This is a genomic window from Vibrio sp. 661 (assembly GCF_033339315.1).
Lineage (GTDB): Bacteria > Pseudomonadota > Gammaproteobacteria > Enterobacterales > Vibrionaceae > Vibrio > Vibrio alginolyticus.
Genome location: NZ_JAWOUJ010000002.1, coordinates 171,825 through 287,167, shown reverse-complemented (window position 1 = coordinate 287,167; position 115,343 = coordinate 171,825). Strand labels below are relative to the sequence as shown.

At 44.8% G+C, this 115,343-nt stretch carries 103 protein-coding genes, 3 pseudogenes and 1 riboswitch (2 of these 107 cut by a window edge); of the genes and pseudogenes, 59 read left to right on the top strand and 47 right to left on the bottom strand.

The genetic code is table 11. From position 1 onward, the window contains the following. The 4 genes from R7P69_RS05585 to R7P69_RS05570 all read left to right on the top strand — a co-directional run. On the top strand, positions 1-586 hold the 3' portion of the coding sequence (locus R7P69_RS05585) for a Gfo/Idh/MocA family protein (protein WP_017819856.1). It extends 347 nt beyond the left edge of the window; the window shows 586 of its 933 coding nt (coding positions 348-933); its start codon lies off the left edge, out of view; its stop codon occupies positions 584-586. A gap of 218 nt (positions 587-804) precedes the next feature. Next, a complete protein-coding gene (locus R7P69_RS05580) occupies positions 805-1,236 on the top strand; it encodes a YccF domain-containing protein (protein ID WP_005373685.1) in 432 nt (143 codons plus the stop codon). A gap of 691 nt (positions 1,237-1,927) precedes the next feature. Beyond that, entirely contained in the window at positions 1,928-2,266 is a 339-nt protein-coding gene (locus R7P69_RS05575; protein ID WP_054577746.1) for a hypothetical protein, read from the top strand. 253 nt (positions 2,267-2,519) lie between these two features. After that, complete coding sequence (locus R7P69_RS05570; protein ID WP_025767954.1) at positions 2,520-3,368, top strand: patatin family protein; 849 nt, start codon at positions 2,520-2,522, stop codon at positions 3,366-3,368. Between the two features lie 142 nt (positions 3,369-3,510). On the opposite strand, the gene R7P69_RS05565 is transcribed toward R7P69_RS05570, so the two are convergent. Continuing rightward, positions 3,511-4,359, bottom strand: coding sequence for a pirin family protein (locus tag R7P69_RS05565; protein ID WP_054574573.1), 849 nt, complete (start codon positions 4,357-4,359; stop codon positions 3,511-3,513). 401 nt (positions 4,360-4,760) lie between these two features. Here R7P69_RS05565 and R7P69_RS05560 point away from each other — a divergent pair, with 401 nt between their 5' ends. The 5 genes from R7P69_RS05560 (at position 4,761) to R7P69_RS05540 (ending at position 7,653) form a co-directional block, all read left to right on the top strand. Next, positions 4,761-4,970, top strand: coding sequence for a cold-shock protein (locus R7P69_RS05560; protein ID WP_005373691.1), 210 nt, complete (start codon positions 4,761-4,763; stop codon positions 4,968-4,970). A 240-nt stretch (positions 4,971-5,210) separates the two neighbouring features. Next, positions 5,211-5,420, top strand: coding sequence for a hypothetical protein (locus R7P69_RS05555; protein WP_005373692.1), 210 nt, complete (start codon positions 5,211-5,213; stop codon positions 5,418-5,420). Positions 5,421-5,470: 50 nt separating this feature from the next. Further along, entirely contained in the window at positions 5,471-5,611 is a 141-nt protein-coding gene (locus R7P69_RS05550; RefSeq protein ID WP_017633782.1) for a PA3496 family putative envelope integrity protein, read from the top strand. A 237-nt stretch (positions 5,612-5,848) separates the two neighbouring features. Further along, positions 5,849-5,948: riboswitch (purine riboswitch) on the top strand. 89 nt (positions 5,949-6,037) lie between these two features. Further along, positions 6,038-7,054 carry an adenosine deaminase gene (locus R7P69_RS05545; protein ID WP_005373696.1) on the top strand — a complete coding sequence of 339 codons (1,017 nt, stop codon included), beginning with the start codon at positions 6,038-6,040 and terminating at the stop codon, positions 7,052-7,054. Between the two features lie 125 nt (positions 7,055-7,179). Then, positions 7,180-7,653, top strand: coding sequence for a peroxiredoxin (locus R7P69_RS05540; RefSeq protein ID WP_005373699.1), 474 nt, complete (start codon positions 7,180-7,182; stop codon positions 7,651-7,653). Between the two features lie 50 nt (positions 7,654-7,703). On the opposite strand, the gene R7P69_RS05535 is transcribed toward R7P69_RS05540, so the two are convergent. The 3 genes from R7P69_RS05535 to yghU form a co-directional block, all read right to left on the bottom strand. After that, positions 7,704-8,111: an SPOR domain-containing protein gene (locus R7P69_RS05535; RefSeq protein ID WP_005373701.1), complete on the bottom strand. Its 408-nt coding sequence runs from the start codon at positions 8,109-8,111 to the stop codon at positions 7,704-7,706. Positions 8,112-8,323: 212 nt separating this feature from the next. Further along, positions 8,324-9,493 (bottom strand): D-alanyl-D-alanine carboxypeptidase family protein, encoded by a 1,170-nt coding sequence (locus tag R7P69_RS05530; protein WP_017819852.1) that lies wholly within the window; start codon positions 9,491-9,493, stop codon positions 8,324-8,326. Between the two features lie 1,183 nt (positions 9,494-10,676). Next, on the bottom strand, positions 10,677-11,534 hold the full coding sequence (yghU, locus tag R7P69_RS05525; protein ID WP_005373705.1) for a glutathione-dependent disulfide-bond oxidoreductase: 858 nt from the start codon (positions 11,532-11,534) through the stop codon (positions 10,677-10,679). Positions 11,535-11,787: 253 nt separating this feature from the next. Between yghU and R7P69_RS05520 the strand changes: the two are divergent. Next, positions 11,788-11,907 (top strand): annotated as a pseudogene (locus R7P69_RS05520) (dihydrofolate reductase); the annotation flags it as partial. 64 nt (positions 11,908-11,971) lie between these two features. Here the strand turns inward: R7P69_RS05520 and R7P69_RS05515 are convergent. The 3 genes from R7P69_RS05515 to R7P69_RS05505 all read right to left on the bottom strand — a co-directional run bounded on the left by R7P69_RS05515 (position 11,972) and on the right by R7P69_RS05505 (position 15,986). Continuing rightward, positions 11,972-13,426, bottom strand: a complete 1,455-nt coding sequence (locus R7P69_RS05515) for a sucrose-6-phosphate hydrolase (RefSeq protein ID WP_042523221.1) — start codon at positions 13,424-13,426, stop codon at positions 11,972-11,974. Positions 13,427-13,457: 31 nt separating this feature from the next. After that, positions 13,458-14,381, bottom strand: a complete 924-nt coding sequence (locus R7P69_RS05510) for an aminoimidazole riboside kinase (protein WP_053349293.1) — start codon at positions 14,379-14,381, stop codon at positions 13,458-13,460. 165 nt (positions 14,382-14,546) lie between these two features. After that, a complete protein-coding gene (locus R7P69_RS05505; RefSeq protein ID WP_054574572.1) occupies positions 14,547-15,986 on the bottom strand; it encodes a sucrose-specific PTS transporter subunit IIBC in 1,440 nt (479 codons plus the stop codon). Between the two features lie 235 nt (positions 15,987-16,221). On the opposite strand from R7P69_RS05505, the gene R7P69_RS05500 reads away from it, so the two are divergent. Then, on the top strand, positions 16,222-17,208 hold the full coding sequence (locus R7P69_RS05500) for a LacI family DNA-binding transcriptional regulator (RefSeq protein ID WP_054574571.1): 987 nt from the start codon (positions 16,222-16,224) through the stop codon (positions 17,206-17,208). 63 nt (positions 17,209-17,271) lie between these two features. Here R7P69_RS05500 and R7P69_RS05495 read toward each other — a convergent pair whose 3' ends face one another. The 5 genes and pseudogenes from R7P69_RS05495 to R7P69_RS05475 form a co-directional block, all read right to left on the bottom strand. Continuing rightward, on the bottom strand, positions 17,272-18,645 hold the full coding sequence (locus R7P69_RS05495) for a carbohydrate porin (protein WP_054574597.1): 1,374 nt from the start codon (positions 18,643-18,645) through the stop codon (positions 17,272-17,274). Positions 18,646-19,393: 748 nt separating this feature from the next. Then, the gene (locus R7P69_RS05490; RefSeq protein ID WP_238952749.1) at positions 19,394-20,272 is read right to left on the bottom strand and encodes an alpha/beta hydrolase; all 879 of its coding nucleotides are present in this window, start codon (positions 20,270-20,272) and stop codon (positions 19,394-19,396) included. A gap of 32 nt (positions 20,273-20,304) precedes the next feature. Continuing rightward, positions 20,305-22,248 (bottom strand): TonB-dependent receptor domain-containing protein, encoded by a 1,944-nt coding sequence (locus tag R7P69_RS05485; RefSeq protein ID WP_054574569.1) that lies wholly within the window; start codon positions 22,246-22,248, stop codon positions 20,305-20,307. 151 nt (positions 22,249-22,399) lie between these two features. Then, positions 22,400-23,353, bottom strand: a complete 954-nt coding sequence (locus tag R7P69_RS05480) for a LysR family transcriptional regulator (RefSeq protein WP_017819843.1) — start codon at positions 23,351-23,353, stop codon at positions 22,400-22,402. A 196-nt stretch (positions 23,354-23,549) separates the two neighbouring features. After that, positions 23,550-23,873, bottom strand: a pseudogene (locus tag R7P69_RS05475) (IS1-like element transposase); the annotation flags it as partial. Between the two features lie 394 nt (positions 23,874-24,267). Here R7P69_RS05475 and R7P69_RS05470 point away from each other — a divergent pair. Then, positions 24,268-25,872 (top strand): S8 family peptidase, encoded by a 1,605-nt coding sequence (locus tag R7P69_RS05470; protein ID WP_238952750.1) that lies wholly within the window; start codon positions 24,268-24,270, stop codon positions 25,870-25,872. 260 nt (positions 25,873-26,132) lie between these two features. Here R7P69_RS05470 and fabG read toward each other — a convergent pair whose 3' ends face one another. The 4 genes from fabG to R7P69_RS05450 form a co-directional block, all read right to left on the bottom strand. Beyond that, a complete protein-coding gene (gene fabG / locus R7P69_RS05465; RefSeq protein ID WP_017633598.1) occupies positions 26,133-26,852 on the bottom strand; it encodes a 3-oxoacyl-ACP reductase FabG in 720 nt (239 codons plus the stop codon). Positions 26,853-27,151: 299 nt separating this feature from the next. After that, entirely contained in the window at positions 27,152-27,946 is a 795-nt protein-coding gene (locus tag R7P69_RS05460; RefSeq protein ID WP_238952751.1) for a metal ABC transporter permease, read from the bottom strand. Between the two features lie 3 nt (positions 27,947-27,949). Continuing rightward, positions 27,950-28,876 carry a metal ABC transporter solute-binding protein, Zn/Mn family gene (locus R7P69_RS05455; RefSeq protein ID WP_238952752.1) on the bottom strand — a complete coding sequence of 309 codons (927 nt, stop codon included), beginning with the start codon at positions 28,874-28,876 and terminating at the stop codon, positions 27,950-27,952. After that, entirely contained in the window at positions 28,866-30,008 is a 1,143-nt protein-coding gene (locus tag R7P69_RS05450; protein ID WP_137282792.1) for a hypothetical protein, read from the bottom strand. The genes R7P69_RS05455 and R7P69_RS05450 overlap by 11 nt, the downstream gene beginning before the upstream one ends. Before the next feature lie 208 nt (positions 30,009-30,216). On the opposite strand from R7P69_RS05450, the gene R7P69_RS05445 reads away from it, so the two are divergent. Next, complete coding sequence (locus R7P69_RS05445; protein WP_054574565.1) at positions 30,217-30,888, top strand: cupin domain-containing protein; 672 nt, start codon at positions 30,217-30,219, stop codon at positions 30,886-30,888. A gap of 73 nt (positions 30,889-30,961) precedes the next feature. Here R7P69_RS05445 and R7P69_RS05440 read toward each other — a convergent pair whose 3' ends face one another. Continuing rightward, complete coding sequence (locus R7P69_RS05440) at positions 30,962-31,201, bottom strand: YdcH family protein (protein WP_053304577.1); 240 nt, start codon at positions 31,199-31,201, stop codon at positions 30,962-30,964. A 228-nt stretch (positions 31,202-31,429) separates the two neighbouring features. On the opposite strand from R7P69_RS05440, the gene R7P69_RS05435 reads away from it, so the two are divergent. Then, positions 31,430-32,233: an SDR family NAD(P)-dependent oxidoreductase gene (locus R7P69_RS05435; protein ID WP_238952753.1), complete on the top strand. Its 804-nt coding sequence runs from the start codon at positions 31,430-31,432 to the stop codon at positions 32,231-32,233. Between the two features lie 77 nt (positions 32,234-32,310). Here the strand turns inward: R7P69_RS05435 and R7P69_RS05430 are convergent, their stop codons facing one another. Both R7P69_RS05430 and R7P69_RS05425 read right to left on the bottom strand, forming a co-directional pair. Further along, the gene (locus R7P69_RS05430) at positions 32,311-33,213 is read right to left on the bottom strand and encodes a LysR family transcriptional regulator (RefSeq protein ID WP_086047522.1); all 903 of its coding nucleotides are present in this window, start codon (positions 33,211-33,213) and stop codon (positions 32,311-32,313) included. Positions 33,214-33,293: 80 nt separating this feature from the next. Continuing rightward, positions 33,294-34,163: an AraC family transcriptional regulator gene (locus R7P69_RS05425; protein WP_005387011.1), complete on the bottom strand. Its 870-nt coding sequence runs from the start codon at positions 34,161-34,163 to the stop codon at positions 33,294-33,296. Between the two features lie 125 nt (positions 34,164-34,288). On the opposite strand from R7P69_RS05425, the gene R7P69_RS05420 reads away from it, so the two are divergent. Both R7P69_RS05420 and R7P69_RS05415 read left to right on the top strand, forming a co-directional pair. Continuing rightward, entirely contained in the window at positions 34,289-35,437 is a 1,149-nt protein-coding gene (locus R7P69_RS05420) for a PLP-dependent aminotransferase family protein (protein WP_017819834.1), read from the top strand. Between the two features lie 411 nt (positions 35,438-35,848). Next, entirely contained in the window at positions 35,849-36,877 is a 1,029-nt protein-coding gene (locus R7P69_RS05415) for a hypothetical protein (protein WP_186585477.1), read from the top strand. Positions 36,878-36,956: 79 nt separating this feature from the next. Here the strand turns inward: R7P69_RS05415 and R7P69_RS05410 are convergent, their stop codons facing one another. Next, positions 36,957-37,283 carry a DUF4156 domain-containing protein gene (locus tag R7P69_RS05410; RefSeq protein WP_017633591.1) on the bottom strand — a complete coding sequence of 109 codons (327 nt, stop codon included), beginning with the start codon at positions 37,281-37,283 and terminating at the stop codon, positions 36,957-36,959. Between the two features lie 224 nt (positions 37,284-37,507). On the opposite strand from R7P69_RS05410, the gene R7P69_RS05405 reads away from it, so the two are divergent. After that, entirely contained in the window at positions 37,508-38,218 is a 711-nt protein-coding gene (locus R7P69_RS05405) for a biotin/lipoate A/B protein ligase family protein (protein WP_005373753.1), read from the top strand. 59 nt (positions 38,219-38,277) lie between these two features. On the opposite strand, the pseudogene R7P69_RS25370 reads toward R7P69_RS05405, so the two are convergent. Then, a pseudogene (locus R7P69_RS25370) lies at positions 38,278-38,355 on the bottom strand (VOC family protein); the annotation flags it as partial. A gap of 148 nt (positions 38,356-38,503) precedes the next feature. On the opposite strand from R7P69_RS25370, the gene R7P69_RS05400 reads away from it, so the two are divergent. Next, the gene (locus R7P69_RS05400) at positions 38,504-40,072 is read left to right on the top strand and encodes a DEAD/DEAH box helicase (RefSeq protein WP_062854891.1); all 1,569 of its coding nucleotides are present in this window, start codon (positions 38,504-38,506) and stop codon (positions 40,070-40,072) included. 106 nt (positions 40,073-40,178) lie between these two features. On the opposite strand, the gene R7P69_RS05395 is transcribed toward R7P69_RS05400, so the two are convergent. Beyond that, on the bottom strand, positions 40,179-43,058 hold the full coding sequence (locus R7P69_RS05395; RefSeq protein WP_238952754.1) for an amylo-alpha-1,6-glucosidase: 2,880 nt from the start codon (positions 43,056-43,058) through the stop codon (positions 40,179-40,181). 220 nt (positions 43,059-43,278) lie between these two features. Between R7P69_RS05395 and R7P69_RS05390 the strand changes: the two genes are divergently transcribed. Then, entirely contained in the window at positions 43,279-44,190 is a 912-nt protein-coding gene (locus R7P69_RS05390) for a LysR family transcriptional regulator (RefSeq protein WP_238952755.1), read from the top strand. On the opposite strand, the gene R7P69_RS05385 is transcribed toward R7P69_RS05390, so the two are convergent. Continuing rightward, positions 44,143-45,078: a LysR family transcriptional regulator gene (locus tag R7P69_RS05385; RefSeq protein ID WP_140309257.1), complete on the bottom strand. Its 936-nt coding sequence runs from the start codon at positions 45,076-45,078 to the stop codon at positions 44,143-44,145. The genes R7P69_RS05390 and R7P69_RS05385 overlap by 48 nt on opposite strands. Before the next feature lie 198 nt (positions 45,079-45,276). Here R7P69_RS05385 and grxB point away from each other — a divergent pair, with 198 nt between their 5' ends. Together grxB and R7P69_RS05375 are read left to right on the top strand one after the other, a co-directional pair. Next, positions 45,277-45,906 (top strand): glutaredoxin 2, encoded by a 630-nt coding sequence (gene grxB, locus R7P69_RS05380; protein ID WP_158155774.1) that lies wholly within the window; start codon positions 45,277-45,279, stop codon positions 45,904-45,906. A gap of 10 nt (positions 45,907-45,916) precedes the next feature. Continuing rightward, the gene (locus R7P69_RS05375) at positions 45,917-47,041 is read left to right on the top strand and encodes an alkene reductase (RefSeq protein ID WP_158155772.1); all 1,125 of its coding nucleotides are present in this window, start codon (positions 45,917-45,919) and stop codon (positions 47,039-47,041) included. Positions 47,042-47,123: 82 nt separating this feature from the next. Here the strand turns inward: R7P69_RS05375 and R7P69_RS05370 are convergent, their stop codons facing one another. The 3 genes from R7P69_RS05370 to R7P69_RS05360 are packed head-to-tail and all read right to left on the bottom strand — an operon-like array spanning position 47,124 to position 49,501. After that, complete coding sequence (locus R7P69_RS05370) at positions 47,124-48,182, bottom strand: zinc-binding dehydrogenase (RefSeq protein WP_053304587.1); 1,059 nt, start codon at positions 48,180-48,182, stop codon at positions 47,124-47,126. Positions 48,183-48,186: 4 nt separating this feature from the next. Next, complete coding sequence (locus R7P69_RS05365) at positions 48,187-48,699, bottom strand: 2,4'-dihydroxyacetophenone dioxygenase family protein (RefSeq protein ID WP_053304588.1); 513 nt, start codon at positions 48,697-48,699, stop codon at positions 48,187-48,189. 40 nt (positions 48,700-48,739) lie between these two features. Further along, positions 48,740-49,501, bottom strand: coding sequence for an SDR family NAD(P)-dependent oxidoreductase (locus R7P69_RS05360; protein ID WP_104980454.1), 762 nt, complete (start codon positions 49,499-49,501; stop codon positions 48,740-48,742). A 131-nt stretch (positions 49,502-49,632) separates the two neighbouring features. Between R7P69_RS05360 and R7P69_RS05355 the strand changes: the two genes are divergently transcribed. Then, positions 49,633-50,655: a helix-turn-helix domain-containing protein gene (locus R7P69_RS05355; protein ID WP_318121452.1), complete on the top strand. Its 1,023-nt coding sequence runs from the start codon at positions 49,633-49,635 to the stop codon at positions 50,653-50,655. A 20-nt stretch (positions 50,656-50,675) separates the two neighbouring features. Here the strand turns inward: R7P69_RS05355 and R7P69_RS05350 are convergent, their stop codons facing one another. Continuing rightward, positions 50,676-52,109: a PLP-dependent aminotransferase family protein gene (locus tag R7P69_RS05350; protein WP_238952756.1), complete on the bottom strand. Its 1,434-nt coding sequence runs from the start codon at positions 52,107-52,109 to the stop codon at positions 50,676-50,678. A gap of 264 nt (positions 52,110-52,373) precedes the next feature. Here R7P69_RS05350 and doeA point away from each other — a divergent pair, with 264 nt between their 5' ends. The 6 genes from doeA (at position 52,374) to R7P69_RS05320 (ending at position 59,042) form a co-directional block, all read left to right on the top strand. Further along, positions 52,374-53,561 (top strand): ectoine hydrolase DoeA, encoded by a 1,188-nt coding sequence (gene doeA / locus R7P69_RS05345; RefSeq protein WP_005373780.1) that lies wholly within the window; start codon positions 52,374-52,376, stop codon positions 53,559-53,561. Positions 53,562-53,615: 54 nt separating this feature from the next. After that, positions 53,616-54,623, top strand: a complete 1,008-nt coding sequence (gene doeB, locus R7P69_RS05340; RefSeq protein ID WP_005373782.1) for a N(2)-acetyl-L-2,4-diaminobutanoate deacetylase DoeB — start codon at positions 53,616-53,618, stop codon at positions 54,621-54,623. A 124-nt stretch (positions 54,624-54,747) separates the two neighbouring features. Beyond that, positions 54,748-55,227 (top strand): Lrp/AsnC family transcriptional regulator, encoded by a 480-nt coding sequence (locus R7P69_RS05335; protein ID WP_053349313.1) that lies wholly within the window; start codon positions 54,748-54,750, stop codon positions 55,225-55,227. 155 nt (positions 55,228-55,382) lie between these two features. Continuing rightward, a complete protein-coding gene (locus R7P69_RS05330) occupies positions 55,383-56,903 on the top strand; it encodes an NAD-dependent succinate-semialdehyde dehydrogenase (protein ID WP_318121448.1) in 1,521 nt (506 codons plus the stop codon). Positions 56,904-56,944: 41 nt separating this feature from the next. Continuing rightward, the gene (locus R7P69_RS05325) at positions 56,945-58,348 is read left to right on the top strand and encodes an aspartate aminotransferase family protein (protein ID WP_053304591.1); all 1,404 of its coding nucleotides are present in this window, start codon (positions 56,945-56,947) and stop codon (positions 58,346-58,348) included. A 172-nt stretch (positions 58,349-58,520) separates the two neighbouring features. Next, the gene (locus R7P69_RS05320) at positions 58,521-59,042 is read left to right on the top strand and encodes a DUF2058 domain-containing protein (RefSeq protein WP_033906326.1); all 522 of its coding nucleotides are present in this window, start codon (positions 58,521-58,523) and stop codon (positions 59,040-59,042) included. A 92-nt stretch (positions 59,043-59,134) separates the two neighbouring features. Here the strand turns inward: R7P69_RS05320 and R7P69_RS05315 are convergent, their stop codons facing one another. The 3 genes from R7P69_RS05315 to R7P69_RS05305 form a co-directional block, all read right to left on the bottom strand. Beyond that, positions 59,135-59,749: a LysE family translocator gene (locus tag R7P69_RS05315; protein ID WP_017633575.1), complete on the bottom strand. Its 615-nt coding sequence runs from the start codon at positions 59,747-59,749 to the stop codon at positions 59,135-59,137. Positions 59,750-59,826: 77 nt separating this feature from the next. Then, complete coding sequence (locus R7P69_RS05310; RefSeq protein WP_238952758.1) at positions 59,827-60,219, bottom strand: ribosome recycling factor family protein; 393 nt, start codon at positions 60,217-60,219, stop codon at positions 59,827-59,829. Positions 60,220-60,238: 19 nt separating this feature from the next. Then, positions 60,239-61,108, bottom strand: a complete 870-nt coding sequence (locus tag R7P69_RS05305) for a LysR family transcriptional regulator (RefSeq protein ID WP_053304592.1) — start codon at positions 61,106-61,108, stop codon at positions 60,239-60,241. Between the two features lie 105 nt (positions 61,109-61,213). Between R7P69_RS05305 and R7P69_RS05300 the strand changes: the two genes are divergently transcribed. Both R7P69_RS05300 and ansB read left to right on the top strand, forming a co-directional pair. Further along, positions 61,214-62,470, top strand: coding sequence for an adenylosuccinate synthase (locus R7P69_RS05300; RefSeq protein WP_054574549.1), 1,257 nt, complete (start codon positions 61,214-61,216; stop codon positions 62,468-62,470). A 370-nt stretch (positions 62,471-62,840) separates the two neighbouring features. After that, positions 62,841-63,905 (top strand): L-asparaginase 2, encoded by a 1,065-nt coding sequence (gene ansB, locus R7P69_RS05295; RefSeq protein ID WP_318121444.1) that lies wholly within the window; start codon positions 62,841-62,843, stop codon positions 63,903-63,905. 76 nt (positions 63,906-63,981) lie between these two features. On the opposite strand, the gene R7P69_RS05290 is transcribed toward ansB, so the two are convergent. Continuing rightward, complete coding sequence (locus tag R7P69_RS05290; protein WP_005373820.1) at positions 63,982-64,818, bottom strand: pyruvate, water dikinase regulatory protein; 837 nt, start codon at positions 64,816-64,818, stop codon at positions 63,982-63,984. Positions 64,819-65,069: 251 nt separating this feature from the next. Here R7P69_RS05290 and ppsA point away from each other — a divergent pair, with 251 nt between their 5' ends. The 4 genes from ppsA to tyrS all read left to right on the top strand — a co-directional run bounded on the left by ppsA (position 65,070) and on the right by tyrS (position 70,734). Next, entirely contained in the window at positions 65,070-67,442 is a 2,373-nt protein-coding gene (gene ppsA, locus R7P69_RS05285) for a phosphoenolpyruvate synthase (RefSeq protein WP_170890207.1), read from the top strand. A 170-nt stretch (positions 67,443-67,612) separates the two neighbouring features. Further along, on the top strand, positions 67,613-68,392 hold the full coding sequence (locus tag R7P69_RS05280) for a hypothetical protein (RefSeq protein WP_005373824.1): 780 nt from the start codon (positions 67,613-67,615) through the stop codon (positions 68,390-68,392). Between the two features lie 193 nt (positions 68,393-68,585). After that, complete coding sequence (locus R7P69_RS05275) at positions 68,586-69,392, top strand: response regulator transcription factor (RefSeq protein WP_021707696.1); 807 nt, start codon at positions 68,586-68,588, stop codon at positions 69,390-69,392. Between the two features lie 82 nt (positions 69,393-69,474). After that, a complete protein-coding gene (gene tyrS, locus R7P69_RS05270) occupies positions 69,475-70,734 on the top strand; it encodes a tyrosine--tRNA ligase (RefSeq protein ID WP_053304596.1) in 1,260 nt (419 codons plus the stop codon). Positions 70,735-70,840: 106 nt separating this feature from the next. On the opposite strand, the gene R7P69_RS05265 is transcribed toward tyrS, so the two are convergent. Together R7P69_RS05265 and R7P69_RS05260 are read right to left on the bottom strand one after the other, a co-directional pair. Further along, positions 70,841-71,875, bottom strand: a complete 1,035-nt coding sequence (locus R7P69_RS05265) for an ABC transporter substrate-binding protein (RefSeq protein ID WP_138940053.1) — start codon at positions 71,873-71,875, stop codon at positions 70,841-70,843. Positions 71,876-72,012: 137 nt separating this feature from the next. Continuing rightward, positions 72,013-72,372 (bottom strand): DUF6559 family protein, encoded by a 360-nt coding sequence (locus tag R7P69_RS05260; protein ID WP_053307189.1) that lies wholly within the window; start codon positions 72,370-72,372, stop codon positions 72,013-72,015. A 167-nt stretch (positions 72,373-72,539) separates the two neighbouring features. Here R7P69_RS05260 and R7P69_RS05255 point away from each other — a divergent pair, with 167 nt between their 5' ends. Then, entirely contained in the window at positions 72,540-72,794 is a 255-nt protein-coding gene (locus tag R7P69_RS05255; protein ID WP_005387084.1) for a hypothetical protein, read from the top strand. Positions 72,795-72,895: 101 nt separating this feature from the next. Here the strand turns inward: R7P69_RS05255 and R7P69_RS05250 are convergent, their stop codons facing one another. Then, positions 72,896-75,304, bottom strand: a complete 2,409-nt coding sequence (locus R7P69_RS05250) for a beta-mannosidase (protein ID WP_238952759.1) — start codon at positions 75,302-75,304, stop codon at positions 72,896-72,898. A gap of 303 nt (positions 75,305-75,607) precedes the next feature. Between R7P69_RS05250 and R7P69_RS05245 the strand changes: the two genes are divergently transcribed. Then, complete coding sequence (locus R7P69_RS05245; protein WP_005373846.1) at positions 75,608-77,194, top strand: BCCT family transporter; 1,587 nt, start codon at positions 75,608-75,610, stop codon at positions 77,192-77,194. Positions 77,195-77,256: 62 nt separating this feature from the next. Here the strand turns inward: R7P69_RS05245 and R7P69_RS05240 are convergent, their stop codons facing one another. After that, on the bottom strand, positions 77,257-77,985 hold the full coding sequence (locus R7P69_RS05240) for a UTRA domain-containing protein (protein ID WP_005387087.1): 729 nt from the start codon (positions 77,983-77,985) through the stop codon (positions 77,257-77,259). 210 nt (positions 77,986-78,195) lie between these two features. Between R7P69_RS05240 and R7P69_RS05235 the strand changes: the two genes are divergently transcribed. The 9 genes from R7P69_RS05235 to R7P69_RS05195 all read left to right on the top strand — a co-directional run bounded on the left by R7P69_RS05235 (position 78,196) and on the right by R7P69_RS05195 (position 88,718). Beyond that, positions 78,196-79,263 carry an ABC transporter substrate-binding protein gene (locus R7P69_RS05235; RefSeq protein ID WP_206953393.1) on the top strand — a complete coding sequence of 356 codons (1,068 nt, stop codon included), beginning with the start codon at positions 78,196-78,198 and terminating at the stop codon, positions 79,261-79,263. 12 nt (positions 79,264-79,275) lie between these two features. Beyond that, the gene (locus tag R7P69_RS05230; RefSeq protein WP_238952760.1) at positions 79,276-80,100 is read left to right on the top strand and encodes an alkaline phosphatase family protein; all 825 of its coding nucleotides are present in this window, start codon (positions 79,276-79,278) and stop codon (positions 80,098-80,100) included. Then, entirely contained in the window at positions 80,097-80,987 is an 891-nt protein-coding gene (locus R7P69_RS05225) for an ABC transporter permease (protein ID WP_047102769.1), read from the top strand. Before R7P69_RS05230 ends, R7P69_RS05225 begins: the two co-directional genes overlap by 4 nt. Positions 80,988-80,989: 2 nt before the next feature. Beyond that, positions 80,990-81,778, top strand: coding sequence for an ABC transporter permease (locus tag R7P69_RS05220; protein ID WP_017633567.1), 789 nt, complete (start codon positions 80,990-80,992; stop codon positions 81,776-81,778). After that, on the top strand, positions 81,775-82,794 hold the full coding sequence (locus R7P69_RS05215; RefSeq protein ID WP_005373862.1) for an ABC transporter ATP-binding protein: 1,020 nt from the start codon (positions 81,775-81,777) through the stop codon (positions 82,792-82,794). Before R7P69_RS05220 ends, R7P69_RS05215 begins: the two co-directional genes overlap by 4 nt. 2 nt (positions 82,795-82,796) lie before the next feature. Next, entirely contained in the window at positions 82,797-83,456 is a 660-nt protein-coding gene (locus R7P69_RS05210; RefSeq protein WP_017633566.1) for an HAD family hydrolase, read from the top strand. 192 nt (positions 83,457-83,648) lie between these two features. After that, positions 83,649-84,305, top strand: a complete 657-nt coding sequence (locus R7P69_RS05205; protein ID WP_021707693.1) for a TetR/AcrR family transcriptional regulator — start codon at positions 83,649-83,651, stop codon at positions 84,303-84,305. After that, positions 84,292-85,620: an efflux RND transporter periplasmic adaptor subunit gene (locus R7P69_RS05200; RefSeq protein ID WP_238952761.1), complete on the top strand. Its 1,329-nt coding sequence runs from the start codon at positions 84,292-84,294 to the stop codon at positions 85,618-85,620. Before R7P69_RS05205 ends, R7P69_RS05200 begins: the two co-directional genes overlap by 14 nt. After that, on the top strand, positions 85,617-88,718 hold the full coding sequence (locus R7P69_RS05195) for an efflux RND transporter permease subunit (protein ID WP_149192153.1): 3,102 nt from the start codon (positions 85,617-85,619) through the stop codon (positions 88,716-88,718). Before R7P69_RS05200 ends, R7P69_RS05195 begins: the two co-directional genes overlap by 4 nt. Positions 88,719-89,200: 482 nt before the next feature. Here R7P69_RS05195 and R7P69_RS05190 read toward each other — a convergent pair whose 3' ends face one another. The 5 genes from R7P69_RS05190 to R7P69_RS05170 form a co-directional block, all read right to left on the bottom strand. Continuing rightward, positions 89,201-90,064 carry a hypothetical protein gene (locus tag R7P69_RS05190; protein ID WP_042523285.1) on the bottom strand — a complete coding sequence of 288 codons (864 nt, stop codon included), beginning with the start codon at positions 90,062-90,064 and terminating at the stop codon, positions 89,201-89,203. Positions 90,065-90,233: 169 nt separating this feature from the next. Beyond that, entirely contained in the window at positions 90,234-91,082 is an 849-nt protein-coding gene (locus R7P69_RS05185) for a DNAase (protein WP_169628775.1), read from the bottom strand. Positions 91,083-91,477: 395 nt separating this feature from the next. Beyond that, positions 91,478-91,744, bottom strand: a complete 267-nt coding sequence (locus R7P69_RS05180; RefSeq protein ID WP_005373876.1) for a hypothetical protein — start codon at positions 91,742-91,744, stop codon at positions 91,478-91,480. A gap of 324 nt (positions 91,745-92,068) precedes the next feature. Beyond that, complete coding sequence (locus R7P69_RS05175; RefSeq protein ID WP_238952762.1) at positions 92,069-95,227, bottom strand: efflux RND transporter permease subunit; 3,159 nt, start codon at positions 95,225-95,227, stop codon at positions 92,069-92,071. Positions 95,228-95,240: 13 nt separating this feature from the next. Further along, on the bottom strand, positions 95,241-96,398 hold the full coding sequence (locus R7P69_RS05170; protein WP_176311433.1) for an efflux RND transporter periplasmic adaptor subunit: 1,158 nt from the start codon (positions 96,396-96,398) through the stop codon (positions 95,241-95,243). 518 nt (positions 96,399-96,916) lie between these two features. Between R7P69_RS05170 and R7P69_RS05165 the strand changes: the two genes are divergently transcribed. Then, the gene (locus R7P69_RS05165) at positions 96,917-98,434 is read left to right on the top strand and encodes a phospholipase D family protein (protein ID WP_238952763.1); all 1,518 of its coding nucleotides are present in this window, start codon (positions 96,917-96,919) and stop codon (positions 98,432-98,434) included. Positions 98,435-98,524: 90 nt separating this feature from the next. After that, complete coding sequence (locus R7P69_RS05160; protein ID WP_238952764.1) at positions 98,525-99,112, top strand: class I SAM-dependent methyltransferase; 588 nt, start codon at positions 98,525-98,527, stop codon at positions 99,110-99,112. A 54-nt stretch (positions 99,113-99,166) separates the two neighbouring features. Here the strand turns inward: R7P69_RS05160 and R7P69_RS05155 are convergent, their stop codons facing one another. Further along, positions 99,167-99,637, bottom strand: coding sequence for an ASCH domain-containing protein (locus R7P69_RS05155; RefSeq protein ID WP_005373887.1), 471 nt, complete (start codon positions 99,635-99,637; stop codon positions 99,167-99,169). 200 nt (positions 99,638-99,837) lie between these two features. On the opposite strand from R7P69_RS05155, the gene R7P69_RS05150 reads away from it, so the two are divergent. Continuing rightward, positions 99,838-100,683 (top strand): tetratricopeptide repeat protein, encoded by an 846-nt coding sequence (locus R7P69_RS05150; RefSeq protein ID WP_005373890.1) that lies wholly within the window; start codon positions 99,838-99,840, stop codon positions 100,681-100,683. 13 nt (positions 100,684-100,696) lie between these two features. Continuing rightward, the gene (locus R7P69_RS05145; protein ID WP_005373896.1) at positions 100,697-101,092 is read left to right on the top strand and encodes a DUF2391 family protein; all 396 of its coding nucleotides are present in this window, start codon (positions 100,697-100,699) and stop codon (positions 101,090-101,092) included. 9 nt (positions 101,093-101,101) lie between these two features. On the opposite strand, the gene soxR is transcribed toward R7P69_RS05145, so the two are convergent. Further along, positions 101,102-101,536, bottom strand: a complete 435-nt coding sequence (gene soxR, locus R7P69_RS05140) for a redox-sensitive transcriptional activator SoxR (protein WP_005373898.1) — start codon at positions 101,534-101,536, stop codon at positions 101,102-101,104. Between the two features lie 201 nt (positions 101,537-101,737). Between soxR and R7P69_RS05135 the strand changes: the two genes are divergently transcribed. The 5 genes from R7P69_RS05135 (at position 101,738) to fusA (ending at position 108,465) form a co-directional block, all read left to right on the top strand. Beyond that, positions 101,738-102,946: an MFS transporter gene (locus R7P69_RS05135; RefSeq protein WP_054574533.1), complete on the top strand. Its 1,209-nt coding sequence runs from the start codon at positions 101,738-101,740 to the stop codon at positions 102,944-102,946. Positions 102,947-103,116: 170 nt separating this feature from the next. Continuing rightward, positions 103,117-103,998: a LysR family transcriptional regulator gene (locus R7P69_RS05130; protein ID WP_005387199.1), complete on the top strand. Its 882-nt coding sequence runs from the start codon at positions 103,117-103,119 to the stop codon at positions 103,996-103,998. Positions 103,999-104,099: 101 nt separating this feature from the next. Next, the gene (gene dgcN / locus R7P69_RS05125; protein ID WP_213966693.1) at positions 104,100-105,104 is read left to right on the top strand and encodes an N-acetyltransferase DgcN; all 1,005 of its coding nucleotides are present in this window, start codon (positions 104,100-104,102) and stop codon (positions 105,102-105,104) included. A 50-nt stretch (positions 105,105-105,154) separates the two neighbouring features. After that, the gene (gene dgcA / locus R7P69_RS05120) at positions 105,155-106,147 is read left to right on the top strand and encodes an N-acetyl-D-Glu racemase DgcA (protein WP_064376185.1); all 993 of its coding nucleotides are present in this window, start codon (positions 105,155-105,157) and stop codon (positions 106,145-106,147) included. 293 nt (positions 106,148-106,440) lie between these two features. Next, a complete protein-coding gene (gene fusA / locus R7P69_RS05115; RefSeq protein ID WP_238952765.1) occupies positions 106,441-108,465 on the top strand; it encodes an elongation factor G in 2,025 nt (674 codons plus the stop codon). Between the two features lie 75 nt (positions 108,466-108,540). Here the strand turns inward: fusA and R7P69_RS05110 are convergent, their stop codons facing one another. After that, positions 108,541-108,735, bottom strand: coding sequence for a hypothetical protein (locus R7P69_RS05110; protein ID WP_005373920.1), 195 nt, complete (start codon positions 108,733-108,735; stop codon positions 108,541-108,543). Positions 108,736-108,922: 187 nt separating this feature from the next. On the opposite strand from R7P69_RS05110, the gene R7P69_RS05105 reads away from it, so the two are divergent. Continuing rightward, positions 108,923-109,735, top strand: coding sequence for an aminoglycoside phosphotransferase family protein (locus R7P69_RS05105; protein ID WP_238952766.1), 813 nt, complete (start codon positions 108,923-108,925; stop codon positions 109,733-109,735). On the opposite strand, the gene nqrM is transcribed toward R7P69_RS05105, so the two are convergent. From nqrM to R7P69_RS05090, 3 genes are read right to left on the bottom strand one after another with little or no spacing between them, the layout of a single operon-like run. Then, on the bottom strand, positions 109,713-109,922 hold the full coding sequence (gene nqrM / locus R7P69_RS05100; RefSeq protein ID WP_017635136.1) for a (Na+)-NQR maturation NqrM: 210 nt from the start codon (positions 109,920-109,922) through the stop codon (positions 109,713-109,715). The two genes, R7P69_RS05105 and nqrM, sit on opposite strands and share 23 nt — an antisense overlap. A gap of 1 nt (position 109,923) precedes the next feature. Then, positions 109,924-110,409 (bottom strand): NifB/NifX family molybdenum-iron cluster-binding protein, encoded by a 486-nt coding sequence (locus R7P69_RS05095; protein WP_238952767.1) that lies wholly within the window; start codon positions 110,407-110,409, stop codon positions 109,924-109,926. After that, positions 110,406-110,696: a DUF134 domain-containing protein gene (locus R7P69_RS05090; protein WP_005373924.1), complete on the bottom strand. Its 291-nt coding sequence runs from the start codon at positions 110,694-110,696 to the stop codon at positions 110,406-110,408. Before R7P69_RS05090 ends, R7P69_RS05095 begins: the two co-directional genes overlap by 4 nt. Positions 110,697-111,196: 500 nt before the next feature. On the opposite strand from R7P69_RS05090, the gene R7P69_RS05085 reads away from it, so the two are divergent. The 4 genes from R7P69_RS05085 (at position 111,197) to ompV (ending at position 115,117) form a co-directional block, all read left to right on the top strand. Further along, positions 111,197-112,096 carry an ABC transporter permease gene (locus tag R7P69_RS05085; RefSeq protein ID WP_064354518.1) on the top strand — a complete coding sequence of 300 codons (900 nt, stop codon included), beginning with the start codon at positions 111,197-111,199 and terminating at the stop codon, positions 112,094-112,096. Next, a complete protein-coding gene (locus R7P69_RS05080; protein ID WP_238952768.1) occupies positions 112,089-113,318 on the top strand; it encodes a glycine betaine/L-proline ABC transporter ATP-binding protein in 1,230 nt (409 codons plus the stop codon). The genes R7P69_RS05085 and R7P69_RS05080 overlap by 8 nt, the downstream gene beginning before the upstream one ends. Positions 113,319-113,579: 261 nt before the next feature. Further along, positions 113,580-114,113: a copper resistance protein NlpE gene (locus R7P69_RS05075; protein WP_005373930.1), complete on the top strand. Its 534-nt coding sequence runs from the start codon at positions 113,580-113,582 to the stop codon at positions 114,111-114,113. Positions 114,114-114,340: 227 nt separating this feature from the next. Further along, positions 114,341-115,117, top strand: coding sequence for an outer membrane protein OmpV (ompV, locus tag R7P69_RS05070; RefSeq protein ID WP_017635134.1), 777 nt, complete (start codon positions 114,341-114,343; stop codon positions 115,115-115,117). A gap of 75 nt (positions 115,118-115,192) precedes the next feature. Here ompV and R7P69_RS05065 read toward each other — a convergent pair whose 3' ends face one another. Further along, on the bottom strand, positions 115,193-115,343 hold the 3' end of the coding sequence (locus tag R7P69_RS05065; RefSeq protein ID WP_238952769.1) for an ABC transporter substrate-binding protein. It continues 1,517 nt past the right edge of the window; only the last 151 of its 1,668 coding nucleotides appear in the window; its start codon lies beyond the right edge, outside the window; the stop codon is at positions 115,193-115,195.

The following is a 115,343-nucleotide window of genomic DNA, read 5'->3' as shown; positions in this document are numbered from 1 at the left end:
TGTGGGCTTTAACCGTCGTCACATTCCACTTTACAACCAACATATGCCACAAGTGCAGCAAGGCAACATATCTGACTTAAAGTCGCTACGCTGGGAAAAGAACCGTCACCAACTACCGGGGGATGTTCGTACCTTTATATTTGATGATTTTATTCACCCATTAGACAGCGTTAACGTCACAGCCAAAGCCGATCTAAAAGATGCTTATGTAACTCATCAACTTGAAGGTGGTCAGTTGGCGCGTTTAGATATTCAGTGGCAACATGGAAATACTTTGCTCCACGCCTCGATGAATCGCCACTTCGGTATCACTACAGAGCGCGTTCAAGCTTGTTATGCAAACAAGGCAGTTGAGTTCGACTCCTTCGTTGAAGGCAAACTATGGCAAGCTAACCAAGAGCAAAAAATCAATTTGAAAGACTGGACGCCAATGCTGACGAGTAAAGGTTTCCATTCGATGTTGCTCGATTGGTTTGGCGTCGTTGAGTCTGGAAATATTGCTGATGAAGTAGTAACACGCAACATTGCCAGCCATCGATTGGCAGAGCAAATTTGTCAATATCTCGAGAAAGTTGTCTCTAGATAATGCGATTCTTGGCTATATGCTTGATTGAGTATTACGCTCTATACTAAAAAGACTTGCATTAAGGAAGGCATTCATTCTCTGTTAAGACTACGGCGATTATTCTATCAATCAGGTGAATGAGGGCACAAAAGCACACATTGACAAAACAGACGGTTTAGATTTGTTTTACGGTGCTCTCAGGTATCTGAATCATCACATTCAAGAATAAAGGAAATAGAATGAGAACACTTGGTAACATCATTTGGTTTGTATTTGGTGGCGTATTTATGGGGTTGCTATGGTGGTTTTTTGGTATTTTGGCCTTTATTAGCATCATCGGAATACCTTGGGGGCGTGCGTGTATCGTTATGGGTAATTTTTCCTTTTTCCCATTCGGTAAAGAGGCCATCTCACGCGATGAATTGACCAATGAAATGGACATTGGCACGAGTCCGCTCGGCGTTATTGGTAACGTCCTTTGGTTTGTATTTGCAGGCCTTTGGTTAGCTATCGGTCACGTACTTTCTGCCGCAGCATGCTTTGTCACCATAATCGGCATTCCGTTTGCGCTCCAACACCTCAAGCTAGCGGTTATTTCACTCGCACCAATTGGTAAAACGGTTGTATCGTCAGAAGAGGCTGCAATGGCTCGATACAACATCAATCGTTAGCAAAAAGCTAATGCGCTTTCTATCCTCTGGGCAGTCATGCTCAGAGGGTAACGCCCGTCAAAAGTAAGCCTATAATCGCTATCGCATATTCAATAATGGCTGATTGTATATTCATACCGTCACCTTTACGTTGAAGTTTATCCTAGCTCAGCACTGCTTTACTTTTATAATTAATCAATACACCCAAGTGAGTTCAAGATGCTAGACTCATAGCGTCGTCACTGATTCAAACTCCAAGAACGACGTAACGAAAAAGCGAGCTATCCTATGCTCGAAATATGGGTTCTTTCCCCCTCGAAGTAGAGTTCAACAACAAAAAAGACGAACTATAAGCATAGCCAAAATTAATGCTTTTCGACCTAAAATATCTCACATCAATCAAAGAAAGCTTCTAAGATTTTCTCTTTTTGAGTAAATATAGACAGTTACAGTAGCGAAATTCTTCTCGGTAAAACTCCCCACTCAATCTCATGATCAGTTTTTTTAAAAAACAACAAAAATTCGTTGTTATCTAGAGTAATTATTTTATTTGTCGCAGAGCAATTCCATCAATATCATTTGCGACATCGGAGTGCTAGAGCATTGAACTTTTTAGCATTTATCACAGGTATAGAACGTAAAAAACCTTTTATTACTTATTTTTCTTTTTACATATGTTCTAACTCAACGTCTATTCAGACAGGAATATACCGTGGATAAATATCAAGCAGCTTATGCTAAGCGTCTAGAGAAACTAAATGGGGATCCATCTCCTAAAACGATAGCCCGCCTTTCGGCTTGGGATGCGTTTTTTAACAAGGAGTACGAGCTCCAAGACTTGGAATACCGACTATCGGACGCAGCGCACCAGCACTATGAACAGTCGCATGCGAAGAGCGATATTAGCTTCAAAGAATTCAAACGAGCGTTTTATAATGAATCCATCAAAATTTACAATTTAACGGATGGCGCTTCTATCCAGAAAGTATTCACCCCATTACTTTTGCTTACAACGCTCTGGATAGTGTTTGTATGCCTATTTAACAAGTGATCATCAAACTATTCCAACAACGATCAGTATGGGACTACAGGTATGGCTCTATGTAAGGGGGCTAGTCGGCTCTCCTTCACTAAATTAGCGACTCAATTACCCGCAATTCCATAGGCTAAAAGTGACAAGGGCATCCATCGATGCCCTTTTTATTCAAAGGAACGCAACCTAGACCTTTGGCCCACTTGGGTATAAAACCATTATGCGTTAAGCTGCACGCTATTATCCGATTGATAAAGAGTGGAGCGAAGTGATGGAAAAAGTAGGCTCTCGAGCATTGATTGTCGAAGGTGGAGCCATGCGAGGCGTATTTTCATGCGGCATACTCGATCATTTTCTTGCTAGCGAGTTCTCTCCATTTGATAGCTTTTGGGGAGTGTCTGCGGGTGCTAGCAACTTGGCTGCCTACTTAGCTAAAATGCCCGGACGTAACTTAAAAATCTACCTCGATTACAGCTTAAGAAAAGAATTTATCTCTCCATCTCAACTTCTACGTGGTGGTGATATGATGAACTTAGACTGGATGTGGAATGTCACCCTCGAAGAACTTGGCATCGATAAATCTGCGCTCAAAGCTGATTCACGACCTTTCTTTTTAGGCGTGACGCGTCAAGACAATGGGCAAGCGGAGTACCACCTTCCTGATATCGACGACTTGGCAGAAACAATGAAAGCCAGCAGCGCACTGCCTGTACTTTACCGAAATGGCGTATCACTGAACGGAATTCAATACGTTGATGGTGGCGTCTCAGACGCACTTCCTGTTGCAGAAGCAATAAAGCGAGGAGCCAAAAAGATTATGGTTTTACGCAGTCAGCCCGCAAGCTATCAAAAGCCAAGAGGAAAATTCAGCGCCCTAACTAGGAGGATGTTGAAAGAAACGCCCGGATTAATTGAACCTATGTTGACACGTGAAGTTCGCTACAATCAGACCTTAGCGCTGATCAACAACCCACCACCTGGTATCGAAATCATTCAAGTGTGTCCTCCTGAAACATTCAAGTTGAAACGGCTGAGTCGATCGCCAGCACCACTGCGTCATGCTTATGAGTTAGGAATTGAAGCAGGAAAGGAAGCCATCATACGATGGAGTCAGAAGTAGAAAAAAGCCACGTGGATTAAACGTGGCTAACGCAAATTCGATGGCAGTGGATTATCGTATTTGCTTCTGGTCGAGCCCAATATTCAGGCTCAAAACTGTTTTAATTTGCTCGCTAACTGAAAAAGCGAGTAGGCAGTCCAAACTAGTAAGTTTCAAACAACCCAGAGTTGTAATCTTGGATGGCTTGTTCTATCTCTTCCATGCTATTCATGACAAAAGGGCCATAATGCACCACGGGTTCATTAATTGGCTCACCAATAAAGATCAGTGCACCACTCTCTTTTTCGGCCTGCAATTCAACCCATTCACCTTTCGAGAAAATGGCCATTTCGCCTTGATTGATCTCACGACCTTTTAATTGAATACGACCTTTATAGACATAGAGCATCATGTTGTTGTCTTGATCCGTGTTCAAATTCAAAGCTTGCCCCCCCATCGCTCTCCAATCGGCTACCGTGGCAGCAACACCTGTCTCTGTTAGCGGCCCCTGAATTCGTTCGTTGTTTATAGTCATATGACCCGCAATCAAACGTACAACCCCCGTATTCGGAGTATCAAACTCAGTGATCGTTTCAGGTTGAAAGTCATGATATTGAGCTGGCTGCATCTTATTTTTCGCAGGCTGGTTAATCCAAATTTGGAAACCATGCAATTCGCCTTCCTTCATAATAGGCATTTCGCTATGGATGACGCCTCTTCCTGCCGCCATCCACTGTGCACCACCGGAACGAAGCTCACCAACATTATCCATATGATCACGATGCTGGAAATGACCTTTCAACATATAAGTAAGCGTCTCAATACCTCGGTGCGGATGCGGAGGGAAACCGCCGATATAGTCAGCGCGGTCTTCTGATTTGAGTTCATCCATCATCAAAAATGGAGAAAAACTAGCATGATTGAAACCCGCTACTCGGCGAATTTTCACTCCATCACCATCAGCAGTAGGTTGCGCAGGAATAAGCTGACGAATTTCTCTGAATGTACTCATACTAGTTCTCCTAGTTTATCTTTGTGACCGCTTGCAAATCGCATGTTTAATCTATGGCTATCTATAAGGTTCTATTTTAGGTTGATGAGCTAAAATTATGAGCCATACTATTCGTTCTACTTATTCAACTTTTTCGAACAATACAATTTATCGAGTTAATAATGAGCACATTTAATTTATCTAAAATAAATGTAGCTATTTTCTAAACAAGGTGTATAGTGTGCCTTGGCTCTTAGAAGAGAGCTGTTAATGCAACATTTAGTTTAAGTTTCCTCTCAGTAAAATCTTGAATCCCCAATTCAGACACCTGCGTACAACTTCCTCTTGATTGAACATTCAATAGCTTAGAAAAGATCCACAAAACAAATCATAATTTTAATGTTTAATTCAAAGGTATTTTTATGTCTAAAGTAACTGGTTCAGTAAAATGGTTTAACGAAACTAAAGGCTTCGGTTTTCTATCTCAAGACAACGGCGGCCAAGATGTATTCGTACACTTTAACGCTATCGTTTCTGACGGTTTCAAAACACTGACTGAAGGTCAGAAAGTAAGCTTCAATGTAGAGCAAGGTAAAAAAGGTCCTCAAGCGACTGAAGTAACTCCTCTATAAGACTGCTTTTCTTGGTGTAGCATGCCCATGCTGCACCAAACCTCTCTCCTTCAAAAATATTCTTTCATCAATCACTCAGCCTAATTTTAGGCATTGCTTTGTGCTATCTAAAATAAACTGAATAGTACTGCTTAATTTATTATTTATAGGAAAAATCATGTCCTCAAAAAGAACTGGCCGTCAAAGGCATTGGTATCAATTACTTAACAAAGAGAAAATCACTAAAAAACAGGAGAATAAATGTTAGAAATTGAATTTAATTTAGAACAACCTCAAACCTCTTGGAACGCTAAAATACATCAATTAAATGGTGATATTTTACGAAGGCACGTATTACCGAAACTTCTTTCTCATAGCTTCATGATCGATTTTGAATATTGTGAGAAAACGCAATCTGGAACTATTCTCTGTGATTCAGGTTCAAAGTTAGGAAGTTTTACTGTTAACTGATTCAGTTTTCATGCATTAATGGATAATGCAACTAATTTGGAAGGTATCCAATGGCTAGAAAAAGTAAGAAGCAGTCAGAAAAAGACAAAAAAGAGTCTGAACAAAACGCGGCGGCGGTAAAGCAGAAAACTCGACGCCGCATAGAAGACATTATGGAACAAAGAGAATTTGATAAGTTATTCGATCTATAAATGCTCTCTAGTGCTTTCTCTGCCTTTATCGTTGTGCAAGGTACCGCCACCTACCTTTGCTCAAACGAATCTCCACTCTTTTAGACTACTCTTCTAATTACACGTGCCTCTCACACACGCAAAAACAACTGGCTCCTCTATACTCAAGTGACTTGCAAATAGTCGTTTCGCTCACAGGAAAACCCGTGACTAATGACAGTTAGGTTATTTGCGTATAGCCAAAGCGATATTTTTGCGTATAATCCCTCTCGTTTGCTTCGTATAACCCCAATGATATGGTTTGGGGGTCTCTACCAGTTCCCGCAAAGTGCTGATTACGAAGAGTTGAGATCATCGTGGGTCTTACTCTTTGTGATAGCGTTCGATTTATTTCTATCTATACCTATTCTTAGAGTAACTGCATCCACAATACACATAAGGTGGAATATGAACGCATTTATTCAAGGTCTTCCAAAAGTAGAGCTGCACTTACATATCGAAGGTTCACTTGAGCCGGAACTCTTATTCAAATTAGCAAAACGAAACGGCATCGAGATCCCTTACTCTTCTCCGAGTGAACTACGCAGCGCATATCAGTTCACAGACTTACAATCATTTCTCGACCTCTATTACCAAGGAGCGGGAGTTCTGCGTACGGAGCAAGATTTTTACGATCTCACTTGGGAATACTTACTGCACTGTAAAGAAGACAACGTTGTTCATACCGAAATCTTTTTTGACCCTCAAACACACACAGAACGCGGCATAGACTTTGACACTGTTATCAATGGAATCGCTCGTGCGCTAAAAGATGGTCACGAAAAACTTGGCATTACCTCGCAAATTATTGCGTGTTTTCTCCGTCACCTTTCAGAAGAGAGCGCCATAGAGACCCTACAGGCTATTCTGAAACACCGTGATAAGATCATTGGTGTTGGACTAGATTCTTCAGAACAAGGTCATCCGCCAGCTAAATTCAAGCGCGTATTTAAACAAGCAGTAGAAGAAGGCTTACTTACCGTTGCTCACGCAGGTGAAGAAGGCCCCGCACAAAATATTAGCGATGCAATTGAAATGCTTTACGTGAGCCGCGTGGATCACGGTGTTCGCTGTGTTGATGATGAAGCATTAGTTGAATCCTTAATCGAAAGCCAAATGCCACTGACAGTGTGTCCGTTATCGAATCTTAAGCTATGTGTATTCGACGATATGAAAGATCACAATATTGTGGATTTGCTACGAAAAGGTGTCGCCGTAACGATTAACTCAGACGATCCTGTGTACTTTGGTGGCTACATGACGGATAACTTTCTGGCCGTCAACAACGCACATCCAATGAGTAAGAGTGAACTTGCCCAATTTACAATGAACGCGATTGATGCCAGCTTTATCGATAACGAGTTAAAGGCGAAATATCGTCACCTTGTTAGCCAATACGTAAACCAGCACGAAGCGTTGCAATAAAGGCATAGTGCCACGCCTTAGGTCAAACGCGTAGGTATTAAAACCCTACAAAAACTCTGTGGTTAACCGCATTTATAAACGCTAGACTGAGAAAGCTAAACTAGCACACAAAAAGGAATAGAATCATGATTCAACAAGGCCAAGCTCTACCAGTTGCAACTCTAAGTGAGTTGACTGCCGATGGTATGGTGAACCACGACGTTACAGAACTGTTTGCGAACAAGAAAGTCGTACTCTTTGCTGTACCTGGCGCATTCACCCCTACCTGTTCAGAAGCCCATCTACCAGGCTATGTGGTATTAGCTGATGAGCTAAAGGCAAAAGGTGTTGATTTAATTGCGTGCGTTTCTGTAAACGATGCATTTGTGATGCAAGCGTGGGGCGAAGCTCAAAACGCTTCTGAGATTTTGATGTTGGGTGATGGCGACGCTAGCTTTACTAAAGCATTAGGTCTTGAAATGGATACAGGCGGCTTTGGTGGTATTCGCTCACAACGTTACGCAATGATCATTGAAAACGGCACAGTGACTAAGCTAAACGTTGAAGAGCCAAAAGAGTTTGAAGCAAGCAAAGCAGAAACGATTTTAGCGGCGCTTTAAGCTTACTCCTAAATACAAAAACGGAAGCCATCGCTTCCGTTTTTTGTTGGTTAACGCATTCTCACAACACTCGTTTGTTGCTTACGCTGCATTTCCGCAAAAGTCAGCACAAACGGGGATGACTGCTTTACACGGCTTGGTAATGAAGAAAGCGCATTGTAGGCATCCTGCTTCGTTTTAAAATCACCAACAGTTACCGTATACCAACGCGTGCCTCGGCTGTTTTTCCAGTTAACCCAAACCGGATGCTTAGGATCGATATAGCGAATATAATCTTTCACATCTTTTTCTTGCTTTAGCGCGAGTACCTGCATCGTGTAATGGTTTGGGTTTAAATAACCATATGCATCCTGAGAGGTCATGACTCCAACACATTGGCCGCTATCGACCTCCTGCTGGTAAGGCATAGCGCAGCCCATGAGCGATAAAATCAATGTCAAAGATAAAATCTTGTGCACGTGTCACTCCATTCTTGTTCTAGTTTCTTTTCTCTCGCACCCAAAAACACAAAACGCTCTTGGTCAGGTAAAAACACACCCTTACAAGAGGGCCTGTGTTTTAACGCAACGAGTATTCCAAAAACGTAAGGCGACCACGTTGGTCGCCTTAGTAAACTGATTTAATAGAAAATTAACAAGATAGAGTGATATAGACAGAAGTTCGCTACTGTTTAGAACCAGCTAGCGACCAATTGCTTAAACCAGTCTAAAATTCGCTTGAATAAACTGCCTTCCTCCACGGACTCCAATGCAACGAGCTCGGCTTCATTTACGACCTTACCGTCGACTTTGTAAAGCACTTTACCAACCACTTGTTGCTCAGAAATTGGCGCAACTAAATCACCGTTGTATTCAACTTCCGCTTGCAGATTTTTTACATCTCCTTTTGGCAAAGTGAGATAAACATCGTTAGCTACGCCGACAGTAAGCTCGTCTTTTTCGCCCATCCAAACTCGAGCTTTCGCAAGTTCCGCACCCGCCTCAGTCGGCATTACCGTATCGTAAAAGCGGAAGCCATAACTCAACAGCTGCTTGCTTTCTGATTCACGAACATTCTCACTCTTCGCTCCCATCACTACGGCAATCAAACGCATATCACCTTGTGTTGCAGAAGTCGCTAGACTATAACCCGCGCCGCTTGTATAACCAGTTTTCATGCCATCGACATTCATACTACGATCACGAAGCAAGCCATTACGGTTGTATTGAGTGATGCCATTGTAAGTAAACGAGGTTTCGCTATACAGCGGATAGATATCAGGTAAGTCACGAATAATCGCTTGGCCCAACTTGGCAATATCATAAGGTGTCGAATATAAACCGTCACTGTCTAGGCCGTGAGGGTTGGTGAATGCCGTGTTAGACAATTCAAGCTTGGCGGCCCAACTATTCATCAAACTCACAAACCCTGATTCACTTCCCGCAACATGCTCAGCAATAGCGACACTGGCATCGTTACCAGATTGAACAATCAGACCACGGTATAAGTCAGACAAAGAAACGGAAGTATTGACTTCAATAAACATTTTTGAAGAATCTGGGAAATTTTTTGCCCAAGCATTTCGGCTGATGACAACCTCATCATTCAACGTAATATTGCCTGTATTAATTTCTTGACCAGCTACATAAGCAGTCATCAACTTCGTTAAACTCGCGGGGTTTAAACGTTTGTGGGCATCACGTTCAACCAGTACTTTCCCCGTATGGAAGTCCATCAAAACATAACCACGAGAACTGAGTTCTGGCGCATTTGGCACAACTGAAGGCGCAGCATAAGCCAACGAGGATACAGCAGCGAACCCTGTAATTAACACTGTGTGTAATATAGTACTTTTTCTCATCATGACATCTTATCTTAGTAGCATTTAAGGCTTACAAACGGTACCCGAATTAATTCAAAGCGCGGGATTACCTAGTTAAAAAACGAGTATATTGAAACGGCGCTCAGTTACAGCCACCTTGTTACGATTGGTTACTTTTACTCAATGTTTGTCGAAAATAATGAGAGGTAGGTAGAGCTTTCGTCTTGAAGAATGAAACAGGAGCGAAAATAATTCCGTAACGCTATGTTTTTTGAGAGGGGAGAAAAAGCGCGCAAATCAATTCAGGGAGTAAGTTGGTATAGGAAAAGTAGTTGAGCTTTTATCCATATCTAAATAGGAAACAACAAAAACAATCAACAATAAGTCCAGCTAATTACTTACCAAGAAAACATATTGAAAACGCATCATAAAATCGTAATTAATTATCGATAAATTTAAAAACCTAATATTATAATTTATGTAAATTTCATTTATTATTAAACTGGAGAAAAATACAGCTTTCCTTTTTTAAAACTAAGAGACGATTTTTTCGATGTTTTTAGGTTTATCTCATCAGAGAACTTGGTATAACAGTGAGGGATAAGACATCCGGACTTAGCGCGAAAGGATAACCCACTGTTATTTAAGTTCACACGCTGCTTTTTAATGACTAGAGACTTTAAACTGCGGTTACCTTCGGTTTGTGCGGCTATTCTTTGACGTATCCCAACCCAGTACGACTCAAACGACGACATCATACATATCCTCTTTCATGATATAAGCATTAATAATTAAACATCGCTAAAAGCTAAGCTTGTCTTAAATAAAAGTACTAGAAATTGATTTTATTTCTTCAAAACAAATCAACCCGCATATTCCACATAAATTTAGTGGTTATGTCAAATATTAATTATCATTAATTTTATTTATAATGGATATAAAATCAGTTTATAATTTTTAAATAATTTAATTATTAGAAAGCAGTATGACCAGTCCATATTTAACATGGAAATATGAGCTTTGTTTTGCATCATAATATATAAATACATTAAAAATTCATCTACGAACTAAATGCTCTTCAAGAGGTGATATAAATTAGCATTTCGAGACTAAATGAGAATAAAAATAGCGCACCGTATATGGTGCGCTATAGATTTGATTAAGGTCACTGTATAAGCATAGATAAAACTAAACTCATTTGACGTAGCTAAGCCAAGATTGCTTATGGTTTAAGTTTCAATACTTTATCAATATCTTCTGCGCTGTGGCGCTCAGGTAACTGCTCCCATTCTTCACCCCATGAACGGTTCACAATTCGACCACGTTTTACCGCTTCACGCTCATCAATTACTTTTGCCCAACGCACAACGTTTTTGTAGCTTTCTACGTCTAAGAATTCAGCCGCATCGTAAGCACGACCCAACACAAGGTTGCCGTACCATGGCCATGTTGCGATATCAGCGATGCTGTACTCATCGCCACCTAGGAATTCATTGTTCGCAAGACGCTTGTCTAATACATCTAACTGACGTTTTGCTTCCATTGTAAAGCGGTTGATTGGGTACTCGAACTTCTCTGGTGCGTACGCGTAGAAGTGACCAAAACCACCGCCTAGATATGGCGCAGAACCTTGCAGCCAGAATAACCAGTTCATTACCTCAGCACGCTTAGCGCCTTCTTTTGGTAAGAAATGATCAAACTTCTCTGCTAGATAAAACAAGATGTTGCCAGATTCAAACACGTTCACTGGCTCAGAACCCGAACGGTCAACCAATGCCGGAATTTTAGAGTTTGGGTTAACAGCCACAAAGCCAGAGCCAAACTGGTCGCCATCGCCAATCTTAATCAGGTATGCATCGTATTCTGCTGCCGTTACGCCAGCCGCCAAAAGCTCTTCAAACATGATCGTCACTTTCTGACCATTTGGGGTACCCATTGAGTAAAGTTGGAATGGGTGCTCACCAACTGGAAGCTCTTGCTCATGACGTGCGCCAGAATCCGGACGGTTGATGCTCGCCCACTGACCGCCGTTTTCATTATCGTTTGTCCAAACTTTTGGTGGAATGTATTCGTTAGCCATTGTTTTCCCTTATTGTGTTTGAATGCATCTTCAAACTGACGGGTCTTACGCGCCAGCAAGCATTATTAACATCACCTCTTCGCCAACTGCGATTAGGCATACTCAAGATATTAGGTCGAATTCGCTAAATAAAAGTCCTGTAATCTCTTTTAGTTAGAACCTTTGGTTATGGGATTTTCTTTCACGCTATAAGTAAAAACGTCACGGTAATGTGAACTAGGTTCGAGATGCCAACGATGAGTAAGCTACACTCGGCGGCGCACCTCTATTTGGGGATTTAGAACAACCGCTAAACTTCAAAGTCACCAAGAATGAAGTTGTTCTGGATACCTTAGTTCAAACAACTTACGTGCGTGATAGGCAGTTAAGTTAGATAGTTAGAAAGAAAAACGCCCTTCACTAAATCAATGAAGGGCGTTTTAATGTATTCAAAACCGTTACTTAGCTGATTCAAACAAACCAGAAATACCTTTCAAAGGGAAAAGCCTTGCTTGCTCCAACCCTCTCAACGTTACAGTATTCAGGTCATCAATAAAGAAACGACTGGTCATCGTGTGTTTGCCACCATTAATGAAAATCTCGATGACAGAATTGTCGATATATATATCAATCGTCTGCTTAGCGTCCAATCTTGGTGCTTTTCGAATGCTACCAAATTCTTCTGCGTACAAATGAGACATGTGACGACGGTCCAGCATAAACTCGTGCTTTGTCGCACTAAAGACGATGTTGTCACCTTTGAGGTTACTCAGCTCAAGTTCAAAGCCATCGCCCTCAAGGTCTAATTGGATCAAACAACTTGTGCTTTCCAGTGTATGGGACTGTGCAAAGACTACCTCTTCTTTTCTTAAACTCTCCAATTCAGGGAGTGGAGTTTGAACAAGAAAACCATCTTTCAACGTTAGTTCTCTAGGAAGAGACAACATTCCTGCCCACTGGTGTGTGACCGATGGCGTGTCGATTTCTGGCAACCCTATCCATGCAATAAGAATGCGACGCCCATTCTCATCTAAATAGGTTTGTGGGGCGTAGAAATCAAACCCATAATCTGGCTGTAAAATATCTTGGTGGTTTTCTAAAGTCATCGACTCTAGGTTCAACTGATCACCCACGATATACGCGACAGAATAGATGTTTTTGAAATCATAAGGATTACTACTGCTCACGCCCTGTGGAGAAAACAGCATCACCGATTGACCATTAATCTCAAATAAATCAGGACACTCCCACATGTACCCAAGGTCAGAGAACTTGGTCTTGATAGGACCTTTATGCTGCCACGTTTTCAAATCTTTGCTTTGATAGAGCGCCATAGAACCATGCTCGGTTTTGGTTTGAGCACCCACCACCATCAAATAGTCGTCGCCTTTCTTCCAAACTTTTGGGTCACGAAAGTGCTCCGTGTAATGTTCGTTCTCAATGACTACACCGTGCTTTTCAATGCTGCCGTCTGAATCCATGGTGGCAAAACACTGTGTTGGGATTCGATTCCAGTTTTGGTCACGCTTGTTGCCAGTAAAAAACAGCAAAGCCTTGTTGTTTTCCACCAAAGCGCCGCCCGAATAGACACCATGTGAATCGTAGTCTTGGTCGGGATGAAGACCCACGCCATGATCAGTAAAATGGATGAAGTCTTTAGTAGAAAGGTGATACCAATACTTCATTCCATGGACTGGTCCCACAGGCGTCCACTGGTAAAAGATGTGGTGCTCACCATTGAAATAGCACAACCCATTTGGGTCATTTAACAGCCCAAATCTAGGGGCGATATGAAAACTAGGAAAGCCTTTATCTTGCTGACGTGAAAGTGTCATTTCTTCGATATCACACTGAGGGATTTGCTCAAGTCGACGATATCTTTGCTCTACAGTCCAACGGTTGTTTAAGCTCATAATTTTTCTCAACTGAAATTGGATCTGAAGATCATTGCCCAATAAATTGCAGCAACTCTGTCTGGGTCGGAAGCGCGGTCATTGCGCCTTTTTGCGTCGTCGCTAATGCACCACAGCCATTTGCCCATTGAATCGCAGAGCTAACAACAGGATGATTTTTCCAATCGTCATGCCGAGACAGGCATGCCAGTAGCCCTCCGACAAAAGCATCACCCGCACCTGTGGTGTCAATCGGACTAACGACTTGACCTGTGATCAGTTCACTCTGACTTTCAAAGACGCGCCAAACACCTTTCGCACCTTGTGTCACCAAGACCAAAGCAATATTCAAAGAGGCTATTTGTTGTAAACCTTGCGCCATCGACGTTGAGTCAGTTAAGAACAAAAGCTCTTCTTCAGAGAACTTAACCACATCGGCCATCGCTACAGCCTTCATCACGACAGCTTGGATTTCTGATTGATCTTGCCACACTTCATCACGCAAGTTAGGGTCAAAGCTAATGAAACCACCAGCGGCTTTTGCTCTTTTGATCGCCTCAAATGTGCTGCTTCTACTTGGCTCATTTGCCAGTGAAATTGAGCAAACGTGTAGCCAGTCACCTTGCTTAAAGTTTGGGATGTCTTCAACAGACATAAACTGATCAGCGCTCGGTTTTACCATAAACGTAAAGCTGCGTTCACCTTGATCATCTAAATCCACCACCACTGTTGATGTTCTTTGCTCTGGGTCTTTAACGAGAAACTCCGTGCTCACGCCCTCTTGATCGAGCGTTGATTGCATGAAGCGACCAAATGGGTCATCACCTACACGTCCAAAAAACGCACTCTTACCAGATAGACGAGCAATTGCTACGGCGACATTCGCTGGTGCACCACCGGGACATTTGAGTAAAGAAGTCTCAGATTCCGGTATTAGATCGACAACAGCATCACCAGTTACCCACACTTGATTCATCTTGCTTACCTTGAAATTAAAGCCCTGATAGTCCAACGTGTTGAACACCTTCACTACCAAGTAAAAATTGAAAAAGGCTAGCCAAGCCATTAGTGCTTGGCTAGCACCCCAAACATTTAGGAAAAGAAGTGGATTTTGGGGGACTCCACCCTTAAGGAGTTCAGATTAAGCCGCTGCTTTTCTACCGGCTTTAGCGCGGTCACGCATACCAAGAACAATGGTGAGAACAAATGCGGTCAAGAACGCGATCACCATACCCGCGATGTAGTACCCAATCTTCTCTGGCGTAATAGAAATGATGCCTGGAAGACCTGCTGCACCCAATGCCTGAGCTTTCACATTAAACATTGTAATGAACGCGCTCGATAACGCCGCAGCGCAAACTGCCGCAATAAATGGGTAACGTAGTTTTAGATTAACACCAAACATGGCTGGCTCTGTAATACCCAGCAAACCCGTAACACCCGATGGAATCGCAATACCTTTCATCTTCTTATCTTTGCTCATCACGCCCACCGCCAACGCTGCCGCTCCTTGAGAAACGTTAGACATCGCCGCAATAGGAAAGATAAAGGTGCCGCCCGTCGTCGCAATATCCGCAAGAAGTTGAGTTTCAATCGCAATGAAGCTGTGATGCATACCAGTAATAACAAACGGAGCATAAATAAGACCAAATACCGCACCACCAACAAAGCCAGCAGTGTTGTATAGCCAGTTCAGACCATCACCCAATAGGAAACCGATATCACGCGTGAACGGACCGACGACAGTAAACGTCAGCAAACCCGCTATGAAAATCGCCAGTAATGGCGTTAAAAGGTTGTCTAAAACAGAAGGTATGACTTTACGTAAGCCTAGCTCAACCTTCGCAAGAATGAATGCCGATACCAAAACCGGTAACACCGAACCTTGGTAACCCACTTTTTGGATTTCAAAGCCAAGAATATTCCAAACCGGAATGTTGCCAGACACAGATGCGCCGCCGAATCCCCAACCATTCAGCAAGTCAGGGTGAACCATCAACATACCTAGCGCCGCCCCTAAATATGGGTTACCGCCAAACTTCTTACTGGCTGAAAATGCCAGCAGAATAGGCAGGTAAACAAACGGCGCGTTCGCAAACGTGTTGATCATGTTCGCCAAGTCTGTCAGTCCTGGGTTGGCATCAATCAAAGATTTGCCATCAATGAACAAGCCTTGAGCAGTCAATAAGTTATAGATACCCATCAACAAACCACCAGCGACGATTGCGGGAATGATTGGGACGAAAATATCAGACAGCCCTTTCACCGCGCGCTGAACAATGTTTTGTTTCTCTGCGCCAGCAGACGCAACGTCGTTGGTGGACATTTCATTCATCCCCGTCAACTTCGCCATTTCTGCATAAACTTGGTTTACGATGCCAGATCCAAAAATGATTTGGTACTGACCCGCAACTTTGAACTGCCCTTTTACTCCTTCAAGGCTATCAATCGCTTGTTCATCTATTTTTTGCTCATCTGCAACGGCAAGGCGTAAGCGTGTCGCACAATGCGCAAGTGCGGTGATGTTGCTTTTACCACCTAATAGAGTTAACAACTCTTTTGCTACTGCCGGATAATTCATTTCATACCCCATTGGATTATTATCTGAGCTTGCGAAATTTTCGGGAACGTTTGCAAAATAGATTTTTGCTCAATAAAACCAAATGATCAAAGATAAAGCAGAGAGAATGTGAGAATGATCGTCAAATTCTCTCCCTAAGAGCAGTATAGGAGGTTAGAATCGCTACTTATCAAAGAGCTTTTCATCTTCTCTTTGCAAACAATCCCAAAAACGAAAAACAGAATGGATAGGAACAATGGCGAGTCTACATGATGTCGCCCGTCTGGCTGGCGTATCAAAATCAACAGTGTCACGGGTTATAAACGATGAATATGGCGTAAAAGAAGCGACAAAACTGAAAGTCCGCCAAGCAGTAGCGGAGTGTGGCTATGTGCCGAACCAAGTCGCTAAAGATCTAAAATCTCAAAAGACCAATCTGGTTGGTGTCATTGTTCCTCGGGTTTCCTCTCATGCCACATCCCAAGGTGTCGATGGATTAACCGATGTCCTTGAAAAAGCCGGGAAACATGTCTTACTTGCTAGCACTCACCAAGCCCACGAAAAAGAACTGGAATACATTCAGATCTTTAACCAAAAACGGGTTGAAGGGATCATTCTTTACGCCACCCACCTCGATTCCAAGCTGGTAAGAGCAATTCAAAACTCAGCCGTCCCAGTTGTGCTCGTCGGTCAAGATGGGTCCATGTTTAATATTCCAAGCATCATTCATGATGACGCACGAGTAGGGTTTGAAGCGGGAAATAGACTGGTTGCAAAAGGTTGCCAAACCATGGGTTTTATTGGTGTGCAAGGTGACGATATCGCGGTAGATAAGCAACGCTCTGAAGGATTTGTTCAAGCGCTACAGCATCATGGTTTTGAGATCGCCTTCCATGCTCGTGGTGACTTTACCATCGATTCTGGCTATTCATTGGCAAAACAACACTTAACAAAGAACCCTAAGCTAGATGGCTTGTTCTGTGCGACAGACCGTATTGCTATCGGTGCGATGAGAGCGATTCAAGAGCTCGGGTTAACACCGGGTAAAGACGTTTTAGTGCTAGGAGTTGGTGATGATGAGCTCGCATCAGTGTGCACCCCAACCTTATCAACATTTAACTATGCATTTGATAAAGCGGGTGAAAATGGTGCGAAACTGCTACTAGATAGAATTGCCAACAGAAGTTTTGAAATGAGTAAGATGGTACTAACCTTCAAAACAATTGAGCGTCAGTCCTGTTAATGAAAAAGCGCCAACTGAAATCAGTTGGCGCTTTTCTTATTACTCTTTGTCGGTTAGATCCCTTTAGAACCAAGTTTCCATTTGCAGTGCAAACAGAACTTCACCACCATCACCCATCGTTGCAGCACCCGCATCCTGGCTAATCGAGTAGCCATTCAAGTCTTCGCTCCAATCAACGTAGCTAACTGCAAAACGTAGCTCCGGACGGTCAAAGAAACCTGCAGCGGTAGACATCTTAAGCGTTGGTGCAATTGTCGCTTTGTAAAAACTGCCACTTGCTTTATCAATCGCATTGTCTAGGTCCATGTATTGGTATGAGCCTTCATAAACCATCTCAAAGTTCTGCGTAAACTCTTGCGCTAAGCGGATGTTGAACGATGCCCAAGTAAATTCATCATTTTTAGCAAAGCGATCTTGGCTATGTTCTGCTAGCAACGCAGGTGCTACACGCCAGTTGTCGCCGATGCGTGTTACACCATAACTGAACAAACGTACGGCTTTTGCGTCTTCTAGCAAATCACCGTTTGAACCAATGCCTTTAAGTTCTGCACCCAGTCCATCACCCATCAAAATACCAGTTTTAGAGAAGCCTTCACTCATGCCAAAGAAGTTATCGCCATGGTAGGCAAACATCGCATGTAAACCTTTGTCTGCTGCACCTTCTACGCGATCATTGTTATCAGCAGACGTCATGCCGCTCAGCATCAATTGCCAATTACCAAAACGGTTGTTCATTGTCGCGATATAGTTTTCAACATCCGTTGACGAGCTATCAATCTCACCAAAATCACGACCATAGATCGAGAAGTTTGCTTTCCATGATTCGCTCATTTGGACGTCATACACACCAGCACCAGTGCCAGATAAGAAAACAATATCCGAGTCAAAGAAGTGAATGTCAAAGTTATCACGGTCAAATCGTTTACCAGCCCAAAACGTCGCGTCAGCAAACGCACTTGATTCAGAGAACATGCTCAACTTGTTTAGCTCAGCATATACCTGACGAACGTTTAATTGACTCTCGCTCGCCGTCCATTCGTTATTGGTTTCCGTACTATCTGCCAACATGATTCGGAACAATGCGCTGGAACCATCATCTGCAAAACGTTTGTGAATAAGGTTTGCTTCCACATAATGATCATCCTCTACCCCTAATCGCCCAACTGGAGCGCCAATAGCACCAGCTGCCGTCATGTAAGGACCAGTGCCCACTGCACCATTCAGATCGTCATTAATGAGCAGCCCGGAACGAGCGTAGCCATGAAACTCAAAGCTTGAGGCTTTCTCATTTGCTTCTGTGGATACTTTTTCTGTCTGTTCAAGTCTCTGTTCTAATTCATTAATTCGCTTTTCAAGAGCGTCAACATCTGTTGTTGCGAATGCAGGTGCTGTAACCAGCCCAAGCGCTACTGCCATCGTCAAAGTGTGTAGTTTCATTTCCATAGTCTCACGTAAATTTATACTTAGGTTATTTGCAAACGTTCCCAAGTAAAATTGCAAACTTATGGTGACTTTAAATACCCATCTAAAGTCTGAATTTCAGAGCGCTCGTACTCAGAGCGTATCTACCACTTGTATCAATATCAATGAGGGCGATAATATATAAACTTTTCGGGAACGTTACCGTTAAGAGGCCATTTTGTTACTTCTATCACGTTCAATTGTGTTACTTACAGAAAAATCATTAACCAGCGCACATTTGAATTAATTGTTAGCGCTAGAGGAAGTAGTTTGAAGGTGACAGGCTACAAAGAAGGGGTTTAGTGTTCATTTGAGAGAATAGTGCTCACTCGCTTCCCTATGCTACTTGATGGTAACTCATCTCTATTTGTTGATGAAAAGTAGCAGCTAAGGTTGAACGTAACTAAGAGCGAAGCGGATCTCGATACCTCATTTCAAACAACTTGAAAGGCTGTTAAGACGAGATAAACGACCTTCATTTTCTGTGAAGAGCGCTTTGTTGTTCTAATTCAAGCTAACGAAACACTTTTTTGGACAGAAGTACGTTAGAATACATACCCTAAAGTAGTCATAGATTTATTCAACCACTGCCTGAAAATGGGCCAGCCGCTCCCATTAATCAGAATGATAAAATGCCCAATAGAGATACATGAAAAAGCCAACTGTAATCACAGTTGGCTCAGTATTTCCCCTTGAACTTTTAAGCCTTATATTGACTAGAGCGTTAGTTCGGAAAGTGTTTATTTAAGAAGTCCAAAACATGAGTAACGTACTTCTCGGTATCAAAGACAGGTGCACTGTGTCCTACACCTTCTTCAATGAAAAGTTGGTTGGTAACTCCATGCTCATCAAGCTTAGCCTTAAGTATCTCACTTTGAGATAGAGGCACTCGCTTATCCAAGGTGCCGTGTAACTGTATATATGGTGGAGTATTTTCATTCACATAACTCGTCGTTGATGCTTTCTTGGCAAGCTTTGGAATATTGTTTGGAATATCTCCTAAGAAACGAGATACAGACGATTTTTTGCTGGTTTTCTTGCCACCTTTATTACTTAACTCAAGTAAATCGGTAGGGCCAAAAAAGCTTACTACGGCTGAGACCTTGTACTTTGGTGGCTCATAGAAATCTACTTGGTTGTATGCCGAGTTAGTCGCACCAATAAAGCCAGCGAGGTGCCCGCCAGCAGAGCGTCCCATTATCACAACATTGTCCGCTTTAATACCGAGCTTTTCAGCATTGTCGTACAAATAGTTCAGTGCATCATTAATGTCTTGTACTGGTTGAGGAAAGATCGCTTCTCCACTTAAACGATAATCAACTGAAGCTAGCGCATAACCTTCATTCAACACAGACTGAAGTAATAATGGGTTCTTTTCTGGGATGGCGTCTTTGCTCCCACGTTTCCATGCACCACCATGTACCCAGACTAATAACGGGTACTGAGTATTTGATTCAACCGAAGGAGTATAAAGATCGAGTTTAATCTCTCTTTCACCTATAGTTTTGAACAAGATATCCTTCTCTACATTGAACTCCCCAGCCAAACAGACAAAGGGCATAAGTAGCAGAGAGGTCATCGCAGACTTAATTTTCGTATTCATTGTTTTGTTATTCGCTTAAAAAAGTAAGTAGATTAGAAAGTCGCTTCAGCAGCTAACCAGTAGCGTCGGCCATCTTCAATGTAGCCAAACTCTTCCTCTGTGATTTGCTCATCGAACAAGTTATAAACCGCTGCCATTAACTTCACATTCTTAGTTACACGCCAGTTCACACCGAGATCCACGTAAGTAATAGAAGGTGCCAACGTTCTTGTGCTATCACTAGTGATGTTGTTTTTCTCTTTGCCTTGATAGTTCATGCGGGCCCATGAAGCAACATCATCACGCACTGCCCAATCACCATTAAGTGAGAAGATATGTTCAGGTGCTTGTACAAGAGGCAAGCCATCATCATCGTCATTAGTGTTCTTTTCACTACGAGTATACGAGTAGGTTGCACTTAGTGTAATTGACTCTGTAATACCCTTAGATACGGAACTTTCTGCACCATAGCTGTTCGCATCATCAATGTTGACGTAAGTGCGGTCGCAACTTCTGCTATCAGTACACGTCGGATCGACAAACTCACTTTCGATCTTGTCTTTGAAGTCGCTGTAAAACAAAGTAATGTTTGCAGAAAGGTCTCGCTCATTAACGTAATACAGTCCCATCTCTGTATTGATGGAGGTTTCTGCTGTTAAGTCTGGATTACCGTAAATAGAACAACGCCCTCTACAGCTCTCTTGAACCCACTCTTCGTCCATTTGTGTCAAACTAGGTGCTCGATAACCCGTAGACACACCACCTTTTAGCGTCCAACTAGGGTCAATAGACCAGACCCCGTAAGCTCTTGGGCTAAATTGCCCGTCAAAGATCTCATTGTCGTCGTAACGTAAACCAAGGGTGAGAGCGAATGTATCCGTGAGATACCACTCGTCCTCAGCAAATACTGCCCATTGCTTGTTTTTAGAGGTCAATGACAGTTTATTATCAGTCAGATCCTTTTGCTCGAAAGATGCGCCCAGTGTTAAGTAGTGAGCATTAAGAGGCAGACCCCATTGCGTATTAATTTGACTATTCTCGACTTCTTTATCTGCACCGATATTTTTTACTGTTTCATTACTGATAAATGAAGAACTTGTACCCCAAGAGTAGTTTCCGTCGTGGCTAAAACCAATAGATTGGCGTTCATATTCTCGTACTGCAACTTGAGACTCTCGCTCCACTGATTTACCTAGAGTGGTCTCTCGCTCTTGGTTATGATTGGTGAACTCCAGAGTAAAAGTGTCATCCGAGGTAGGTGTGAGGTACAAAGAAGCTCGATAGTTGTCGAGTGTCTTACCTGCATAACCACCTTCAATTTCATCTTCTTTTCTTTCCTGATACAGTCCAGTCAAAGAAGTACTCAACAGACCATCAATGACAGGGCCAGCAAGGTAAAGCTGCCCTTGATAGCTATTTCCAGATTTTGAATTTTCTTGAAGCGTCGTTTCTGCACGCAAGCTTCCGTGCCACTCTTGATAATTTTTACGCGTAATAATATTAATCACACCCCCCAAAGCATCAGACCCATAAAGGGTTGACATAGGGCCACGTACAACTTCAATACGTTCAATTGCACTCAACGGGGGAAGCCAGTCTTGTTCAGTAAACGTACTACCATTAGTTTGAGTTTCTCGACCAGACTGCTTCCTGCCATCAACAAGAATGGCCGTATATTGAGCAGGCATACCTCGAATTGAGATATCTTGGCCATCACCACCTCCTGTAACGGTTACCCCAGGTATATCACTTAAAGCATCAGTCAAATCTTTATATGAGCGATTTTCAAGTTGCTCTCGGGTGAGAACACTTATTGTTGCTGGCGCTTCTGTGACATTCTGTTCGTAACCAGAGGCTGTAACCACTACGGTTTCCATTGCTGTTGTATTGATACCAGTCTCAGGTAACTGGTCATTTGCAACAACGACCATAGGTACAGTAATACAAGCAGAAACAACTGATGTAGAAAATAGAAAGTATGTGAAAAGAGGCTTCATATTGAATAGGCTTAAAATGTAATTGCATTTAATAATTATTATCAATTAAACCTGATTATCATAATCACTGACAAGTTAATCACTATCGAGAAAAGAGAATATCACTATCCAATATACGAATAGTTAACCACGAATTACCCGATATAAGCATTTAAGCTAAAGTATCGGTTCCAACATAGAGCTGTTTAAAGATCTCTCGTACCCATTCACACATAGGATCATCGTTAAAGCGTTTGTGCCAATATAGGAAGACTTCTTGAAAGTCCAACTGTAGCTCGGCAGGTACTTCTCGAACGATCAAGCGAGGGTCTTGACAAGCTGCCTCTGCAAAAGGTGTCGGTAGATGAAATATAATCTCAGTCTCCGCAGCGATACTTGGAGCAGAACTAAAGTTATTCAGTTGCACTGGCGCTGATAAACGCTTTTTTTTGTTCGCTAACCCTAGCTCTTGGTATTTATGCTCAAACGACAATCGCTTCTCACCCTGCAAAGAGACTTGTCCAAAGTCAAATTCGGCCAAACGCTCTGGAGTTAGCTCTAAATCGGCCAGTGGATGATAGCGGCTCATAAGCAAACGGAAAGTACGCTTAGCAACAACCATTCGATAGATATTTTGCTCAGAGCTTGGCGGTTGATGAGAGGAAAGTGCGAAATGAACATCTCCAGCCACCAACGCATCAAAATGACGTTTTGGTGCTGAGTCCAAACTGACCTTAAGGTTTGGAGCCTCTTGCCGAATCTTAGCGATAACCTTAGGCATTAAGGTATTAATCTGAGGAAGAAGGCCGTAAACCTTAACGGTGCTTGATACAGTGCTCGGATCAAACGAGTCTCTATGGGCAAGTTTTTCTAAACTGGTAATCACATTATTGATGTCTTGCCTTACTGACTCTGCTTTTGGAGTCAGTTCATAGCCGTATTTCTTGCGCACCAGTAATTCGTCATTAAAGAAAACTCTCATTTTTTGCAGTGCTCGACTTACCGCAGACTGGCTCATATTTAAAGCCATAGCGGTGTTAGATACATGCTTCTCTTCGAGTAAGTGCTTTAAAACAAAGAGCAAATTCAGATCAATTTGAGATAAGTTCACGTCAATACCACCCATCAAGCTTCCAGTAGGTGGTATAGTACATAAATCTCTAGAGTTTGTGGTAAGTGTTTTCGATACTACAAGGCACAATTGAAACACAAGTCTGGTAGCAGGACAGTTTCCGTGCTAACACGAAAAGGGGCAAAAGTGTGTTTCAGTTCTTAAATGGGGAAGTGTTTTCCTCATATACCTCAACCAATACAGCTAGCCTTTCAAGTTTACAAATTAGTCTTATATTTGCTTTATCGAAAGGCATTGAGGTTACTTACCTTGGCGAGATTTTTTAAAGTACTCAATACTGTGTTGTATACGACATTCAACACTTGTACTGTTTCCCTAACGCCAGAGCTATTCATTGACATATCAACAGTTTTTTCTTTTACATCTGGCTTGCGGGCTTCGTAAACGTAATCGAGTTAAAGCTCTTTCGACACTCGATACATCTGGAGCGAGGAGAGCCAGAATGCCCTTTTCCATGTTCACGAACGGGCTCTGTTTTATTACAAAAACGATATTGAACTTGGATAGTAACCATGAGTTAAAAACATCAGAAATCAGGTGGCTATATTAACATCTATCAACCGATTTGAGTTATGACCAATAAAAGGATAGTTAGGTTTTTATTGCGTAAATTATCGGTAAGATGAAGTCATATAACAGGCAATATGTCAGGTGTGTAGAATTATTCTATTTTAGGGATTTTGCTCTAAGTCTAAATGAATCTTTGCATTTCAATTTCAATAAAGCTTGGTTATTGATCATGTTTCTGAGTATGCGAATTATTATCAGTTATGCATATGATTGCTCATTGTCTAGTTTGACTTGTGTAACGTCACTTCAGCACGCACTACGCTGATTGTCTGTGTTTTCGTGTTGACAGTTTGGTACTAGGTAAAAATCAACAAGACTATGATTTCGAGGAACATTTTATGTTAAAGAAACTACTAAGTTGTTGTATCACCTCCGCACTCTGTTTTCATTCTTCTCTCGCTTTTTCGCAACCCAATGAGATTGCGGACAGTGCAGAGTTACAACAAGCTCCCGACACATTGCCTGCCACTTTGATGCTTGCACCGGACGACATCGCCATTGCAGATCGCTATATTGTGGTATTTCAACAGCCGCAAATGATGGTGAGCAATTCAACGGAATTCGAGCAATTCACGCAACAATCCGTAGACCGCATGTCTGGTTTGTATTCGATACAAGTGGAGTCGGTTTTTGACCACTCGATAAGTGGATTTGTCGCTAACTTGAGTCCTGAGCAACTAAAAGATCTGCGTTCTGATCCTCGTGTGGACTACATTGAGCAAGACAGAATCCTATCGCTTGACCCAATAGTCTCGGCAGACGCAAATCAAACCAATGCCATTTGGGGACTAGACCGAATCGACCAACGAAACTTGCCACTCGATAACAACTACAGTGCCAACTTTGATGGGACTGGGGTAACGGCTTATGTCATCGATACTGGTGTGAATAACGCGCATGTTGAGTTCGGTGGTCGCTCAGTTTCAGGGTATGACTTTGTCGATAACGATGCAGATGCAAGTGACTGTAATGGACACGGCACACACGTAGCTGGCACCATTGGCGGCAGCTTGTATGGTGTTGCGAAAAACGTCAACCTTGTCGGCGTGAGAGTATTGAGCTGTACCGGATCGGGTTCTACTTCTGGTGTTATTGCCGGTGTGGACTGGGTGGCTGCGAACGCTTCCGGACCTTCAGTCGCCAACATGAGTTTAGGCGGCGGTCAATCCGTCGCTCTGGATAGTGCGGTGCAAAGTGCGGTTCAGTCAGGTGTCAGCTTTATGCTAGCAGCAGGTAACTCCAACGCCGATGCGTGTAACTATTCTCCAGCACGCGTTGCTTCCGGAGTAACTGTCGGCTCGACCACCAGCACGGACGCACGTTCGAGCTTTTCAAACTGGGGCAGTTGTGTGGATATATTTGCGCCAGGTTCACAAATCAAATCTGCATGGTATGACGGTGGCTACAAAACCATTAGTGGCACTTCGATGGCGACGCCACATGTGGCGGGTGTAGCAGCATTGTATCTTCAAGAAAACCGTTCACTGTCTCCAAGCCAAGTAGAGTCCTTGCTCGTTAGCCGCGCAACTAGCGGAAAAGTGACGGACACAAGAGGCAGCGTGAACAAGCTACTTTATAGCTTAACGGATGCAGATTGTGGCCAAGACTGCGGTGGCCCAGATCCAACACCGGACCCAGAAGGCAAATTAACCTCGGGCGTGCCAGTAAATGGTTTAAGTGGTTCAACTGGTCAAGTAGCGTATTACTATGTTGATGTAGAAGCTGGGCAGCGCTTAACCGTACAAATGTATGGTGGCAGTGGCGATGCGGATTTGTATCTCCGTTTTGGAGCAAAACCAGCACTGAATGCATGGGACTGCCGACCTTTCAAATACGGTAACAATGAAACATGTACGGTCAGTGCGACGCAAAGTGGACGTTATCACGTCATGATTCAAGGTTACTCAAACTATAGCGGTGTCAGCATTCAAGCGAGCTACTAGTTATTCTTCTCGTTACTAAAAGAGAGCAAAGCCCGCTTTTCGGTGGGCTTTTCTTTTGGGAATACTGTGCTTTAGGGAATGCAGTGTTTAAGAGGAGACGCCCGACGCTATTCAAACGTATTGGCCTTTTGCTTCAAAAACTCAACTCGAAGCGAAATCGAAGCTTTCTATTAGTAGTACTCACATAAGTCGGGTTCCTCAAACAAAAACGCCCTTCATATAAGTAAAAGGCGTTTTTATTTTGGGTTTTGATTAACGAGCTATAATACCAACCCACCGTCAATCTTGAGCACTTGGCCTGTGATGTAGGCGCTCTTGTCTGAGGTTAGGAAAGAGACGCCATTGGCAATATCTTGAACTGAGCCCATGCGCCCTAATGGGGTTTTGCCTTCCATCATTTGAATGACTTTCTCTGGCAGGTTCTTGGTCATGTCGGTGGCGATAAAGCCTGGCGCGACACAGTTGACGCGTATCTGTGCACCCTTTCTTGAAAGTTCTTTCGCCCAGCCTTTGCTCATTGAGATGACGCCGCCTTTACTTGCGCCGTAGTTGCTCTGGCCGATATTACCATCCGTTCCCACTATAGAAGAAATGCTAACAATACTGCCTGTGCCCTGCTCTAGCATGACAGGAGCAACACGTTGGGTGAGTAAGAACACCGCTTTTAGGTTCACGTCGATCACGCTGTCCCAGTCTTGCTCTAACATATCTGGCAACAATGCATCTCGAGTGATGCCCGCGTTGTTAACCAGAGCATCGATTCTTCCGTGCTGCTCTACAACACTTTCTACTACTTCACTTACGGCTTCGGCATCACACAAGTTGACTTGATAACTGCTTAGCTGCGCCGACTGACTCCATTCCACGGGCGATATGTCTAGCCCGATTACGTGGAATCCATCCTCCAGTAATTGTTCACAAATCGCTTGGCCAATACCACGAGCCGCACCAGTGACTACTGCTACTTTTTCCGGTTTCATCTTGGTCTTCCTTAAATGTTGAGATTACAAATTCGCTTGTATCCCTAGCGTTTTTGTTTTTATGCCTAGTCGCGTTACAGCTGCGCTTCTCATACGCAGGGTCTTTTATATCTTATAAAAACTATAGAAACAGTCTGGGAGTCGGATGTGAACTAATCAAGGCAACTTGATGACTATGGCAAGATCAACGTAAGAAAGTGTGTTGGAAGGCGCAAAGTTACACGATTGGAGGGCTTGGATAGAAAAGTATTGGTCTGATTAATCAAATACTACTTCATCAGACCAATATTACTTGTCTCTTAATCTCTTACAAAAGCTGGTTTTGTTATTTTCACCAGAAAAGGCTGAAGCAAGAGATTAAACAACATGCCAGCAATAAACAGGGTGATCACAATACTCGCACCACTCGGTAAGTCATAGCGAGCCGATGCGGCAATACCCGATAAGATCCCAACAATACCAATGCTGATACTGGCGACAAAGAATCGAGTTCCCTTCAATGCTGCCGCACATAAAGCTGGAATCACCAACAAAGCAAATTCTAAATAAATGCCGGTTAACTTGACCGTAATGGGCATCAGAATAGCAAAGATCAGATAAAAACCACTACCGCGCATAAACGCAGGTTTTAACCAAACCAATAGCAACATCGCAGCGGTAATGAGTGCCAAAGGCCAGACGTCTGCCCAAGTCGCCCATAACAGTTGCCCATTAAGAATGCCTTGAATAAAGTCTCCGCCGTGTGGGTCTTTGCTCACCAGCAGGATTGCCAGCGATGCAGACACGACAAACAAGCTGCCAATCATGGGCTCTAAATGCTGCTGGTATCGTTTCTCCATAAGGGCGATCAAACCGCAAAGCATCAAAGACATCACCCAAGGGCCAATCATTTCGCCAAAGAATGAGCCTGAGAACAGCGCGTATTGGCTCAACCAGTAGTGGCTAAGTGCTGCCCCCAATGCCGCGATTTGCGCCACCGCCAAATCTATAAAGATGATCTGACGATTAAGAACTTGTTGCCCCAGAACGATGTTGCCAACTAACGCAATTAAACCACACAAAACCGCAGGTAAAAGCCATGCATAATCAGCCATGGCTTAGATCTTCACAGGAACGGGCGGCACTAACACATCCAGTAAATCATCAATGACCTGATCGTACATCTCATCCAAGTTTTCACCCTCAGAAACGGTCAATGGCAGTTGAATCACAGGTTTGTCAGTATGATCTTGCAACCAGTTCGCTGGACGCTGATCCTGATGAGAGGAGTAAACAATCGCATCAAAACTGTCAGCATCTAACTTGGTAAGTGATTGCAGGTGAGATGTGGTCGGTGAAATGCCCGGTTTAGGTTCGAGATCGGCAATCTGCTTCATTCCGAGCCAATCGTACAAATAACGATACGTCGCGTGATAACCGACAACTTGCTTACCCTTTAAAGCAGCCCCTTTCTCATTCCATTCTTTAAGCTTTTTACGCCAATGGGCACGAAACTTCATACCATTCACTTGGTAACTTTGTGCGTTGTCGGGATCAATCGCTTTTAGGCGCTCCGTGACTTTACGAGATAATGGAATCATGTCATTTGCCGCAAATTGAACATGTGGGTTACCGTGAGCGTGTATATCTCCCATGCTACGGTCAACGTGAGCGTGAGTATCTAACATACGCACGAAGTCCGTCGCGTAGATCATGCTCGGCGCACCATTTTGCACCGCCGCATTGCTGCTACGAACTTGCAGCATAGGTAACCATCCCACTTCTAGTTCTGCACCCGAGCACATTGCCATGTCCGCTTGGCGCATCTTCGCAATCAAAGAAGGACGAGCTTGTACGTAATGTGGGTCTTGCTTAGCCGTTGTCGCTGAATAAATACTGGCATCTGGCGCGTGGCTTTCAAGAAAGGCTTTCCATTCTGGCTCACAAACGAAAATGTTTAGAGCCGAAGCAGGCGAAGCAATGATGGCAGCTCCTGCCGCCATCATCACCAAACTGCATTTATTTAATGTCAGCTTAGAACGCATGAGCACCGTGCGCTCCAAATGTCATCACGTATTGCAGAGTGAACACGTTGTCTGTCTCACTGTCTTGGTTATCAATGCGAGTGTATTGCGCACGGATAGTACCGAAGTGAGAAGAATCCCATGCGATCATCGCATCCATTTCTTTATCATTCAGCTCAGTAAAATGCATGTGGTCGCCATGTGCATGACCATCGTAGCTTTCTGCTTCGCCGTAACGTAGACCTGCTGACCAGCTTGGGTTGAAGCGATAAACACCCGAAACATAGTAAGCGCTTAAGTTGTCTGGTGACTCTGCATCGTTTTTATATTTGCTGTCTACCACACCGTCTAACAGCATGTATTCAGCCGATAGCGTGAAGTTGCTGTATTTGTAATTACCGTCTGGTGCCCATTTCCAAACAAAATCAGCCCCGTAAAGGTTCGCACCTGTCACTGCTGCGCCATGATGGTGATCGTGATCATGCTCTTCTTCATGACCGTGGTCGTGATCTTCGAACTCTTTAACCTTGCCGTTTTCGTTGCGCAGGTAACTTAAACCAAACTGCCAACTTGAAGATTCGGAGAAGTCATTCCCAAGCTTCAGCGTCGTGGTGTACACGCCAACTTCAGAACCATCTTCGACAGAAGACATTTTGCTACCACTAAGCGCTTCTACACCAAATTTTACGTAAAGGTCGGTTGGCAACACGATGTTTGCACGTACACCATCATCGTAGTAGTGCGAGCCAAGGAAAGTACGATAAGCAATTGGACGCTCAACAAAGCTATCGGTGTGCATGTGTTGGTTATTCAGATAACCAAAGTCAGATAGGAATCGGCCAGCGCGCACATTTACACCATATGGCAATGCCAAAGTTTCGATGAATGCCTCTTCAAGCTCTAATTCTGTATCATCACCATGACTTTCAAGAACCGCGGTCAATGCGCCGTAAAACTTGTCGTCGATATTTGATGAGAAGTTTAATTCCGTATGGCCTAGACCAAAGCCTTCTTCGCGCTCAGAATTATGACGCTGGCCATCTTGGTAGTAGCCATCAACAACAACACCAATCTGTGGGTTCGATAGTGTGTCGGCAAAAACAGGGGATGCAAAAATGCTACCGATCACGAGAGACACCAATTTCTTATTCACTACTTTTTCCTTTTTGTTATGTTATAACATTTAATTTTTCGATGTTATAATATAACAATTCTCATTACACAAGCAGAAATTTAAATTAGGCTCCGATTTCATGTTCGTACTCAATCCATGAATTGGGCTATCAACAAATGAATCAATTGATGTTTTTTATACGTATACTAATGAGAATTAGTATTTAAATAAGTAACGGAATTTCAATATGTTGAATATGGATTTTTCAAAAAGAATCGTGATAGATACTGCTCAACAGGAATGGATCGCCAGCCCTTCCAAAGGTGTGTGGCGCAAACCTTTGGAACGAGAAGCCAAAGAATCAGGGCATACCACCAGCGTCGTTAAGTACGAGCCAAATTCGCAGTTTTCGACTCATCCTCACCCTCAAGGAGAAGAAATATTGGTGCTCGAGGGGGTATTCTCTGACGAATACGGTGACTATCCTGCCGGCACTTACCTTCGTAACCCTCCAGGAAGTCAACACGCACCATTTAGCAAAGAAGGCTGTGTGATTTTAGTTAAACTAAATCAGTTCGAATCTGAGGATCTTGAAACAGTTCGCATTAATACAAACCAAGCGAGCTGGCAGAGTGGTGTCGGTGGGTTGCAAGTCATGCCGCTGCATAATTTTGAGCACGAACATGTCGCATTGGTTAAATGGCCAAAAGGTGAGAAGTTTCAACCACACCGTCACTTTGGTGGTGAAGAAATTTTCGTATTGTCAGGAGAGTTTAGAGACGAGCTAGGTACCTATCCCGCTCTCTCTTGGATTCGAAGCCCACATATGAGTGAGCATTTTCCTTTTGTAGAGCAAGAAACGATCATTTGGGTAAAAACTGGTCACCTGCCGCTCCAAGCTCCTGCTCAGCACTCCTAGTGTTTGCACACTTGGCATCGTCCATTGGAACTAAAATCGGCCCGCAATTTACGAGCCGATGATCATTTCGTCACTAAGAACCCATTATTCGCGAGTGGAGCCAGTCTTTGAGCTCAGCCCGGTTATGTTTTAACACGTTCATTTCGTGATCATCAATCGGGCTTCCTTGAAGTTCTAGTACGCGGATTTCCTTATCTAAAGCATTGTAGTTCTTAACGGTTTCAGCAAATGATGCATCGCTTTCGGTAAGCTGAGTAATGGTATCCAAATGTTCTGGGAATTCATGAGTTAATGAGTGATTTTCACCTAACATAGAGACCTCTTGGCTATTATTTGAGTACAAAACAGTGCCTAATTTTTGAGCACCACATGTATAACCGTAGCATCTAATGAGACGTTAATTCGTCGCACCGTCCACAAAAAGAACAACAAAGTTATTTTCAATTTTTCCTAGAAAGTGTTTTCTTTTTAGTCTCAATAGTCGAATGCAAAAGATGCCACTATGATCGATCTATAATAACCCTCAACAATGAGAGCGATCATGCGAAAGACAATTCTAGTTACTGGATCTACTGACGGTATTGGTTTAGAAACCGGGAAAATGTTAATTAACCGTGAACAACACGTAATAATCCATGGCCGGAATATAGAGAAAGTTCAACAAGTTGAGCAAAGTTTGAGGGAGATGAAAAGTGGTAAAGTTGAAAGCCTTGTTGCTGATTTATCCTCTCCCAATGCGGTAAAACAGATAGTGATGCAGATAATAGAACGGTTCAATCATTTAGACGTCATCATTAACAATGCTGGTGTGTACGCAACACCAAATCCAAGAACTAAAGAGGGTCTTGATGTACGCTTCGCAGTCAACACCATTGCTCCCTACTTACTCACTAGAGAGCTATTGCCGTTGCTCGGTGATACGGGTCGTGTGGTTAATTTGTCTTCAGCTGCACAAACAACAGTAAACACTAGCGCTTTACTCGGTAACAAACCATTGTCAGATGGCGAAGCATATGCCCAAAGCAAATTGGCATTAACGATGTGGTCACGAGCAATCGGACTAAAGCTTAAGAACACTGGCCCTATGTTGGTATCAGTAAACCCAAAATCATTCCTAGGTAGTAAGATGGTTAAAGATGCTTATGGGGTTGCTGGTGGTGATATCCGCTTAGGAGCAGATATTCTAACTCGCGCTGCGCTATCAGAAGAGTTTGCTCAAGCGCATGGTATGTACTTCGATAATGACATTGAAGCATTCGCGCCCCCACACCCTGATGCATTAGATCAAAGCAAAACACAGCAGATAATTGATACTATTGAATTAATCTTAAGCAAACTCTATTAATAACAATTAAGAATTATCTTGAGGTTCGTTTTTATTCGGACCTTAAAAACAATGTATTCGATAAGTGAAACTTGTTATCACTTTTCCGCAAACTCCCAATAAGGTGGCGTGCCATAGTATTCAGCAAAGAAATCAATAAAGGCACGCACCTTAGGCGCAATTAAACGAGAGCTTGGGTACACAGCCCAAATCCCAGCATCCATCGCTAAAGGGTGATCTTCGAGTACTTCCACTAGCTGACCACTTTGTAATTCTTGATAAACACTCCAAACCGAGTTGATAGAAATACCTAACCCGTTTACCGTCGCGTCTCTCATCGCATCACCATTATCAGTTTTAAAACGACCAGAAGTTCTTACATTGACCATTCCATCTTTTGTATTGAATGACCAATTATTCATTCCAACTAAGTTAATACATTGATGATTCGTCAAGTCTTGGGGCTTGTTAGGTCTCCCAAATTGTTCAATATAATCTGGTGATGCAACGATAATACGACGATCTGGCGCAAGCTTTCTTGCGACCAATGAAGAATCTTTCAACTCAGCGACACGAATGGCGACATCGAAACCTCCCTCAACCAGATCAATAATGGAATCAGAAAATCGGCAGTCCACGGTTAACCCTGGGTAACGCGCCATAAAACCTTTTAATGCGGGCACAATATGCAAGCGACCAAAAGTTGCAGAGGCGGTTATACGTAATACTCCCGTTGGCGCGCTCTGCCCTGAGCCAACAGCTCCCCTTGCTGCCTCCACTGTTGCAAGGACCTCCTCCGCGTGAGGTAAAAATGCCTGCCCCTCTTCAGTTAAAGAAACTTTGCGTGTGGTGCGATGAACTAAACGAACTCCTAAGCTGTCCTCAAGTTTATTGATGTGTGCGCTAGCGACAGCAGGAGAAAGTCCAAGCTCCTGACCAGCCATGCTGATGTTGTGTGTCGAAGCCAAACGGACAAATAGCTTTACATGATCGATGTTCATTTAATTTTCAATTATTTGTAAAAAATCACCATATAGAGCTTAGCATTTTCTTCCTTACGGATAGTAAATAAATACTCCAGTTAGAAAAAGCTGATGGGCAGATAGAAGTCCAGCTCAAACGCCTCATCATGGCTGAGGAAATGGTTTTTATGATAGTGAACATAAGCGGGAGTAGAACGCTGCTTAAAGCCTGAATTCGGCAACCACTTCTCTAACACCATACTCAATTGAGGAAGAAGCTCTCCATATACCCCTGTTAAGCGAAAAACAGCATGCAAACCACCCGGAATCGTCATTTGATTCACGACACCGCGTACTTTAAGCGGCTTATCAATCGCCATACAAGCCACATAGCGACACTTATCGAGCTCGACCCAAGCGGGGTTGGAGTGATGCAAACCGTATTGAACCGAAAAGTCCCGATTCTCAGAGCTTGCCCACGCCTTCAAAATCAGCCACGCATTGCGAATGGAACGGCTATAACCCTCATGCCGCACATAAGCCGCAAAGCGTTGTGGAACCTCCATAATTTTAGGTTCTGGCAACTCGCGTTTCGCAACCCGATGATAACCCGCAGCCACTTCCGGATCTTTTAGATACGGCTTTTCTGCGACTTGTAAATCATGCTTTCGCCACGCACCAGGAGACATAGCGAACGTTGCTTTAAACGCTCGGCTAAAAGAAGATACCGAGCTAAAGCCGCACTTGTTAGCAATGTCTAACACCGATGAGCTGGTATCAAACATCAGTTGATTGGCGGCGTATTCCATTCTTGTGCGACGGATATATTGATGGACAGACTCCCCTACCACATCTTTAAAAATACGATGGAAGTGCTGTTCAGAATAGGCTGCTACATCTGCTAGCTCTTTAGCCGATAAATCTCTGCTAATGTCCTGGTGAATGTAAAACAGCACGTCATTGATTCTGGAAACTTGTTGATGGCTCACGGAGTAAACTTTCGCTTAAATAGCATAAATGGACATATTTAACAGCATAAATGGACACACCAAGCTTGGCAATTTACCTATACTATTTCTGACATAAAAAAAGACAATTACGAGAAGCACAGCACATGGAAATCGCACAGTCATTACAACAAACTAAGTCATCCTACATCCGAGAGATCCTCGCAGCAGCAAGCGATAAGAACGTCATTTCTCTTGCAGGTGGCTTACCGGACGAAAAAACCTTCCCGATCGACTTAATGAAACCGACGCTAGAAAACCTCGCGAATATGCCAGAGGTGTTTCAATATGGCGCAACAGCAGGCTACGCACCGCTACTTAATTTTTTGACCGATTATTACCAGCTGCCGGAATCTCATTTGGCTATGATCACAACGGGCTCTCAGCAAGGGCTAGATTTGATTGCGCGTGCGTACGTAAATCCGGGCGATAAAGTGGTGATGGAAGCACCGAGCTACCTTGGTGCTATGCAAGTATTCGGTCTAGTGCAAGCCAACATCGTGACCGTTTCACAAACCGAGTGTGGCCCAAACCTTGAAGAACTCGAACAGTGCTTTGCCACGCAGCAACCAAAAATGTTCTACGCCGTACCCGATTTTCACAACCCAACGGGCGTATGCTGGGCGCTAGAGACTCGCCAAAAAGTTGCCGAGCTTTGTATACAATACGACGTGGCATTCATCGAAGACGCGCCATACCGCGAGCTGCGTTTTTCTGGTGAAGCGCTTCCACTGGTTTCGGACTTCTGCCCACAGCACTCCATCGTATTGCGCTCTTTCTCCAAAATAGCTTCACCAGGCTTGCGTATTGGTGTAGTTACGGGCAAAAGCAGCTACCTTGAGCCACTCATCAAAATTAAACAAGGTGCCGATCTGCACTCTAGTATTCCTATGCAAGCTTTGCTGCATGGTCTGCTGCAACATGACAACTTCGAAACGCACATTTCAACCATCTGTGCGCTTTACAAATCACGTTACGATGTCATGTTTGCTGAGCTGCAAAAACAGCTGCCAGAAAGTTGCGTACTCAAACCCGTCGATGGTGGCATGTTCGTTTGGGTCGAGATTCCAGAATGCGACACCTTCGAACTGGCGAAAAACCTTCTCGCAAACTGGGTTGCCGTAGTGCCGAGCCCGGTCTTTTATCCAGAAGGTTCAAAGGTAAAAGCCGCTCTGCGTCTTAACTTTACCAATGCTACACCAGAAGAACTGACGACAGCTGTCTCTCGACTCGCGGATGTCCTCAACACGTTGTAATTGAACGCGAGTGTAAGAACCTGCCTTTGAGATTCAAAAAAAAGTCTCAAAGGCAGCATCAAAAAAGTTCCCAAAAAAATTTATATTTTTCCTTCAAATCAACTCTCTACAGTAAGTGCCTGTTTTCTCTTGAACCTCTCACTCATATAAAAATGAGAACTCAATCACGTATTTGATGGTTAGAAAAGTTACGTCTATCTTTCAGTCAAAGACATCAACTTCGCAGCGTTAATGCTCTCAATTTCAGACACTTTATCAATCGTGGCTTAGCGGTTGATAAACGACTAAATAAGCATCTGTGGGCATACCCACTACGAAGGGTTGACCAGAACCATTCTGAATGTCGCGAGCCAATCTTTTGATTGGCAATTACGTCAGTGAATCGCACCAAATGACAGAGGGGTTATCAGGATGAATACTCGAACCACGACAGGACTCGTCACCATCGGCTGGTCCGTTACACTTTCACTTTTTACCGCATTCGCCGTGTATGCCAATACGTCGCCAAACTGTAGTGACGTATTAGCGGGCAACACAACCGCCGCATCGCAAAAAATGATGGTTTTATTGGGCGAAGACATCACCAAATCCAACCGTATCACTACGGTGATTCCTGCCGAAAACAATCCATTTGTGACCGAAGAACTGGTTTCGGTTTCTAACGACGTATCGCCAAACGGTCGTCTTTCACAAAAGAGTTTGGAAGAGATTCGGAAAGTCCGCTCAAATCTAGAGAAAGCAGCACAGGAAGTAAGCCGATTACAGGGCACTTTTGAAGTGGCTTTAATCAGTTTGATTGATGGTTACTGCCAATTTTCTAATCATAAACGTACTCAACATGCCAAAATCGACTTTGACCATTTGGAAGGCCTCACTTTGTATTCAATCCCCGCTTTAATAGCAATGGTCGATCAGTCGTACTACATGGCAAAGAATCGAATCGCTAATGAGCAGAAACAGTTAAGCGACATTGAAAAAGAGAAACAGAGGCAGAAACAGCAAGCAACTGCGGCGGCAGCCGCTCGTTACCAAGACAGTAACGTACTTGTAAGAGTCGAGAACTTTGATGGCGCTAATGTGACATTTTCCGTTACTAACATTGGTTCACAAGGATCATTGCAACCAAATTTCAACTCGTTTAATGCATATCGCACAGAAAGTGGAGAATTAATCTACAAGTCAGAGTCTTTATTACACCTGGCGGATACTGCAGGTAACACACTTGAAACAATGGGTATCGCTGAGCTCTCATCACAAGGTGGAAGTGACATATCGATCTCTCCTGGAGAAACCCGAAAATTCGTTACTAGCATTGCTTCAGAAGTCGCGCCACATACGCAGTTGAGCTTAGAGTTTCCAGCCAAAGTGCTTAATACCGAGCGAGACTTTACATTGTCGTTTTCTGATACATCAGCGGTGGCGACAGCAAACGTTAATTAACGCAAAGTCTCCAGTATTTGTAGAACGCATCAAAGACAGGCGAGCAGCGCCTGTCTTTCAATTATGAGCAAGAAAATCGCTACTGTTTGCACTTGTAAGCATTTGCAAACATCGTCACTGACGTAGAAAAGCTCAACGGTTGATACAAGTACAAGGTATCTGCGCCTAAATCCACCGCCTTGATGCGCATTTGGTTTAGCGTCCCCCAAACCATGTCTTTATCTGCGTGAAACCAGTAATCGTAAAAGTGTCCTTCTGAGCCGATCACGGTACCCATTAGTTCACAGTTTTCAATCGCATTCACATTGTCCCAAAGCACCTGTACTTGCTCAGATTCTTGAGTTGGGAACGTCACACATCCCGTTAATGATGCCGCTAACGCGAGAGTCATCACTCGCTTTTTCATACTTATATCGCCAAAATTTTTCATAGATGGCAGATTTTATGAATGGCTGATGTGATGACTAGCAAAAACTTTTTATCGCGTGTTCAAGCAGAATTAATGGACAACGGAAAAGATCCAAAAGGTGATCATGCAGCTAGCGAGCAAAAGCCTAATCACTCAGACCTAGCAATAAAGCTGTATCTGAGATACAACAGTAACGATTAAATAGCCGCGAGGGATAGAGTTTGGTTGCTAAAAATAAGCTAATTCGCTACACAGCTACGGAAGTCGCTGATGCATTTGACAAAGAAGATGAGCTCATTAAACAAGTTCAGTCCAACCAACTCTCGCAAGTGCTATTGCTTTGGCAAGTAAAAAGTCCAACGCTCGTGCTTCCCGCGGGTAAGAAATGGCCAGTGTCTAATGAGTTAGAACATGCGTTAAATACGTCTGGCTGGAAGCTCTTTTCTCGTAAAACCGGTGGTGCCCCAGTCCCTCAGGTGCCAGGTATTATCAATCTATCCCACATTTACCACTGGCCAGAAGGCGAGCCTTACAACATCAAAAAAGCGTATCTCGATTTATGTGCGATATTAACGGTTTTCTTTAAACAGCTCGGCGTGAAAGTGGATGTTCATGCTACGCCTTATTCCTACTGCGATGGCGAGTACAACCTCAACATTGGCGGGCAAAAAGTCGTGGGAACCGCGCAGCGTGTTTTACTTAAAAAAGGCGGCGGACAAGTGGTATTGTCACAAGCATGCATTCTGATTGATGCCGACGTCGAGAAGATTGTCGAACCAGTACGAATGTGTAATCAGCTTTGCGGTCACAGCGATGATATTCGTGGTGATGTCCACACACCGCTCTTCCATCATGTATCCGACCGCCCATCGGTAGATTCGCTCTTTCAGCAATTGACGAGTGCGTTTTTAACGCATGCAAAAGCGGAGTAATGAAAGGAGCAAGCCTCCCCCACACTCCGAACAGCATTTGATAAACTAAAACTGCATACCGTGATAGCGATGTAAGAATGGGCATCGCCAACGTAAAACCATTCAATCGATCGACCAAACCAGTTATCAGTTTTGCCTGCCAAAAAGAAATGAGATCCAGTTCAAATATTTATCCATGACGGAATTAGTTGAAGCCTGCGCGTAAAAGCCTCAGAATGTCGCACTTTTCGCACCGATTTGTTTTCGGCGCGTTGTTATCTAACTCTACAATTGAGAATCATACATATGGGTTTTACCTCGTTAGGTCTATCTGCTCCAATCCTTAAAGCTATTCAAGAGAAAGGCTACGACACCCCTTCGCCAATTCAGGCAAAAGCAATTCCTGCTATTTTGGAAGGGAAAGACGTAATGGCAGCAGCGCAGACTGGTACAGGTAAAACCGCAGGCTTTACGCTACCGATTCTTGAGCGTTTATCGAACGGCCCTCGCGTTCGTGCTAACCAAGTTCGTGCACTTATCCTGACGCCAACGCGTGAACTGGCGGCTCAGGTGCAAGAAAACGTGTTTATGTACGGCCGTCATCTTCCACTAAGCAGTGCGGTTGTTTTTGGTGGTGTGAAGATCAACCCGCAAATGCTGCGTCTTCGCAAAGGTGCGGATGTGTTGGTTGCGACACCAGGCCGCCTGATGGATTTGTACAACCAAAATGCAGTGAAGTTCGACCAACTAGAAGTTCTGGTACTGGATGAAGCAGACCGCATGTTGGATATGGGCTTTATCCGTGACATTCGTAAGATCCTAGCTCTGCTACCAAAACAGCGTCAGAACCTACTGTTCTCGGCGACTTTCTCGGATGAGATCCGCGATCTTGCGAAAGGCTTGGTGAACAACCCAGTTGAGATTTCAGTGAATCCGGCAAACTCGACAGCGAGAACGGTTGAGCAAAGCATCTACCCAGCAGACGTTAAGAAGAAAGCACCGATGTTGGTTAAATTGATCAAAGACGGCGATTGGAAGCAAGTGCTGGTGTTTACGAAAACGAAACACGGCGCAAACCGTCTGGCGAAGTTCCTGATCGAACAAAACCTACCGGCTGCTGCCATCCACGGCAACAAGAGCCAAGGTGCGCGTACCAAAGCACTGGCGGATTTTAAATCGGGTGAAATTCGTGTGTTGGTCGCGACGGACATTGCTGCGCGCGGTATCGATATTCCGCAATTACCGCAAGTGGTGAACTTTGAGCTACCGAAAGTGGCAGAAGACTACGTTCACCGTATTGGTCGTACTGGCCGCGCGGGCGAAGTAGGTAAAGCGATTTCACTGGTGTGTGCGCTAGAAGCATCTGAGTTGTTTGCGATTGAACGTTTGATTCGAGAAGTACTACCACGTAAAGAGTTGGAAGGTTTTGCGCCAACCAATGTGGTGCCAGAATCTAAACTGGATACGCGCCCAATCAAACCGAAAAAACCTAAGAAGCCGAAAAAACCAAAAGCGCCAAATGCTGCAAGTGAAAACGCCCCAGCAGCCGAAAAGAAAGCAGGCAATGGTGCAAACAAACCTAAACGTCTCTTCAACGGTGGTAACAACGGCAACAAAAACAGCACCAACCAAGGCGGTGCAGACAAGCCTAAAGGTAACCGTGAAAACCAAGGCCGTGCACACAGCAAACCAGATGACCGCAAACCTAACGGCAACAAGCCAAATGGCAATAAACCGAATGGAAATAAACCAAACGGTAATAAGAGTGGCAACGCTGGTAAACCGTCTGGTAACCGCAAGCCAAACAATGCTAAGCCTGCAGGAAACAAACCATCAGGCCAACGCCGTAAGCCTCGTCCGCAAGCTGCAAACTAACCTGTAAACGGCCCCCGATAGCAAATACAACAAAGCCGCTGATAATCTCAGCGGCTTTGTTTTTCTTAGAACACAGTTTTTTATAACACAGCTTTGTTAAAACAGCCTACATTAAAGGTGTGATTCGAATATCTGCGATTTGCGCTTCGTTCTTTTCACCCTCAATACCACCAGCGTAGATGTAGGTTTCATTCGATGTGAGGTAACTCATATTGAAGTGGTCCTTCAGCGCGATCTGATAGGTTTTCCCCTGCTCCAACGCTACTTCAATTGGCGTCGAGTAACGCATACCTTGGTTTTCACCAATATGGCCCATCTGCAAGTAACCTTGGCCAACCACTTTACCTGCATCATCCAATACCTCTAACAATTTCACGGTGTTCGTGATACCAGTATTAAGTTGCCCTAGGTTATTGTTGTACCAAGCATCGAACTGGTAAGTGCCCGTTACAGGAGCTGTAAACGACTCTGCACCTTTTACGACGCCGCTGTCTTTGCTCACCGTAACCACTGAGACATTGTCTTTGAGTGGCTGATATTCGCCATCAAGTTTGATGCGGATCTCTTCACCGACACAAACTGGCTGGCTTGGGTTAGAACGGAAGCCTTTATCGTTAATGCTTTCAGCCAAATAACAAGCAAAACCTGTTGGCGTATCGGAATAAGATTGAGCAATCACGTTCTTTTGAATCAGCTCGCCATTGCGATACAAGTTCACGTTGTACTTGCTCGTCACGTCAATCGAAACCGAATTATCAACGCTTTTTACCACCAATGTTGGCTCTTGCGGAGAATAAACGCGACTGTCTTCACTCACATACGGTTTCACACCAGAAACCAAAGTAATGCTGCTATCTACATTCACAAGCGCACCCAGTGTCACGTGGAAATGCCCCTCTTCGTCCATCGTGACATTTTCAACTGGGTAGTAGCCCGTTTCATCTTTGCTTACTTCAGGCAAATCAATGGTTACCGAGTAGTTCTTTCCTTTGAAGGCAAAGTTTTCCAACTTGATTTGTTCAGACTGAGCCAACAAGTTATTGCGCACCCAACTTGTGATAAATGGCTTCACTTCCAACTTACCCGTTTCGGTATGGATGCCGAATAGGGTCTCTACCACCATGTTCAAGTAGCCACCCACAGACCAAAGCTGACGCTGAGAGTTAATCACTGGGCCATCCAAGCTCGGATCTTCGCCATGATCACTATGGATGATGAATGACTTACCAGAAAGCCACTCTAAGTTTTCCATGTTGGATAAATTGGTTGCCGTACCACGAACCAACGATTGAATGGCATTGTTCGCTGCTGCCACGTTTTGTGTTTGATGCGCGGCACGCAAGCTGTACGCGGTAACAAATGGCCAAATTGCGCGGTTATGGTACACAGGCACGTCTGGTTGTTGAGGGAAATAAACCGGCACGCCAAACTCACTGTGTGGGTAATTGGCCATGATTTGTTTCGCCTGCGCATCACTTGCCACACCACTGATGATCGCAAGTGCTTCGCCCAACATGTCGTATTTGTCGACCGCGATGTCTTTGCCATTATCAAACAAATAGCTTACGTACATACCGCGTTCGGCATTCCAAAACTGCTCGTTGATAGCGTTTTTTAACTGAGCAGCCCATTCAGTGTATTTGACCGCGTTGGTTGAGTCGTACTTCTCTGCCAACTTAGCCGCGAGCTGAATCGCGCGGTAGTGAACCACGTTTGTCGATAACGCTTTGCTGCTACCAATCGCATTGACATCGTTTGGCGTCCACGTTGAATACGTTTCCTCACGCCAATCAAGGAATGATTGCTCACCAGTGTATAAACCAGATTTCGCATCAAAAGCCGCCAGGCGATCGGCTTCAAGTGTATTACTGATCGCTTTGTAAGCGCGCTCGGCAAACTGGTTGTACTCTTCTCCATCCAATGCCGAAAGTAAGCGTTCTGCACCAAGCGCCCAAGTCGTGCGGTCGGTACTAATTGGCCAGCTACCGCCCGTGCCCGTATCTTGCACAATCTGCTCGCCATCGTATTGCTGATCGGTCGTATCGCGGAAAGCGGACAATTTGAAATTCAAACCATTTTGCACGCGAGTTGGATTCATCAATGCAAGCGAAAGGTCTGCTGCGTACGCCAAATCACGCGTCCATACGTAATGCCACTTCGCGCCCGTCTCAAAAACTTCCGCTTTGATTGGGTTGTTGTAGTTGTAATTGCCGTCTTTGATTTCAGAAACGGCAAGCTGGTCTAGCTCTTTCATCGTCAATGCAAACAACGCGTCAAACGCGACATCACCCGACACCACTCGCGGCCCTGTTTGCTCATTAATCACTAAGCCTTGGTCGAGCGCATCACGCAATTCTGTCGTCGTTGAAATACCAAATTCACGCAGCTCCGCTTTAGGATCTTTCACCGAGAAAATCACGGTATCACTCGAGTCATCGTAATTGGCGAACAGTTTCACTTCTTTGCTCTGATGCCCTTCATGCACCATTGCAGGGTCGAGAATCGCATCAGAGTAGTATTTTTCCGCTTCTTCTTGTGTTGCTTTCGTCACAGTCATTGACGCGCGACTTTCATCGGCAAAGCTCACAGAAAACTTGTAATACCCTTTGTCTTCAAACGTGATCTCAGAGTTGCAATCATCGTTCATACACGCTTCATTCGTGTCCGGTTTTGGCAGGTACTCTTGAGCTTTATCGAACGCCGCGGGCTCCTCAAAATAGGTGTATTGGATCTGCCAACCCGGATCAGCAATCTTGAACTGATTGCTACCTCGAGCGACGCGCAGTACGGTTTCGTACTCGTTATTACCCAAATAGTTTAGCTTGGCATGCTCTGCCGTGCCCCAATCCCCATTTAAACCACGTAAATATAAGTCGGCTGAAATAATTGGTTTGTCGACCGGCACAGGCGCATCAGAGGAATCTGACCCACATCCAGCAAGACCAATACAAGACGCGACAGCAAGCGCAATAAAACTCGGTTTCATGTTCATCCCTTAGATTGTTGTTTTGGCGACAGTCTAAAGAACACCCTTTTGATGGGAAAATAGGAAGTCAGGAGCGAGCTATAGATAACATCTATACGTCAAACCCCAACAGTGATGTAGATCTATGAAATGCGCATAATTTCAATCAAATGAGATTACAGATTTGTGATTTATAAATGAAATTGTGCAAAATACCCCTCGTTCTTAGAGGGGAAAGAAAATGGACAAATCTCTGCAGCAATTTTTACTGGTTGCACGCTGCCAAAGCATCAGTGCTGCGGCAAGAATGGCAGGGTTAAGCCAGCCAACGGTAACAAGCAATTTAAAGAAGCTGGAAGAGAATCTCGGCGTGACGCTGTTTGAACGTCATCCTAATGGCATGGTGTTGACCGAATACGGACGCATCCTCTATCGCCATAGCAACGCGATGCAGCATGAATACAACCAAATGATGCAAAGCATTGATGAACGAAAACAGTATCAAGTCGGAAAAATTAAAATAGGTACTGGCGATGCGTGGTGGCCGCTGTTCGTCAAACAAGCACTCAATGACCATCTGACCAAGCAGCCTTCGGCATCTACGCACGTCGAATTTGGCAACCACTTAGGCTTGATGGATTCATTAATCAACGAACAGATTGAATTCTTCATCGGCCACGAGATTGTCGGATTGTCGTCTAAATGCGATGTTACGTTTATTCCGCTATTTCAAACGGTTGATGCCTATTTTGTTTCCCCAAACCACCCACTTCTAGAGAAAACCGTCACCGAAGATATGCTGCACGAATACCCCGCTCTTTCGGTCACTTATGACGCTAAGAAATTCGCTCACGTCATCGATAACCCAATCCCGAAGCAAAATGAACGCGAAAGGCAGCAACTGGATGACAGACCGACTTACGAAGTGGATTCTCTGCTCGCCAGTATTGATGTACTGAAAGAAAGCGTCGCGGTGATGTCTTATACCCGCCACCTCAAACCGTATTTGGAATCCTTTGGCTTACGATGCTTAACCATGGAAAACGAACCAAACCCTGGCACCGTCGGGATTTATCGCCACCGCCGCGAAACCTCTGAATCGCATCTAGATCTGATTGCTGGTATCACTCAGCGCGCTAAATTGCTCAACTAGAAAGTCCAAAAACAGGCGAACTCTTTTCGGTTGATATTGACGGCTTTGATAAATGACATGCAGATCCGCTTCAGCGCCTTGCGAAAAGGCGCTGAAGTTTTTCATATACCCATCCAAAACCGTTACTAAACGTTGTTGTTTTAGGTCTTGCTGAATATCTAAAATCGATTTCAACGCAATCCCCGCACCGTCCAACGCCCATTGTCGAATCACTTCACCATCATCAGAAAATCGCTTTGGCGTGACCGTGATCGTTTGGTGAGACTCTTCATCTTTAAAGTGCCACGTTTTTAATTCTTCATTGCTGCGCACCATGGCTAAGCAGCGATGAACCGCGAGATCTTGTGGGCAGTTTGGGACACCTTGCTTCGACAAATAATCCGGTGACGCACACAGCACACGTTGACTCGACGCCAGCTTGCGCGAAATGAGATTACTGTCCGCTAACTCACCGTAACGAATCACCAAATCGAGCCCCGATTCAGCCAAGTTCGATAAATTGTCATTAAGATAAAGATAAGGCGTCACATCCGGATATTGCTCAGAAAAAGCCGACACCATCGGCGAAATAATTTGTTTGCCAATATCTCGTGGAGCTGAAATTTTCAACGTTCCGCGCACTTCCGAAATACCAGTTTGAAGTAAGTTTTCCGTCTCTTTCACGCTATCAATGATGTTCAGACAAGCTTGATGGTACATTGCCCCTGCGTCCGTGAGTGATACGTGGCGTGTGCTTCGGTTGAGCAGCTTTACACCATAGCGTTCTTCTATCGCTTGCAGCCTTGCCGTTACCGTCGCCGGAGACAAACCTAGCTCCCTTCCCGCCGCTGCCAGACCTTGATGTTTAACGATGCTGACAAACAACGTCATATCCGAAAACTTATCCATCTTCGCGCCCTTATTGTTTAGAAAAACTGAATAATCAATTCAGATATTACCCAATTATCAAATTAAGTCGAATCCATATACTGGCCCTATCGACATTGTTTAGAACCAGAACGTTATGTGACAGGGCAAAGTTAAACGCCGTAACGCTGTACAACGCACAACAACACGCCCTGCCCAGCCAGAGATAGGAAACAAAACATGAAACTGTACATTTATGAACATTGCCCCTTTAGCGCCCGCGTCCGTTTTGTTGCAGGCATGCTGAATATTCAGCTCGACGTCATCAACATTGCTTATGACGACGAGAGCACCACCACAAACCTTATCGGCGCAAAACAAGTTCCTCTTTTGATCAAAGACGATGGTGAAGCCATGGCGGAAAGCTTAGACATCATCAACTACTTCCTTGAATTGGCATCTTCCAGCGAAAACAGCCAACCCTCAGCACCGGTTTTAGACTGGCAAAAACAAGCGTTTTTACCGCTACAAAAAGTCGGGTATCCGCGTTGGTCAAACATGACGTTACCGGAATTTGCAACAGAAACCGCTAAACAAGCATGGCGTGCAAAAAAAGAAACCGAAGCGTTAAATTTTGAAGCCTTGATTAACGATACACCAGCGATTGCGAAAGAAGTCGCCGCTTTGATAGAACAAACTAAACCCTTGCTCAACCTAAGTTCAGAAAAGCAAACGTCACTGGTTGATCAAGCCATTATGTTTTCCATTCTACGCGGTTTTTTCAGTGCGCCCGAAGTGCAATGGGATCCAGCCGTACTTCACTGGATGACAACCGCTCGGAAAGCGACCAACGTGCCAGTACTTATCTAAGGAGCGCAACATGAAACAAAGAACAAATAAGCTGTTTGAACCAGCTCAACTGAAAGCGTTGTCACTACAAAACCGTATTGTCATGGCACCAATGACTCGCGCACGCACCACTCAGCCGGGCAACATCCCGAATGAGATGATGGCAACGTATTATCAACAGCGCGCTTCTGCCGGGCTGATCATTTCCGAAGCCACACAAATTTCAGACGATTCTCAAGGCTATTCGTTCACCCCTGGCGTTTACACCGATGCGCAAGTGGCGGGCTGGCAGGGTGTGACCCAAGCGGTCAAATCACAAGGCGCAGCGATGTTTTGTCAGCTATGGCATGTGGGCAGAGTGTCTCACCCAACATTCCAAAATGGTGAACAGCCTATCGCGCCATCTGCGCTCGCTCCGGTAGAGACGCAAGTTTGGATTGCAGATGAACAAGGCAACGGCAATATGGTCGATTGTGTTGAGCCACGCGCCATGACACAAGCGGATATCAACCGAGTTGTCGGTGATTTCGCGAACGCAGCCAAACGCGCTATTGAATCGGGTTTTGATGGTGTAGAAATCCACGGCGGGAATGGGTATCTGATCGATCAGTTCTTAAGAACCAACTCAAACCATCGAACAGACAACTACGGCGGTTCACGAGAAAATCGTATCCGTTTTCTTATCGAAGTGGTGGATGCAGTTATCGCCGCTGTTGGTGCGCATCGAGTTGGAGTGAGATTGGCACCATTCATTACGTTTAAAGATATGGACTGCCCAGATATCGTGCCAACGATCCTAGAGGCATCAAAACAGCTACAGGAGCGCGACATTGCCTACTTGCACTTGTCCGAGGCCGATTGGGCCGATGCACCAACGATTCCTGAGACGTTTCGAGTCGAACTTAGAAAGCGCTTTCGCAACGCTATTATTGTTGCCGGTCGCTACGATCCTCAACGAGCAAACGAAGTATTAGAGAAAGGCTACGCGGATCTTGTCGCATTCGGACGGCCATTCGTAGCAAACCCAGACTTAGTCTCTCGCTTGCAACATCACCATCCGTTGGCAGAACTCGATGGCTCAACGTTGTTTGGCGGAAACGAACGAGGCTACACCGATTACCCTGCTCTGCAACAGGAATGCGCAGAACAGGCCTAACAAAAAAGCCCCAACCTAGCAGCTACGGTTGGGGCTGTCACCAAACTAAAATTGGTTTTAGCTAGCTTAATCTGGCTAAGAGTTAAATCACTTCTAACGCGCCGCAGCGCCAAGGTTCGATAACGACTTTGATGTGGTCATTTGGCGTCATTAACTGTCTAAACGCATCTTCCACACCATCGATCCCTACTTTGGCAGTGAGCATTTTCTGCCAAGGCAACTTATGTTCGGCAATCGCTTGTAGGCATTGCTCAAACTCGTGCGGTTGGTAGTAGTAAGAGAATCTCAAGTCGAGCTCTTTTACCGTTGCGTACGCGTAGTTAATGATTGCGGGTGTCGTATGGATACCCGAGATGACGATTCGCGCTCGGGCAGGGGCGCGGCGCATAAAATCGTCAATCAAGGTATGCTTGCCCACACATTCATAAATGACCAGACGTGAGTTCATCGCGTACTGCTCACCAACGGCGATCTCGTCTTCCTTGGTCGGGTTGATCAATCGATTTGCGCCAAACTCGCTGGCAAGTTGCAGCTTTTCTTCCTGAAGATCGACCGCAAGAATATTGCTGACGCCACGTTGTTTCAGTGCAGCAATCACAGCCAGCCCTATAGGACCGCAACCGACAACCAGCGCTGTTTCTTCCGTCTCGATTTCACTGCGATTGACCGCGTGCAAACCGACCGCCAGTGGTTCAGTCAGTGCCGCCGCCTCAGATGGCATTCCGTCTGGCACAGGTAGCAATAACGCTTCATCAAGCAGGAAGTACTCAGAGTAAGCGCCATAAGTACCCGGAGTAACACCAACGCCCGCGCCATTTTGGCTGAGCAACATCGGCACTGAGGTGACTCGGCTACCAACGGACAACGTTTGCTGCGTATCGGCACCGTATTCGATAATTTCCGCACAGAACTCATGCCCCAACATCACTTGAGCGTGCTCACCGGCTTCATCAGGCATCAACCCGAGCTGGTGGAATACATCAAATACCTCATCCGCGTGTCGAGTAATGTGAAGGTCGGAGCCACAAATGCCACAAGCTAGACTACGAACCAACACTTGTCCCGCTGCAGGTTTGGGGATTTCGACTTGCTTCAGGCGGACACTACCATCCTGCATTATGATACTGTTCATCTGTTGCATGGGGTTACTCCGCTAGCTCATCGCTTAGGCCAGCAATCGCACCCGGTTTGATGTAGCGCGCAGTGAAGCCTTGTGCTTTCGCTGTTGCAATAACAACTTGCTCAATCCAACCTGCATCCATGATGTTGATGAAGTTACCCTCGTCGTCAAAGTTAATGTTCGCACCTTGGATCACCATAAAGCCATCTGCACCACCCGACTCTTCTGGACAGTGAAAGGTATGAATCGAACCACCTGGCTCATACAAATAACTACCAGCGGTTTGGACTTGGTTTGGGTATTCAATGTAGTGCCAAGCGCCACTCAGTGTATAGAAATGCACCACACCAGTGTGGAAGTGCTTAGGTAAAGTCACGCCCGGTTTGAACTTGGCGCGTATCACCCAAGTTCCGTTTTCTGGATCAAGAAACAGGGGATAAACATCCACACCCGGTAATGCGTCTTTGATGATCGACTCTTCATTGGTATTAAGAGTTAATAAGAAATCTTGGTGCTGAATAACTTCTGGTAATGACATAACTTACATCCTCGCTGTTGCTGTAATGTGGCGTACTCGCCTATCCCATAAGTGGGTACTTAAAATTCTCGAAACCGTCAGATGCGCTGATGGTACAACCGTTGATACAGTTGGCTTTCTCGCTGACCAGAAACGCCACCACATCAGCAATCTCTTCTGGTTGTGTGAAGTTTTGACGCATCTGTTCTTTGCGGATGTGGTCCCACAGGCCAATCTCTTCGTATTGCCTTAACATCGGAGTATCAACGCGTCCCGGAGCGACAGCGCAAACACGAATACCCAATGGTGCGAGTTCTAATGCGGCGCATTTGGTCATCATATCGACTGCGGCTTTACTGACGTTGTAGGTAAAGGTCATCTCAGACGCCATTCGTGCGTAAACAGAAGAAGTATTGAGGATCACGCCCGGCGTGCCTTGCGCTTGGAATTGTCGCCCAGCGGCGAGAATTCCGTAGTAGACACCATTTTGGTTGACCTTTGAGATCGGCTCAAAATCAGCAATTGGGTCGTGGTCAAGCAGAGGTTTCGGTGCACCGATGCCCGCGTTGTTGACCATGATGTCAAGTGAGCCAAATAGTTCGACCGCGTACTTCACCATGGCTTCGACTTGTTGGTAATCGGTGACGTCCGCAACAAAGGTTTCCAACTGCTTAGGGCCAAAACTTGCGTACATTTGCAGTGATTGCTCTGAAATATCGACAGCAAGCACTTTGGCTCCTTGCTCTCTTAGCTTTGCAATAATAGCTTGCCCAATTCCACCCGCAGCGCCAGTCACGATGGCCGTTTTATTGATAAGTTCCATACACCTTCTCATTCATGCGTTTTTGTTATCAAAATGTAACCTAGATCAACTCACTGACACTCACTTGACCTTTTGCGAAGTAAATTTGATACATTGCGACTTACAACCTGTTAACATTTAAAAATCGAGACATGTATATCGTACGAAGTGGCGCTGCCGATAAATTTGATAGCTTGGTTTCCGAACTGGGGCAGAATCCGGTTGAGATTATGGCTGCCGTCGGGCTGTCTGCGGCGCAGTTTCGCAATCCCGATACGTATCTCGCCTACCCTAGGCTGGCTGAATTGCTGGAGGAAGCGGCTGCTCGTTGTCAGCAACCGTTGTTTGGTGCGTTACTCGCTGAGCGTCAAAACCTACAGAGCTTGGGGGACTTACCAATGCTGGTTTCTCGCGCGGAAACGGTTGGTGATGCCTTGGCGCGGGTGAATGATTTTCTCTATCTACATTCGTCAGGGGTAACTCTCAACATGACGCCACAAGATGATTGGGTACGGTTGTCGCTCAATATTGATGTGCACAGCGAACGAGGTATCGCGCAGTTGATGCAGCTCATTGTGTCGCATCTGGCGATGTTTGTTGCGAGCTTACTTGATATTGAAGCAAGTCACTTCGCGCTACATTTGACTCAACACGCAACATTGGAAGTAGAAAAAAGCAAGTTTGCCCAGCAGAACAAACTGCGTTTCGGTGATAAGTTTGACGGTATCCTACTTAAAGCGACTCTGCTTAACGCTAAGAACCACCAAGATGAAGACGCACTAGAGCGCCATTTTCAACAGCACCTCAAAGAGCTGCAAACCCGTTACCCCAACAATCTCAGTGACCAAGCAGCAAACATGATTGGCCGTCTGCTCTCAACCGGAGAATGCAGCGTTGAGCGCGTTGCAAGAGCATTGGATCTGCATCCGAGAATGCTGCAAAACAAGCTGAAACAACAGGGCACAAATTATCGGCAGCTTTTACAACAAGTGCGTCAGGATTTCGCCGAACAGCGATTGCATGAGAATATTCAGAGTATTACCGATATCGCGTTGCAACTGGGCTATGCAGAAACTGCGGTCTTCAGCCGCCACTTTCGTCGCTGGACGGGAAAATCGCCAAGGCAATGGCGACAAGAAAAAACTCAGTTACAAACGTTTAAGCCCATCAGATAAAAGCATAAATAACCTATCGCTCAAACTAAAAAGTGTGAGGTGGGAGGGTTGGTATCGAGAATTTCAGCAATCACAGATAACCCGTGTTTGATGTAGCCTCGGTTTGTTTCTGCTCCCAAACTGATTCGCACGTAAGGCATTGGCTGATTAGTATCGAGAACAAACGGTTTGTATCCCGTGATCTGCACCCCTGAACGCTTAGCCGAAGCAACCAGGTCATCGCTATTCCACTGCTCGGGTAGTCTCAACCAAATATGCTGTCCATTCGGGTGCGAGCTATAAACATGCCCTTCTAAAGCGGCTTTTGCTATTCGCTGTCGCTTAGCAAACTCATTGACTTGAAAGCGAATAAGTCGATTTAACGTACCGTTTTCGATCCACAAATGAGCGACTTCAAATGGTAATGGAGTCGCAGACCAACTCGTAGCCGCTAAACGACCAATCGCGTGCTGCAGAAAATGACGTGGGACCGTCAGATAGCCAGTGCGCATGCCTGGCGCTACAACTTTGGTTAAACTGGTGACATAGAAAGCTTGTTCGGGTAACAATGTGGCAAGGGGTGGGACACGGTTAGGTTCTAGTGCTCCATACACGTCATCTTCAATGACATAGATGTCGTATTGCTGCGCAATATTCGCTATCGCCTCTCGGCGTGCAACATCCATATGCGCACTAGTCGGGTTAGCCATGCTCGGTGTGCAACACAATACCTTGATTGGTTTGTGTTTACATGCCCATTCAAATGCATCCGGCGTTATACCAAACTCATCCATTTCAAGTGGTTGCAACTTAAATCCAAGCATTCTCGAGCGAGAGATCAAGCCATGATCAACCAAGTGACCACAAGCAACTAAATCACCGTGTTCAACAACTGTGCTTAAAGCCAACGTTAAACCATGGCATGCACCATTTGTGAGTAATATTTGATCGGCACCCACATCCAGCCCTTGGCTACTTAGAAATCGTATTCCTGACTCAATATGATGAGGCTGACCTGTTACCGGCTTTGCTTTACTGATCAAACCACGATTGTTTGTTTGCCCAGCAATCTCCATTAACGCCTGATTAAAAAGCGTAATGTGGCGATCGGTCACCACTGGATGTGCAATCGACATATCAATTTCATCCGGCGTTTCTTTCATCTCTTGTGTCAGCATGAACTCCGTGTCCGTACTTTCATCCACAAAACCTGATTTGACAAAAGTACCATTCCCAACCCAAGACTCGATCGCCCCTTTTTTCTCTGCATAACCATATGCATGGCTCACCGTTTGTACGCTGACGCCAATTTGCTCTGCAAACTCACGATGTGTGGGTAATCGAGTTCCCGGTTTTAGATAACCACTGCGGACACATTCGACAAGATAGTTACCAATGGAGATGTATTTAGCGGTGCCTGGCCGAATGATCGGGTTCAAAGAAATTGTCATGACACAATATTTTAATTGATTCATTTTTAATGCTCATTGTAACTTCCATTTAACAAATGGCGAACTTTAACTCACAAAACGAGGTGAAATGCACAAAAATAAACCACAATTGTAATGATTGACATGAAATGTATGGGTTAAACAAACATGTTAAACAGCATCGTTCAATCCAAATACAACCCCAGAGGTAAATTGCAATCATTTTTAACGCAGATCTGGCTAGCTGGTAGAAATACCTCAGCGTCTCCGAAGGCCCATAAGGCGTCGGATTTCTAACAAGGAGAAAATATGAGAGGCGTTGCTTTGCATTTTACACTGGATGAGTTCCAGGATCGGTTAACGAAAGTTCGGCAATCGATGGAAGAAAGAGAATTGGATGTCCTTATCATTCATGACCCTTCTAACATGGCGTGGCTGACAGGCTATGATGGGTGGTCTTTTTACGTGCCACAATGTGTCGTTGTTGGTCCATCTGATGAGCCAGTTTGGTTTGGACGCTGCCAAGATGCCAACGGAGCATACAGGACTGCGTATATGTCGGCAGAAAACATCACCTACTATCCAGACCATTATGTAATGAATCCGCCGCTACACCCGATGGATTTCCTGGTCGAAGCCGTACTGGCTCCGCGCCTTTGGGATCGTGGTCGCATCGGTGTAGAAAAAGATAACTATTACTTTAGCGCCACCGCTTACGAATCACTCACTACGCACCTACCGAATGCTCAACTTCTCGATGCAACTGGACTAGTCAACTGGTGCCGCGCCGTTAAATCCGATCAAGAACTGGCATACATGTACCGTGCCGCTCGCATTGTTGAAAATATGCACCGCGTCGCGTTCGACATGATTGAACCAGGATTACCGAAACACCACCTTGTTGCCGAGATTAACCGCCAAGCCGTGCTCGGGCATGAAGACCACTTTGGCGATTACACCGCGATTGTGCCGCTTTTGCCATCAGGTTCTGATGCTTCCGCACCTCACCTGACTTGGGATGACAGACCCTTCAAGAAAGGCGAAGGGACGTTTTTTGAAATCGCTGGGGCGCACCGCCGTTACCACTGCCCACTCTCACGCACTATTTTTCTTGGCGAGCCTGACGACAAGTTCAAACGAGCCGACGAAGCCCTGACTCTAGGACTTGAAGCGGGCTTGAAAGTGGCAAAGCCCGGAAATACCTGCGCCGACATCGCCAATGCACTAAACCAGGTTCTCGATAAAGCGGGATTCTCACGCGAAGGTGCCCGTTGTGGCTACCCAATAGGTTTGAGCTACCCACCAGATTGGGGGGAACGAACCATGAGTTTGCGAGACACCGATAAAACCATCTTGAGAGAAGGCATGACATTCCATTTTATGCCGGGGCTGTGGTTCAAAGATTGGGGGTTAGAAACAACGGAAAGTATCGTCATTACCCATGATGGAGCAAAAACTCTGTGTGACTTTCCACGCCACTTATTTGTTAAACACTAATTTTTCAAACCTCAGGCTCTGTTGAGCTAGGTCTGAGAACTAAAAGGACTTGATATGCAAAAAAGCTCGATCACAGCCACCATAGACTTTGACCGAGAAGGTGTACAGCACGGCTTTTTAACGCTGCCCTATTCACATGACGACTCCGCCTGGGGCAGTATTATGATACCTATCACCGTGATCAAAAATGGTCACGGACCAACCGCACTGCTTACTGGCGGTAATCACGGAGACGAATACGAAGGCATCACCAGCCTGCTAAAATTGACGAACTCGCTTCAGGCAGATCAAATCCAAGGTCGTGTCATTATTGTACCCATGATGAACTTACCTGCGGTACAAAATGCCTCACGTACGTCGTTTATCGATAAAGGGAATTTAAATCGCAGCTTTCCCGGCAACCCCATAGGCACAGTGACCGAGAAAATTGCGGATTATTTTACTCGTTACCTAGTTCCTAAGTGCGATTTTGCGTTAGACATTCACTCAGGTGGTAAAACGTTAGATATCGTGCCGTTCGCCGCTGCCCATCGTCTCGACAATCTCGATCAAGAAGAAGCCTGCATATTAGGTGCAAAACTGTTTGGCGCACCTTACACCATGATCTTGCTCGAAATGGACGCCACCAGCCTGTATGACACTGCCGTGGAGTCTCAGGGAAAAATCTTTGTTACCACCGAACTAAGAGGAGGCGGAACCAGCACTCCAGAAACCATCGCTTATTCCGACCGTGGCATTCGCAACTTCTTGCGCTTCTCAGGCAACTTGCCCGGTGACTACGAACAACCAACCCAACCAACTAAATTATTAGATATGCCTGATGCAAGTTGTTATGTGCAAAGCCAACACCACGGCATCACAGAATACTTATTTGATCTTGGCGATACCGTCAAAAAGGGCGATGTATTAGTGAGAATCTTCTCGACCGAGCGCACAGGTACCGCCCCCGTTGAGTACAAGTCACAGCGCAATGGTATTTTCGCGGCACGTCGTTTTCCTGCTATGGTGAATATCGGTGACACTATCGCAGTTATAGCCGAAGACTGCGGCGAGATAGGCTGATTGAAAAGCCAACTAAAGAAATCAAAACAAATGGCATACCAGAAGCAAACTGGAAAGCACCTTATAACAGCGACCAGTCATCAGCCTTTCATGAAATGATTAGTATTCAACAGGGAGACTCATAATGCGCCTCGATCGCTACGACGTAAAAATTCTACAAATACTTCATGATAATGGTCGTATCACCAAATCTCACCTTGCCGAGGCCATCAACCTATCCGTGAGCCCTTGCTGGGAGCGTGTCAAAAAACTGGAAGAAGCAGGCATCATTGAAGGTTACGGAGCAAAAGTAAATACCGATATTTTGTTCAAACGAACGTCAGTTATGGTTGAAGTTACGCTCAAAGAACACAACGCCCAAGCGTTCAAACGCTTCGAGCAACTGGTTCAACATTCACAAGAAGTCACTGATTGCTATGCCACGGGCGGTGGTGTCGATTACATCCTTAAAATTCAGTCAGAAGATATCGACCAATATCAGCGGCTTATCGACAACTGGTTAGACTCAGATGTGGGCATTGAGCGCTACTTTACTTACATTGTGACAAAAACAATCAAACGTGATGCGGGCACATTCGAAGTAAACCAAAACGCTTTGTTATAAAAGGGAAAATGCGTATCAGGCGTGAACAGAAAAAACACCATATTTAACGGCACTAAAAAGAAAGTTCTGACGTTTTAAACCTCGGTATCAGAAATTATTTCGGTCACTTCTCCATTACAGTTTCATTATGGACAACGATGCTAGGAGAAGGACTCATGGGAGCACTGCACAGCTTACACGCTGAAGAATTAAAAGCCTCGCACGACATGATGGCGATAATGAAAGACGTACGTTTGGTGAGAGGTTTAGCGTACGTGAATGGCAAATGGGTAAGTGGTGATCAATTTCATCCGGTGGATAATCCAGCAGATGGCACGGTCATCGGTTACATCACTAAGCTATCTCAGCAACAACTCTATCAAGCGATTGATGAAGCCGACCAAGCCTTTCGTCAATGGCGAAAAATGCAAGCAGAAGAGCGCGCTGAATTTCTCATGCGTTGGCACGACCTGATTCTAGAATCAAAGCAAGACCTTGCTCATTTGATGGTGATGGAGCAAGGAAAAACACTAGGTGATGCTGTAGGTGAGATTGACTACGGCGCATCCTTTGTTCGTTGGTTTGCCGAAGAAGCACGCCGCTGTTATGGCGAAACCATCCCAAGTCATATTCCGAATGCGCAGCTATCAACGGTGCGCGAGCCAATTGGTGTCGCAGCACTGATTACGCCATGGAACTTTCCTAATGCCATGATCACACGCAAAGCCGCAGCCGCACTAGCAATAGGCTGTCCGGTGCTCATTAAGCCAGCCAGTGAAACGCCTTTTTCTGCGTTAGCGTTGGCAGAGTTAGCAGATCGAGCTGGCTTTCCACCTGGTGTGTTTAACGTGATCACTGGCGATGCGGTGATGGTGTCACAAACCTTGTGTCACTCCGATAAAGTCAAAGCGCTCTCGTTCACAGGCTCAACTCGAGTAGGCAAACTATTGCTACGCGACGCGGCACAAACCGTGAAGAAGTGCAGTATGGAACTCGGTGGTAACGCCCCTTTCATCGTGCTGCCAGATATGGATGTCGAGCAAGCAGCCAAAGCCGCCGTGGATGCGAAGTTTCAAACCGCAGGACAAGACTGCTTGGCCGCAAACCGTATTTTCGTCCCTGACGATAAGTACGAAGCGTTTTTGGAAGCGTTTGCCAAAGAAATGAGCCACATCGTTTTGGGCAATGGCTTAGACGAAAAAACCACCATGGGACCACTTATTAATCGCACTGCGGTGGATAAAGCGCATGATTTGGTGCGTGACGCGCTCGACAAAGGCGCGCGATTGGTAGCGGGATACAACCAGCCCGTACCAGGCGAAAACTTCTTCGCGCCGACATTGCTAGCCGATGTAACCCCTGAAATGGCGGTGTATCGCGAAGAGAATTTTTGTCCTGTGGCAGGCGTATTGCCTTACCAAGACTTAGATACCGTGATTGAAATGAGCAACGACACTGAGTACGGCTTAGCTGCCTATGTTTATGGTCACGATATTCACCAAATTTGGCACTGCATGCGCGGCTTGGAGTTTGGCATGGTGAGCGTGAACTCCGTCAAAATGACAGGGCACCCTATCCCATTCGGCGGCGTGAAACAGTCTGGTCTTGGACGAGAAGGAAGCCGTCACGGATTTGAAGAATACAGCGAAATCAAATACTGCTGCTTAGGCGCTTTACCAACCGTCAGTGGCAGTTGAGACACGAAATATGGATATCCAATTATTCGAGGAGAAGGATCATGAGTAACAAAACCCAACAACTTTTAGAGATCGATCGTCAGAGAGTATTTCATGCCTCAACCCACCTGAAGCAGTATGCGGCCGGGGAGCTTCCGGGAAGAATTATCTCGAGCGGAAGCGGAATACGCATCACCGATTCAGAAGGCATCGAGCTGATAGACGGCTTTGCCGGGTTGTATTGTGTAAACATTGGCTATGGCAGGACCGAAATGGCCGATGCGATTTATGAGCAAGCCAAAGAACTGGCGTACTACCACACGTACGTCGGTCATACGAACGAAGCGCTCGTGACACTGTCAGATCGCATCATCAAAATGGCGCCTGAAGGCATGAGCAAAGTTTACTACGGCATGTCAGGCAGCGACGCGAACGAAACTCAACTTAAGTTGGTATGGTATTACAACAATGCTCGTGGTCTACCAGAGAAGAAAAAAATCATTTCGCGTGACCGCGGCTACCATGGTTCAAGTATCGCGTCCGGTTCAATGACAGGTTTGCCGCTGTTCCACGCCCATTTTGATTTACCACTTGAGCGTATCAAACACACCATCGCGCCATATTATTATCGCCGTGAAGACGAGAGTATGTCTGAGCTCGAATTCTCTCAATATTGCGCAGATCAACTCGAAGCGATGATCTTGGAAGAAGGCCCAGAAACGGTAGCAGCAATGATTGCAGAACCAGTGCTCGGTACTGGCGGTATTGTGCCACCACCAGCAGGGTACTGGCAGGCGATTCGCAAAGTGCTCGACAAATACGATGTGCTCTTGATTGCGGATGAAGTGGTGTGTGGCTTTGGTCGCCTCGGCTCCGATTTTGGCTCACTCCATTACGACATGAAACCAGATCTCATCACGGTAGCGAAAGGGTTAACCTCAGCGTATCAACCGCTGTCTGGCGTGATCGTCGGTGAACGAGTTTGGAGTGTGCTAGAAAACGGCACCGACCAATGGGGCGCTATCGGACACGGTTATACCTACTCTGGTCACCCAATGGGGGCGGCAGCCGCGAACTGCAACCTCGATATCATTGAACGTGAAGGCTTAGTGCAAAACGCGGCCGAAGTCGGCGCTTACTTGCAGCAACGTATGGCAGAGACGTTTAACGATCATCCATTAGTCGGTGATACTCGTGGCGTTGGCTTGTTGCATGCGTTGGAGTTTTCTTCAGACAAGCTTCGCCGAGCACACTTTGATCCAAACTTGAAAGTAGGCCCGCAAATCGCGGCGGCCTGTTTAGAGCAAGGCTTAATCGCTCGCGCTATGCCACATGGTGACATCCTCGGTTTTGCTCCACCGCTTATCGCGAATCGCAACGATATAGACACCATTGTCGACAAAGCGCATCAAGCGGTAAACAAAGTGATGGATAACCTCGTCACATCTAAACAGTGGCAGCCATAACCCACCTAGATTTCAGTAATGCTCGCGGGCTTTGGAGAAGGCCCGCTTTGCACTTTCCATTAAAGAGATAACAAGCCAACCAAACATTTTAGACCCATAGAAAGCACTATTATTTACTACAAGTGGCAATAGTGGGTAAAATGCCCAAAATTGCGCACTAACTGGATAAAACATGGCAAAACTTACCCTTCAAGAACAAATGCTGAAAGCTGGCTTAGTTAATGAAAAGAAACTAAAGAAAGCGAAGAAAGGCTCTAAAAAATCACGCGTTCAAGCACGCGAAGTAAAAGCGGCGGTTGAAGAGAATAAACGCCAACAGTTAGAGCGTGATAAACAATTGAGCGAGCAGCAAAATGCTGAGCGATTAAACAAAGAGATCAAAGCGCAGATCAATCAATTGATTGAGATGAACAAGATCGACTTAAAAGATGGCGACATCAAATACAACTTCACTCACGGTACGCTAGTGAAATCACTTTATGTAGATTCACTTATCCGCGAGCAGTTGATCAAAGGTATTTTGGCAATCGCAATTTTTGGTGAAAGCTATGTTGTCATTCCACGTGGAGTAGCGAATAAAATTGCTCAACGTGATGAGTCCGTCATCATCGAACAAAAAGAACCTGAATCGGACATTCCAGCAGAAGACGATCCATACGCAGATTTCGTCGTGCCTGACGATTTGATGTGGTAACAATAAATAATCGATGCATCAACGAAAAGAGCCGCTGATGTAACATCAGCGGCTCTTTTTATAGAAAAATAATCTACGGAGATGATGTGTTGTTATTGCTTACTTAGTAGCAAATTCGCACCTGATGCGGCTAAAAACAACGAACATCCGCGATTGAAACGTTTCGCCATTTTTGGATTTGAAAACCAGTGCCTCAAGTACAAACCAAAGATGGCATAGATTGAAATGGCGACCATTTCTAATATCAAAAACGTCGAGCCAAGGGCAAAAAACTGCTCTTGAACGTTGGCATTGGCATCAACAAATTGCGGCAAGAATGCAGTAAAAATAAGTATCGCTTTCGGGTTGCCAGCAGCAAGCGTAAATTCTTGCTTCGCAAGTCCTGCGTAATTGCGCGAATTGTCCAAGTCAGAGATCGGGCTGGACTCTGAACGCCAAAGGTTAAACGCAATCCACAGTAGATACAGCGCTCCTACCAACTTTATTGCCAAAAATAGCATTTCTGACGTATACAAAATCACAGCCAGACCTGATGCAGACAACGCAATCATCGCTGAAAAAGCAGCAATTCTGCCTAAACTGGCCGTAAACGCGGCCCTAAAGCCGTAACAACGCGCATTATTCATTGCCAATAAATTGTTTGGGCCTGGAGCCATATTTAGAGCGAAGCAAGCAGGAATAAAAAGGAGAAGCTGCCAAATATCCATAATAAAATGGTCTTAGTGAGTGATTTTGATCGGTACCCTAACATCTGTTAATAAAGTGAGTAAACCACAAACCGATCTTAAAGCAACTCAGCATCAAATCGTGCCGTGCGAGCTTGAACTAACGTGCAGTTCGTTTCAGCCATCAGCTCCGCTAGGGTGATGTTTGGGTTTTGTCTCACCAAACGTATCAACTTCACGTCCAAAGGTTCCAATTTGTCTTGGTGAGCAAGTAGAGCTTGTTCGATCTTGTTGATCGCAAATCGCATCGTCTCTGCTTCTTCGTTTTTGAGATGCTCTAAAAACGCTTTTACACCCAAAGCCTCGCCCGAGATTTGCCAGTGACGAGATCGTCTAATTCGCTTAAGATCGCACTGTTTTTCTGCTGCGAGTGTTTTCGCTCGCTTGGCATGGTCGCCCCCAATACGGTGAATCAAGGATGGGAGCGAAATCGTAATCTTCGTCTCTTTCATGGCCTTTTCTTTCATCGTCTTAGCCCTCAACCACCGACACATTCTCGCCAACCCAAGCCAGCAACTGTTTTGCCGCTTTGGATAACACCTGATTTTGACGCACGATGTAGCCAAAATCAGTGTTTGGAAAACTTGGCAAAGGCGTAACTTCTCGAGAAAGTTTTAATCTCGGATCGAGCGAAAAATCCGGCACAATAGCAGTCCCAAACCCCGCTTCCGCCCAGTCGATTTGTGCTTCCACACTGCCCACTTCCATCACGCGATGCTTAGGCAGATTTAGCTCAGGTAAAGACGCATCAATCAGCTCTCGGGTTCGAGTATCGTGCCCTAGCAGGATCAGCGTCTGGCTCTCTTTTCGATTGTCTTGCCACTCAAAAATGTTATCGCCAAACGCACACCAGTGAATCTGCGTGAGAGGCGTAAAATGCAGCGGTTGACTCTCTTTTTGTGCGATAACAAAGCCGATATCGGCACGCGCACTTTTCACCAAATCCACCGCTTGAGAAGATGTGGTGTTGAACAATGCCAAGTCGATCCCCGGATATTCACTTTTGAATTGCTGAAATGGTTTGATAAGCAGTAAACGTGAAACAATATCGCTCGCCGCAATAGAAAGCGTCCCCTGCGTAAGATCGTTGATGGCATTGAGATCTGACTGACAAATTTGCAGCTCATTGAGCATCCGCTGCGCCGTAGCTAACAAACGCTTCCCCGCTTGCGTCAACTGCACGGGATTTCGCTCAATCAATTTCGTGCGCGTGGCTTGCTCCAACTGCTTGATATGCAAACTTACGTTCGGCTGCGTCATGTGCAGTTCCATCGCTGTTTTACCAAAGTGTTTTACCTCTGCAAGAGTTACGAAGGTTCGCAGCCAGTTCAAATCTAACATTGCCAATTCCGATATGAAATTCTTATCAAGTTAATGAGTATAATTAATTTCTCTTATTATGGCGAACACCTTAAGATTTTTGCATCTGTTTTTGGAGATTAAATTATGTCGTCTATCGTTGTTGTGGGTGCAAACTGGGGTGATGAAGGCAAAGGCCGCATCGTTGACTTTTTGGCAGAGCAAGCTTCTGCGAGCATTCGTTTCCAAGGTGGTAACAACGCGGGTCACACCGTGGTTAACGATCTAGGTACGTTTAAGCTGCACCAGCTACCAAGTGGCGTATTCAACCCAGACTGTTTGGCAGTGTTAGGTCCGGGTATGGTTATCAGCCCTGCGTTGCTGTCTCAGGAGATTGCGGAAGTTGAAGAAGCGGGCGTAAAAGTGAATATGTGCATCTCTGATCGCGCAACACTGTGTCTACCTCTACACGCACTAGAAGATACGCTAGAAGAACAACGTTTAGGCGACAAAGCATACGGTTCAACTCGTCAAGGTATTGCACCTGCGTACGGTGACCGCGTAATGAAGAAAGGCATCCTAGTTGGTTGGTTAAAGCAACCAGAAGTATTGGTTGAGCGCCTTCAATTCATGATGGATTGGAAACTGCCGCAACTGCGTGCACTTTACCCGACGTTCGAGTTTGAACAAACCGCTGAAGAACTGGCGAACTGGCTGCTAGAAGTCTCTGCACCTTGGCGCAATTCAATTTGCAACGTAACGCTTCCTCTAAAAGAACTACAAGCGAAAGACAAAACTCTATTGTTCGAAGCGCAGCTTGGCGCGGGTCGTGACCTTGTTTACGGTGAGTACCCTTGGACAACATCTTCTAACGTTGTATCAATGTACGCGGGTATCGGTAGTGGCCTTCCGGCACTTCGTCCTGAACGCGTTATTGCGGTTGCAAAAGCCTTCAGCTCATCAGTGGGTACTGGTACGTTGATCACTGCAATGGAAGAGCAAGACGCTTTCCGCGAACTTGCTGGCGAGTTCGGTGCAACTACGGGTCGTCCACGCGACATGGGCTACTTCGACGCAGTCGCTACGAAAAATGGCGTTGAACTGCAAGCCGCAACTGAAATTGCACTAACGAAAGTAGACTGTTTGACTGGCCTTAACGATCTGAAAATCTGTGTTGGCTACGAAGGCGACCACAGCGAAAACCCAATCTGGCCTCAAACTGCCTCTCTTGCGCCAATCTACGAGAAGATGGAAAGCTGGAGCGAGGACATCACAGGTTGTCGTAAGTTTGAAGAGCTTCCAGTAGCAGCACAGAAATACGTTCTACGCATTGAGGAACTCATGGGCGTACCAGTAAAAATGGTGTCTGTGGGTCCTGGTCGTGAACAAATGATTATGCGATAAGATGTGAATTAACACATCATTGGCAAGCGGCTTTTATCTGTTCCGGGGTAAAGCCGCTTTTTTTTACACTGTAAACTTTGAAAAATTGCACGGCTAAATTCATGTTTAGTAACCTCATCACGAGACTCCTACCTCCTTTATTTATAAATCAATAAATTATAGGGCTTAACACGTTGTGCACGTTACTAGCACATCTCACTTGTTAAAGAAGCACGTCAATTAGGTTAACTGGTTGATTTGATATTCTTTAAGTGATTAGTTGATCACGATCTTCATCTGCAATTTGTTGAACTAGTACTCAAAAAATCTAACCCGCTGTTTTTAGGATAGATGAGTTCCCCAACATCCAACCTAACAGCAGGTGATTCCCATGACGAAAAATCTTTTCCGCCTCAGTACGATAACCCTTGGTTTGTGCCTTAGTTCTTTGTCTTTCGCGCAATCCGATCTTCCGAACATTAAAATTCTTGCCACTGGCGGCACCATAGCAGGCGCAGGTCAATCTGCAACAGAGTCAAACTACACAGCAGGTAAAGTCGGCGTTGAATCATTGATTTCTGCGGTGCCGAGTATGACCAACATTGCCGATATTTCTGGAGAGCAAGTGGTCAGTATCGGTTCACAAGATATGAATGATGAAGTGTGGCTAAAATTATCGAAAAGAGTTAATGAGCTACTCGCTCAAGATGATGTTGACGGCATCGTCATTACTCATGGTACGGATACGTTAGAGGAAACCGCTTACTTCCTTGATCTGACCGTCAAGAGCAAAAAGCCTGTCGTGATCGTCGGTGCAATGCGTCCTTCCACCGCAATGAGTGCTGATGGACCAGTCAACTTATACAATGCAGTCGTAACAGCCACCGATGAAGATTCAGAAGGACGTGGCGTGCTAGTCGCAATGAATGACACGATTTTCGATGCGCGAGATGTGACAAAAACCAATACAACCTCCGTCAGCACTTTCCAGTCACCCAACTTTGGTGCTATCGGCTACATTCATAATAGCGATGCCAAATATCAACGAAGCCCAGAGCGTAAACATACGACAGAAACCCCATTCGATGTATCAAAGCTTACTAAGTTGCCTAAGGTCGGTATTGTTTATAACTATGCAAATGCCTCCAATTTGCCAGTGAAAGCCTTTGTGGATGCGAAGTTTGACGGCATCGTAAGTGCTGGTGTCGGTAATGGTAACTTGTACCACACTGTGTTTGATGAGCTAGAGAAAGCGAGTAAAGATGGCGTTGTTGTTGTAAGAAGCTCCCGAACGCCTAGCGGCTCAACCACTTTGGATGCTGAAATTGATGACGAAAAATACGGCTTTGTTGCCGCTGGTACATTGAACCCACAAAAAGCACGTATCTTACTGATGCTGTCACTGAAGCAGACCAAAAACTATCAAGACATCCAAAAGATGTTCCAATACTATTAATTCTGTCTAAGGTTCATTCGATAGAGGAGGTACACACCTTACCTCCTCTTACACATAGCGACATAAGCGTCTCTTGTTAGCCAAACAAGCGACGCTTCATTCCTGCTTTTTCCAGAATACGCGTAGTAATTTCCTCAACAGACAGAGAGGACGTATTGATATATGGGATCGCCTCTCTTCTAAACAACGCCTCAACAGTGTCTAGCTCCAGCTTGCACTGCTCTGTGCTAGCGTAATCACTTCCAGACAAACGATTTTCACGGATTTCAGTCAAGCGCTCGGGATCGATAGTCAGCCCAAACAACTTATGACGATGGATCTCAAACTCAGGCAACAAACGCATCATCTTCACATCTTCCGCAATGAACGGATAGTTCACAACACGTAAACCAAATTGCATCGCCATGTACAAGCTAGTCGGCGTTTTTCCGCTGCGCGATACTCCCAGCAGGATAATATCGGCTTGTTCCAACCCTTTTAGCGTGATGCCATCATCATGCGCCAATGTGTATTCAATAGCCGCAATACGGTCAAAATAGGTGTCGGAATCTTTCCCCACACTGCGAGAACGCTGCAACTTAGGCTTTGGTGCCATCTGAATGTCGTCTTGCACTTTCTGCACAATACTCTCCAACACATCGTAACTGTATGCCGGCGCTTCAAGCAGCATTTCACGTACTTCTGGAACGACAATTGAGAAAAAGACCAGAGGTTTGACGCCATTGCGCTGGTAGGAAGTTTCAATTTCTTTGACTACGTCAGTAGCTTTGTCCTGGCTTTCTACGAACGGAAAGGTTTTTTCGTTAGGAATGAACGGAAATTGACCGAGAACAACATGCCCTAATGTCTCACATGTTATCGCCGTACCGTCAGAAACATAGAACACATCACGACTTTGGTTATTTATTTGCATTTCTGTTTAATTTTTCAAAATCTTTTGAGTAGGATGGTACACATAATATTAATAAATCAGTTTGGCTTTCAGTTAGGTTCACCACAGCTTTAAAAATTCGTTTGAATTTTTTTCAGCCAGAACGTAATCGTTTGCCTTTGATATCAATCTGAATGAAGCAATGTATGGTCAACGTGTAATAACAGCCAACATGCGATTGTTTAGATCGATTTAAGTCCCCCTACTAAGCTGCAATGTTTCTGGAGAAAGACATGCAAAAGAACACCCTCTGGTTCAATGGCCTATCCATGGATGATGTCGACAAAGTCGGCGGTAAAAATGCTTCACTTGGCGAAATGGTTTCTAACCTAGCGAACGCAGGCGTTTCTGTACCAAATGGTTTTGCGACAACCTCATACGCGTTTAACCAATTCCTTGACCACGAAGGTTTGGATGAGCGTATTCACCAATTACTCGATGAACTAGACGTTGAAGATGTAGAAGCTCTGCGTAAGACAGGTGCAAACATTCGTCAATGGGTATTAGAGGCCCCTTTCCCTGCGGACCTTGAACAAGAAATTCGTGAAAATTACCAAGAACTGATCGAAGGCAATCCTGAGCTTTCAGTCGCAGTTCGTTCATCTGCTACGGCAGAAGACCTACCTGATGCTTCTTTTGCTGGTCAGCAAGAAACGTTTTTGAACGTGAAAGGCATCGACGCAGTACTAGAAGCAACTAAGCACGTTTACGCTTCTCTATTTAACGACCGTGCGATTTCTTACCGCGTTCACCAAGGGTTCGACCACCGTGGCATCTCGCTATCTGCGGGTATCCAACGAATGGTGCGTTCAGATAAAGCCTCGTCGGGTGTTATGTTTACACTAGACACTGAATCGGGTTTCGACCAAGTTGTCTTCATCACCTCTTCATGGGGTCTAGGCGAGATGGTCGTTCAAGGTGCAGTAAACCCTGACGAGTTCTACGTTCACAAGCCAATGCTTGAAGCAGGCGAACACCCAATCGTTAAGAAAACATTTGGTTCTAAGTTGATCAAAATGATCTACTCAGATAACCAAGAAATCGGCAAACAAGTTGATATCGTTGATACTTCTGATGAAGAGCGCAACACGTTCTCATTGAACGACGACGAGATCAAAGAGCTCGCAAAACAAGCAATGATCATCGAAAAGCACTATCAGCGTCCAATGGACATTGAATGGGCAAAAGATGGCATTGATGGCAAGCTGTACATTGTTCAAGCGCGTCCTGAAACCGTATGTTCGCAAACGGAACAAAATGTGATTGAGCGCTACGAACTACAAAACAAAGCAGATGTTTTGGTTGAAGGTCGTGCAATCGGTCAGCGCATCGGTAAAGGCGTGGTTCGCTTGGTTGACTCTCTGGACCAAATGTCTTTAGTCCAAGAAGGTGACGTGCTAGTTACAGACATGACTGACCCAGATTGGGAACCAGTGATGAAAAAAGCATCTGCAATCGTAACCAACCGTGGTGGCCGTACTTGCCACGCTGCCATCATCGCTCGTGAGCTTGGTATTCCTGCAATCGTTGGCTGTGGCGATGCGACAAGCAAGTTAACCGATGGCGCAACCGTGACCGTATCTTGTTCAGAAGGTGAAACGGGCTACGTTTACCAAGGTGAACTTGAGTTTAATGTAAAACGCTCTTCTGTTGATGAACTGCCACTGCTACCAACAAAAGTGATGATGAACGTGGGTAACCCTGATCGTGCGTTTGACTTCGCACAAATTCCAAATGAAGGTGTTGGTCTTGCTCGTCTTGAATTCATCATCAATAAGATGATTGGTATCCACCCGAAAGCATTACTTAACTTTGATGCACAAAGCGATGAGCTAAAAGCAGAAATCACTCAGCGTATTCGTGGTTACAAAGATCCTATCGATTTCTACGTAAGCAAACTGACAGAAGGTATCGCAACCATTGCTGCGGCATTTTGGCCGAAACGCGTTATTGTTCGTATGTCTGACTTTAAGTCTAACGAATACAGCAACTTGGTTGGCGGTAAAGCCTACGAACCGCATGAAGAAAACCCAATGCTTGGCTTCCGTGGCGCGTCTCGTTACATTTCTCCAGTGTTTGAAGACTGCTTCGAGCTAGAAACTCAAGCAATTAAACGCGTTCGTAACGAAATGGGTCTGAAAAACGTTGAAATCATGATCCCATTTGTGCGTACACCAAGCGAAGCAGCATCAGTGATTGATTTGCTAGCGAAGTTTGATCTGCGCCGTGGCGATCAGGGGCTTAAAGTCATCATGATGTGCGAACTGCCATCCAACGCGGTCCTTGCCGATGAGTTCTTGAAGTACTTTGATGGCTTCTCGATTGGCTCAAACGACATGACTCAGCTAACGCTTGGACTTGATCGTGACTCTGGCGATGTTGCACATCTATTTGATGAGCGCAACCCAGCGGTTAAGGTGATGCTTCAGATGGCGATTGATGCGGCAACAAAAGCAGGCAAATACGTTGGTATTTGTGGTCAAGGCCCATCAGACCACGACGACTTAGCGGAATGGCTAATGGATCAAGGTATTAGCTCTGTATCACTAAACCCAGATACGGTTATCGATACTTGGTTAAAACTCGGTAAAGTTAGCAGCAAGTAACACACGATAAACTCTAGCCCTCACACTCCACTTGTGAGGGCTTTGTTATTCACACGTCATTTCACAATCAGTTCGTGATTCCTCTCTCAAGTTCGTCATTTAGTCAATTTCATTATCAAAGTCTGATGACCTAAAATGAATGGTATATCGATAACTCCAGAGAGAATTTGATGAAAAAGCCTATCGCACTCCTTACTACATTGATGCTCCTGGCATCCCCTGCTTATGCCGATTGGGATGAAATTTCCAATAAAATGTCTGAGCTTGGCGACGCAGTTTCTGATACTGCACAAGATGCTTGGGACGACACCAAAGCGTTTTCAAAACAAGCGTGGCAAGATTTCACGAACTGGTCCGAGGAAGCGATCAATACCGCAGGCGAATGGACAGAAGCCAGCATCGAGAAAAGCAAAGAATGGATAGATGCTGCCGACAAAAAAATTGATGAGCTGATGGAAGGCGATACGCCAGAAGAAGCTCGCCAAGCCGTGGACTTAATGGCAGATAGCGCTTTGCTCAAGTTATTTAATGAAAAGCCGGAGGCAAAAGCTATTTACGACAACGCGTACGGCTACGCGGTCTTTGATTCTCGTAAATTATCTTTGCTGTTTCACACCAACTCAGGGTCAGGAGTCGCAGTGAATAAGGAAACAGAAGAACGCACTTATATGAATATGTTTGGTTTGGGCGTTGCACTTGGGGCTGGCGGCAAATTTTACCAACAAGTGGTTCTGTTTGAGAGCAAAGAAGACTTTGATACGTTCGTCAACGAAGGATGGGAGGCCACAAGTGAAGCCTCTGCTGTTGCGGGCGAAGATTCAGAGCAACTTTCAAAACAATTTAACAGCGGCGTCGCCGTCTATCAGTTGAACGCTAAAGGTTTGCTCATCGATGCTAACGTGTCTGGTTCTAAATATTGGGTTAACGAAGAGCTCACTAACTCGCAGTAATGCATAGCAACTAATCGCTTAAATAAAACCGTTGTTATGCACCCTTATCAATAAGTTAACGGGGATATGATTCCTCAAAACTGAGCACTTACGCAACTTTCTCTATGGAAGTCACCAGAAGATGGCGACTTCCCTTTCTCGTTGGATGGCTTTTGGTTATGCTTGCGCAAAACCACCTGCAATTCGGTATCCCATGCCTGACAATAACTTTAATAATCTGCTAGCAGAAGCAATTTCTGCTCTTAACACGCCTAACTTTACTCCTAAACTTATGCGTGTCATTCGCACTCTTTTTCATTTTGATTGCGCAGTTATTTTAGGTTACCGAGAAGGTAAACATCCTATTTATCTCTACGACTCAATTGAGAACGAGCGAGAGTTACTTTTTCAACGCTACCTTACTGACTCATTTCAAAATGACCCTTTTTTTCTCAAACTAAACGAGACAAAGCAACAAGGCGTATTTACGCTCAAAGACGTGGCGCGTAAAGGCGTTGACTTCACCTCATACTGCGAGCAGTTCTATCATCAAACAGGGTGGAAAGACGAGCTTAGCATGCTAGTCGAAGTTGAATCTGGCCGTTGGGTCATGCTGTACTTCGGATATATGACTGATGGAAAATACTTTTCTCAGCAACAAATCAATAAGCTAAAGCCCTATTTCCCGATAATTCAGTCGCTTTGTCAGCAGCATTGGAAACAAACGGAATTTACCTTTTCTGAGCCTGTTTTTGCACAGAGTGCTTATTCTGGCAGTATGCGATTAGCCATTGAGCAAGCTTTAGCAACGTTTGGCGTAGAATCACTCACCCGTCGCGAACAAGAGGTGGCTTCGCTTCTCGCTCAAGGGTTTGACACCAAAGAAATTGCCGCGCGGTTACACTTAGTTCAAGGCACGGTCAAAAATCATCGAAAGCGAATTTACTCGCAATTAAATGTGTCTTCATTGAGTGAGTTATTCCAGCTTTTCCTCAATCACCTCATTCTCCATTCAAGATAAAAAACTGTCCCTTAAGGGATATATCGAGAAAAGGTGTCGCGTTTTAGTCTGAATGTAACAACCACTAAAACAGACAAAAAGAATGACGACACCATTACTGCAAGATTTACAAGATCGCGGCTTGATTGCACAAGCCAGCGATTTGGAAGAAATTCAGACACTTCTCTCACAGCCACAAACCGTTTACTGCGGCTTCGATCCTACAGCTGGCAGCTTACATATCGGCCACCTCGTGCCTTTGATTATGCTTAAGCGCTTTCAAGATGCCGGACACCAAGCTGTTGCCTTGATTGGCGGTGCAACGGGCATGATTGGCGACCCAAGCTTTAAAGCGACTGAGCGCAGTCTGAACTCAGAAGAAATCGTCTCAGGCTGGGTTAACGATCTTTCTAATCAAATTCAGCAGTTGATGAATCACCAACTGACCAAGCCGATGATCATGGTGAACAACGCTGACTGGATGAAAGCGATCAATGTGATCGACTTCTTCCGCGATGTGGGTAAGCACTTCTCGATCAATACTATGGTCAACCGAGAATCGGTAAAACAACGCCTGCAACGACCTGACCAAGGTATCTCCTTCACCGAATTTAGCTACGCCCTACTGCAATCGTATGATTTTGCCGAGCTAAACCGTCGATACGGTTGCCGTTTGCAAATCGGTGGCAATGACCAATGGGGAAACATCGTCAGCGGGATCGATTTAACTCGCCGTCAAAATGGTGAGCAAGTATTTGGCTTAACTCTGCCGCTGATCACCAAATCCGATGGCACCAAATTTGGCAAAACTGAAGGTGGTGCAGTATGGCTAGATCCTAGCAAGACCTCTCCTTACGCGTTCTACCAGTTCTGGCTTGGCGCAGAAGACGCCGACGTTTACCACTTCCTGCGTTACTACACGTTCTTGAGCTGCGAAGAAATTGCCAGCATTGAAGCGCAAGACCAAGCAAGCCAAGGTAAGCCACAAGCACAACGTATCCTCGCTGAGGAAATGACGCGATTTGTTCATGGCGAAGAAGGCCTAGCTAGCGCCGAGCGCATCACTCAAGCTTTATTCAGCGGTAATGTGCAACAACTGAGTTTGGGTGAATTAAAACAATTGGAGTTGGATGGTTTACCAAGCATTGAGAGCACACAGCAAGATTTGGTTGAGCTGTTGATTGAGTCGGGTTTAGCAAGTTCGAAGCGTGTTGCACGCGAACACATCAGCAACAACGCCATCAGTGTAAACGGTGAAAAAGTGGCGGCTGATAACCCAAGTTTGAGCTTCCCACTGTTTGATCAATATTGGTTACTGCAACGCGGTAAAAAGCACTTCTGCCTCGTAAAGCGTGCCGCGTAGCAACACTCGAAGTACAAAGCCCATAAAAAATTCCCCTCACCGCTTTCGTGATGAGGGGAATTCAAATTTGAACGATTTTAAGCCTAACAATAGGCAAAGGCGTTGCTTATTGCGTTCTTAAACGGTGCCAGTACTTTTCGTAAATCGCTAACGTTTCTGCGCCAACATCATTAATAAACTCGCCTTTTTTCATGTCTTCTGATGAAGGGAAAATAGTACGGTTGTTTTTCAATTCTTCTGGCAATTTGTCACGCCCAGCGTTCGTTGCCGACGCATAACCCAAACTGGTCACGATTTCCGCTTGGTTCTCTGATTGGTACATGAAGTTAATAAATTTATGCGCCAATGCTTTGTTTTTACTGCCAGACGGAATAGTGAAGTTGTCCATCCACAATACCGCGCCCTCTTCCGGCATCACGAACTTCAGCTCAGGCATTTCAACCTGTCCTTGGAATGCGTTGCCGTTCCATTGCATGCCGACCGATGTTTCACCGGACACGTAAGGGACTTGCGGCGCATCTGAGTTGTACAGTAATACGTTGTTTTTCAGCGCGACTAGAGAATCAAAAGCCTGCTCGATTTCTGCTTCGTCTTTTGTGTTCACGCTATGGCCATTTTTCTTCAGCGCCATACCGAACACATCGCGAACGTCATCAATCAGCATGACTTGTTGTTCGTATTGAGACTCCCATAAGTCTGCCCATTTGGTCACTGGTTGCTCAACCATGGATTCGTTGTAGCTGATCCCGGTAATGCCCCAAATATAAGGCAGCGAGTAATCATTTTTAGGATCGTGCGCTTGGCCAAGTAAACCGTCCATTGTGTCTTGCATGTTTGGCACTTTAGCGTGATCTATTTTCGAAAGCAGCCCTTCTCGACCCATTTTTTCAATGAAGTACGCAGAAGCAAAAACCACATCGTAACCAGAACCTTTTAGCAATTTTAGCTTGGTGTACATTGATTCATTATTCTCAAAGGTCGAATAATTAATCGTAACGCCTTCTTGTTTTTCAAACGCTTTTAACGATGCTTCCGGCAAATAGCCACCCCATGCATAAACGTTCAACGTTTTGCTATCTGCATGAGCAAACATGCTGAGCACAAGAGCACTCAGCCCCAATCCTTTGATGATTAATTTCATGGTATGCAATCCAACCAGTCCAGCGACGCGCTGGGATTCGGGTGCATAATTAGGTAATTGTTACCCAATTGAAAGAAAATTTAATTAATCTTTAACAGCAAAAATATTTATCGAATTTATAAAATTAACGCATGTTTTTAATAGCGACTGTGCATACCAAAATGATGAGACATTCCATCTTCCATTCGACCTCCTTTCCAGCCACCAGAACCGAGTAAATTAAGCACATCTTGAGCGGTATAATCGACACCAGCGAAGAAGTCATGCGCCACGTCTGAGCGTATTGCTTGCAACTCTGGTTGATTTTCCAAATCAAGATCTTGCGGATCCGCATATAATGCCAACGCAATTTTTTGTTGGCACGCGCTTAACTCGCTGGTGCTCGTCTTTACCTGACCAACCGAAAAGTACTCACGACTGCCGTATCCCACTATCAATCTGGTACTCATTAGTTTAATCACTTTCTTAATGCGGCGACGTTGTATAAATCTCAACATGTTTTGTTATTCCTGTATTAAGTTGGCTATGGTCGTATTCTTTTGTTCGAATTAAAACACTCTGTTTTATCCGCGAAATTTCTCTAGCGCTTTTCGCGATGATCGGTTGTATAATACGATCCTGAAATATTTTGTTACGTTACCTCGGTAACCCCTGAGACTGCAACATGAACAACAGCAGATGGGTCGGCTTTATAGGCGGCACGATTGTCTTACTTAGTACCTTTATCCTCTTCGGATCTTCCGTCCACGCTGCTTGGTACCGAATCCCTGCGGAAGCCATTCATGGTATCGCCTTCACTTTGGCTTTTGGTTTAGGGTTAAACAGCCTGCTGGCGTACGCGACGGCAGTGATTACTCTTGCTGCACTATTCTACATTGGCTTTGTCGTTAGCTATCGGGTCCATCAGAAACTTAAATAGTCTTCTGTCTCAACCTGAGCTTAATAACGGATACTTGGTAACTAAAAAGGGAGCAAACGCTCCCTTTTTAGTTATCTGCATATAGATGTTCTATGCCCGCTTTAATCATTAAGGTGGCATACCCTCAACGACTGCTGCATACCTGAAACATCATCACCTAAATACTCAACCGTCATTGGAACGTTGACCAACAGAGTAAAACTGGAGTCACTGAATCTTCCATCAGCATCACTCTCCAAATGAACAAAAAACGCAGGCTTATCTGCAATCAATGTAATTCGCCTCCCTTCAATAGAGACATCTATATTGGCTTTCGCTATCGGCAAGGTTTTTAGCTCGTGAGTACTAAACCATGTGTTGCTTATTCTGTCTTCACCGATTTGCGCTTCAACATAGAAGAAGCCTGACGTAAGTTCATCCTTCTCGATCAATTCATCCAACTGCCACAAAATCGTATTGCTGTCTGCTATGACTGTTTGTTCTAAGCTCCAACATTGCTTTTCTTCCCCTTGCCAATCTACCCACTTAAGCAGTACGTTGACGCTTGCGGACTCTTTGGCATCATTGAGCAAATGTAGGCTCAACTTGCCTGTATGCTCGGAAAATACCAAATACTGTGGCGCAAAAAATCGCTTCGCATGGTAGTGCAACTGCTTCCATCGACCACTGTATTCCAAACTAGACCAAGAACTGACAGGCCAATTGTCGTTGAGTTGCCAGTACAGCATGCCGCGACAAACTGGAGAAATGGCACGCCAATGATCGCATGCAGTTTTGATCGCGATTGCCTGCTGAACTTGACTTAAATACAGCATGCTCTCGAATCCAGAGGGAAAACGAAAATAGCGCGTGAACATCTCTGTGATAATACTATTACCTCGAAGGTTCTTCTGATGTTGTTCGAAAGTTGGGGATGTAATATTCCAGTCTTGCTCAGGGACAAACCGCTTAACTTCAGCAAAAGATGGCCAAGATTGAAAACCAAACTCAGAGCAAAAACGAGGATTCACGTCAAGGTAGGCACTGAATGATTTTCCTGAATGCCAAACGTCCCAAAAGTGCATATCGCCTTTACTATCATCATGCCACGCATCACCGAAATCCAGTTCACCATTACATGGGGAACTTGGCCAGAAACGGCGAGTGCTATCTTGCTCGGTAATCTCCTTCTCAATCATGCGGTTGAGGCGATCGTAGTTAACCGTGTATTTGACTTTACTGCGCTTAGATTCGTCATACCAACCAATAGCTCCAATCACTTCATTGTCACCACACCAAAGTGCGATTGATGGGTGCTCCTTGAGCCTCGGGATTTGGAATCTAAGTTCTTCTTCTACCTCTTTTAAAAACTCGTCGTTTGATGGGTACAACGAGCAGGCGAACATCATGTCTTGCCACACCAACAAGCCAAGTTCATCACAAAGGTTATAAAAGGTTTCACTCTCGTACTGACCACCGCCCCATACGCGAATCATGTTCATGTTGGCGTCAACCGCACTTTGCAAAAGGTTGCGATAACGTGTTTCGTACTCTCGCCCCGGCATTGCGTCAATAGGGATCCAGTTGGCACCTTTAGCATTAATCGGTACGCCATTGACGATAAATTCCATTGCAGAGCCGTGCTCATCAGCTTGGTTATTTAGGGTTAACTGACGCAAACCAATGTTGTGCGTTAACTTTTGCTCTCTGCAAGAAATGGTAATGGGATAGAGATACGCTTCGCCATAACCCGATGGCCACCAGCGTTGAGGCTCCAAAATGTGGAACTGGCAATGATAGTGACCACTTCCTTTTGTTTGAATACATTGACGCTCACCATTAAATTCAACAATCATTTCATGGCGTTGACTGTCCGTTTCCACTTCAACTACTACATCAAGAAACACACTCCCATCGGCTTGCCATTGCTGCTCTGTCGAGAAGCCTTTGAGCCAAAGCTCATTCACAATGTCGATTTGAATGGGGTCGTAAATACCCGATACCATCAAGCAAATGCCCCAGTCCCATCCGGAATGGCATTGTGTTTTGCGGATCAAGTTCATGTGTGGAATTTGGTTGTTGCCCATTGCCGATGGAATAGGAAATGGCAATTTTTTTGCTCTTGCGATACCTTCTAAATCCACCCGAGCAAACTCAACCCGAATCGTGTTAGTACCTTGCTTTAAATGCGGTTTAATATCCACACGTTGCTGGGTAAACATGTTGCTGCAAGTTAGTGCTAACTCACCATTAACATAGAAGGTTGCCAAGGTATCGAGACGAGTTAGCGTCATCCAAATTTGCTTGGCAGACAACGTAAACGCGTCGACTTCAAACTCACGTGAGATATGCCACTCACACTCTTCAATCCATCGAACTTTGTTTTCATTATCGGCAAAATAAGGATCTGGAATCTGCTCTGCTTGTAAAAGCGCCGACACATTATCGCCCGGAATAAACATCGGAATTTCAAGATCGGGACGCTGTGGCGAGGTAAGCATCCACTGCCCGTTAAGTTCGAAGTGAGCCATTGAGTTAAACCTTAGCTTGGGAAAAACATGTTTTCTCAATGTAATCCTGATAATCCCATGCAAAAATAAGGGAAATGTTAATTACATACGAAATGCGGTGCATTTCACGTAAAAACTCTTTCTTTTGATCTCTACCCAAAAATCAGCAACTTGGCTAACCTGTTAAAAATTAATCGAAATCTAAGGTTATATTTGCAACTTCGACATGTTAACATCATCGGCTTTTTGAACATCCTCACACTTTTCGTTGAAACGATGTGAGGGGAAATGCACGGCTTCATAGCCCTAAAAAGCGAAGTAATTATGTCAAATATGACGAATGCCGCCTCCCACACAGCGCCTATTCAGGATGCTGACTATTCTGCTATTCATCCCCCATCTTTACTCAAGCGCCTCGAACTCACCAATCCTGTCTTTTGGTTAAGTGGTAGCTTCCTCACTCTATTCGTTTTACTTGCTCTAACGAATACCGACTCTCTAACCGCAATGGTTAACACCGGCTTCGGCTTTGCTACTAAATATTTCGGAGCTTACTGGCAAGTACTGCTTCTTCTGAATTTCCTAATTGGTTTGGCTCTTGCGTTTGGTCGCACTGGTTATGTGCGCCTAGGTGGTCTAGCGAAACCTGATATTGATAACTTTAAGTGGTTGTCAATCGTACTCTGTACTCTACTTGCAGGTGGTGGTGTGTTCTGGGCCGCAGCTGAGCCTATCGCGCACTTTGTGACTGCTCCGCCTCTATACGGGGAAGCCTCACCGAAAACTGCCGCAATCAATGCCCTATCTCAGTCTTTTATGCACTGGGGCTTCTTAGCTTGGGCGATCCTTGGTGGTCTATCTTCCATTGTCTTAATGCACTTGCATTACGATAAAGGCCTGCCTCTTAAGCCGCGTACTCTGCTTTACCCTGTTTTTGGTGATAAAGCCATTAAAGGCTGGATTGGTGATGTTGCTGACGCATGTAGCATCATTGCAGTAGCAGCAGGAACCATCGGTCCTATCGGCTTCTTAGGTTTACAAATTAGCTACGCGCTAAACTCATTGTTTGGCCTGCCAGATACGTTCGTAACGCAAAGCATGGTTATCATGGCGGCGATCCTGATGTATACCCTTTCCGCACTGAGCGGTTTGAGCAAGGGTATTCAAATCGTCAGTCGTTACAACATCATTTTGTCTGTACTATTAATTGGTTACATCCTGTTCTTCGGGCCGACAAGCTTTATCGTTGATGGCTACGTGCAAGGCGTTGGTCGTATGGTGGATAACTTCTTCCCTATGGCACTTTACCGTGGTGATACAGGCTGGCTAAGTTGGTGGACAGTATTCTTCTGGGGTTGGTTTATCGGTTATGGCCCAATGATGGCGATCTTTATTGCTCGTATCTCTCGTGGTCGTACAATTCGCCAATTAATCATGTCTATTAGCATCGCGGCACCGCTGATTACTTGCTTCTGGTTTAGTATCGTTGGTGGCAGTGGCCTTGCGTTTGAACTTGATAACCCTGGTTTGATTTCATCTGCGTTTGAAGGCTTTAACTTGCCTGCAGCACTGCTAGCGATTACTGGTGAATTACCTTACCCAATGATCATTTCGGTTCTGTTCCTGATCTTAACGACAACATTTATCGTGACGACGGGTGACTCGATGACTTACACAATCAGTGTAGTGATGACGGGCTCAACAGAACCAAACGCAGTGATTCGCTCGTTCTGGGGTCTGATTATGGGTATTGTCGCTATTGCGCTCATCTCAATGGGCTCTGGTGGTATTTCTGCATTGCAGTCTTTCATTGTAATTACTGCCGTACCTGTGTCTTTCATTTTGCTGCCAAGCATTTGGAAAGCACCCGGCATTGCAAGCAGAATGGCGAAAGAGCAAGGCCTCGTTTAAACCGCCTCTCTAACCAATATGCGAAAAAGAGCCCTTCATTGGGCTCTTTTTAATTCTGCGCTTTATCCTACGCTATCAATGCGAATCATCACTGCGTCTGGACGCCAATACTCGAATTCGCAGTCCATTAAATGCCCATCTTGTTTGTAGTTTACCCGCCGAATTTTCAGAACGGGTTGTCCTTCAGCTAGGTTCAACGCCTTAGCGACATGAGCAGGAGCTGACGTGGGAATCACATCAAAACGAGAGCGCTTTGTCTCGTAACCATACTTCTCACGATAAATGCCTGTCAGGGACATGGTGAGGTTCTCAGACAATATACCCTCAAACAGTGCCGCTTTGAGCACGTTCTCAACAAACAATACCGCTCGCCCATCAATAAAACGTAACCGTTCAATTACATAAATTGGGGTAATTCGCTCCACCTCTAACGATTTGGCATACTCACCTGCGGCCATTTCACTTCGCACGTTGAGTAGCTTAGTTTCTGCAATACGATGCTGCTCTCGAATCATCTGATGGAAGTGAGAACGAGACAACGGGTTGTAACAGATACGCTCAGGAGATACATACCAACCCCGGCGCTCTTCTCGATAAATAAGACCTTCCGTTTCCAAAGACACCAACGCATCTTTGATTGTGATTCGAGTCGTAGAAAACAGCTCACTGAGCTCTCTCTCTGACGGCAGTTTTTGTCCTTCCGACATGATGCCGGAAAGAATCTGCTGTTTTAAGCTGCTTCTAATTTTTCCTAATTGGGTACCAAATTGTCCGGTGCCTGTCGCTCTCATTCTGATCTAGTCCAACGATAATTTGACGAATAACATAAGGCGTTTACGTAACAAAAATATGACATTAATCAACAGAACACATACTGAACGTATGAAATATAAGTGCCATATAAAATCAGCAAAACTGTCAAATTACTTGCGCTAAATCGTCACATTCCATCCATAGCATACAAAGCGAACTTACTGACCTAGTCCAGAAGGATGGAGACAATGAAAACTTTGCTAAGTCGTTCAATTACCGCACCAGCGGCAATCATTGCGGTAACGCTCGCTACGCCAACAGTAGCGAAAGAAGCCGATATTGAATCTTTGGTAGCAGCAGCACAAAAAGAAGGGGCGGTTTACAGTGTGGGTATGCCTGACAGTTGGGCAAACTGGAAAGACACTTGGGCTGATTTAAAGTCAAATTACAACCTTAAGCACCAAGACACGGATATGAGCTCGGCTCAAGAAATCGCAAAATTCGAAGCTGAGAAGAAAAACGCGACCGCAGACATTGGTGACGTAGGCTTTGCCTTCGCACGTGTAGCGGTAAAAAAAGGCGTCACTCAGCCATATAAACCAACAACTTGGAATGACATCCCAGATTGGGCAAAAGACGAAGATGGTCATTGGGCACTTGCTTACACTGGCACTATTTCTTTTATCTCCAACAATAACCTCGTAAAAGACGCGCCAAAAACGTGGGGTGACCTATTAAAAGGCGACTACAAAGTGACCGTAGGTGACGTAGGCGTAGCAGCACAGGCAAACAACGCGGTTCTCGCCGCAGCGTTCGCCAACGGTGGGGACGAATCCAACCTCAAGCCTGCGCTCAAATTCTTTTCTGAACTCGCGAAGCAAGGTCGTCTTTCATTTACCGATCCGAACATCGCCAACCTAGAAAAAGGCGAAGTGGAAGTGGCGATCATGTGGGACTTCAATGCATTGAACTACCGCGACAAAATTGACCGCGACCGCTTTACAGTGAGCATTCCTCAAGATGGCTCTGTGATTTCTGGTTATACAACCATAATCAATAAATACGCGAAGAACCCTAATGCAGCAAAGCTTGCTCGTGAATACATCTTCAGCGATCAAGGGCAAATCAACTTAGCAGAAGGTTATGCGCGTCCAATCCGCACCAACATCACACTGCCTCAAGCAGTGCAAGACAAGCTAATTGCTAATGACCAATACAGCAATGTTCACCCAGTGACTGACTTCTCAGCTTGGGAAAAGTCCGCACGTAAGCTGCCACGTCAATGGCAAGAAAGTGTCTTAATCCACCAGCAATAAGAGTAAGTCGTTATGAGCAATAAGGTCATCCTTGTTGTTCTAGATGGACTGAACTATCAGGTAGCCCGTGATTGCATGGGCTACCTCAATGGTCTTCTAGAGCAAAGTCGTTCCCAACAAGAAACTCGCGCAACGCTTTATCCTGTGCAGTGTGAGCTGCCCTCTATGTCTCGCCCACTTTATGAGTGCATTTTAACGGGCGTTCGCCCTGTAGAAAGCGGCATCGTAAACAACAATATCGTTCGTCTATCCAAACACGATTCCATTTTCAGTTTGGCAAAAGCCCAAGGAAAAGTGACCGCTGCGGCTGCCTACCACTGGGTAAGTGAGCTTTATAATCGCGCGCCATTTGAACCTGTTCGCGATCGTTTCACGCATGATGAAACCCTGAATATCCAGCACGGCTACTTTTACCATTGGGATCATTATCCTGATGAAGCCTTGTTCCTGGACGCAGAGTATTTACGTCGAAACTATCAACCTGATTTCTTACTGATCCACCCGATGAATATCGACGATACAGGACATAAGTTTGGCCTAGACTCTCGCCAATACCGCAATTGTGCGCGAAGTGCAGACATTATTCTTTCCAACTACATCGATCAATGGCTTGCTGATGGGTATCAAATCATTGTGACCAGCGATCATGGCATGAACAACGATCTTTCTCACGGTGGGATTTTACCTGAAGAACGAGAAGTTCCCCTGTTTGTCATTGGTGATAAGTTTACCCATCAAGATTGTCATATTAAGCAGACTGATATTTGTGGCACCGTTTGTCAATTGCTAAACCTTGACCACACGAAGCCATACACTCAGGAATTGTTAGCACTATGAGCAGTTCAGTCCTCTCCCCAAGCTCCAGCGAATCACGCTCAAATTTGGCAAGTACTTGGTTAAAGCGCTTTAAGCCAGCCATTTGGTTGGTGCCTTTCGCGCTGTTTTTCTACCTATTTCAACTCGCACCGATGATTTGGGTACTGTTAAACAGCTTTATCTACGATGGCGAGTTTGCCTTCGATAACTACATTGAAGTGCTCGACTCCGCCTTTATGATGCAGGCGTTTGGCAACAGTTTGTGGTTAGCTGTATGGTCGAGCATTTTTGGCTTAGCCATTGCGACTCTGTTGGTCTCTTCTCTACGCAGAGTCGATTCTAAAGTCCGCGACGGTGTGATTGCGTTTACAAACATGAGCAGCAACTTTGCAGGCGTACCTCTGTCATTCGCTTTTATTATTATTTTGGGCACCAATGGGGCGATTACCCTTTTGCTCAAGCAGTATGGCTTACTCGGTGATTTCGACCTTTATGGTAAATGGGGCCTGCTGGCCATTTACATCTACTTCCAAATCCCGCTGGCGGTGTTGTTGCTCTACCCTGCGTTCGACGCGTTGAGTGATGATTGGCAAGCAGCAGCTGCGCTACTGGGAGCCAAAACATCACAGTATTGGGCGAAAATCGCTCTGCCAGTGCTCTCACCAGCCTTATTCGGTACCTTTATTATCTTAATAGCCAACGCAATTGGCGCTTATGCGAGTGTTTATGCGCTGACCTCCGGTAACTATAACGTCATCACAATTCGAATTGCGAGTCTGGTATCGGGAGACCTGTTCCTTGAACCTAATCTCGCCGCTGCAATTTCAGTGATTCTAATGGCGTTACTTGCCTTTATCACAGTGATTAACCAATGGCTCATTTCGAAAAGCTATGCAGGTAGGAAGTAGTCATGAACAACGTTAATACTCGATTCCATAAAACGGTGGTTTATTCCATTGTTGGGATCATGCTCATCCCGATTTTAGCGACCTTTGTCTATTCGCTTTCATCACGCTGGGGTGCCACGGTGCTTCCAGATGGTTTCACTTTTGATTGGTACGTTAAATTGCTGACCGACCCACGCTTTTTGCAAGCGTTTGGGCGTTCGCTGTTTATTTGTATTGCTTCGCTAACCCTCAGTGTGCTTCTGGTTCTGCCAGCGATATTCGTGGTGTTTTACTACTTTCCGAAGCTCGATAAGCTCATGAACGTATTGATTTTGCTACCATTCGCTGTACCACCAGTGGTGTCCTCCGTCGGCTTGCTTCAACTTTATGCTGACAGTGAAATCTCCCTTATCGGTACTCCTTGGATTCTAGTAGGTACTTACTTCACCATCGCGTTACCGTTCATGTATCGTGCGATTTCTAATAGCTTCGAAGCAATTAACCTTAACGATTTAATGGACGCTGCACACTTGCTAGGGGCAAGCACAACCAAAGCGTTTTTGATGGTCATTTTACCTAACCTCAAAAAAGGACTGATGGCATCGCTTTTCCTTTCATTTTCATTTCTATTGGGAGAGTTTGTGTTCGCCAATATTTTAGTCGGCACACGTTATGAAACCCTGCAAATCTACTTGTATAACATGCGTCAGACGAGCGGCCACTTTACGTCTGCCTTAGTGATGACCTACTTCCTATTTATTTTTTTACTGACTTGGTTGGCAAGTCGTTTCAGCCGAGGAGTCAAACAATGAGCTACGTAACAGCGAAAAATCTGACTAAACGTTTTGGTGATAACACCGTATTTGAGGACATTCACTTTAACATCGAGCAAGGTGAATTCATTACGCTTTTAGGCCCTAGCGGTTGTGGTAAATCGACACTACTTCGCAGCCTTGCTGGGCTTAACCCTGTCGATGGAGGCGAGATTTGGGTAAACGGAGAAGATATCACGCATCAAGTCCCGCAAGAGCGTGGTATTGGGATGGTCTTTCAATCGTATGCGCTGTTTCCCAATATGACCGTCGAAGGCAACATTGCATTTGGCTTAAAAATGAAAAAGCTTGCGAATGATGATATTCGACGTGAAGTGGCTAAAGTCATCAAACTGGTGGATCTGGCAGGTAAAGAAAAACACTATCCGCATCAACTTTCTGGCGGTCAGCGCCAGCGTGTCGCACTCGCTCGAGCGTTGGTGGTGAAACCTCGCATATTATTGCTTGATGAGCCACTTTCTGCGCTTGATGCCAAAATCCGCAAACACCTTCGTCAGCAAATCCGAGACATTCAGAAAGAGATGAATCTCACCACTATCTTCGTAACTCATGACCAAGAAGAGGCGATGATTATGTCTGATCGTATCTTCCTAATGAGTAAAGGGGAAATTGTTCAAGCAGGAACACCTGAAGAAATTTATACTCATCCTGCTAACGAGTTTGTGGCCGGTTTCATGGGGCACTACAACCTTGTAGAGGCCAATAAAGCCAAGCAACTCTTCAACATTGATACCGAATGGAAAGTAGCGATTCGCCCAGAGTCTATATATGTAAAAGAGCAAGGTCGTCAATATGATAGCCACATCTCAGCGCCACAAGTAGGTACGATCACCAACCACCAGCTTCTAGGTAATGTTATTCGCTATCAAGTGAACGTTGAAGAGTGTGAGCTCACTGTTGACTTACTTAACCGCTCTTCAGAACGCTTACTAGCGAATGGCAGCCAACTAGAACTACTCTTTAACCTAAACGAAATTCAACCAGTGAGAGCCTAAACATGTCCAAACCTTTGTATGTTTTTGATATGGATGAAACCCTAATAAACGCTGACTGCGCAATGATTTGGAACGAGTTTATGGTTGAGAAAGGCATCGCGACTGATCCTTTATTTATTATGGAAGATCAGCGTCTAATGGCCTTGTACTCTGAAGGCAAAATGGACATGGAAGATTACCTAGCGTTCTCCATGAAGCCACTAGAAAACATGCCGATTGAAGAAGTAAACGCCTTGGTTGAAGAATGTGTTGAAAGCCATATTTTGCCTAAACAGTTCCCTCAAGCCAAAACCCTGATTGAGCAACTGTCTCGTGATGGTATAGATATGGTTATCATCTCTGCCAGCGTCACTTTTTTGGTGGAAGCCGTTGGTCGCCGTCTTAATATTCCAACCGCACTCGGAATTGATTTAATCGAGAAAAACAACCGTTATACTGCTGAAATCGACGGTATCCCGAGTTATCGTGAAGGCAAAGTCACGCGATTAAAACAGTGGCTAGAAAATCAGCCTGAGCCTTATTCCGAAATCCATTTCTATACCGATTCAATCAACGATTTACCGCTTTGTGAATACGCGAACTACGCTTATCTGGTAAATCCATGCCCACAACTCAAAGAACACGCCAACAGACCGAATTGGAGTGTGTTAAGTTGGGGGTGATATAGCCTCACAAGACCGTTCTTCCTAAGTAAATACTTTTCTATTTGTTCAAAGAGCAGTTCTTTCTGCTCTTTTTTACTTCTCTTCATCACAAATTAATCACTTGATTAAATACTGATTAATTTTTCACATGTCGCATGAGAAATCAGCGTCTTATAATTAATCAAATGTTTAATATTTTGAGAGAAGATTGTGACGGAAGCGCATCGAAGGGCGGGAAGACCCACAGATAATATCGACGCAAGGGAAAAACTGATTTTCCACGCGCGCGAACTCTTCACCATTATGGCTTATGACAAGGTCTCTACTCGCCTAGTCGCGCAGAAAGCAGGCGTGAACGTGGCGATGATTCGTTACTACTTTGGCAACAAAGAAGGCTTGTTCGAGACCATGTTGCGCGAAACACTGTCACCGATGCAAAAGCAGATGCAGACGTTGGTATCCAACAGTAACGAGCAAAACTTTCTCGATCTAATGCGCACCTACTACCGCGAAATGATCAAGGTACCACAGTTCCCACGCTTAGTTGCCCAAGTTATGAATATGCCCCCATCGGAAACCCAACGCAAACTGCTCGAAAAAGTCTTCGCAGATATCAGTAAGCCAATGCAAGGCGTGATCTTTGATAAGTTGATCGACAGTGGCGTTTTACGAAAAGACGCCGACCCTCAACTTTGTCGCGTCTCTTACATCAGCTTGATGGTATTTCCTTTTATGGCACCACCAGCACTGCTCGCCATTCATGGCATTGAACTTTCAGAAGCCTTCTTGAACCGATTATTCGAACACAACATACAACTGATGAAACATGGATTTTTAGACTCGGGCGACCAATATGAAGATAAATAAAAAGCTGCTGTTCTTTCCTGCTCTTGCGGTGGGGGTCGTCATTCTGTTTTTGGCGATTAGCCTCAAACCAGATTTGCCCGTAAAACCCGCTGGAGATCGTGCACGGTTGGTCGAGACGATTCCACTTGAGCTCAAAGCCATTGCTCCAGTAGCCATAGGGTTTGGCAAGATCGCCCCAAAAGTGGAATGGAAAGCGATAGCCGAAGTGACGGGGAAAGTGGTCTACCGCCATCCGCAGCTGGAAAAAGGACAAGTGTTGCAAGCAGGGACAGAAATCTTGCGAATCGACCCACTCGATTACGAACTGAAACTGGTTCAAGCTCAAGCCGATCTCAAATCTGCTCAAACCTCTCTGGCTAAGCTGAACCAAGAAGAAGCGAATCTCAAAAGCACACTCAAGATAGAAGCCAACCGTCTGGCTATCGCCAACAAAGAGTTAGACCGTAAACAAAACCTACGTAAGAAAGGCTTAACCTCGCAATCGGATGTAGATCAGCAAGAGCAAAGCGCGCTCTCTCAACGTAAGTTAGTACTGGATATTGAAAATCAAATTGGTTTGATGCCGGATGAGAAACGAGTCGCGGAAGCCCTAGTTAAAGTTAATGCATCAAAAGTGGATGAGGCCGAACGCTCGCTTGATAAAACCATCATCACGCTTCCTTACGATTTGCGTATTGCTGACGTAGAAATTGAGAAAAAGCAAGTGGTTAACCTCCAACAAACCATGGTGACAGGACATGGTATTGATGTCATGGAAGTGGAAGCTCAACTATCCATTCATGACATGCAAACTTTGGCGGCGAGCATCGGTGAGTTTGTCCGCGATGAATCTGGTATTCCACAACCTGATATGAATGCGATTCATGCCAACATTGAGCTCAGCAGCGGTAACCTCTCTGCAAGCTGGCCTGCGAAAGTTGCACGCATCAGTGAAACGGTTGATCCAAGCCAAGCGACTGCCGGTGTGATTCTGGAAATTGAACAAGACTACCGTGCATTAAACCCAACGTCTGCGCCTCCATTGGTGAACGGCATGTTTGTGCGTGCCTTGATTGAGGGACAAGAGAACCCGAGTTGGGTCATCCCAGAGCGTGCGCTTCATGGCGATAAGATTTACCTGATGGGAGATGACAACCGTCTGCAAGTCGTCACGGTTGAAGTGTTATATCGTCGCAATAACCAAGTGGTGATCGATGGTGAACTAGAGCAAGGTCAGAAGCTGATCATCAACGATTTGCTGCCTGCGATTAACGGCATGCTATTGAAAGAGTCACCTGAACAGTCAGAAACGGCTATTGAGGAGTCTGATTCATGATCCGATTCTTCGCCAAGCACCCAACGGCAGCTAACTTGCTGATGCTAACGCTGCTTATATTGGGTATCTCTTCACTTTCCACGATTAAGCGGGAAACCTTTCCTGAGTTTGATCCGCCCTACATCCTAGCTGGTGTAGTCTACCCAGGAGCTTCCCCGCAAGAAGTCGAAGAGAGTATCTGTGTCCGAATGGAAGATGCTGTTGATGGCCTTGCTAACATTGAAGAAACGCAATGTGAAGCGATTGAAGGCTCTGCGCGTCTTATCTTAAAACTGAATGAAGAAGCCGACATCGGCCGCATGCTGGTTGATGTTCAAACCCAGATCAACTCGATTAATGACTTCCCACAAGAAATTGAGTCTCCTGTGGTCCAAGAGCTAGATTGGAATGAGCCAGTTGTGGATATCGCGATCACTGCAGACACCACATGGCCAGAGCTAAAAGCCTATGCAGAACAACTTAAACGCACATTAAAGCTCGATTATGATGTGTCTTTGGTTGAAGTTGCAGGCTTCTCTGACCACCAATACCGAGTAGAGTTAGACACTCAAGCCATTCGACAGCTTGGCTTAAGTGTTGGCGATATTGCTGAGCAGATTGGTCGTCAGAACGTCAAGTTGCCAAGTGGTAATGTCGAAACGCCAGATAAGAACTTTCTGATCCGCTTTGACGAACGACGCGTGACGCCAGAAGAGCTTGAGACTATCGTCGTGGGCTCTGGTCCAAATGGGTCAATCATCCGTCTAAGAGACATTGCGACGATTACCGACCGATTTGAATTGGACGAACAGAAAGTCCTCTTTGATGGTCACCCTTCTGCCCTACTAAAAGTCAGCAAAAACAAAGAAGACGATGCACTGCGCATTAAAGAACGTGTTGCTCAATTTGTCGAAGAACAACAAGCCATCGCGCCAGACGGTGTGATGCTACAAATGACCAATGACCTTTCATCCGTGCTTTGGGATCGCCTGACCATGATGGTCAAAAACGGTTGGCAAGGTATCATTCTGGTCTTCGCCACCATGTGGTTGTTCTTTAGTTTTCGCTACTCTTTTTGGGTCGCAGCTGGTTTACCTGTTGCCTTCTTAGGTGGGTTATTTTTGATGGCGCAACTTGGCCTGTCCATCAACATCATGTCTTTGGTCGGGTTACTCATGGCCATCGGTATCATGATGGATGACGCCATCGTTATTGCCGAATCGATTGCCGCTCACCTAGACCGAGGAGAAGAGATCGATGATGCCGTAACTAAAGGAGTGAAAAAGGTACTGCCGGGGGTGATCTCTTCCTTTTTAACTACGGTGTGTATTTTCGGTAGCTTGTTATTTTTGCAAGGTGAAATGGGTGCGGTACTTAAAGCGGTTCCTCAAGTTCTGATCCTCGTACTGAGTTTAAGTTTGGTGGAAGCCTTCTTGATTCTACCTAACCACCTTTCTCACTCACTACACAAACAAAAGCAAGAGCGAAAAACACCGAAGTTCAAACAAAAGCTGCTCGCTTCTTTTGAAAACTTTCGCAACACCACCTTGGTCAACGCAGTGGATAAAGTGGTCGAGTATCGCTATGCCTTTATGGGTGGTGTGGTTGCCTTGCTTCTTATCTCCGCAGCCACGTTAGTAGGTGGTTTACTCAAGTTTCAACCCTTCCCTGAACTGGATGGCGACATTGCAGAAGCGCGCATTATTCTTCCTCCGGGTTCTTCTCTGTCTCAAACGGAAGCCGTCGTCGATAAGATCGTCGCTTCCGCTCAAAAGCTAGATAAAGAATGGACAGAGAAAGTGGAAGACGGCAATCCATTGGTTCTACACATCACCAGTCAATTCAACGCTAACGCCGATGCGAATGAATCTGGCCCTCATATTGCCACGGTGCGTCTGGATTTGCTGGGTGCAGAGAGTCGTAACACACTCATCGATGAATTTATCGATGCATGGCGCGAAGACATCGGTGAACTTGCCGATCCTATCTCGCTGGTATTTAAACAACCGACCATGGGGCCGGGTGGACGAGCGATTGAAATTCGAGCGAAGCATGATGATCTGGATGCGCTCAAAGCGGCCTCTATCGACATTCAGCAATACTTGAATGAGTTTGACGGTGTCCATGGCGTGTTGGATGACATGCGTATGGGTAAAGAAGAAGTTTTGGTTAAACTGCGTCCGGGGGCAGAAGCTTATGGGGTTAACGGCCAACTCATCGCCAATCAGTTACGTGCGGCTTTCTTTGGCCAAACCGCAGACGAAATCCAAGTTGGGGTAGAAAACATTTCCATCGAAGTTCGCCTCGATAAAGCACAAGCTGGTGACTTACAGCAATTGGCAAACTTCCCAATTATCTTGTCCGATGGCAGTCAAATCCCACTCGCGACCATTGCGACTTTGGATTTCCAACGTAATTACGTAAGAATCCAGCGCATTGATGGCTTGCGCACAGTGAGTGTATTCGGCGATATCGACAATACGAAAGCCAACTCAACCGCCATTATTCGTCAGTTCCAACAAGATGAAGCGCCAAAGCTTATGCAAAAGTATCCTGGTCTTCGCTTTGATTTTGAAGGCGAAGCCAAAGATACCGCTGAAACTGGCGCATCAATGGGTAAAGGCTTCTTGCTTGGTTTGTTTGGCGTGTTTGCGATTCTGAGTTACCAATTCCGCAGTTATTTGGAACCATTCGTGGTCATGCTTGCGATTCCACTCGCCTTTATTGGCGTGGTATGGGGACACATCCTACTCGGTCACTCATTAAGTATGCCGAGTATGATGGGCTTTGTCTCACTAGCGGGGATTGTGGTGAATGACTCGATTCTGTTAGTTCAGTACATACGCCATCATGTCGATGAAGGGGATAATGTGCACGACTCAGTAGTCAAAGCCAGTCGGGAACGCTTTAGAGCAGTATTCCTGACATCAATGACCACTGCAGCAGGTTTGCTTCCGTTACTGACTGAAACCAGTTTGCAAGCACAGGTTATCCAACCACTGGTTATCTCCATCGTGTTTGGTATTTTCGCATCCACTCTGCTGGTGTTGTTTATGATCCCTGCTGCGTATGCCATTTTAGCTGACTTCGGCCTAGTCCATAAGCACGAAGAAATCTAAAACAACTGATAAGTAAACTTATCAAAATGAACAAGAGCGGCTTAGGTCGCTTTTTGTTCAATACCAATGCGTTAAAAAACACACAATCACTTAACAAGCAGAGGGTTATTGTGTCTCATTAAGTGTAAATATGAACAGTTAAGGATTAAGTATGTTGAGTTTTATATAACCAAATCAAATAACCAACACAAGATTTATAATATGTTTTATTGTCAAAAACGGCATTTCACAGAGTAAAAATACACGCAGGCAACACATTCACAATTTAAACTCACGATAATGAAAACATTGATTGAAGAATTAACATTTTAACAATCATTACAACAATGTTAACTTTAGCCTCGTTGGTCGCGCTGGTGGTAAGCCTCTCACCAAGCCTATTGTCAGTTTTATATGGACGTTCGACCACCTCCAAAATGAATAGACACCCAATTTGGTGCCCTTTTTTCGCCCGTGAAGGTATTCTTCGCGGGCTTTTTTCTTTAAGTTAAGTATGAACGCTCTGGATCAACTTTTTTTGCCAACCTTTCGGATTTGGAGGTAGTATGCGAATCAATAAGCGGAGACAGTGCTAGCAACTCTAAAACGTTTTTTTCAAAAATTTCATCCGCGTGTCTTACCCAATCTAAAAACTTTTTTTGAGCAAACATAGGTTCGATTTCATATAAAAATTCAATACTAAAGTAAAACTCATTTTTGATAGGCAAATTGTACACTCTTCGATAGTCTTTTTTATACTCCAAATTTCCTTCTACATATTTTGAAAATGTATTTTCACCAATCTTGATATCTTGGCATTTGATTGGAGGATAACCACGAAGAAACTCTCCTACAAGGAACTCTTCTTTCGCTCTCTTTTTTTCTTCGTTTATCGGGTCTGTTCCCCAACGATGATTTGCGTACGCAATGGCATCATTCATCAACTCTGTATGATCACCTTTTCGAGAGCCGTCAGGTGACTCTACAGCATGATAAAAATCCACGTACTCTTTCTCTATAAGTGAAGATAGTTGATTAGCACTAGTAATACATTTATCTGCAGACTTAATCCTTAACCTAATATATAAACCACCTTGTTTATTGATTGGTAATAGTGGATTGATTATTTTCTTTTGAAAAGAAAAATAAATCGTGGCCAATTTTATACACTTTTCATGTCGCTCTACTTTTGAATCAATATTGAACCGTTGTAATTCAATAAAATCTTGGTATACATGACCTTCATATATATTGTTCGGGCATTCAAATGATAGTACTAAGTCATCTATCTGGAATACATTATGTAACAAGTGTGCAAAATCTGGTTTCCCTCTAAAACCATCTTTAAAGATCTTGATAAAATCCATATTTCTATCTCTTGTTATTTAAATATTTATTGATATTTGTGGTAAGCTCTATACTAAATCCATTGGCTTTATATGCACCATGAGCACAAGGGTAAATAGACATCCAATTAGATTCATTTTTCTCTCATGGCTACATACTTTGCTAGCTTTTCTTGACACTGACGCTGTGTTACTCTGCCTTAGTTTCTTCGTTCAATCCCTTTACTGCTTTGGCTGTATACGAGTCGATGAGCGGAGACAAGTCCAGTAATTCCAATACTTTTTTTTCAAAAGTTTCATCAGCACTTCTCACCCAATCTAAAAACTTTTGCTTGGCAAACATCGATTCGTACTTATACCAAAACTCGATGCTCAGGTAGAATTCATTTTTTATGGGTACATTGTATACTCTTCTTAATTCAATCTTATAATTAAGATTACCTTCTGAGTATTTTGAGTATTTGTTTTTTCCAACTTCAACTAGCTCACACTTTATTGGTGGATAACCACTTAAGAAACCTCTAATTAAATATTCTTCTTTTTCTCTTTTTCGGTCTTCACTTTCTGGAATTTCTCCCCATTGTTTATTCGCACGCTTAGTCAATTCTTTCATCAAGTCTGTATGATACCCCCTCATAGAGCCTTCACTTTGCTCCGGGGCATGATAAAAATCATAATACTCTCTCTCTAAAAATGAAGACAATTGACTAATATTATTAATATCTTCTCCAGCAGATTTAACCCGTAACCTAATATATAATCCACCTTGTTTGTTAATAGGAAGCAAAGGGTTTAATATTTTCTTCTGAAACAAAAAATATACCGTAGCTAACTTTACAAACCTTTCATGCCTCTCTACTTTTGATTCAACATCGAACCGTTCTAAATTAACAAGATCCTGGTATACATGTCCTTCATATATGTTGTTCGGACACTCAAATGACAGCACTAAGTCATCTATCTGGAACGCATTATGTAATAAATTAGAGAAATCCGGCTTTCCTCTAAAACCATCTTTACACATTTTAATAAAACTCATATGTCTATCTCTTATTCTTCAAATATGCATCAATACCTTTAAACGAGAGCCTGCAATATGAGTTCTAATTCAAGTAAAGGTAAGCCACATACTAAGGTATTATGAAGGTCAAAAAGGAGATCGGATCTTTTCTAAATTTTAAATATCTAACATCACCTCCACTTTACTGAAATCTACACTTTTGAAAGTTACATCCGCTCCATCCAGCAATAGCTCATCAAACACGCCAACTATTGATAATAAGCTTGAGGATCTGATCTCCACCCATGAAATGAGAAACAAAAAAGCCAGCCTTAAAAGGCTGGCAAGTAGAGCAACAAGGTCAGTGCTTACTGCTAACTAACACCGAACTCGTATTGGATTCATTTTCGTCTGTTAGTCTCTTTTAGCGGCGTTTATGACTTGCTTGCTTTCTCTTTGTGGCACGTTACCTTTACTAACTGTTCTTGCTCATCTTTAATGTTTTTCACGATACGCTCATCACGTGCGTGAATGGCATCCATGTTCATTTGCTGAATATCTGCTATAGCTTCATGTTTCATCTCAGAAAAGTCCTGACGTAAATCTGAGCTCCACTCCTCTTTGTCTAAAGTGTTAGCAGCAGCGATTGGTGATGACATTACAGCAATAAGACTTAGAGTAGATAGAAATACGCTTTTCATAATAAGCTCCTTGAGGATTAGCAGTTAATTTTAATTACAATTTATATATTGCACATACGATGCCAACTTTTATTTTGTTATTTTTCAATAACTTAAATCATGAGCCATATTCAGCGTTATCTTCGTCTGGTAAATTTCGCTAACCAAGTGTCAAATTAACCATGCGAATTCAATACATTAAAAACATACATATTATAAATGCTTTGTCAGGCAGTTTTCTCATCAGATAATTACGTAACTGCCCACTAAAAAATCGCTTTGAATCAAAATGCGGAAACAAAAAAGCAGCCCGAAGGCTGCTCCTAATCGTTAACATCAAGCTTGTTAACTCGATACGCTTGCTTCAACGCTCGACGTCACTGGCGACTTTCTGAAACGATTAATCAAACGATGGATAAACCTCTTAATCGATCTGAAAATATTTTTAATATCTTCAAGCATTAAATACAAACAAGGCACCAACACTAAAGTCAGAACCGTTGCGTACAACACTGCAAAGCCCAAAGCGACAGCCATCGGTATGACGAAACGCGCCTGCAAACTCGTTTCAAACATTATCGGCAATACACCCGCAAACGTCGTTATTGAGGTGAGCGTGATAGCTCGAAAACGAGCACAACCCGCCTCAACAACCGCTTGTTTGATGTTCATACCCTTTTCTCTCACTTGATTTACGTAATCTGTCATAACCAGAGAGTCGTTGATAACCACGCCAGCAGCGGCGATCAAACCAAATGTCGACATCATACTGATGTCTAAACCTAGCCAGAAATGGCCCCAAATCGCCCCCGTCAGACTAAACGGAATGACGGACATTACAATCAAAGGTTGGGTATAACTTTTTAACGGTACAGCTAACAAGATGTAGACGATGATCATGCCTGCAATAAAGAACAAAATCTGTTCATTACGCTGCGCAGCCTGCTCTTCAATATCACCGCCCAATTCTGTTTTCACAGTTGGGAAGGCTTGCTTCATGTCCGGTAAGATATTGTCGTCAATGACCTTCACGATTTCTTGAGGTTCAACCAATTCTTCGTCTATCGAACCATAGACATAAACGGTTTGATACCCGCCTTCACGTCGAATGCTACTCACGCCCGGCTGCTCATTGATCTTCACCACATCACCCAACATGACCTTCTTACCTGCTGGTGTTGTAATCACGGCGTAACGCAATGATGAGAATGCTTCACGCGTCAGTTGCGGGTAACGCACCATAACTTTAATTTCTTCACCATCACGAATAATGCGCTGTGCTTCGCCACCATAAAAGCTGCCACCAACTTGCTCTGCGATCATGGTGAGATCCAGACCGAGATCGTACGCTACAGGCGCAAGAGACAAGAGTACTTCTTTGCTTCCAGAATCAATAGAAGATGAAATATCATATAACCCTTCTTCCTGCTGTAAACGCTCTATCAAGTAACGCCCAGCCTCGTTGAGCTCATTGATGTTAGAACCAAACAACAAGTAGCCAAACTCATCCCTGTCACCACCACCCGCACTCTGCTCGCGGATTTTGATGCTCTTCATACCTGGAATAACAGGCATAGCTTCACGCCAACGTCGAGCCAGTTCAAATGTATTGAACGGGCGTAACTCTTCATCAACCAGAGGTACTAATACACGACCTTCGGTGCGGCTTCTGTTGTACGACAGCACATCACGAATCATTCCTTGACCATGTTCTGCAATGGTCTCAGATTCGATCTTTTGCATGACACGTTCAATAGTCTTGAGTGCACTGATTGTCTGCTCACTTGAAACGGTATCATTCATTTCAATAGTGATCGCAGGATAGTCAGTCGGCACTTTAGGGTTAGGGATCACCCGAACATAATTCGCGTTGATCAAAGCCGCGCTGATCAGCAGTAAACCACAGAACACCGCAAACACTGTCCAGCGCCAATGGGTGCACGTTGTTACAAAGTTACGATATGGACCATTTACAAAACCAAAAAAACGTTGGTTAAATCGGTCACGCCAGCCACCTGGTTTAACTGGCTTAAAATGGGTATGCGCCAAGTGCGCTGGTAGGATCAACTTTGATTCAATCAAACTGAAGATCAAACAAAGAATCACGACCCCCGCGATACCATAAAAGAAGGCACTATCAATACCGCTAGACAACAAGAAAGGGGCAAACACCGCAATTGTGGTTAACACACCGAAAGTGGCTGGTGTGGCAACACGTTTTACACCACGAACCACGTTTTCGACGCCACCGCCTTTTTCTTCAATTTCGCTGTAAGCGCTCTCTCCCATCACGATGGCGTCATCAACTACAATACCGAGCACCATGATGAAAGCGAACAGCGAGACGATGTTCACTGTAATACCCAAAGCTGGCATCATCATCACCGCACCAAGGAAACACACTGGTAAGCCGATCATTACCCACATAGCCAAGCGGAAACGTAGGAAAATGGTCAGCATAATCGCGACTAATGCAGCGCCTTGCAGCAAGTTTTTCAACATCATGTCGAGACGCCCATTTAAATAATAAGTCGTATCAACCAAGACTTTGAGCTTAACATCCTGCGGCAATGTCTTGTTTTTTGCTTCAATATAATTACGAACGGACTGTGCAACAGGGATAATGTTCTGGTCACGAGTTGCTTCAACAGACATGTAGATCGCATTTTGACCTGAGTATTCAAAGTAGCGCTCTTCTTCCGTAAAGCCATCTTTTATTGTGGCAATATCTTGCAACAGAACCTTTGCACCATTTGCGCCAAGCTTTACAGGAATATTTCTAAACTCATCACCACGGTAGTATTGGTTTTCAATCCTTACTGCAATCATCCCTGAGTTTGTTTTTACTTCGCCCGCAGAAAAGTTGGCTGAGTAACGGCTGATCGCGCTGCTGATATCGCTCAACGTCAGGTCGTATTTACGAAGAACAAGTGGGTCAACTTCAATCGCTATTTCTTCTTCTGGCGCACTCAGGTACACCAGCATGACGTTTTCTAACTGAAGTAATTCATCTTCGATTTGCTTAGCAATCGGTTTAAGCTCCTCGAGCGGTCGGTCCCCAACTAACCCCATTTCAATTACATCTTGGCGCCATTCAACTTGGTAGACATTGATTGGTTCCATACCCGCTGGTAAGTTAGACAAGGTATCAATACGTTGGTTTACATCATCCAAGACACGCTTGATATCGGCATTAACGTCTACCTCGATGGAAACATACGCGCTACCTCTAGAGGCCGTTGAGACTGCTTTTTTAATCCCGGTGACGTCTTTAATCGATTCCTCGACCTTAACGAGAATACTCTCTTCTATCTCTTGAGGAGAAGCGCCAGGATAAGTCGCGCGAACATCAATGTAGTTCACCTCAATATTCGGAAACATCTGCCTTTGAATAAAGAGAAAACTCACCACACCCATGATAATGATGAACATCATCAAAAGGTTGGCAGCGACGGGGTTATTCGCAAAATAGGCAATCAAGCCCTTTTGTTTAGTATCTTCCATGACAAACTCCTACTTACTGTACGACGGTTTCGGAGTCGTCACTCTTTTTTGCGATTTGTACCGCCATGCCTTTTTGAGGGTACTCTGGTAAGGTCAGTACCAACTTATCACTTTGCTCTAAACCTTCGCCCACCAGCAAAAACTCACCTTCTGCTCTCAAAACCGTGACGGTTCTGGGTTGAAGTTGATTATCGCCATTCACCACCCACACGGTACGGTTTTTAACTAATTCCTGTGGTAAGCGATAGATATGCTTAAGTTCCTTACCAGTGAAGCTCACTTCAACGTAGGAGCCGAATTTAATTGGAGGCTGCTGGTTATCGACACCGTATGGGTCCGCGATTTGAATGACCATGTTAATCATTCGGGTAGCGCTATCAATCATGCCTAAATCACGAACTACTCGACCTTCTCTAGTGGTAGAAAACACACCTTGCTGCGTCACTGTCGCAGTGAGTTCACCAATGGATTCGGGTAAAAATGCACTATCAAAACCGGCAATGGGTACGTGCACCTCTGCCACTTCGATGTTGTTTAACGTGGCAACTCGAGAACCAGATGTAACAAATTGACCAACACCAATATCACGCTCAACAACCAGCGCATCGTAAGGTGCAACGACTTTGCAATTTTCTAACTCTCTTTTTGCTCGTTTGAGTGCCGCTTGAGCCGACTTCACTTGGGCTTGTGCGCTCAAAACGTGAGGTTTGCGTAAATACAGATCCGTCACTTGCTTATCGCTCAGTCTCTTTGCCTGACGTTTTGCCACTTCGGCTTTCGCTTGTTCCTCAATCAAGTTTGCGCGTGCACTAGCTAAATCGGCTTCAGCTTGTAAAACCGACGCTTCATAGTTGTCACTTTCAATTGTGAAAAGAACCTCTCCTCGTTTCACGATGCCACCCGTTACAAAATTCGGGTGCCAACTTATCACTTCACCACTGACTTGCGCGGAAAGGTGTGTTTTTTCAAAAGGGACTAATTCACCGTGACTGGTAATCACCACTTTGTGATCAGTAGGAAAAAGAGAAGAAGCCTTAACAGTAGGTTCTGTAATTGCATCTTTGGTTGACTCTTTTTCCGGCGCAGTTGCGGCAATTGCTGCATATCCTGCATAAGAGCCTCCAACGACGACGAAGGGTAAAAGCCAACGTAATATGGGTTTTGCTAACATCGAAAATCCTTTTTTATTGTTGTTTTCAACACCACACTTTTATTCAGTCCATTGCTCCCGGTAAGCATGGTGGTGAGAGAATTGAATTTGAATAAACATCAAAGCGGCACTTGCCTAGTCTTTTAAGCAGCTAACTAGATAGTTATTGCCAATTCAAAGTTAATAAAATTAACAAAAAATTAACCAACTGCGCAAGTTGCTCTGACTTAACTTTTATTCTAAACAGCAAATGACATGCCAAGCATTTATTTATTAAAAATCATATGGTTATATAAAAAGCATTATTTTATCCAGTGTGCTATTGGTCATAATCACCAGATATTAGTGATTATGACCAATACGGCCATAATGATAATTAAAATAAATGATTATCTGCGCTCTAAAAGTTGAACTTAGTGCAGGCTCTATGGCAATTCATTGATTAATCGCTCGTTATCAAACGGTTCTGGGTGCATGTGGCGTCAGCTTAAGTCTATAATTTGGAGTAGGTAACACTCTGTAAGACAAGGAAATGTGCTTTGTTACAAACGCTCGCCAAGTTGCTCTTCCCCTCGCTGCTCACTATTTTATCGGCATGCTCATCCGTATCGTTGAATGACGCTAGTGAAAAGTCCACCGGCTTTCAGCTCGGTTATCAAAAGGATTCTGTTCTTGCGCAGTACTTTGAAGCTTACGGGAGAGACCCTAAGTCCATAACTGGCTTTGCACCGTTAAATCAGGGACACGATGCCCTTCTTGCTCGAACCTCTTTGATCGAGTCCGCCCAGAAAAGCCTTGATCTTCAATACTATATTTACCGTGGTGACGAAACGAGTCAGCTAATAACGTGGCGCTTGTATGAAGCGGCAAAGCGTGGTGTTCGAGTAAGGCTGTTGCTTGACGATATGCAAAAGCGAAACGACGATGTGATGGCTGCCCTCAATGCACATCCTAATATAGAAATCCGCTTATTTAACCCGCATCAGTATCGCGACTCCCGTTGGTTCGCTCTTGCTAGCGATTTTGAACGCCTTAATCGTCGTATGCACAATAAGTCTCTGATTGCAGACAGTGTTTCCGCCATTGTCGGAGGTAGAAATATCGGCAATGAATACTTCTCTTTTGAATCGCAAGTTGAGTTTGGTGATTTTGATCTTCTGCTCTATGGTGAGGCGGTACAACAAACTGCCGATCAGTTCGACCTCTACTGGAATAGCGCCTATTCGATACCAATGGAATGGATTACACCGAATTCACAGCAAATTACCGACCAAGCGATTCAAAAGCAGGTCAATAAACTCCGGTTAGAGGAAAAGTTTTCAACCGGCCGCTATGACTTCACTCAACTGGATATGTACCAAGATCTAAAACAAGGCAAACTCAAGCTCTACTGGGGAGAAGCGAAAGTATGGTTTGATCTGCCCGATAAAGTCGCGACCCGAGAGAGCCAACTTATTGATAATTTAACGGAGCTGGTTAAAAGTGTTGAGGATTCATTTGTGCTCATCTCTCCCTATTTCGTTCCAACTGAAGTAGGTACTCAAGCATTAAGTAACGCGGCCAAGCGAGGCGTTGATATCACGATTGTGACCAATAGCCTCGCGTCTAACGATGTGTTTGCCGTGCATGGTTGGTACGCAAAATATCGAAAAGATCTACTCGAAGCTGGAATAAAGCTTTGGGAAGTAAAAGCGAGCGCGAAACTCAAAAGTAAGTGGAGCCTCACGGGGAGTAGCAGAGCAAGTTTACACGCTAAAGCAATGACGATTGATAACAAAACACTTTTCGTTGGTTCGATGAACTGGGACCCACGTTCGGCCGCTTTGAATACCGAAATGGCCGTTGTTATCGAACAGCCAGAATATGTGCAAATGTTTCTAGAACAACTGCCGAGTCAACTGTCGAGTAACGCCTATGCCTTAACTCTGCGCGACGGGGACATTGTCTGGACCGACGTAAAAACAGGCGAAGAATACGACTCCGAACCAGAAGCAGGAGTATGGCGAAAAATGGGCGCTTGGTTCTCCGGAATATTACCGATTGAAGATCAGCTATAACAGCTGCCAATACTGCAAACCTCCCCAGTCAAGCAAAACAAAATGGACGCTAGTTTTGGGCAGTGGACACAACCAACATAAGGAAGTTCAATGCCAGCGCAATGGAATGAATACTATCAGAAAATTTTAAGCCAACCTCACCGCCCAAACGTGGAGAATGCCGTAAACCGACTTAAGATAGAAGGCAAAGTCGCTCTCGATATTGGCTGCGGAATAGGTCGAGACAGCCACTTTCTCCTCGAACAGCGATTTAAGGTTCACGCATGTGATAGCAATAAAGATGCAGTAAAAACTTGTTTAACACGCTTTGAAGGTAATAAGCGATTTTCAGTTTCGCAGTGCTGTTTTACTGAATTTAATTACCCTCAGTGCAGCTTGGTTATCGCAAATGCCAGTTTGTTCTTTTGCCCTGACACAGGCTTCAAACAAGTCTGGACAAAAATAGACAGCGCATTACAACCGGGCGGTATCTTCTGCGGCGATTTCTTGGGAGTGAAAGACTCGTGGGTTACCTCCGAAATGCATCCAAACATTACCGCATTAACAAAAAAGGAAGTGGAAAGCTTATTCGAGGGTTACGACCTCATTTCATTGCATGAAAGAGATGAAGACGGGACCACTGTAGTAGGAAGCCAAAAACATTGGCATATGTTTAGTGTGACCGCTCGAAAGCGCTAAAAATGGTCTCTCAATAAAGAAAGCAGCACTTCAAATCAGTGCTGCTATCAGAGATTAATTGACGGGATACACCACTTCAAAACGCTCTAAAACCAGCGTACGTTTCTCATGCCAATCGATGTTCAACTCATCGCATTCAGCTTTAAAAAATGCAGTATGAGCATCACGCCACCAGTTTAAGGTTCTATCACCTTCGCCTTCTGCGAAGGCAAACTCTGCGGTTACATCCTCATATTTGCATGTACTTACGTCAGTAATTCGTATCACGCAAACCGGGTCCCCATCCCAATTCGTCACTACTTGTAAATGACCGACTTGGGGCATGGTTTCACCATGTTCTCGATACCAAAGCTCCAAACTGCACGATGCAGTTTTCTGTCCAATACGAACCAAATCTGCGCATACATTCGCGTTGTATTCATCGGCACAATAATAGTCAGCACTGACTGATGGTACAGCTTCCCTTTGTTCTGGTGATAATAGTTCTAGGAATTGTTCTAAGTAATCCTTAGCTCGCGCGTCCATGCTCACTCCATTAATCATAAATTCGCAAGGAGGATAAAAGATATCACAACAAATAACCACCAGGAACAAGCTGAAAAACAACAAGAATATGACTTCTACGTAGACGACTGTTATTTCTTTTGTAATAACTTTGCTAAACGTTTGTGCTATTTGCTATTGTTGCATGGTCTATCTGTACTCTTCTCGTGAAAGGACGTTATATGCGCTTATTTATTGGTATTTTTTTCTCGCTGATACTTGCCTTGCCAACAATGGCATCGGAGGAAAAGTATTCAGAATCGGATCTGTTAGATAGACCATTAATGGAACGCTATATTTTAGATGAACTAAAAGCGCTGCGTCAGGACTATCAAAGCCTAGAAAAGCGAATGATCACAGAGATCACCGATCGCGAGCTAACGGTCGCAGATAAATCGTTGAACTATGCCAACGTGACCGTTACATACTTCTTCTACATCATTGCTGGTGTCGCATCGCTGATTGCCTTTGTCGGATGGCAATCTCTGCGTGAGTTTAAACACAACACCAAAGAGATGGCTGATAAACGATTGGAGAAGATCGCCCAAGAATACGAGAAAAAGTTTGTCGCCCTTGAGCGAGATTTAAAACGCAAAACTCGCATTATCAGTGAAAACAACAAAGAAATTGAGAAAATCAACGAGATCCATAACTTATGGCTACGTGCACAAAGCTCTCAAACTCCAGAGCAACGTATCGAAATCTATGATGAAATCTTGTTAATTCGTCCAGGTGATTTAGAAGCGTTGACGTACAAAGCCGACGCAGCGATGGAAATCAACGAATACCATTGGGCACTTAGCATTTGTAACCGCGTACTTGAAGTCGATTACACCAACGGCCCTGCACTGTATCAACGCGCGTGTGCATACTCTCGCCTTGGTATCGAAGAGCAAGCTATTGAAGACTTGGAACGCGCAATTGAATACAGCCCATCCATTCGTGATTTACTTGCTGAAGAACGAGACCTCGAATTGCTGCACGGTAATGAGCGTTTTGAAAAGCTCTTACATCTAGCAAGCGAATAATGGAATAAACAGCATGAGCAGCCACTTTAATCTAGAAGACGCTAGCCAAGTATTGGTTGGCGCTTTTGCCCTAGCAGTCCCGATCTCATTTTCGGAGGAAGCGTGGCGATTGGGTGAGAGCCTACCAATGGCAAACTTGCTCATGCTGTTAAGTCTTTCTGTCATTTTCCTCAGTTTTTTCGCGTATCAAAGCGTGTTTCAAAGCCACATCAAGAATCGCGTATCCATCTTTATTTTTCGTGTGGTTATCGCGTACCTCATTGCGGCCGTTGTGGTAGCGTTAGTTCTTTTCTGTCTTGATAAGCTGCCACTCATGAATGAGCCTTTGGTTGCGATAAAGCGCGTTATCGTCATCACAATGCCTGCTTCGATGGGCGCGATCGTAGTCGACAGTTTCGACAAAGAATAGAGATAATCGCTACTCTTCTTCTAACGTTAAGTTCGACCCCGAGTGGTCTTTCCCTAATACATCTTCTGGGTTTCGCAGTGCGCAGGTTTCTAACGACAAGCACCCGCAGCCAATGCATCCTCCTAAATCGTTTTGCAACGCTTTAAGTTTTTGAATCTTTTGTTCTAACTGTTCATGCCAATGGCTTGCCATTTCTTCCCATTGCGCTTTGTTAGGGGCTTGGTGTTTCGGCAGTTCATCTAACGCATGTTTAATTTCTTCTAACGACAACCCAACTTGCTGCGCTGCTTTGATCACCGCAACACGGCGCAACACACTGCGATGGTAGCGACGCTGATTACCTTGATTTCTCCAGCTCGAAATCAGTCCTTTTTGCTCGTAAAAATGTAGGGCAGATACTTTCACTCCAGAACGTTTTGCCACTTCTCCTACGCTGATTTCCATCCTTGACTCCCTGCGTATCAATTTTGTTAAAAAAATGCTTTACCTCAAGTTTACTTGAGGTTTTAAAGTTGCACCATCTTAATTAACGCTAAACCCCGGCGATCTCAAGATAATGTGTTCAGCGCGAACGACTTGGTTGTTAACCACAAGACAGTTGGACATCAACCTTTTGAAATCCATCGGGAGTTAGAGGCAAACATAATGAAAAATAAAACTCAGCCGTACTTAGCTGGCCGCTTCTTCGACAGTATCTCCTCTGGCTTATTCATGATGGCGCTGCCATGGGTCATGCTTTCCGAACCTAACATGGGCACTTTCGTAGCTTTAGTTTCTCTGAGCTGCACCGCGATTTCTTTTCTAGCAACGCCTTTCTTTTCCACTTTAATTGACCGACATTCACGCAAAGTACTACTCGTGCTCAATCAATGGTTTCAATCGGGTATGGCTTTGGTGGTGTTCATTGCTTATTGGTTAGGGTTTGAGTCACACTGGTTGCTGGCTTTTGCGCAATTGGTGTATTGGGTTTCGAGTAATTTTGCATGGACGACCAACAATGCCTTCACCCAAGAAAATTATCAGCACCATGAGTATGCGAAAATTTCGGGTCAGCAAGAAATTGTAATGCAATCCACGACCCTCGGAGCTGGCGCGTTGGGTATTGTTTTGCTTGAAGTGTGGGGCATGAAAGAGTTTGCTTTGTTTGCGGCCAGCGCCTCTGCGTTAGCAGCGATGTTCTATATTCTGACGCCTTATACTCAACAATTAAGGGCATCAAAATCCGTTGCTTTCATCGCGCAACTCAAAGAGAGCAAACAAATATTCCGTCTCGAACCCCGATTTTATGGCTTTATTCTGCTCTCTTGCCTCTCTTATCCTGCATTGACGTATTTGAGCAAACTGGTGCCGATTTGGTTTTCTGAACAAGGCATCTCTGGCGATTGGTTTGCAGGGTTCAACATCAGTTTTGGCCTCGGCTCGTTGCTAACCGGCTTTATTGTCACCAAAGTGCTAAACCGTGCCTCCCATAGCCACATTATGTTCGCTTCGATGGTTATGGTCTCTTTTGCGCTTATCGGAATGAGTTTTACGATGAGCCCGCAGATCATCTTGTTGTTTACGGCGCTGTTTGGCGTATTTAACGCGCTAAATCGCATTGCGAGAGTCAACTGGATGCATCACACCGTAGCGGTTCATCAACGAGGTCGCGTCGATGGCGGCATCAGCATGTTTGCCACCACCATTCAATCTCTCAGTTACGTCCTGATTGCAATATTGAGTCATTACGAACTAACACAATACGGTTTTGCAATCGCAGCTGCTGTCATGGTGTTAGCAGTGATTTTAATGGGATTACTCAGCCGAGACGTCGAGCCGTTTAACGACCTGCCCCTTCATGCAGCAGCAAAGTGAAGCATAGAAATTGAGAAGTTGGGAAATTGAGAAGTTGAGAAATTGAAAAAGCGAGATAGGAAGGCAACCAACATCGTCTTCCTATTTTTTACGCCAGCACTTTTACCTCTATCGCTTATCAGCAAGGTTGGGTATTCTGAGGTGACCAACATGAGCAGAGGGAAATCTCAGTGAACTTAAGGCAATTAGAAGTCTTTTACGCCATTATGCAAGCAGGAACGGTGTCAGGCGCGGCTCGCTTACTGCACGTTTCCCAACCTAATGTCACTCGAGTTCTCGCCCATACAGAACAACAACTGAGCTTCGCTTTATTTGAGCGTGTAAAGGGCCGTCTCGTTCCAACTCAAGAAGCCAAAGCCTTATTGCCAGAGGCTGAAAAAGTCTATCAACAACTCGGACAATTTCGCTCTCTGACCAACAAAGTCAAACAGGGAACTCAACATTTACGAGTTGGTGCTCCGCCTGTTTTGGCCGCACACTTGTTAGCGCCGACTGTCGCGTTGTTGTCGAAAGAGCACAGCATCTCCTTTGAGCTCTTAACGGCCAATCGCGATGAGCTGTGCTCAGGATTACTGAAACATGAACTGGATGTCGCCATTGCGTTCGGTGAAGAAACACCACCAGCGATCATGGGGCACGTGTTATTGAAAGAAAACTTAGCACTGATCGCTCCTAAAAGCGCAGCGATACCCGCAGAAAAAACCGTCATTTTAGAAGAACTCATCAGTCACGATTTACCCATTATCGGTTTAGATAGCCGAGACCCTCTGGGCTTATTGCTGCATCAAACCTTATCAGCGCGTGACGAGCATTATCAACATGCCATTACCGTCCGCAGCTACTCCGCGGCGGCTGAACTGGTGAAAAACGAAGCAGGATTCGCGATTGTAGACCCTTGGACTGCAAAACAATATCGCCAAGATAATGCCGTTTCCGTGCATGCTTTGGAGCCAAATATGTCCTTCTCTGTCTCTATTTTATTCGCAGAGCACACACCTCAATCCATTGCGACAAAGCAATTTATCACCGCCCTAAAACAACAGATGGTTTAAAGGTATAACCTGAAGTTATACCTGCCTAACAAATAAGCATTCGGTTTCCTAAATCAGTCTGGCTACATTAATGAGCAATAACGATGACGAAGGGAACCATCATGCAAATTGCTCAACCTTACCTACTTTTTCTTGGCGATGTAACCGATCCACTCGCAGCAAAAACCGCGCGTGGCATATATCAATGGCGACCTGAGATTTGTCTTGGCCAAATCCGCCTGACGCCAGAAACCGTATCGCTTGGTTTAACCGACATGACACTACAACAAGCGCAGCAGCAAGGAGCAAAAACGCTGGTGCTTGGCACTGCAAATCCAGGAGGCGTCATTCCCGAAGCTTGGCAAGCAACCTTACTTGAAGCGGCAGAGATGGGATTTGAAATTGCATCGGGCATGCACCAACGTTTGGCGGAATTTGCTCCCCTTGCCGATCTAGAACAACGCGGATTAACCAAACTGTATGATGTTCGCCATTATGATGCCCCGCTCAAGGTCGGCAATGGCAAAGCTCGCGCAGGCAAGCGAGTACTTACTGTAGGGACAGATTGCTCCGTTGGCAAAATGTACTCTGCCCTTGCCATTGAGCATGCATTGAAGCGTAAAAACTGTCGTGCAGAGTTCAAAGCAACGGGTCAAACCGGAATTCTCATCGCAGGCAGTGGCATTTCGATTGATGCTGTAGTTGCCGATTTTATCTCCGGCGCAGTAGAAGCGATCAGCCCTGAGTTCACCGATCACGATTGGGATATCATCGAAGGGCAAGGTTCATTGTTTAACCCTTCGTTTGCTGGCGTAAGTTTGGGCTTACTTCACGGCGCACAAGCTGACGCTCTGATACTGTGCCATGAGATTGGTCGACCACACATCCGGAACTTACCACATGTGAGCTTGCCAACCATTGAACAAACGATAGAAGCGAATCTGGCCGCTGCTCGCCTAACAAATCCAAACGCTCAATTAGTGGGTATTTGCTTAAACACTTCTGCGCTCAGCGAAGAAGATGCAGCCCAGTTATGCCAGGATTGGAGCGACAAATACCAAGTGCCCGTCACCGACCCTGTACGTTTTGGCGTTGATGCGGTTGCAGATAGGCTCCTTACAATTTAAGAAACATTTACGGTTTAGAAAATAACTGCGGTTTAGGGAAAACTAGTGAGATGAAAATTCATGTAGAACCTGTCACGATTGCCATGGCGACACCATTTCGCATCTCTCGCGGCAGTCGGACAGAGTGCCACGTAGTCCGCGTGACAATTGAACATCGAGGCATGACCGCCCAAGGTGAATGCACGCCATACCCTCGTTATGGTGAATCGGTTGAATCGGTGATTAAGGCGATTTCTCACGCCGCGCATGAACTGCAAAGTTTGTATGCCAAAGGCGAAGCTGATGTCATGGTTCTCAAAAGCCAGCTTCAATCGTTATTACCCGCAGGGGCGGCAAGAAATGCATTGGATTGCGCCCTTTGGCATCTTCACGCGCTTTTGAGCCAAAAGCAGCAGGTTCACGACCTCTTTACGTTACCCGAGGCGATTGTGACGGCGATGACGGTTTCTATCGACACGCCGCAAGCGATGGCAAAACAGGCACAAGCTTACCTTAGCCAAGGCGCAAAACTGCTAAAGGTAAAACTGGATGGTGAAAACGTGATTGAGCGCGTTGCAGCAGTACGCGATGCCGCGCCGCACGCACAAATTGTCTTAGATGCGAATGAAGCGTGGCAAAACCTCGACCTCGCGACGGTATTTGCTCAACTCGAACCGTTTAATATCACCATGATCGAGCAACCGTTGCCACAAGACTGCGACGACGTACTCGCCAGCATTCCACACCCCATTCCACTTTGCGCCGATGAAAGTTGTCACACCAGAGAGCAATTGCATCAACTGCTTGGCAAATACGAGATGGTGAACATTAAGCTAGATAAAACTGGCGGGCTCACTGAAGCACTATTATTAGCCGACGACGCCCAAAAACTCGGTTTTAGCCTCATGTCCGGTTGTATGTTGGGGACGTCGCTGGCGATGCGAGCCGCGTTACCCATTGCTGCTCAGGCGAGCGTTGTCGATCTTGATGGCCCGGTGTTACTAGGACAAGATGTAACGCCAAGCTTGGTTTATCGCGACGGCGAAATCGTTCTTTCCAAATAGCCTAAACAATCCAGAGGTTTTACTCCAAAAGTCAGAACCTCTGAGTTTATGATCTCGATAAAAAAACAATCAGCCCCATCATGAAATAAGTCACATAAATTATATGGTTATTGAGGCATGCTAAGATTCCAGTAGTCCAAGAAGGTGATCTTATGCATCGAGTCATCCGGAAAATGACGTGGAAAACGAATAGGCGGTAATCCCGCCCTACTCCAATGCAGTGCGTGGGTTTCTATAACAACCCACTTCCTAGCAATTCGTAGGTTTTTCACGCCATCTTGCAAGGAGGCTCTATGCCTATCAATAAAATACGCAATATCGCTTTTGTCGGTCAAACCGGGACCGGTAAAACCACACTGATAGAAAAACTGCTCTTCACCTGCGATGCCACCCACCATTTAGGCAGCGTAGAAAAAGGCGATACTGTTACCGACTTCGACCCTCAATCCATCCAATATCAACACAGTATTGAAGCAACGCCAGTCGCACTGCGCTGGAATAAACACCGGCTCAATATCATCGACACTCCGGGACAAAACGAGTTACTTGGCCGTACTATCAGCGTTTTTCCTGCCGTTGAAACATCCGCCCTTGTCATCGACCCTCAAACACCGCTTAACCAAACTTCCGATCGCTTATTCACCTTTGCAAAAGAGCAGCAAAAATGTCAGATGATCATCATCAATAAGCTCGATAACCACGGTAATCAGTTAGAGAGATTGATGGAGAACATCGTTGAGCATTTTGGTGACCACTGCTTGCCGATCAACTTACCTTCGACTGACGGGGAATCTGTAGTTGACTGCTATTTCGAACCAGAATTGGGACGAGAAACCTTACTTGCAACGTTAGATGAAGCTCATGAGACCTTGATTGACCAAGTTATCGAAGTCGATGAAGAACTAATGGAACTGTATCTGGAACAAGGCTCCGAACTCACCGCAGAGCAACTGCATGATCCGTTTGAAGAAGCACTAAGAACTGGACATGTGATTCCGGTCTGTTTTGTCTCAGCACAAACCGGCACAGGCGTCGAGTTGCTGCTGCGCACCTTGGCGGAGATCATGCCCATGCCAAACGAGGGTAACCCTCCTCAACTGGAAAAGAACGGCAAAAAAATCAAAGTAAATTGCGAAACCTTAGAGCACACCGTCGCACACGTGTACAAAGTCAGCGTCGACCCATATATGGGAAAACTTGCCTACTTACGTGTGTATCAGGGGGAAATCAATGCGGGCAGCCAGCTTTATATTGGCGAAAGCAACAAGGCATTTAAAGTTGGGCACTTATATCAACTGCAGGGCAAAGATAGAACCGAGATCCCTCGCGCGCTTGCGGGCGACTTCTGCGTTTTAGCCAAAGTGGATGATCTCGAATTCGATTCAATCGTTCATGACTCTCACGAAGAAGATGGTGTTCAACTCAAAACGTTGGACCTTCCTGACTCCATGTATTCTTTGTGCTTGAAGCCTCTTAAGCGTGGAGATGAGCAAAAATTAGGAGATGTGCTGAATAAAATTGCCAGTGAAGACCCTTCTCTGCGCATCGAACATCGCGCTCGCACCAACGAAACCATCATCAGCGGCCAAGGGGAGTTTCACCTCAAAGTCGCATTAGAAAAGATGGCGAACGTGTACAAACTGGACGTCGAAACCTGCCAACCAAGCGTCGAATACTTTGAAACCATCACCAAACCTGCCGAAGGGCATTATCGACACAAAAAACAAAGTGGCGGTGCAGGCCAGTTTGGTGAAGTGCAATTGAAGGTTCGTCCACTCGAACGTGGTGCCGGATTTAAGTTCATCAACAAAGTGGTGGGTGGCGCCATTCCAACCGCGCTCATTCCTGCTGTAGAAAAAGGTATTTTGCAAGCGTTAGAGGAAGGCGCGATTTCTGGCAACCCAATTAAGGATGTGGAAGTCACCGTTTATGACGGTAAATATCACTCCGTCGATTCGAAAGAAATTGCGTTTGTCATCGCAGGTAAGAAAGCCTTTTTAGATGCGATTAACAACGCAGATCCTATTGTGCTAGAACCCATTGTCCAGATGGAACTGCACATCCCAACCGCGAACGTTGGCGATGTTTCTGGAGATTTATCTGGAAACCGAGGCTTAATCGAAGGCACCGAGCCAATCGACAGCAGCTTCACCTTACTCAGAGCCAAGTCACCTGTAAACGAGCTGCAAGATTACGCTCGTCGATTACGCTCTATCACTGGTGGTGAAGGCAGCTTTAGTATGACCTTAAGCCATTACGAGCCTGCGCCACCAGCAGTGCAAAAACAGGTCTGCCAAGGCAGTACACAACAAGGTTAATTCCCTAAGATTCAAATCAATCACATAAACAAAAAAGCGCCCTCATTTTGAGGGCGCTTTTAGGTAAAAGAAAAATTATTTATCGAGAGACAAACCTATCTGACTGATTTTGCTTTCAAACTCTTCGATGCTGTTCGCTTTGTAAGTCGGAGCACCGTTAAAGTAGCGCGGTTTCTCTGGCAGCATCGCATTTTTCAGCTCTTGTTCTTGATCGATATTGTCATGGTAAACCGTTACACGATTTGGAATATCCTGCTTCATTACAGCCATTTTGGTTCTCCTTTATTAAGACGAATAGTAAGCGTAGAACGAATTTATCGGAGTACAGGCGTAACTGTGTAAAATTTAGACACCAACGACAAAATCATATTTAAACAGTTGCATTTAATATTTTTGAGGCACTTTGTCGTGGCTATTGGCAAACGTGAGTGCAGCGATTAAGGTGAGCTCTCTCTACATGAAGACAGGAAGTCCGGTGTCGCAGCAAGAACTCAACCAAATGGGCAGTGCCAAAGTTTTTCTCATCGAAAAAGATGGCGTCCAAGTAATAGAAAAACGTAACCCTACTCAAATAGAAGTCGCGTTTTATCAACGCTATGCCGAACAGTTTAACGCGCTTGGAATACACGTACCGCGCTTGATTCAACTCGACGACCAGAAAAACGTTCTGCACATTGAATACGTTCCCCACGCAGTCGAGCAAGCATTCTTGCTTGAAGATGATCGAGTCATTGAACAACTCGTCAAACTGCACAAACTTCCACCAACATCAGATGGTGTTTATCACCGCCATCAGTGGACACCACATGCAACCCAACAAGCACTCGCAACACTTAAACTGGGCTCAGAGACAGAACAGTTCTTCCACAACCTCCAACAACGATCGGCGCACCTTTTCGAAGGGCAGAACTTGATCTCCGGAGACACCAATGCTGGAAACTGGGGACAGTGCAAAAATGGCGAGCTGGTGCTGTTCGACTGGGAGCGTTTTTCTACAGGGCATGTCGCGATAGATTTAGCGCCGCTCATCGAGGGCATGGGCACATTTGATGATTACTTGAACGTAGCAGGCAAGTATATAGAGTGCGCAGAGAAAGGTGAAACAACAGCATTGGCGCGCGATATCGGACTAGCAAAAGCGTGGATCGTTGTCGAGGTAGTCAACATACTGGTCTCCAGAGAGAGTCCGCAGACCAGCAAATATTTGGACTGGTTTCGACGAACCTTGCCGCAATGGGTCAAAAGCCTTAGCGCTCAGGTGATGAGTTAGGCTCTGAGATTTGATATAAACGCCTTTCAGGCTCTGCGCATGAGGTTTCACAATTGCACACCTTGTCAACGCCGACATTATTCAAACCACCACAACTCCCTTGAATGCGCTTGTTATGAAAAATGACGCCAAGTGACATCAACAAAATGATTGCGAGAAAACCAAGAAAGGTAAATAACCAAACCATATTAACCTGCCTTATTAGCCATCGACTCTAGCTTAAGTATAGCAGGGCTAGATGTCGCTTTGAGTAGCGCTTTAGGTCTTGCCAACAAGGAGGGTTTTGATTTTGGGCCACCACAGGAGCCGCAGCCACCTTTTTTCTGATGATTGGTTGATGGACGACCTTGCGATACGTCTGTCAGTGGCTCTCTCGGAACGGCAAGTACATCTTCCAATGAGCTGCGAGTAGACAGCCTAAATACTGGCGTGCCACTGCTAAGTAGCTTTGCCAATACACGTTCACCGATATTTCGCACAAGAACAGCATCCACATTGTACCCTTGTAGAGACTGAATCAACTGAGACTTCGCATTGCAACCCGCTTGTGGCATAGAAGCAATGTTCGCTAAGTTTTTTAGCATACCGTCAGTATCAGAATAAATAGCGATGTATGGTGCTTTTACAAAGTGGTTTGCCACCCGCTCACCATCATTAGGAATAGCATAAATCATAAGTTTGACTCCTCATTCGGAAAAACTAATGCATGACCTTCAACTAAACTTTTTGCGACTTTCAATCTTGCACTTTTTACTGTGTTACCAAAAGTTTGTCTAGAAACGCCCATCTGCTCCGCAGCTTGCTGCTGGCTAAGCCCCTCTAAGTCGGCTAAACGTAGCGCTTCTAACTCTTCTGGTAATATGGCGACTTGCTCCAACTGATTAAATGGAATGCCATTGGGCTTAAAGCAGTGGTGAGCCGCACGTCCGCATATTCGTCTTTCTATCTTTGGTCTTGCCATCATTGTCCCTCAAAAACACAGAGTCAAATTACGCCTTAAACTGGCATATGCCAATAAAATTTTTAGCATATGCCAATAAACTAAGTTTGCAAAAATCAACACGACAAATACGTAATACATCAGCATTAATTAGACATCTAATAATTTAGGAATTTTGATGACAAACGAACAAAAAGATCAATTCTAATTAACCGGATAATAAAAACGTTAGTTTGCGCAGATTTTTCATACAAATACACGCTAATGTGTTCATTTTATTGAAGAAGAAAAACTATAATCCAAGCAAATCATTAGTTTGAACACTAATGATTGTTTTATTTAAAAGGATGTATACCTAAGGAACGAAAAAGAGAAGTTTGACGACATTGGCCTGAGCTTAAAGGGTAATACTTTCGATACAGAACCTGTCGAACGACCATTACTTGGCCTAGGTGCCCTACTCTTCTTGCCAAATTAAGTTTCTTGAGAGCGCTTAGGTATATCAGAAAAAGGAAGTACATATGTCTGACTCAAATTGGCTCAGCGAATTCCCGGAAATGGATGCCTCTGATCTCAGGGCGATTCGCAAAACACTCGACGGCGCCTATAGAGATTTCTCTCGCGAGTATGGTGAACTCATTGAGTCTCTGTTTGATCCGCTCCTTTCGTTTCTTGTCTGGTTTGAAAAACTTCTGATTTCTACACCTTGGTTCATTATTTTAGGTGTCTGCACCACTCTCGTTTATGCCGCCAGCCGCTCTTGGAAACTGGCCGCTGCATGTTTTGGTTCGCTGATTCTGATTGGCTATTTTGGAATGTGGGAAGACACTATGCGCACGCTCAGTATCATCACTGTATGTACCATGCTTGCCATCGCACTTGGTATCCCTATCGGCATCGCTATGGCGCGCTCTAATCGCATTCAGTCGGTGGTAACACCATTACTCGACGTCATGCAAACCATGCCGGCATTTGTGTATCTCATTCCAGTTGTGATGTTATTGGGCATCGGGAAAATTCCTGGCCTTATCGCAGTAGTGATCTACGCGATTCCACCGGTTATTCGTTTAACCAATTTGGGCATTCGTCTAGTTGATAAAGAAGTATTGGAAGCCGCAACCGCATTTGGTGCCAGCACTCGGCAACGGCTTTTTGGGGTTCAGCTTCCGCTTGCAATGCCAACCATCATGGCGGGAATTAACCAAACGATCATGATGGCACTGTCAATGGTGGTCATCGCATCAATGATTGGGGTAAAAGGTTTAGGTCAGCCTGTTCTAAAGTCTATTACCAATCAATATTTCACTCTTGGTCTTCTCAATGGTTTAGCAATTGTCGCCCTAGCAATCCTTTTTGATCGTGCTTCACAAGCGTATGCGAAACGCACTCAAGCTCATTTAGGAGATTCAAAACATGACTAGTCCACTTATCGAAATCAGCGGTCTGTATAAAATCTTCGGCCCCAAACCCAATAGCGTGATTGAGCGCGTTAAGTTGGGACATAGTAAAGAGCAGGTTTTAGCGGAAACGGGCCACACGGTCGGACTAAAAGACATCAACCTGCAAATTCAAAAGGGTGAAATTTTTGTCATTATGGGATTATCCGGTTCTGGAAAATCCACCATGATTCGCCACTTCAACCGATTAATCGATCCAACCATGGGGCAGATTATGGTAGAAGGGGTGGATGTCATGCAACTTTCTAACAAAGAGCTTGAACAGTTTCGCCGTCACAAGATGTCTATGGTGTTCCAACGCTTTGGCTTGCTGCCTCATCGCACTGTTATCGACAACATCGCATATGGTTTAGAAGTTCAGGGAATAAATAAAGAGGCGCGCTTAGAAAAAGCAAATGAATGGTTAGAAACCGTTGGACTGACGGGTTATGAGCACCAGTATCCTGCTCAACTATCGGGTGGACAGCAACAGCGTGTGGGCCTTGCACGGGCACTGGCTACCGACGCCGAAATACTGTTGATGGACGAGGCTTTCTCAGCATTGGACCCTCTGATTCGAAGCGAAATGCAAGATCAGTTGGTAGAGCTGCAACAGAAGCTGCACAAAACCATTATTTTCATTACTCATGATTTAGATGAAGCGCTTCGACTTGGCGATCGCATCGCGATACTTAAAGACGGTGAACTGGTCCAACAAGGTTCACCAGACGAAATCTTACTGCATCCTGCCGATGAGTACGTTGAAGCCTTTGTAAAAGACGTCAATAGAGCGCGAGCACTGACGGTCGAAACGCTGATGCAGCCACCTTCGTACTGTGTTAGCGCTGAAACCATTGAAGATGCGCTGAGTGAAATGAAACGTGTTAAACGTGATTATGCCTACCATGAGACCAATGCAGGCTATCAAGGCGTGATAACACAGCAAGGATTGCTAAACGCAGCGAAGTTAACTCACCTATCAGATTGGCGTGATGATATCTATGAAGAGGCGCCTACCATCTCTCCACATTTAGCCATTGAGCAAGTGCTGACTGAAGTCATGTCGTGTGAATATTCACTGCCCGTCATCGATGAGCACGGCAATTTGAAAGGCGAATTAAATCGTCAGGTTATTGCGGAGCTGTTTTCTGTTCAACGAAGCACAAAACGGGGCACTTCACGCTCAAGCTTCAATAACGTTTCTTAGATGATGTTGATAATACAGCTCACAACAATGTGGGCTGTTATCAATTAACTCGCTCCCACTCCCCTTTTTAGATATTTATCTGTGGGCTCAAGCTTGATACCCAAATCAACATTTACATTGTTCTGATTTTCCTGACAATTTCATGCTCATATCCGGTTTTATTGACATAGTTAGATCATTCTATTGCTTTTTGATGACGCAAATCCCCGATAAATGTCTACTATTATTCTCATACAAAATCTTGATTTAAAGAGGGATAAAATGAAAAAGACAATGTTGGCACTAACAGGCGCGGTAATCATTCTTGCAGGCTGTCAAGATGAGAAACCTGCCGAAACAAGCGCAGTTGAAGTACCTCAGGCAACGGAAACTGAAGTCACCACCAGTGCAGACGTTACGACTGAGACAATTGACACGTTACCAGTAGAAGAAGAACAGGTAATTACTGAAGAGACATTTGTAGACTCTGAACACAACGCACAAAGTGCTCTGGACTGGAACGGCACCTACAAAGGAACACTACCTTGCGCGGATTGTGCTGGTATCGATATGACCATCACACTAAATCAAGATGGCACTTACGTACTTGAAGAAAGCTACCAAGACAAAGAAGACGGTCAATCAAAATCTGAAGGTCAATTCACTTGGGACGCAAATGGCAGCATCGTAACGTTGACAAATGAAGATGCACCAAACCAATACTTTGTTGGTGAAAACGTACTTATGAAGCTAGACATGAATGGCGAAAAAGTAACGGGTGACCTAGCACCACTATACAACTTAACGAAACAGTAAGAAGTTAGTATCAATACCTGATAAATACCCCAAATCCGAGCCACCCCAGCTCGGATTTTTTCGCTGTTTTAACGAAAGCTATTCCAGCAACCTTTCTATTCTGAAGCAACATTCTGCTTCTTACCCTGATTGTTCATTACATTTCCATACGCTTTGCCGATAGATGCTTACAACGTCATTTTGTACAGTGTTCAAAACAAAACAAAACAGAACAACTCGGAAAAATGATGAAAAAAACATTAATTGCACTACTTACTCTGACAGCTGCTGGCTCAGCTTTCGCTGGCGATACTTACATTCGTAACGGTAACATCTACAACAACGAAGGCGGTTGGAACGTAGAAGCTGGTGTGGCTCAAGGCAGCGATCTTTTCAAAGATCAAAAGCATAATACAGCACCAATTCTCAACGGTGGTTACCATGGTGACGACTTTAATGCCGACCTAAGTGGCATTAACTACCGCTTCTTCGGTAACACCAATGAGTTAATCAACATGAGTGCCTACCTTGTAGGTAGTGGTGTAATGCGCGACGGTGATACAGCGAAAAGCCTGAAAGGCACAGATAAACGCCGTTTCGCCGTCGATCTAGGTTTAAACGCAGACTTTACACTGGATCAAAACAACGTCATTTCTACATACCTTCAGCACGATATCAGCGGTGCTTACAAAGGTTACTTAGCGGGCGCGACTTACTTCCACATCATGAAATTCGGTAGTGTTGATTTTGTTCCTTTTGCTAACCTAACTTATCAAAGTGAAGACTACGTAGATTACTACTTTGGTGTGAAACAACGCGAAGCAAACGCAAACCGCAAAGCATACAAAGGTGATTCAACGGTAAGCTATGGTGTGGGCTACAAACTTGTTATGCCAATCAACGACAACTGGCAAGTAAGCCAAATGACACAATACACGCGCCTAGGCAGCGGTATCAGCGACTCTTCTATCGTTGATAGCGCAAACCAATGGGTTGTTGGCGCAAGTGTGTCGTACAACTTCTAATCCGATACGCCCTTATAAAGCCATCATTTCGATGGCTTTATGCGTTGGACATTTGCATAATCTTGAACACCGACTCTAGTGTAAATGAGCAATCCATAACCTATGTAAATCGCTATAGCCTGTATTCTTCACCTGCACACCTCGCACTTGCTGTGTTTTTGTCACTTCTTCGTAGCCAACAAACAAAGGCAAATATAGGTACTGATCGCGCAGCGCTTTCTCTAGG

Coding starts and splice junctions, on each gene's coding strand:
- R7P69_RS05580 (WP_005373685.1), top strand. CDS start 805: ATGAGAACACTTGGTAACATCATTTGGTTTGTATTTGGTGGCGTATTT.
- R7P69_RS05570 (WP_025767954.1), top strand. CDS start 2,520: ATGGAAAAAGTAGGCTCTCGAGCATTGATTGTCGAAGGTGGAGCCATG.
- R7P69_RS05565 (WP_054574573.1), bottom strand. CDS start 4,359: ATGAGTACATTCAGAGAAATTCGTCAGCTTATTCCTGCGCAACCTACT.
- R7P69_RS05560 (WP_005373691.1), top strand. CDS start 4,761: ATGTCTAAAGTAACTGGTTCAGTAAAATGGTTTAACGAAACTAAAGGC.
- R7P69_RS05555 (WP_005373692.1), top strand. CDS start 5,211: ATGTTAGAAATTGAATTTAATTTAGAACAACCTCAAACCTCTTGGAAC.
- R7P69_RS05550 (WP_017633782.1), top strand. CDS start 5,471: ATGGCTAGAAAAAGTAAGAAGCAGTCAGAAAAAGACAAAAAAGAGTCT.
- R7P69_RS05545 (WP_005373696.1), top strand. CDS start 6,038: ATGAACGCATTTATTCAAGGTCTTCCAAAAGTAGAGCTGCACTTACAT.
- R7P69_RS05540 (WP_005373699.1), top strand. CDS start 7,180: ATGATTCAACAAGGCCAAGCTCTACCAGTTGCAACTCTAAGTGAGTTG.
- R7P69_RS05530 (WP_017819852.1), bottom strand. CDS start 9,493: ATGAGAAAAAGTACTATATTACACACAGTGTTAATTACAGGGTTCGCT.
- yghU (WP_005373705.1), bottom strand. CDS start 11,534: ATGGCTAACGAATACATTCCACCAAAAGTTTGGACAAACGATAATGAA.
- R7P69_RS05515 (WP_042523221.1), bottom strand. CDS start 13,426: ATGAGCTTAAACAACCGTTGGACTGTAGAGCAAAGATATCGTCGACTT.
- R7P69_RS05510 (WP_053349293.1), bottom strand. CDS start 14,381: ATGAATCAAGTGTGGGTAACTGGTGATGCTGTTGTCGATCTAATACCG.
- R7P69_RS05505 (WP_054574572.1), bottom strand. CDS start 15,986: ATGAATTATCCGGCAGTAGCAAAAGAGTTGTTAACTCTATTAGGTGGT.
- R7P69_RS05500 (WP_054574571.1), top strand. CDS start 16,222: ATGGCGAGTCTACATGATGTCGCCCGTCTGGCTGGCGTATCAAAATCA.
- R7P69_RS05495 (WP_054574597.1), bottom strand. CDS start 18,645: ATGAAACTACACACTTTGACGATGGCAGTAGCGCTTGGGCTGGTTACA.
- R7P69_RS05490 (WP_238952749.1), bottom strand. CDS start 20,272: ATGAATACGAAAATTAAGTCTGCGATGACCTCTCTGCTACTTATGCCC.
- R7P69_RS05485 (WP_054574569.1), bottom strand. CDS start 22,248: ATGAAGCCTCTTTTCACATACTTTCTATTTTCTACATCAGTTGTTTCT.
- R7P69_RS05480 (WP_017819843.1), bottom strand. CDS start 23,353: ATGGGTGGTATTGACGTGAACTTATCTCAAATTGATCTGAATTTGCTC.
- R7P69_RS05470 (WP_238952750.1), top strand. CDS start 24,268: ATGTTAAAGAAACTACTAAGTTGTTGTATCACCTCCGCACTCTGTTTT.
- fabG (WP_017633598.1), bottom strand. CDS start 26,852: ATGAAACCGGAAAAAGTAGCAGTAGTCACTGGTGCGGCTCGTGGTATT.
- R7P69_RS05460 (WP_238952751.1), bottom strand. CDS start 27,946: ATGGCTGATTATGCATGGCTTTTACCTGCGGTTTTGTGTGGTTTAATT.
- R7P69_RS05455 (WP_238952752.1), bottom strand. CDS start 28,876: ATGCGTTCTAAGCTGACATTAAATAAATGCAGTTTGGTGATGATGGCG.
- R7P69_RS05445 (WP_054574565.1), top strand. CDS start 30,217: ATGTTGAATATGGATTTTTCAAAAAGAATCGTGATAGATACTGCTCAA.
- R7P69_RS05440 (WP_053304577.1), bottom strand. CDS start 31,201: ATGTTAGGTGAAAATCACTCATTAACTCATGAATTCCCAGAACATTTG.
- R7P69_RS05435 (WP_238952753.1), top strand. CDS start 31,430: ATGCGAAAGACAATTCTAGTTACTGGATCTACTGACGGTATTGGTTTA.
- R7P69_RS05430 (WP_086047522.1), bottom strand. CDS start 33,213: ATGAACATCGATCATGTAAAGCTATTTGTCCGTTTGGCTTCGACACAC.
- R7P69_RS05420 (WP_017819834.1), top strand. CDS start 34,289: ATGGAAATCGCACAGTCATTACAACAAACTAAGTCATCCTACATCCGA.
- R7P69_RS05415 (WP_186585477.1), top strand. CDS start 35,849: ATGAATACTCGAACCACGACAGGACTCGTCACCATCGGCTGGTCCGTT.
- R7P69_RS05410 (WP_017633591.1), bottom strand. CDS start 37,283: ATGAAAAAGCGAGTGATGACTCTCGCGTTAGCGGCATCATTAACGGGA.
- R7P69_RS05400 (WP_062854891.1), top strand. CDS start 38,504: ATGGGTTTTACCTCGTTAGGTCTATCTGCTCCAATCCTTAAAGCTATT.
- R7P69_RS05395 (WP_238952754.1), bottom strand. CDS start 43,058: ATGAAACCGAGTTTTATTGCGCTTGCTGTCGCGTCTTGTATTGGTCTT.
- R7P69_RS05390 (WP_238952755.1), top strand. CDS start 43,279: ATGGACAAATCTCTGCAGCAATTTTTACTGGTTGCACGCTGCCAAAGC.
- R7P69_RS05385 (WP_140309257.1), bottom strand. CDS start 45,078: ATGGATAAGTTTTCGGATATGACGTTGTTTGTCAGCATCGTTAAACAT.
- grxB (WP_158155774.1), top strand. CDS start 45,277: ATGAAACTGTACATTTATGAACATTGCCCCTTTAGCGCCCGCGTCCGT.
- R7P69_RS05375 (WP_158155772.1), top strand. CDS start 45,917: ATGAAACAAAGAACAAATAAGCTGTTTGAACCAGCTCAACTGAAAGCG.
- R7P69_RS05370 (WP_053304587.1), bottom strand. CDS start 48,182: ATGCAACAGATGAACAGTATCATAATGCAGGATGGTAGTGTCCGCCTG.
- R7P69_RS05365 (WP_053304588.1), bottom strand. CDS start 48,699: ATGTCATTACCAGAAGTTATTCAGCACCAAGATTTCTTATTAACTCTT.
- R7P69_RS05360 (WP_104980454.1), bottom strand. CDS start 49,501: ATGGAACTTATCAATAAAACGGCCATCGTGACTGGCGCTGCGGGTGGA.
- R7P69_RS05355 (WP_318121452.1), top strand. CDS start 49,633: ATGTATATCGTACGAAGTGGCGCTGCCGATAAATTTGATAGCTTGGTT.
- R7P69_RS05350 (WP_238952756.1), bottom strand. CDS start 52,109: ATGAATCAATTAAAATATTGTGTCATGACAATTTCTTTGAACCCGATC.
- doeA (WP_005373780.1), top strand. CDS start 52,374: ATGAGAGGCGTTGCTTTGCATTTTACACTGGATGAGTTCCAGGATCGG.
- doeB (WP_005373782.1), top strand. CDS start 53,616: ATGCAAAAAAGCTCGATCACAGCCACCATAGACTTTGACCGAGAAGGT.
- R7P69_RS05335 (WP_053349313.1), top strand. CDS start 54,748: ATGCGCCTCGATCGCTACGACGTAAAAATTCTACAAATACTTCATGAT.
- R7P69_RS05330 (WP_318121448.1), top strand. CDS start 55,383: ATGGGAGCACTGCACAGCTTACACGCTGAAGAATTAAAAGCCTCGCAC.
- R7P69_RS05325 (WP_053304591.1), top strand. CDS start 56,945: ATGAGTAACAAAACCCAACAACTTTTAGAGATCGATCGTCAGAGAGTA.
- R7P69_RS05320 (WP_033906326.1), top strand. CDS start 58,521: ATGGCAAAACTTACCCTTCAAGAACAAATGCTGAAAGCTGGCTTAGTT.
- R7P69_RS05315 (WP_017633575.1), bottom strand. CDS start 59,749: ATGGATATTTGGCAGCTTCTCCTTTTTATTCCTGCTTGCTTCGCTCTA.
- R7P69_RS05310 (WP_238952758.1), bottom strand. CDS start 60,219: ATGAAAGAGACGAAGATTACGATTTCGCTCCCATCCTTGATTCACCGT.
- R7P69_RS05305 (WP_053304592.1), bottom strand. CDS start 61,108: ATGTTAGATTTGAACTGGCTGCGAACCTTCGTAACTCTTGCAGAGGTA.
- R7P69_RS05300 (WP_054574549.1), top strand. CDS start 61,214: ATGTCGTCTATCGTTGTTGTGGGTGCAAACTGGGGTGATGAAGGCAAA.
- ansB (WP_318121444.1), top strand. CDS start 62,841: ATGACGAAAAATCTTTTCCGCCTCAGTACGATAACCCTTGGTTTGTGC.
- R7P69_RS05290 (WP_005373820.1), bottom strand. CDS start 64,818: ATGCAAATAAATAACCAAAGTCGTGATGTGTTCTATGTTTCTGACGGT.
- ppsA (WP_170890207.1), top strand. CDS start 65,070: ATGCAAAAGAACACCCTCTGGTTCAATGGCCTATCCATGGATGATGTC.
- R7P69_RS05280 (WP_005373824.1), top strand. CDS start 67,613: ATGAAAAAGCCTATCGCACTCCTTACTACATTGATGCTCCTGGCATCC.
- R7P69_RS05275 (WP_021707696.1), top strand. CDS start 68,586: ATGCCTGACAATAACTTTAATAATCTGCTAGCAGAAGCAATTTCTGCT.
- tyrS (WP_053304596.1), top strand. CDS start 69,475: ATGACGACACCATTACTGCAAGATTTACAAGATCGCGGCTTGATTGCA.
- R7P69_RS05265 (WP_138940053.1), bottom strand. CDS start 71,875: ATGAAATTAATCATCAAAGGATTGGGGCTGAGTGCTCTTGTGCTCAGC.
- R7P69_RS05260 (WP_053307189.1), bottom strand. CDS start 72,372: ATGTTGAGATTTATACAACGTCGCCGCATTAAGAAAGTGATTAAACTA.
- R7P69_RS05255 (WP_005387084.1), top strand. CDS start 72,540: ATGAACAACAGCAGATGGGTCGGCTTTATAGGCGGCACGATTGTCTTA.
- R7P69_RS05250 (WP_238952759.1), bottom strand. CDS start 75,304: ATGGCTCACTTCGAACTTAACGGGCAGTGGATGCTTACCTCGCCACAG.
- R7P69_RS05245 (WP_005373846.1), top strand. CDS start 75,608: ATGTCAAATATGACGAATGCCGCCTCCCACACAGCGCCTATTCAGGAT.
- R7P69_RS05240 (WP_005387087.1), bottom strand. CDS start 77,985: ATGAGAGCGACAGGCACCGGACAATTTGGTACCCAATTAGGAAAAATT.
- R7P69_RS05235 (WP_206953393.1), top strand. CDS start 78,196: ATGAAAACTTTGCTAAGTCGTTCAATTACCGCACCAGCGGCAATCATT.
- R7P69_RS05230 (WP_238952760.1), top strand. CDS start 79,276: ATGAGCAATAAGGTCATCCTTGTTGTTCTAGATGGACTGAACTATCAG.
- R7P69_RS05225 (WP_047102769.1), top strand. CDS start 80,097: ATGAGCAGTTCAGTCCTCTCCCCAAGCTCCAGCGAATCACGCTCAAAT.
- R7P69_RS05220 (WP_017633567.1), top strand. CDS start 80,990: ATGAACAACGTTAATACTCGATTCCATAAAACGGTGGTTTATTCCATT.
- R7P69_RS05215 (WP_005373862.1), top strand. CDS start 81,775: ATGAGCTACGTAACAGCGAAAAATCTGACTAAACGTTTTGGTGATAAC.
- R7P69_RS05210 (WP_017633566.1), top strand. CDS start 82,797: ATGTCCAAACCTTTGTATGTTTTTGATATGGATGAAACCCTAATAAAC.
- R7P69_RS05200 (WP_238952761.1), top strand. CDS start 84,292: ATGAAGATAAATAAAAAGCTGCTGTTCTTTCCTGCTCTTGCGGTGGGG.
- R7P69_RS05195 (WP_149192153.1), top strand. CDS start 85,617: ATGATCCGATTCTTCGCCAAGCACCCAACGGCAGCTAACTTGCTGATG.
- R7P69_RS05190 (WP_042523285.1), bottom strand. CDS start 90,064: ATGGATTTTATCAAGATCTTTAAAGATGGTTTTAGAGGGAAACCAGAT.
- R7P69_RS05185 (WP_169628775.1), bottom strand. CDS start 91,082: ATGAGTTTTATTAAAATGTGTAAAGATGGTTTTAGAGGAAAGCCGGAT.
- R7P69_RS05180 (WP_005373876.1), bottom strand. CDS start 91,744: ATGAAAAGCGTATTTCTATCTACTCTAAGTCTTATTGCTGTAATGTCA.
- R7P69_RS05175 (WP_238952762.1), bottom strand. CDS start 95,227: ATGGAAGATACTAAACAAAAGGGCTTGATTGCCTATTTTGCGAATAAC.
- R7P69_RS05170 (WP_176311433.1), bottom strand. CDS start 96,398: ATGTTAGCAAAACCCATATTACGTTGGCTTTTACCCTTCGTCGTCGTT.
- R7P69_RS05160 (WP_238952764.1), top strand. CDS start 98,525: ATGCCAGCGCAATGGAATGAATACTATCAGAAAATTTTAAGCCAACCT.
- R7P69_RS05155 (WP_005373887.1), bottom strand. CDS start 99,637: ATGGACGCGCGAGCTAAGGATTACTTAGAACAATTCCTAGAACTATTA.
- R7P69_RS05150 (WP_005373890.1), top strand. CDS start 99,838: ATGCGCTTATTTATTGGTATTTTTTTCTCGCTGATACTTGCCTTGCCA.
- R7P69_RS05145 (WP_005373896.1), top strand. CDS start 100,697: ATGAGCAGCCACTTTAATCTAGAAGACGCTAGCCAAGTATTGGTTGGC.
- soxR (WP_005373898.1), bottom strand. CDS start 101,536: ATGGAAATCAGCGTAGGAGAAGTGGCAAAACGTTCTGGAGTGAAAGTA.
- R7P69_RS05135 (WP_054574533.1), top strand. CDS start 101,738: ATGAAAAATAAAACTCAGCCGTACTTAGCTGGCCGCTTCTTCGACAGT.
- dgcN (WP_213966693.1), top strand. CDS start 104,100: ATGCAAATTGCTCAACCTTACCTACTTTTTCTTGGCGATGTAACCGAT.
- dgcA (WP_064376185.1), top strand. CDS start 105,155: ATGAAAATTCATGTAGAACCTGTCACGATTGCCATGGCGACACCATTT.
- fusA (WP_238952765.1), top strand. CDS start 106,441: ATGCCTATCAATAAAATACGCAATATCGCTTTTGTCGGTCAAACCGGG.
- R7P69_RS05110 (WP_005373920.1), bottom strand. CDS start 108,735: ATGGCTGTAATGAAGCAGGATATTCCAAATCGTGTAACGGTTTACCAT.
- R7P69_RS05105 (WP_238952766.1), top strand. CDS start 108,923: ATGAAGACAGGAAGTCCGGTGTCGCAGCAAGAACTCAACCAAATGGGC.
- nqrM (WP_017635136.1), bottom strand. CDS start 109,922: ATGGTTTGGTTATTTACCTTTCTTGGTTTTCTCGCAATCATTTTGTTG.
- R7P69_RS05095 (WP_238952767.1), bottom strand. CDS start 110,409: ATGATTTATGCTATTCCTAATGATGGTGAGCGGGTGGCAAACCACTTT.
- R7P69_RS05090 (WP_005373924.1), bottom strand. CDS start 110,696: ATGGCAAGACCAAAGATAGAAAGACGAATATGCGGACGTGCGGCTCAC.
- R7P69_RS05085 (WP_064354518.1), top strand. CDS start 111,197: ATGTCTGACTCAAATTGGCTCAGCGAATTCCCGGAAATGGATGCCTCT.
- R7P69_RS05080 (WP_238952768.1), top strand. CDS start 112,089: ATGACTAGTCCACTTATCGAAATCAGCGGTCTGTATAAAATCTTCGGC.
- R7P69_RS05075 (WP_005373930.1), top strand. CDS start 113,580: ATGAAAAAGACAATGTTGGCACTAACAGGCGCGGTAATCATTCTTGCA.
- ompV (WP_017635134.1), top strand. CDS start 114,341: ATGAAAAAAACATTAATTGCACTACTTACTCTGACAGCTGCTGGCTCA.